We start from the raw sequence: 91,111 nt of genomic DNA on the forward strand, positions 1-91,111 counted from the left end.
GGGGGGTGCACAAGGCCAGCCACAAGGCCAGGGCAATCAGAAACAGCCCCGGGGTCTGGGCGAACAGGCCCAGCAGCACCACCGCCATGACCGTACCGACAAAGGTCCCGGCCAACCGCGCCAGGCCTTTCTGCACCACCATGCCAGACAGCGGCTGGGCAACGATAAACGCCGTCATCAATGCCCAGGACGGCTGCTCCAGGCCCCATCGCATTGCCAGCCACAACGCCAGGCCACCACCGAGCAGGGTTTTGATGGCGAACTTGATGGCGAGGGGGGTGGGGGCGAACAGGGCCTGAAGCGTGATGGGCACTGGGCGAACCTTGCGGGGAGGGTAGTAGTGAAAAGATAGACAATGGCGCAGAGAATAAAGTGAAAATGAATAATTAGCTAGCTACTCATCTTCATTGCAATCCAACTGCTGCGTCAGCGCACGCCACGCTGCGCGATGGCTGGCTTGAGCCCTGTGGCCCGGCAGGCAACACGCAAATGCCAGGCAAAAAAAAATGGGCGACCGAAGTCGCCCTAAATGCCTTGCGTGCTCGTGTACCCGGAAGGTCAGCGCGGCTTGCGCTTGTTCGAGTCCTTCCAGATGAAAATGCCCAGACCGGCAAAGAAAGCAACCATCAGCCCGACCGTTACCACACCGGCGATAACCACATTGTCGAAGAACATGCTGGCCTCCCCATTCGTTTGCCGTTGTCCGATGGGAGAACGTTAACCAATGTCGGGCGAGGGAAAATTGATCAGGGTCAATGGTGCCCGGGCCCGGGCACACGAGGCAGGTGCAGGGTTGACCTGCGTCAAGTTTCAGCGCTTCTTCGGCTTGCCCTTGGGCTTCTTTTTCTTGCCAGTGTTCAACGGCAGAGCCTGCTCGAATGCATTGCGCATCTCGTTCAGGCGCTTTTCCTTGAGGTCATGCACGCGCTTGGCGCGTTCAGCATCGAAATCGATAAGGTTGTCTTGGCTCATGGGTGGGCTCGACGATCAACGGAGACTTGCATGATGAAGCCCGACGCCGGCGCTGACCAGCCCCGTGTCAGACTTCGATGTCCACCAGCAGCCCTTGGCGGTTGGGCTCGTCCATCAAGGGCACGACCGGGACAGTATTGTCGGCGTTGACCTCGTCGCCAGGCTCAGGGTTATAGCGCCCCGCCCCACGCTGCTGGCGCCGTTGCTGCTGGCGGCGCTGCTCATCACGCAACAGCAGTGCCTGCTCCTGCGGATCGCGCTGCTGCTTGAGGTCGATGGCAGTTTCGCCGGACGCAGGCTGCGCCGGTACCACCGGCTTGATGTCGGGGGTAGGTTTGACCGGGTCCTGTTGCGAGGTCACCGGGGCGGCACTGAGCGGTATGATCGGCGGCAACATGGGCGTTCTCCTATGCCCGCTGTATCGGCAGGCGCGGCATTACCTTGATCTCAGGCCCAACCTTTACTCCACATCATCGTCAGGCTCGTCGTCACTGGGCGGGCTGGCTTCGCTCCAGGGGCGCTTGTAGACCTGCTGCCAGACCGCATCCATATGGTCACGCAATACTTGCGGGGCGTTCTTGAGCGAAGCGCTGTCGGTGCGCTCGCCCCCTACCGGGTCCTCGCCTGCGGGGCTGATCAGCGACTGCCCGGTAATGGTGTAGCTGGCCTGCCCTTCACGCATTTCGATGGCGATGTCGTGGGGGTCGATACCCCCGCCGCAAAAGGCGTGACTGGCAACTGTCACTTCGGCCACGCCATCTTTGTTCAGGTCGCTGACGTCACTGACATCCGTATAGAAGTCGACATCCAGGTCCAGGCCGGGGCACGTGGTTTCCTGCTCGATCTGCCAGCGGGCCTTGAACGCATCGCTTTGCGCCGTGCGCCCGTACAAGGTGGCCTTGAGCACCACCTTGTCGACCTCCTGCTCGCTTTCCGGGTCGCTGGCCTGGCCATCGCTGCGGCTCAATACCAGCAGCCCTTCGCCATCGCGGTCGCGAAAATGCACGCTCTTGATCGGCGCCTGCACGCCCAGCACTTCAAGCTGATCGGTGGGAATGGGGGCCAAAGGCTCGAAGGTTTTCTGCTCGCAGGCACTGAGCAGCAACAGGCTGCCCACGGCCATGGAAGCGCTGATCCAGCTGTGCTTGGCAGACATGTTGGTGCGTGGCCCTCGTCGGCGGTGCGGTACAGAGCGGTGAAACGGCTAGACTGATGGCTTTCGGCACCATTAGGTGCGCTCGGCACTTTGGTCTCACCGGCCGATCCGTTAACATAATCGGCTTTTTCATCGCGGGAGTTCAGGCAGTATGGCGCAGCAGTATCAACCGGGGCAACGCTGGATCAGCGACAGCGAAGCAGAGCTCGGCCTGGGTACCATCCTGGCGCAGGATGGCCGCCTGTTGACCGTGCTCTACCCGGCCACTGGCGACACGCGCCAGTATTCCCTGCGCAATGCGCCGCTGACTCGCGTGCGCTTCGCGCCAGGTGACCAGATCACCCACTTCGAAGGCTGGAAGCTGACCGTACGCGAGGTCGAGGACATCGACGGGCTGATGGTCTACCACGGCCTCGACGGGCAGAACCAGCCGCGCACCTTGCCGGAAACCCAGCTGTCGAACTTCATTCAGTTCCGCCTGGCCAGCGACCGCCTGTTTGCCGGGCAGATCGACCCTTTGGCGTGGTTCAGCCTGCGCTACAACACACTGCAGCACACCAGCAAGCAGATGCAGTCGGCGCTGTGGGGGCTGGGCGGTTGCCGCGCTCAGCCAATCGCTCACCAGTTGCACATTGCCCGCGAAGTCGCCGACCGCAGCGCGCCGCGGGTACTGCTGGCCGACGAAGTGGGCCTGGGCAAGACCATCGAGGCTGGCCTGGTCATTCACCGCCAGTTGCTGACGGGCCGGGCCAGCCGAGTACTGATCCTGGTGCCGGAGAACCTTCAGCACCAGTGGCTAGTAGAAATGCGCAGGCGCTTCAACTTGCAGGTGGCGCTGTTCGACGCCGAACGCTTCATCGAAAGCGACGCCAGCAACCCGTTCGATGACGCCCAGTTGGCACTGGTGGCCCTGGAGTGGCTGGTAGAGGACGAGAAGGCCCAGGATGCGCTGTTTGCCGCCGGCTGGGACCTGATGGTTGTCGATGAGGCTCACCACCTGGTCTGGCACGAGGACCAGGTCAGCGCCGAATACGCCCTGGTCGAGCAACTGGCCCAGGTGATTCCTGGCGTACTGCTGCTTACCGCTACCCCTGAACAGCTTGGCCAGGACAGCCACTTCGCTCGCCTGCGCCTGCTCGACCCCAACCGTTTCCACGACCTGGCCGCCTTCCGCGCCGAAAGCGATCACTACCGCCCGGTCGCCGAAGCCGTGCAAGAGCTGCTCGACGAAGGCCGCCTGTCGCCGAAGGCACACGCCACCATCCAGGGCTTCCTGGGGGCTGAGGGCGAAGCGCTGCTGGCCGCGGTCAGCGATGGCGATACCCAGGCCAGCGCGCGGCTGATCCGTGAGCTGCTCGACCGCCACGGCACCGGCCGAGTGCTGTTCCGTAACACCCGCGCGGCGGTCCAGGGCTTCCCGGAGCGCCAACTGCACCCTTACCCGGTGGCCATGCCCGAGCAATACCGCGAGCTGCCGCCAGGCGAGAAAGCCGAGCTGTACCCGGAGGTCGCCTTCCAGGCACAGGGTGACAGCACCGACGACGAGCGCTGGTGGCGTTTCGACCCAAGGGTCGACTGGTTGATCGACACCCTGAAAATGCTCAAGCGCACCAAGGTGCTGGTCATCTGTGCCCACGCCGAAACCGCCATGGACCTGGAAGACGCCCTGCGCGTGCGCTCCGGCATTCCGGCCTCGGTGTTCCATGAGGGCATGAGCATTCTGGAGCGCGACCGGGCAGCCGCCTACTTTGCCGATGAAGAGTTCGGCGCCCAGGTGCTGATCTGCTCCGAGATCGGCAGCGAAGGCCGCAACTTCCAGTTTTCGCACCACCTGGTGATGTTCGACCTGCCGGCCCACCCGGACCTGCTGGAACAACGTATCGGCCGTCTGGACCGTATCGGCCAGAAGCACACCATCCAGTTGCATGTCCCCTACCTGCAGAGCAGCCCGCAGGAACGCCTGTTCCAGTGGTACCACGAAGCGCTCAACGCGTTCCTCAACACCTGCCCGACCGGCAACGCCCTGCAACACCAGTTCGGCCCACGCCTGCTGCCGCTGCTCGAAGGCGGCGACAGCAAGGCCTGGGACAGCCTGGTGGCCGACGCCCGTCACGAACGCGAGCGCCTGGAAGCCGAACTGCACACCGGCCGCGATCGCTTGCTGGAGCTGAACTCGGGCGGCGCGGGTGAAGGCGAGGCGCTGGTAGAAGCCATCCTCGAGCAGGACGACCAGTTCGCCCTGCCGATCTACATGGAAACGCTGTTCGACGCCTTTGGCATCGACAGCGAAGACCACTCCGAGAACGCCCTCATCCTCAAGCCGAGCGAAAAAATGCTCGACGCCAGCTTCCCGCTGGGCGACGACGAAGGTGTGACCATTACCTACGACCGCGCCCAGGCGCTGTCGCGCGAAGACATGCAGTTCCTGACCTGGGAACACCCGATGGTGCAAGGCGGCATGGACCTGGTGCTGTCCGGCTCCATGGGCAATACGGCCGTCGCCCTGATCAAGAACAAGGCGCTCAAGCCCGGTACCGTGCTGCTCGAACTGCTGTTCGTCAGCGAGGTGGTGGCACCGCGAAGCTTGCAACTGGGGCGTTACCTGCCCCCTGCGGCACTGCGCTGCCTGCTCGATGCCAACGGCAACGACCTGGCCTCGCGCGTGGCCTTCGAAACGCTCAACGACCAGCTTGAAAGCGTGCCACGGGCCAGCGCCAACAAGTTTGTCCAGGCGCAGCGCGACGTGTTGGCCAAGCGCATCAGCGGTGGCGAAGAGAAGATCCTGCCGACCCACGTCGAGCGTGTGGCCGAAGCCCAACGCCGCCTGGCAGCGGAGGCCGACGAAGAACTGGCGCGCCTGCTCGCCCTGCAAGCGGTGAACCCAAGCGTACGTGACAGCGAAATCGACGCCCTGCGCAAGCAGCGCGAAGAGGGCCTGGCAATGCTGGAAAAAGCTGCCCTGCGCCTGGAAGCCATTCGTGTACTAGTCGCCGGCTGACGCCATACCAGCACCCCTCCCCCTGGGCAGCGCAGGTGCCCGCGAAAACCGGCGAAGCCGGTGCCTGGCATCGTGCCAGGCACATCGCGGGCACGCTGCCCTTGGGCGGGTGCCATATTTCCGACAGCGATTAGGTTGATAACCAAATCGTAGAAATCAATGTGCCATTATCCAGGAAGGCTTAAACACTTGTTCCTATACTGCCTCTGGGCAGTCTGCACAGGGTTGTAGCGCAGACGAGTGAAAACTCGATCGAGAGGCATTCCATGGAGTGGCTGGGCCTGCAACTGTTCGCCGACCTGCCGGCAACCGGACGTATCCTGCTCGATTGTCGGCATGAGCCGCTGCTGGTTCTACTCGCCTACGTAGTAGCCTGCGCAGCCTGTTTCGCCACCCTCGACATGGCCGAGCGCCAGTCCCACAGCGAAGACCCTACCGCCCACCGGCAATGGAACGTACTTGGCGCCTGCTGCCTGGCCGGCGGCATCTGGGCCATGCATTTCATCAGCATGCTGGCCTTTCAGGCATCCGTCGAAGTGCACTACGACCTGCCGCTGACCATCCTTTCCCTGCTCATTGCCCTGGCGGTTGCATGGCTGGTCATGCGCAGCCTCGATCGCAAGGACATGCGCACGCCACACATCGTACAAAGCGCGGTACTGATCGGCATGGGTATCGTCCTCATGCACTTTGTCGGCATGGCCGCGATGCAAACCGGCGCCCGGCAGTACTACCAGACCGGCCCGCTGCTGGGTGCTGCCATCATCGCCCCGCTCACCAGCCTGCTGGCATTGTACCTGGCGCGCAACTTTCGCAATGGCAGCGGCACCCTGTACCAGGCCGCGAAGTACGGCGCCAGCCTGCTGATCGCCGCGGGTATGGTGGCTTCCCATTTCACGGCGATGTCGGCAATGACCCTGGTCATCCCCAGCGATACCGCACTGCGCTTGCCGTCTGGGGATAACAGCCTGCAACTGGCGCTGGGCATCGGTTTCATCACCTTGCTGATCAGTGGTGCCAGCATCAGTGCGGCCCTGGCCGACAAGAAGCTGCAAAGCAAGGAGCATGACCTGCGCCGGGTCAGCGTGCTGCTCAGCGAACTGGACCAGGCCCGCGCGTCACTGCAGCAGGCAGCGCACTACGATGCACTGACCAACCTGGTCAACCGCCGTGGTTTCAACCAACTGTTCGCCGAACGCCTGGCCGAGCACCTGGCCAGCGAAAGCCGCCTGGCGGTGATGTTCCTGGATATCGACCATTTCAAACGCATCAATGACAGCCTTGGCCACCACGCTGGCGATGAATTGCTCAAGGTCATTGCCAACCATATCAAGGCCGCGACCCGCAGCCAGGACCTGGTGGCACGCTTTGGTGGCGATGAGTTCTGCGTGGTCACCAGCCTCAACAGCCGCGACGAAGCCCGCCACCTGGCCCAGCGCATCATGCAACGCATGAAAGACCCCATCGAGCTTTGCGGCAGGCGCATGGTGATGACCACCAGTATTGGGGTGAGTATCTTTCCGGATGATGGCAGCAGCGCCGAAGAGCTGCTCAAGCATGCGGACCTGGCCCTTTACCAGTCCAAGGACAACGGCCGCAACAGCCTGAATTTTTTCAATGACAGTCTCAAGGCACGCGCCTCGATTGCCCTGCAACTGGAAGAAGAGTTGCGACTGGCGCTGCTGGAAGAGCGCGGCCTGTGCGTGCATTACCAGCCGATCTTCGACCAGCGCACTGGGCGGGTGGCCAAGCTGGAGGCCCTGGTACGCTGGCAGCACCCCCAGCATGGGCTGCTTGGGCCCGACCGGTTCATCGGCATAGCCGAAACCAACGGCCTGATCGTCGACCTCGACTTGTGGGTGTTGCGGCACGCCTGCGCCGACCTGGCACTGCTGCAGCGCGGCGGCCACGGCGACCTCAAGGTAACGGTCAACTGCTCGGCGGTGACCCTCAGCCATGACGAACTGCCCAACGAGGTGGAGAAGGCCTTGTTCCACGCCGGGGTCTCAGCGCACCAGCTGGAGCTGGAAGTGACCGAAAACGCCTTGATGGGGGATATCCAGCGCACGGTCAACCTGCTGAAACGGGTCCGCGCCCTGGGCGTCGCCCTGTCGATCGACGACTTCGGCACCGGCTACTCGTCCTTGGCCTACCTCAAGCACCTGCCCCTGGATGTGCTGAAGATCGACCGCACCTTCCTGCAAGGCGTGCCGGCCAGCCAGAAAGACCGTGAAATTGTCCAGGCAATCATCGTGATGGCGCATACGCTGCACTTGCAAGTGGTCAGCGAAGGCGTGGAAACCGAGGAACAGCGAGCGTTTCTCGCAGACCACGCCTGCGACTACCTGCAAGGCTTTCTGCTCGGGCGGCCAATGCCCTGGGCCGAGCTGCAACCCATGCTGGACCGGCTGCAGCGCACCCTCGTGGTGTTTACCCCTTGCTGCGATACAGCGTTATCAGGGTCGCCGGATCTTTATGCAGGTACCCCTGGCTACCGTGCAGGCGCATCAGTTGCGCGGCGAGGCCACTGAGCGGTGTTGCCGAACCTTGCTCGCGCGAGAACTTGACCGCGCCGTCCAGGTCCTTGAGCAAGGTGCGCACGTGCCATTTGACCGGCTCGAAGCGGCTCTCGGCCATTTGCGGTGCCAGGATCTGCAACGGCCTGGAATCGGCAAAACCACCGGCCAGCGCCTCGGCCAGCAGCGTGGCGTCCACCCCGGCCTGCTCGGCCAGGGCCACCACTTCGGCAATCACCAGCGCATTGCAGGCGACGATCATCTGGTTGCACGCCTTGGTCACCTGGCCTGCGCCCACCGCCCCCATGTGCGTGACACGCTGGCCCAGCACCTCAAGTACCGGCTGAGCGCGCTGCAGGTCCGCCGCTTCGCCACCGACCATGATCGCCAGCGTGCCAGTTTCGGCACCCGCGGTGCCGCCTGACACCGGCGCATCGAGCCAGGCCATGCCGCACAGCGCTGCCAGCTCGGCCGCCATTTCTCGGGTGGCAGTAGGCTCCAGGCTCGAGAAGTCGATCAGCAACTGGCCACCACGGCCACACTCGGCAACGCCTTGCTCGCCAAACACCACCTCACGCACCACCGCCGTGTCGGCCAGGCACAACAACACCATGTCGCTGTCGCGGCACAGTTCGGCCGGGCTGCCAGCCAGACGGGCACCGGCGGCGACCAGCGCGGCGCACTTGTCCGGGCTACGGTTCCAGACCGTCAGCGGATAGCCCGCAGCCAGCAACCGGCGGCACATGGGCAAGCCCATTAGGCCAATGCCGGCAAAACCAAGCGAAGGTAGTGCAGTGTTCATCAATGACTCCCGTCAGATTCGATATCGAGCTGGTGTGCGGGGCAACCTCATTACGCATCCCGTAAACTGTTACCGCCACGCCGAATTGTTACTTACCTCTACCCGCACTGAGCAGCAGCGAGCACCAAAACGAGGCCGGTGCGCATTTTTACGCACCAAAAAAGATCACGCCTGGTCAGCACGCTTCGCCTGGATCACGATGAACGGTGACACCACCACCGCCCATATCTCTGGATCGCGGGTTTGCAGGTCCAGGGCCTGCTCTGCCGAGACAGGCCCCACAGTGCCATCACTACGCCATTTGGCGAAGATTTCACTGCGGTTCTCGGCCATCGCCTCAGCCACAGCGATCAGATCCAGGCTGGGGTCGACCCAAATCAGGTCACCCTTTGCCCAGAAACGCTCCAGCGCTTTCCACTCGATGATTGCAGTCTCGCCAAGCAATTTGGCATAGAGGGTGCTTGTTTGATCGGTCATGGGTGGTATCCGCAAAAATCGCCAATAAAAAAGGCCGGCATTTTTGCAGAAAAACCCGGTTTCAAATATGTAATTTGGTCGATTAGCCCCGAACTTGTGGGCTGAAAGCGCAGATACAGGCAGTTTGATGGCGCCTTTCTGTATCTTTCTTTCGATCAAGCGACAACCCAGGAAGCAGGCACTTTTTGACCGCTTTTCAAGCGATCCGACAGCGCTCTACACTGTACCGGTACAGTTCCGGGACATGTTCCGGGGGAAAGGTGGGCTTGCGCGTTGGCATGGCCACGCCGCAAATCCCGCCCGGTCTGTAGCCCTGGCCGCCAGGACTATAAGAATTACAACAGAATGAGTGGAGCACTATGATCAAGATTTCCAAGCTGTTCGCCGCGATGGTACTGGCCGGGGTAGCCAGCCATTCGTTTGCCGCCGATACCATCAAGATCGGCATCGCCGGCCCCAAGACCGGCCCTGTCACCCAGTACGGCGACATGCAGTTCATCGGTGCCAAGCAAGCCATCAAGGATATCAACGCCGCTGGTGGCGTCGATGGCAAAATGCTTGAAGCCAAGGAATACGACGACGCTTGCGACCCCAAACAGGCCGTGGCAGTCGCCAACAAGGTGGTCAACGACGGCGTCAAGTTCGTCATCGGCCACCTGTGCTCCAGCTCCACCCAGCCGGCATCGGACATCTACGAAGACGAAGGCGTGATCATGATCACCCCGGCCGCGACTTCGCCGGAAATCACTGCCCGTGGCTACAAGCTGATCTTCCGCACCATCGGCCTGGACAGCGCTCAGGGCCCGGCGGCCGGCAACTACATCGCCGACTTCGTCAAACCGAAAGTGGTGGCGGTACTGCACGACAAGCAACAGTACGGTGAAGGCATCGCCACCGCGGTCAAGCAGACCCTGGAGAAAAAAGGCACCAAGGTCGCCGTGTTCGAGGGCCTCAACGCGGGTGACAAGGACTTCTCCTCGATCATCCAGAAGCTCAAGCAGAACAACGTTGACTTCGTCTACTACGGTGGCTACCACCCAGAGCTGGGCCTGATCCTGCGCCAGGCTCAGGAAAAAGGCCTGAAAGCCAAGTTCATGGGCCCGGAAGGCGTGGGCAACGACTCCATCTCGCAGATCGCCCAGAACGCCTCCGAAGGCCTGCTGGTCACCCTGCCGAAGTCGTTCGACGCCGACCCTGCGAACAAGAAGATCGTCGACGCCATCAAGGCTGACGGCAAAGACCCAAGCGGCCCGTTCGTATTCCCTGCCTACTCGGCTGTGGAACTGATTGCCCAAGGCATCAAGGCCGCCAAGTCCGAAGACACCGACAAGGTGGCCGAGGCCATCCACGCCGGCACCTTCAAAACCCCGACCGGCGAGCTGTCCTACGACGCCAAAGGCGACCTGAAAGACTTCAAGTTCGTGGTCTACGAATGGCACTTCGGCAAGCCGAAGACCGAAGTCTCCCCTCAGTAACTGCGTGACTAATAGCTGACCTAGAAGCCCACTGTGCGAGCAGTGGGCTTTGTTTTACGAGGTTCATGGGCCTGGCCCCCGCGATCCGGGGGCGGGCTCACCTGAAAATCTTAAAACCGTCACCCGCGGTTTCCTGGCCTTACCCTCGCCAGCGAAATGCAAATCAGGTTTTTAGGAGCGCTGTAATGCCTGAGATCTACCATTTCTTCCAACAACTGGTTAATGGATTGACCATCGGCAGCACCTATGCCTTGATCGCCATCGGTTACACGATGGTGTACGGCATCATCGGCATGATCAACTTCGCCCACGGCGAGGTGTACATGATCGGTTCGTATGTGGCCTTCATCGCCCTGGCGGGCCTGGCCATGATGGGCATCCACTCGCTGCCCATCCTGATGACCGTTGCCTTCGTCGCGACGATCTTCGTCACCAGTGCCTACGGTTACAGCATCGAACGGGTTGCCTACCGCCCCCTGCGCAACAGCAACCGCCTGATCCCGCTGATTTCCGCCATCGGTATGTCGATCTTCCTGCAGAACACGGTCTTGCTGTCGCAAGATTCCAAGGACAAGTCCATCCCCAACCTGATCCCCGGCAGCTTCTCGTTTGGGCCAGGTGGCGCGGAGGAGGTCCTGATCAGCTACATGCAGATCCTGGTGTTCGTGGTCACCCTGGTCGCCATGACCCTGCTCACACTGTTCATCTCCCGTTCCCGCCTGGGTCGCGCCTGCCGCGCCTGCGCCGAGGACATCAAGATGGCCAACCTGCTGGGCATCAACACCAACAACATCATCGCCCTCACCTTCGTCATCGGTGCCGCCCTGGCAGCCGTGGCGGCCGTGCTGCTGAGCATGCAGTACGGGGTGATCAACCCCAACGCCGGCTTCCTGGTGGGCCTGAAGGCCTTCACGGCGGCGGTACTGGGTGGCATCGGCAGCATCCCGGGCGCCATGCTCGGCGGGCTGGTGCTGGGCGTGGCCGAAGCGTTCGGCGCCGATATCTTCGGTGACCAGTACAAGGACGTCGTGGCATTCGGCTTGTTGGTTCTTGTCCTGCTATTCCGGCCGACCGGCATCCTGGGCCGCCCGGAGGTTGAAAAAGTATGAACAGAAATCTCAAACAGGCGTTCTTCAGCGCCTTGCTGGTCTGGGCCGTGGCCTTCCCGGTGCTGGGCCTGAAACTGAGCATCGACGGCATCAGCCTGGTGGTGCACAGCCAAGGCACGTTCACCATCAGCATCATTGCCGTGTGTTCGCTACTGATGTTCCTGCGGGTACTGTTCGACCGGCAGTGGAGTGCGGTGATGGGCCGCCGCTCGGACCGCAAACTGATCCCACCGGCAGTCAGCAACTACCTGACCCTGCCGAAAACCCAGCGCTACGTGATCATGGGCCTGATCGTCGCCGCATTGGTGTGGCCGTTCTTCGGTTCACGCGGCGCGGTCGACATTGCCACGCTGATCCTGATCTACGTGTTGCTGGGCCTGGGCCTGAACATCGTGGTTGGCCTGGCGGGCCTGCTCGACCTGGGTTACGTGGGTTTCTACGCCGTCGGCGCCTATAGCTACGCCATGCTGTCGCATTACCTGGGGTGGAGCTTCTGGGTATGCCTGCCGATCGCCGGCCTGATGGCCGCCACCTTCGGCTTCCTGCTCGGCTTCCCGGTGCTGCGCCTGCGCGGCGACTATCTGGCGATCGTGACGCTCGGCTTCGGCGAAATCATCCGCCTGTTCCTGCGTAACCTCACCGACTGGACCGGCGGCCCCAACGGCATCAGCAACATCCCCAAGCCGGAGTTCTTCGGCCTGACCTTCGAACGCCGTGCCGCCGAGGGCATGCAGACCTTCCATGAGTTCTTCGGCTTGCCGTACAACTCGATCAACAAGGTCATCTTCCTCTATCTGGTGGCCCTGCTGCTGGCCCTGCTGGCACTGTTCGTCATCAACCGCCTGCTGCGCATGCCGATCGGCCGCGCCTGGGAAGCCCTGCGCGAAGACGAGATCGCCTGCCGTGCACTGGGCCTCAACCCGACGGTGATCAAGCTGTCGGCGTTCACCCTGGGTGCCTGCTTCGCCGGTTTCGCCGGCAGCTTCTTCGCTGCACGCCAAGGCCTGGTGACGCCCGAGTCGTTCACCTTCATCGAGTCGGCGATCATCCTCGCCATCGTCGTGCTCGGCGGCATGGGCTCACAACTGGGCGTGATCCTCGCGGCCATCGTGATGATCCTGCTGCCAGAGCTGATGCGGGAGTTCAGCGAATACCGGATGCTGATGTTCGGTGCGCTGATGGTGTTGATGATGATCTGGCGTCCGCAAGGCCTGCTGCCTATGCAACGTCCGCACATGGAGCTGCGTCGATGAGCCGCGAAATTCTGCAAGTCAGCGGCCTGAGCATGCGCTTCGGCGGCTTGTTGGCGGTCAACGGCGTGGGCCTGACCGTCAAGGAAAAACAGGTCGTGGCACTGATCGGGCCGAACGGCGCCGGCAAGACCACGGTGTTCAACTGCCTGACCGGCTTCTACAAGCCCAGCGGCGGCACCATCCTGCTCGATGGCCAGCCCATTCAGGGCCTGGCCGGGCACCAGATCGCCCGCAAAGGCGTGGTGCGCACCTTCCAGAACGTGCGCTTGTTCAAGGAAATGACCGCGCTGGAAAACCTGCTGATCGCCCAGCACCGTCACCTCAACACCAACTTCTTCGCTGGCCTGTTCAAGACCCCGGGCTTCCGCCGCAGCGAAAAGGAGGCCATGGAGCGCGCGCAGTACTGGCTGGAAAAGGTCAACCTGACCGAGTTCGCCAACCGTACCGCCGGCACCCTCGCCTACGGCCAGCAGCGCCGCCTGGAAATCGCCCGCTGCATGATGACCCAGCCGCGCATCATCATGCTCGACGAGCCGGCAGCTGGCCTGAACCCCAAGGAAACCGAAGACCTCAAGGCCCTGATCGGCTACCTGCGTGAGTCGCACAACGTCACCGTGCTGCTGATCGAGCACGACATGAAGCTGGTGATGAGCATTTCCGACCATATCGTGGTGATCAACCAGGGCACCCCCCTGGCCCACGGCACGCCCGAGGAGATCCGCGACAACCCTGATGTGATCAAAGCCTACCTGGGGGAAGCGTAAATGCTGAAGTTCGAGAACGTTTCCACCTTCTACGGCAAGATCCAGGCACTGCACAGCGTCAACGTGGAGATCAACCAAGGCGAGATCGTCACCCTGATCGGTGCTAACGGGGCCGGCAAGTCGACCCTGCTGATGACCCTGTGCGGCTCACCCCAGGCGCACAGCGGCAGCATCAAGTACCTGGGTGAAGAACTGGTCGGCCAGCCGTCCTCGCACATCATGCGCAAGAGCATTGCGGTGGTACCGGAAGGCCGCCGCGTGTTCGCCCGCCTGACCGTCGAGGAGAACCTGGCGATGGGTGGTTTCTTCACCGACAAAGGCGACTACCAGGCGCAACTGGACAAAGTCCTGCAGTTGTTCCCGCGCCTCAAGGAGCGCTACTCACAGCGTGGCGGCACCATGTCGGGTGGCGAGCAGCAGATGCTCGCCATTGGCCGTGCGCTGATGAGCAAGCCCAAGCTCCTGCTGCTCGACGAACCCTCGTTGGGCCTGGCGCCAATCATCATCCAGCAGATCTTCGACATCATCGAACAGTTGCGCCGTGACGGCGTAACGGTGTTCCTGGTGGAACAGAACGCCAACCAGGCGCTGAAGATTGCCGACCGGGCATACGTGCTGGAAAACGGCCGGGTGGTGATGCAAGGTACCGGGGAAGCCTTGTTGACCGACCCGAAGGTGCGCGACGCGTATCTGGGTGGTTGATTGGGGAAAGGGCCTTCACAGGCCCTTTTTTCTGCCTGCAAGGAACGTGTTGTCTGCATCGCCCCCCCGTCGCCGGCAAGCCAGCGCCTGCAAGTCCCCCGCAATCCTCAGGGCAGTGGGCGCCTGTGCGAACAACCCTTGACTTGAGATCCACCGCCAGCCTGCGTAACGTGGCCAGCTTTCACGGCAAAGATCCCGGAGCCCGCCCCATGCGCCTGACCCCCACCCTGCTGCTCACCGCCCTGCTGCCCCTGTTCGCCGGCTGCCAACTGATGGCTGACGCCCCCAGCGACCCGAACATCGGCACCACGCGCATGCAGGGCGAACTGCGCGCTGCCGGTGGCCAGCTGCTGTTCAAGCCTTGCAGCGAAAACCGTACCTTCGTGATCAATGACGTTGGCGCCACCGGCATCCTGCAAGAAGCCGCCAACCTGGCCAAGGGTGCCAATGACAAGCTGTTCGCCGATGTGCGCGGCCGCCTCACCGGCAGCAAGCAGGCCAATAGCGACGGCCAGCTGGAAGTGCGTCGCCTGTACCGCCTGGAACCGTCCACCCGCGCCTGCGAAGACCCCAATTTCAGGCAACTGACCCTGCGCGCCAGCGGCCACGAGCCGGGCTGGGACGTCAAGGCCAGTGGCAAGGGCATGGTGCTCAACCGCGTGGGTCAAGCGCCCCTGCCCCTGCCATTCCTTGAAGAAGAAGTCCCCGGTGGCGGCCTGACCCTGACCAGCGAAGCCAACGGTCAGCATGTGGAACTGTGGGTCGCACCACAACGCTGCGTAGACAGCGCCACTGGGGCCGTTGACCACCTGCGTGCCGAATTGCGCATCGACGGCAAGACCTTGCAAGGCTGCGGCTACTACGGCGGCGCACGCGACAACTGATCACCGGGCGCTTTTATCCTGCCAGTCAAGGCGGCTAACAGCTTATACTTGGCGGTTTGTGTAAAGCCGCCGGCCGCCCATGGCCGGGATACTGGACCCTGCCATGCTACGAATCACCGAACTGAAGCTGCCCCTGGACCACCCCGACGAAGCGCTGCGTGACGCCATCGTCCAGCGCCTGGGCATCCGCGACGAGCAACTGCTCAGCTTCAACCTGTTCAAGCGCAGCTACGATGCGCGCAAGAAGAACAGCGAGCTGCTGTTCATCTACACCATCGACCTGCAAGCCAGCAACGAAGCCGAGCTGCTTGCCAAGTTCGCCGATGATCGCAACATCGGCCCTGCCCCCGACGTGACCTACAAGTTCGTTGGCCAGGCCCCGGCCGGCCTGCAGGAACGCCCGATCGTGGTCGGCTTTGGCCCGTGCGGCATTTTTGCCGGCCTGCTGCTGGCGCAGATGGGCTTCAAGCCGATCATCCTCGAACGCGGCAAGGAAGTGCGCCAGCGCACCAAGGACACTTGGGGCCTGTGGCGCAAGAGCGTGCTCAACCCCGAGTCCAATGTGCAGTTCGGCGAAGGCGGCGCCGGCACCTTCTCGGACGGCAAGCTGTACAGCCAGATCAAGGACCCGCAGCACCACGGCCGCAAAGTGCTGGAAGAGTTCGTCAAGGCCGGTGCGCCCGACGAGATCCTGTACATCAACAAGCCGCACATCGGCACCTTCCGCCTGACTGGCATGGTCGAGCAGATGCGTCAGGACATGATCGCCCTCGGGGCCGAAGTGCGCTTCCAGGAAAAGGTCACCGACCTGCTGATCGAAGATGGCCAGTTGACCGGCGTGGTGCTGGAAAGCGGCGAGCAACTGCACTCGCGCCATGTGGTTCTGGCCCTGGGCCACAGTGCCCGCGACACCTTCCGCATGCTGCATGCCAAAGGCGTGTACATGGAAGCCAAGCCATTCTCGGTGGGCTTTCGCATCGAGCACCCTCAAACGCTCATCGACAAGGCGCGCCTGGGCAAATACGCCGGTCACCCGAAACTGGGGGCTGCCGACTACAAACTGGTGTACCACGCCAGTAACGGCCGTTCGGTATACAGCTTCTGCATGTGCCCGGGCGGCACCGTGGTCGCCGCAACCAGCGAACCGGGCCGGGTAGTTACCAACGGCATGAGCCAGTACTCGCGTAACGAGCGCAACGCCAACTCCGGCATCGTCGTCGGCATCGACCCCGAACGCGACTACCCAGGCAGCCCGCTGGCCGGTATCGAACTGCAGGAACGCCTTGAGGCCCATGCCTACGTGATGGGGGGCAGCAATTACCAGGCGCCGGCACAACTGGTGGGTGACTTCGTTGCGGGGCGGCCGTCGACCGCGCTGGGCAGTGTCGAGCCATCCTACAAGCCGGGCGTGACCCTGGGCGATCTGGCACCAAGCCTACCGGCGTTCGCCATCGAGGCGATCCGCGAGGCACTGCCGGCATTCGACCGGCAGATCAAGGGCTACAACCTGCCTGATGCGGTGTTGACCGGGATCGAAACACGGACCTCGTCGCCGCTGCGCATCACCCGCGGCGAGGACTATCAGAGCCTGAACCTCAAGGGGCTGTTCCCGGCCGGAGAAGGCGCAGGTTATGCCGGTGGCATCCTGTCGGCAGGGGTCGACGGCATTCGCATTGCCGAAGCGGTAGCGCGGGACATGCTGGGCCTTTGACGGGGGTCAGCCGAGCCGTGGTTCGCGTACCCGGCTCTGCCATCAGCCTGAAGCATAAAAAAACCCCGGCTGGCAGTCGCCAGTCGGGGTTTTGTTTGGCTGCGCTACGCTCAGTGCGAAACGCGGCTGGTGCCGTCAACAGTCATGATGCGCACACGGTCGCCCACACGGAAGATTTCGTTTTCCTGCACGGCCTGGACATAGGCACGCATGCTGCCGTCGTCTTCACGCACAGTGATCTCGACACCCTGGGTACGGGTCAGGCCTTCTTCGGCAGCGGAACCCGCCAGGCCACCGGCAACGGCACCGATGACTGCGGCAACGATGCTGCCACGGCCACCGCCGACGGCGCTGCCCGCCACACCACCGACAATGGCGCCCGCACCACCACCGATCGGGGTCTTGGTACCCTCGATCTTGACCGGGCGCAGGGATTCGATAGTGCCCATCCGTACGGTTTGCACGCGGCGGGCCTCATCACGGGAGTAGCTATCGCCGGTCAGGCTCGAGGCACAACCCCCTAGCAGCAGCGACATGGTGGTAAAGGTTGCCACCAGCAAAGCGGATTTACGCATGGGTAAAATCTCCATAAGTCAGGTGCTTATTAGACGCTGCACATTGACGGCTGTCACGGTACAAACGCAATAAAGTTGTTTTCATTCAGCCGGGGTACAGCCAGCGCGGCTGTGCCATGGCGCTTCAATTGAGACCAAGGATAGCCATGGATTACTTCATCGTCGTGGTGGCCACCGTTGCGGGGCTTTATTTCCACGGGTGGCTGTACGTGCGCATGCGCCGCTGGATGGACCGCGACATGGCGTTGTCGCTGGCAGGGGCTGATCCGCACAAACGCGCGTTCATGCTGCAGAGGCTGGAGCAGGCGCGGCTGGCGAAGGTGAAGCGCAGGGAACTGGCAGGCTGGCTGCAACGGGAGGCGGTGGAGTATTCAAGGTCACGTTGAAAGACCGACCATGCCCTGATCCCACCTGTGGGGGCCCGGCTTGCCGGCGATGGGCCGCAAGGCCATGCCCTGTCGCGGTGTCGCGACAGGGCATGGCAAGCCCCGGAAAATCTCAGGGCGCCAACCGCTCCCGCAGCCACTGCCCATCGACCCGTCGGTAGTTGAGGCGGTCATGCAAACGGCTCGCCCGCCCCTGCCAGAACTCGACCCGCTCAGGCAGCAAGCGATAGCCACCCCAATGTTCCGGGCAATGTGGCTGCGTATCGGAAAACCGCGCTTCGGTGGCCTTCACCAGCCCCTCCAGCTCTTCACGCCCGGCAATCACCCGGCTCTGCGGTGAGGCCCAGGCCCCCAGGCGGCTGCCCAGTGGGCGCACCTGGTAATAGTCGTCCGACTCCTTGGCCGACACCTTCACCACCCGCCCCTCGATACGCACCTGGCGTTCCAGCGCCGGCCAGAAAAAGGTCATGGCTGCAAACGGGTTGGCTTGCAGGTGCTGGCCTTTAGCGCTGTCGTAATTGGTGAAAAAGGTGAAACCCTGCTCATCGAGCCCTTTGAGCAACAATACCCGGCAATGCGGACGGCCCTCGCCGTCCACCGTGGCCAAGGTCATGGCGTTGGCTTCCACTGGCGCCTGCTCGGTTTTGACCGCGTCGGCGAACCACTGGTGAAACAGGGCGAACGGCTCGCCCGGCGCCTGGGCTTCTGCCAGGCCATCACGGGTGTAGTCGCGGCGCATATCGGCCAGGGATTGGGTCATTGCTGCGTTCCTTGACGATCAGTTGGTCTTCGCAGGGCTATTGGCAGCTACTTTCTTGTCGGTGGTAGCTTTCTTGGCGACAGGCTTGGCTGGCGCGGCTTTTTTCTTGGCCGTGGTTTTGGCAGGCGCCTTGGCCACGGGCTTTTTCGCTGCGGGCTTGGCAGCCGGCTTGCTGGTGGCCGGCTTGGCGGCAGGCGCCTTGGCATCCTGCACGGCCACCATTGCAGCCGGCGCCGGTGCCGGAGCAGCCTGTTGGTACTTGGCCAGCAGCGCGACCATGGTGTTCTGCGGGGTCAGCAGCATTTCCACGCGGCGGTTGAGGGCACGGCCCTCGGGGCTGTCATTCGCAGCACGCGGCATTACCGAACCCATACCCTTGAGGGTCAGGCGGTCACGCTGCAGGCCGCTGAGGCGGAAAATGGCCGAAACCGACGCGGCGCGTTCCAGGCTGAGCTTCTGGTTGGCAGCAGCGGCACCGCTGGTGTCGGCATGGCCCAGTACCAGTACGGCAGTCTTGGGGTCGCCTTCAACCGTTTTGGCAACCCGGGTGATCGGGCCAAGCGACATGGGCAGCAGCATGTTCGGGCGATCTGGGTTGTACGAGCTGTCCACCGGCAGGGTCACGGCCAACACGTTGTCGCGGCGCTCCAGTTCCAGCTTGCTGTCCTTGATGGCTTCGCGCAGCTTCGGCTCGTACTCGTCCAGCCAGGCCTGGGTCGCCTGCTGGTCGATTTTAGGCACCACAGGGCCCTTGGCTTGCTGGTCGTCACCGCCGAACGGCCACCACCAGCGGCTGGTGCTTTCCGACTTGGCATCGGCCTTGGCCACATTGTCTGTGACGGCTGCCTTCACTTCCTGCTCGGCGACCTTGTCCGAACCGAAAGGCCACCAGCTGGAACCACCTTCCTTGGAGCCCTCCGGGGCGTGGCTGGCGCAACCGGTAACGGCGGTCAGACACAGGGCGAGTGCTAAGGTTTTATGTGAAGACATCAGCGATACACCATGAAATAGAAAGATATTTTGCCTAGGCACTTCAGGCGTTGGCATTGAGGATAGTCAAAGGGCTGAAGCAATACCCGCATTACCCGATCAAAGGCAACCGGCAAGCACACGGACCAGTTTTTGCGCCCGCGGGTCCATGAGCACATAAGGCCCGAGGGTATTGACCACGAAGCCGAACGCCACATCATGCTCCGGGTCGGCGAACCCCACAGAACCACCGGCCCCAGGGTGGCCAAAGGCGCGGGGCCCCAGGCCGAAGGTGGCGTTGGCCACCTCCGGCTGATCGAGCATGCAGCCCAGGCCGAAGCGGGTCTGGGTGAGCAAGGTGCGGTCCTGGCCAAGGCTGTGTTCTCGGGTCAGTTCGTCGAGCAATTCGGACTCGAGCAGGCTGCCGTCCAGCAAACCGGCATAAAACCCCGCCAGGCTGCGTGCGTTGCCGTGGCCGTTGGCCGCCGGCTGCTGCATGCGCCGCCATTCCGGCTTGTTGGTGCTGGTCAGGATCGCCGGGGGGTTGGTAAAGGCACGGGTGGACAAGGCCTCGGGCTCGCGCAGGGTCACCTGCAGCAAGCGCTGCGCCGCGGCGTCGCCGGGGTTGCCTTTGCCGCGGGCAATATGCGCCACGCGGTGAAACGCTTCGTCGGCCAGGCCAACATGAAAATCCAGCCCTAGCGGGCGAGCGGTACGCGCCACGATCGAGTCACCCGGGGCGCGGCCGTCGGTCCGGCGAATCAGTTCGCCGATCAGCCAGCCGTAGGTGATGGCGGCATACCCGTGTTCCGTGCCAGGCGCCCACCACGGCGTTTCGGCCGCCAGGGCATCGACCATGACCTGCCAGTCATACAAGGCTTCGGCCGGCAGCAGTGCGCGTAGGGCGGGCAAACCCGCACGGTGGCTGAGCAGTTGGCGCAGGGTGATCGCTTGCTTACCGGCCTGGGCAAATTCGGGCCAGTAGTTGGCCACCGGTGCATCGAGTGCCAGCTTGCCCTCGCCGACCAGCTGCAGTGCGGTCACCGCGGTGAAGGTCTTGGTACAGGAAAACAGGTTGGCGATGGTGTCGCTGTGCCACGCCTGCTGGCCGTCCTTGTCTGCACTGCCGGCCCACAGGTCGACCACGGTTTCGCCTCCCACCTGGATGCACAGCGCGGCGCCACGCTCCTGGGGATCATCGAACAGCGCGGCAAAAGCCTCGCGCACGGCTTCGAACTTCAGCTCATAGTGACCCTGGATCTGCACCCGCTGCTCTCCGTGTGACGATAGTCAAAAAGGTCTGCATTGTTTCAGTAGTTGGGCGTTTTGCAAACTGGCTTGAGCCCGGCGGTCGCGATGCCCAGCGCACCGCACCCACCTGTAATCATGGCGCCGGTTTCTTCTCCAGGCCGGTGCGCAGTTGCGCCATGGCCTGGGCGTTGGCCTTGCGCACGGCATCGATAAAACCGGGGTACGGTACATCGGTGATCGCCACCAGCCCCAAGTGGCCGTTCTCGCCATCGAGCAGGCGACCGCTGGCCGGCTGGTCGAGGTACTGGAACCAGTGCGCGCCCACGATCATGGGTTGTTGCAAGGCGGCAGTGAGGAAATTGGCATAGGCCGGGCCGCGGTCTTCTTCTCGCGCCAGCTCCAGTGGCCCCGGCCAGAACGGGCCGCGATCACGCGAACCGAACTGGAATTCAGACACCAGCACCGGCTTGTCCAGCTCGGCCAGGCGGGCGAAATCGTAGCCGTCCTGCGGCTTGAGCGTATAAAAGTTGAAACTGAGTACATCGCAGAACTCGGCGCAGGCGTTGACCGCCTCTGGCGTACTCACGGCATAACGGCCCCCCAGCAACAGGTGGTTGGGTGCATGCCATTTCAAGGCATCGGAAATGGTCTTGAAGTAGGTTTCGGCGAAAACCTGCTGGAAGTGCTGGTAGTCGCGCTCGATTTCCGGGTGCTCCGGGCTGGGCAACGGTGCCTCGAAGCCTGGATCCTCCATCAGTTCCCAGGCGTTCAGCTCGATGCCCCAGGCCTTGGACAACCCCTCCTGGTTGCGGTACTTGTCACGCAACTGCTTGAGGAAGGCGCGCTTGGCAGGCACGTCGGTGGTCAGGCGCAATGTGCCGTAGGCCAGGCCATAACGGGCCTTGGGCTCGCTACCCGGTGCGGCCCAGGCCAACTCGTTATCGGCAAAATAGCCGATCAGCCAGGGATCGTCACGGTGATCACGGGCAGCAATGGCCACGGCGCGTTCGGTGGCCATGGCAAAGCGCGGGTCGAACGGGTCGGGCATGCGCCCCCACCAGTCCATGCCGGTGCTGATGCTGGCGTAATCGCCAACGATCGACAGCGGCAGGGTATAGGGCATGCGCCTGGCCTGGCCGAGGGCAGGCTCGCTCCAGTTGCCCAGCGTGTTGAAACCCCAGGCCTGCAAACGGTCGAGCGCATGCGCCTGCCAACGGCCAGTGTCCACTACCAGCGGTGGGCAAGCGGTCGGCTGCCCTGTTGCCGCCGGCGGGCAGGGCTTGCCATAGGCCCGCTGCAGGTTGGCTGCATAGAAGTCGAACCAGCGCCCTTTCTTGAAATTGCGCCCCTGCGAGGACGCATTGCCGTCGTCGTTGTTGCCTTCACCGTAGAACGCTGCCAGGGCGTCGCCCTCTCCCGGGAGTGCCTTGAACATGGCCTCACGCCCGGCGGTGTAGGTACGCCCGCCGTCGGCTGCCACGGCATTGACACCCAGCGAATAGAAGGGGTGGCCATCAGGGGTAATCAGGTACCAGCGGCCATCACGCTTTTCGGTACGGAAAAAACCCTCGGCAGCAAAGGCCGGCCCCGCCAGCAGGCCGCCATAGGCATCCAACTGCTGCTTGCCGCGCTCGGCCAGCCAAGCCTTGAGTTGCTGCTGTTCACGGTTGGCGGCTGCCTTGAGCTGTTCGTCGTTGGCCACCTTTTCCGGCCAACTGCCACGCGTGGACTGCCCATAGGCATCGATCAGTTCACGGTACGCCACCTGGTAGGCCTGGTCGTCATCCTGAATGCCCACCCGTTCGATCAGCAGGTTCTGGGCGACCTTGGGGCCGGGAATGCTCAAGCTGACCGAAGCCACCTGCTTGAGGTCTACAGCGCCGGCGCTGCTGGTCAGCAGCAGCCGCTGGCCGCCGTGCAGCCAGGGCATGGGGGGGCCTGCGCGCATGCCCTGGCTCAACGGCGAACTGGCGGTCAACGGCACCATCACGGTTTGCGCCGGGCCGGCCGGCAAATCGATACGGCTGGTCAGGGTGCGCCCATCGCTGCCTTGCACCGTGACATCCACGGTCAGCGCCCAGTCCATGGCACTTTGCAGGCGCAAGGTAAGGAACTTGCCGCTGGACCAGTCCCACACACCACTTTGCGGGCTCAGGCGCAAGGTCGGCCGCTGCGCCGGGTTGAACACCACACGCCGCAGCACCTCGCCTTCGGCCGTCTGCTCTGCGTTGTACTGCGGCATACCGGCATCCTCGGTCGCCACGTTGACCACCGAGGCCGGGCGCACGAAGCTGAACAGCGTCTGCTGCCCGGCCCATACGGACGAGCTGAACAACAGGGCGAAAACAGCGGGCAGGGTACGGCGGACCATAAGGCTGGGGCTCTCCTTCAGGGCCATCATGGCCCAGGACTGAGTAATGGACAGCGCGCCGAAGCAAGTGCTCCGGCGATCAGGAAATCTCCCGCCGGAACGGCGGCAGCGCATTGAGAATAGCCTTGCCATAGCGCTGGGTGACCAGGCGCCGGTCAAGCAAGGTGATGATGCCGCGGTCCTGTTCGGTACGCAGCAACCGACCGCAGGCCTGGATCAGCTTGAGCGAGGCGTCGGGCACGGCGATTTCCATGAACGGGTTGCCGCCGCGGGCCTCGATCCATTCGGCCAGGGCAGCTTCGACCGGGTCGTCGGGCACCGAGAACGGAATCTTGGCGATGACCACGTGCTCGCAATAGGCCCCCGGCAGGTCGACCCCTTCGGCGAAGCTGGCCAGGCCGAACAGCACGCTGTGCTGGCCGTCGTCGACCCGGGCCTTGTGCTTGTTGAGGGTTTCCTGCTTGGACAGGTTGCCCTGGATCAGCACCAGTTTGCGCCAGTCCCGGTCCAGGCCGTCGAACACATCCTGCATTTGCTTGCGTGACGAGAACAGCACCAGCGCACCCCGGGCCCCTTCGACGATACCCGGCAGCTCACGGATGATCGCCGCCGTATGCGCGGTAGCGTCGCGCGGGTCGGCTTGCAGGTCAGGCACCCGCAGCAGGCCGGCATCGCCATGCACGAACGGGCTGGGCACCACACAGGTGACGGCATCGCGCGGTAACCCCGAGCGCATGCGGAAGCGGTCGAACTTGCCCAGCGCGGTCAGTGTGGCCGAGGTCACCAGCGCGCCATGGGCCACGCTCCACAGGCTGCGGCGCAACATTTCGGCAGCGAGGATGGGGCTGGCGTTGACTTCGATGTCGAACAACGCCCCGCTTTCAGCCAGGGTGAGCCAGCGCGCCATCGGCGGGCTGTCTTCCGGGTCTTCGGCGGTAAAGGCCGTCCACAGCTCCCAGTTGCCCTGGGCACGGGTGACGAGGCTGCCGAACAGTGGGTACCACTCTTCGGCCTGGTGGCTGGCGATACCGATGCTGACCTCGCCGTCCATGCCCTCCTTGAGCAGGTCGGCCAGCCGCGTGAAGAGATCGTTGAGCCGGGCAAAGCCCTTTTTCAGCTCAATGCCGACCTCACGGATCTGCTCCGGTACCACGCCACCTTCGAAGCGGTAACGCGGCCGTTCGCGGCCTTCGGTGTCCTCGCTCGGGCGGAAGTCGGCTACCTGTTCGCACAGGGTGAACATGAACTGCTGTTGGGTGCGGACTTCCCGCGCCAGCTCCGGCACCTGCTCGATGTATTTGCCCAGGTCCCCCGGCAGCGGGTGCTGGGCCAGCAGTTTGGTCAGGTTCTTGGCGGTCTGCTCCAGCCAATCGGCGGTGGAGCGAAGCCGCGAGTAATGGGCGAAATGGCCGATGGCCTTGTCTGGCAGGTGGTGGCCTTCGTCGAATACATACAGGGTATCGCGCGGATCGGGCAATACCGCGCCGCCGCCCAGGGCCAGGTCGGCCAGTACCATGTCGTGGTTGGTGACGATCACATCGACCTTGCCCATCCCCTCACGGGCCTTGTAGAACACGCACTGCTGGAAGTTCGGGCAGTGGCGACCAGTGCACTGGCTGTGGTCGGTGGTCAGCCGGGCCCAGTCCTGGTCCTCCAGGGCCTCGGGCCAGCTGTCACGGTCCCCGTCCCAGCGGTTGCCGGCAAGCTTTTCGATCATGCTGTTGAATAGCTTCTGGCTGCGCTCATCGACTTCGATGTGGAAGCCTTCTTCTTCGAACAGCTGGGCAGTGGCCGACTGGGCATGGCCTTCCTGCAGCAGGATGTCGAGTTTCGACAGGCACAGATAGCGGCCACGGCCCTTGGCCAGGGCGAAGCTGAAGTTCAGCCCGCTGCTGCGCATCAGGTCGGGCAGGTCCTTGATGACGATCTGCTCCTGCAGGGCCACGGTCGCGGTGGCGATCACCAGGCGTTTGCCGGCGGCCTTGGCGGCCGGGATCGCGGCCAACGCATAGGCGACCGTCTTACCGGTACCGGTGCCCGCCTCCACCGCCACCACGGCAGGCTCGCCGGCACGGCGGCCTTCATCGTCGCAGGGAATGTCGCCAAGCACCTTGGCCACTTCGGCGATCATCAGGCGTTGGCCATAGCGCGGCTTGAGGCTCTTGGCTTCGAGAAAACGCGTATAGGCGCCCTGGATGGTGGCTTTGAGTTCGTTGCTGATCATGGTCTGCAGACGCCCGTAGGGCTGGATATATTTTCAGTGTTTCGCATGGGGCGGCTATCATACCCCGCTATTGCCTATCGTGCCGCATGGAGATCCAGATGCTCGCCTTTACCCTGCCCTACACACTGCATGTTCTGGCCGCCCTGGTATGGGTTGGCGGCATGTTCTTCGCCTGGCTGGTGCTGCGCCCCGCCACGGTTACAGCCCTTGAGGGGCCTGCGCGCCTGCGCTTGTGGGTGGAAGTTTTCCGACGCTTCTTCGTCTGGGTCTGGCTGGCGGTGGCGATCTTGGCGATAAGTGGTATCGGCATGTTGCACCTGCGCTTCAGCGGGTTCGAGACTGCGCCGAAGTACGTTCACGTGATGGTCGGCGGCGGGATCGCCATGTTCGCCTTGTTCATGCGCATCCAGGCCTTGCTGTTGCCAGAGTTGAAAGCGGCGGTACAGGCGCAGGACTGGCCCACGGGTGCGGCGGTGCTGGCCCGCATTCGGCGAATGGTGGGCATCAACCTGTTGCTGGGGCTGGCCGTGGTCGCGGTGGCCAGTTCGCGGCTGGTGATCTGATCGCAGGCAGCCCTTCGCCTGGCGGGCTGCCTGCGCGGCCGGTGGGTGGGGCCCATGGCGACAACGCCGCACCCAGGCCCCTGCACACGGTTCAGAGGCGCTGCAGGATCAGCTCGCCCGCCGCCCCCGCCAAGCCCGGCTGGCCAGGCTGCCCCGGTCGGCCATTGGCACCGGCATCGGTGCGGTACACCAGGCAACCCTTGCTCGCCCCACCTTTGCCGGCCTTGCCAGGCTCACCGGGCTTGCCCGGCGCCCCGCCATCGAGGCGCACCACGATGTGCTCCTGGGCAAAGCCTTGCGGCAAGCTCAGGCGTATGCGCCCACCTGCTGCACCATCATGGCCGTTGCCGCCATCATCGCCATTGGCCCCGCGGCTGGCCTGGCCCCAGGTGCAGCCGCCGGCCTGGCCATTGCCGCCGTCGAGCCCAGCGTAGCCCGGTGCACCGGCGCCGCCCCGGGCGTCGATGACCAGCTGCTGGGCATCCAGCTCCGCCAATACCAGGTCCAGGCTACGCCCGGGGCGGGCTGCCCGCTGGTAGCTGCCCGCAGCGCCGGTGGCACTCAACTCGCTGCCCTCGCCCAGGCGCGCGCTACGCACGTCGATCAGCAACGGCTGCTCGCCAGGGGCCACGACAATCCGCGCATCACGCCCCAGCTCCAACTGGTCGACCTTCAATTGCGCCAGCGACGCAGGCAGCATCAGGGTGGCAGCATCGGCAACACGCAAATGCTCAAGGTGTACGCTGGCCGACTTGCTCGGCAGGCGCAGCATGGAATTGGCAGCAACCTCCAGGCTTTCGGCGTGGGCAAAGGGGGCAGCCAACAGGGCAAGCAGTATCAGATTACGCATTTCGCAGCGCCTCCTGCGCACGGGGAATGGACATGACGTGGAATATCCCCGTCAACAGAATTTGCAGGCGATCGAACCAACGGTGGCTGCGCCCGCGCAAGCTGCCATTGAAGAACAGAATTTCCAGCAGATGCAGGCTGAGCACAACGATGCCTAGGGCATTGATCAGCAGATTGAAAGGCAACGGCTGGGGCAGCAACTGGTTGAACAACACCACGCCCCAGAATGCGACTGTCAGGACCTTGCCCAGGCCCAGGATGAACTTCATAACCCCGCCCCCATTGATTGTTGTTATGGCGTGCCGGCCCGTTCGCGCCGGCCGTGCGCTCCACATTAACTGCAATGCCAAGGCAGGCGCCAGCACCCGTCAGCTGAGGTGCAGTTCCACCCGTCGGTTGCGCGCGCGCCTTTCCTCGGTTTCATTGTCGGCGGCGCTGAGAAAGCGCCCGTGCCACTGCGCAAGGCACGGGCGCACGCCGAACTAGCGCTGGATCTTGATCTCGGTACGGCGGTTCATGGCACGCCCTTCGGCCGTGGCATTGTCGGCCACCGGCTGGGTTTCACCGGCCCCCACCACCGACACGAAGCTGCTGCGCGGTACACCGCTCTGCACCAGGTAGTCGGTCACCGAGTGGGCACGGCGCTCGGACAGTTTCTGGTTGTAGCTGTCGGAGCCGACACTGTCGGTATGGCCGCTGACACTCAGGCGGGCAGAGGGCGCTTCCTGTTTCAGCCGCGTGGCAATCGTGTTGAGGCGCTCCTTGTCAGTGGCAGTCAGGCGTGCAGAGTCGAATTCGAAGTGCACATCACGAATGACGATGACTTCTTCCTTCTCCACCACCACCACTTCCTCGACCACCGCCGGCGCAGCTGGCGGGCAGCCGTTGGCATCGACCTGCACACCCCGTGGGGTGCCCGGGCACTTGTCGCGGCTGTCCGGCACGCCATCGCCATCTTCGTCGCCATCACCATGGGCCCAGCAATAACCTGCCGCCAGGCCGCCGCCCAGCAACGCGCCCCAGCCAGCCCAGCTGGAACTTTCGATAGCGCCCAGCGCGGCGCCACCGACACCCCCGACGGCGGCACATTTAGGCCAGTCGGTTTTTTGCAAACCTGCACAACCAGTCAACACACTGGTGAGCAGTACCAGGGGTAACGCTGTGCGTACTATGCTCATTTCATTGCTTCTCCTAGGGGGAATCGGCATAAGGCCGATCTCTGGGAGTAAAGACCGCGCATTCCAATGCTGCCAGCAATTAGCCACGACGCGGTCACATGCCTCTATGCCCGCACGCTGCAGCCGGCTAGTCTTGGACGACTTGAACGAGGATTGGCAATGACCGCAGGTTTTTCCCAACGTACCCCGCAGCAGGCCCTGGCGGCCCTGCTCGAACGCTTCACCCCGCAACGCCTGCTGTTGGTGGGCACCCGCTTCCCGGCGCTGGACGCCTTTGCCCAAGCGCACCCGCAGGTGACCATCGCTACCGCTGCGCCAGGGCCACTGCCTGCCGAACTGGCAGCCCAGCGTTTCGACCTGGCGTTGCTGGTGGACTGCCTGGAACACCTGCCCAAGCGAACCGGCCTGGAGTTGCTGGGCGGCATTCGCAACCTCAATGCCAGCCGGGTTGCCGTGCTGGCCGACCTGGCGGCGTGCAGCTGGCAGGACACCGACTTTTTCGCCCTGGCATTGTCAGCCAGCGAGAAATTCTGCCGCGATGAGCAGGTGTTGAGCCTGTTCACCTATGATCTGCATGATTACAAGCAGGTCCCGGACTGGCTCAACGCCAGGTTCTGGGCCAACCCGGAAATGTTTGGGAAGTACTGGTGGTAAACCCATGAATATCAAGGGCTTACCTCACCATGACCACCAGCATTGCTATGCCCGAGCAGGGCCAACTGTCACCAGCCTGTAACCAGCCTTGTCACCAACGACCATCTCAGGCCCTTTCGGTCTGGCACTACAGAAGGTCAGGAATCTACTACCTGAGGGTTCGCCCTCGGGGATGCTCAACCCGTAGTCTCGCCATCTCTCTCCGTTCCACCGATAGGCCAACCGCTATGCAGTTCTCCAAGGACATCCTCAAGACACTGGCTGTCTTCCACCTCGACCGCCCTGAGGCTTCGTGGGAGGACCTCAAGGAGCGCCTCAAGGAGATCGCTGAGGACGCCCTACAGGGCCATAGCGAGGACTCACGGGGCCTCTACATGGAAATCTATGACCAGATGAGCAACCACCTCGCTGAGGCTGCCTCGCTTGGTCGGTTCACTGGGAGCCAGCAGCGAGCCATTGGCACAGGCCAGCGGGTTCTCAGGGCTGCTCAGGAGCGTCTTGAGGGTCGTCCTCAGGAACTCACAGAGATCATTGGGGAGCTGTCTTGTAGCACGTCTGTAGCCCCTTCCGTATCCCTATCTGTAAATGCGTCCTCGACAGACCCGATTACCTTCGAGGGCCTCTCTGAGCTGTTCATTAAGGAACGCCAAGGCAACGTGGAAGGCTCAACCCTGAAAGCCATTCAATCGAACTGTAGGACTCTCTCGGGGTTTCTCGGGGACCTCGACATCAAGACCCACACAAGGGCTGACATGGTGGCGCTCAAAGAGCGTGTGATGGATGGTCGCAAGGTCCTGACAGTCAACAAGCTATTGACCCAGCTATCCACTGTCATGGATTGGGCCGTAAACAATGGCTTCCTTGAGCGCTCCTATGACAAGGGCCTGAAGATCGAGAAAGGGGCTGACAGTGAGCGTAGGCCCTTCTCTCGTGATGAGGTGGCAACCATCATGGACCATGCCAACGCCTTGCCTGCAACTGACTGGAAGCGCTGGGCGCTGTCTCTGGGTGTCCTCACAGGTGCCCGTATTGGTGAGCTGTACCAACTGACTCAGGACGACATAAAGCAATTGGACGGGATCACCGTCATCGACATCAACAAGGACGAGAAGGGAAAGACCCTGAAGAATGACTTCTCCATCCGGCAAGTCCCTCTGGTCGATGGGGCCTATGGGTTCTCCCTCAAGACCTTCCTTGAGTGGGTCGCATCGGAACCCGGCAAGCTGTTCAAAGCGAAGGCTCACTATTTCAACAAGCCGCTCAATGAGGCCCTACGTGAGCCGCTGGGATTGAAGGCAGGCAGTGACCAGTCGTTCCACTCGCTGAGGCATTCCCTGTCAGGTCTGCTGAAGGCCGCTGCAACCCCTGAGGTCATCGCTCAGAGCATCACCGGGCACAGCTCAGGGAACATCACTTACGACCTCTACGCGGGGTCTCAGAGGGTTCCTGTGAGGACACTCCATGAGGCTCTGACGAAAGCACTTATTGACTATTCTGACTTTAATCGAAAGGACCATTGAGCCGGAGGTGGGATAAACATGGACGCAGTGAAAAAAACAAATGAAGTCAAGTGGCTATTTATTGACCAAATGGTTGATCTGGTTGCAGCCGCAGATATAGGGCGAGAAACAATAAACAACTTTGTCAATCACCGCATAAGCCAAGACAAAGCGATGGGACGTCTTCGCGTCTGTAATCACTCTCTAATTTTATCACTTTTTAAATTTAGAGAAATCCGGATTGAGTATAGCCAGTTCTTAAACAGCTTAAACCCTGACGAGACAAAACCTATCTACGAATACGCTCAAGAGATTCGATCTCGAAAGATACCTGACTTCAGGGGCAAATACGCAGCTCATATATGGGACAGGCAAAAGCGCCCTTTGTCCATCATTGAAGGAGAGCAATTACTTAGAGAGATAATAGGGACCAACAACGAAAAGGCTTTAGAATTTTACAATTGGATTCACAGCAACGAGAAGCCCTGTGTGGTTAGCGCGATTGAAAAATTCGTCAGTTATCTAAAGACACTACCGGGTGGAGACCATCCGCGATTCTGAATAATCCTCTCAGGGTAGGAGCACCTCCCGGCGCGGTTGTTTGGTGTCGTTAAAAACCCTCACTATGGCTGCACGTTCGCAGCGGCCATTTGAGGACCACTACCATGACCCTGCTCACCCAACCCGGACCACTTCACCGCCACGTCGATCACGAAACAGGCACCATCCTTCATCTTGACCCGATCACAGGCGAGGTCCTCAGCCTCAAAGACATGGTTCGACCGGCAACCCTTGAGGCCCAGTATCAGGCATGGGCGGCTGAGCGCCGTGCCGATGAGTCCCTCTTTGAGGACCACCAGAAAGCCGCCAAGGGCCTGACCAGCGAGACCCAAGGGCAACCCCACGAGCCCCTAAGCGATGAGCCTAAGCGAGGCCGTGGACGCCCAAAGGCCACCTTCGCTAACCCTGTCGCAGCCTACATGCACCTCCTTGCGATTCCCGATCCGCTGCCATGGGTAGACGACATCGTTACTGGGTCGATCATCACCAGTGCAGGAGTCACCAACGGGAAGATCAACGTCAAGGCCCGAGCGGTCATCGGTGCGTTGTTCCTTTCGGAGATCACAGCGGACGCCTGCAAGACCAATGAGTATTCCTTGAGAACCGCCCAGCGAATCGCCAAGGCTGCCCGGCACGCTGCCCATGGGATCGCTTCGTATGTGGAGAGGCACCCAGACATCAAGGCTGAGATTGTGGCTGAGGTAGGCACAGAGGCTCTATTCCGGGGCTTAGCGACTTAACGCCGGATAATATAAAGAAAATCTCAACGACCATCTTCAGGTCAAAACATCGACCAGCTCATCGACGACCAGACCCAGAGGGAGAGGGGTTGTTAATTACAACTCCCCTCATCTCAAAGGGCATCTTTAAGACCATCTCAAAGGAGACCTTCCAACATGACCAGCATTGTCTGCCCAGCTAACTCACGCCTCACCGAACAAGATATGTCAGTCTTGTCTACTGTATTCCCTCGACCAGCTCGAACCCAGCTCATCGAGTTGCGTCGTGCCCTTAGTGACCATCGCTCCAACTTCAGGACCTACAAGGCTGGACAGGTCACCTTCGATATGGACGGTGTGGCCCAACGGGTCCTCGCTAAGTGTCCCCAAAAGACTCTCGACCGCTTGAACCAACTACTTGAACAAGGGCTGTGTCTTCAAGCCATCGCCTCGACTCACTTGAGGATTCCATTGAGTGGCTTTGAAGGAATCTCACTCACAACTTAAAGATGTCCGTCAAGGCTGTCGTTAAAAACCCTCACTATGGGTAAGACAGGAAGACCAACAACAAAATAATTTCTCTCTGCCATTGCTGCACAGCCGTTGCCACGGTTGACCCTTCGCAATACCGATGCCCTTCAGGCCCGCCATGTCCTGATCGACCAGCATCACCAATTCCCAAACCTCAAATCAAGAACTCATCCGTCAGCCTTGGAAGGTGCCCACGCGGCTCACTCCTTGCCGTCTTGTCGTGCGCGTCTATGGCACCAAGGCTGAGCGAATGGGTCACCTCACAGGAGAACCCATCCCATGCAAATCACTATCACCAAAGTCCTGAAGAACGAAGTCACCGTGTCGGGCCAGACCCTGAGCCGTGAGTACGTCGAGAACATCATGCTGCCCATGCTGGTCGCCCAATGCGGGACCGTTAAGGGCCAGCAATTCGAGATCGTTAAGGTGTTCGATGAGGCTGGTCTGTCGCTCCAAGCGATTCCCGATGTCGTTCGAGAGTACCGCCAAGACCAATGCCAGAAGGCCCAAGAACGTGCTCGCTTGCAGGCTGAGGCCAATGCCCATGCTGAGCGGTGCCGTGAATGGTCGCCCCGTGAGATCGCCCAAGCGAAGGCTGATCGGGAGGCCCGAGCCGCTGCCATTCGTGAGCATGGTGCTCGCATCCGTGCCGCTTCCCGTAGCAACAGCGGTGGCTGGTAACAGTACCTCGACACACAACCACTTCATTCATAATTCAGGAGACCATCATGACCAAGCCATTCCAGTACACCAAACCTTCGACCTACACCACCGCCATTGTCGATGGAAACACCGGGTCGATCCGATTCAATACTGCCGATGTCCGACCAGAGACCCAAGCGGCCACCGATGTGTCCGTCTATGTGGAGGCCCTCGTGGAGGCCGCTGAGGACTATTTGAACGGCGATGAGTGGCGAGAGGCTGCCATGGAGGCAACTCCTTGCGAGTTCCGTCCGGCTGGCTCTGAGGCCACTGGGCAACAAATCATCACCATGGCTGACCGCACCGTCACCTTCGACCCTCGCAAGAACTGGGATAATCAGACCGTTGAGAAAGGCGAAGTCCTGGCCGGTTCTGTGATCTTCACCGAGGCCACTGACACAGCATTGGTCATCAGCCACCGCGCTACCATCCTCGACCACAACATTCAGGCAGGCTTTACCGTCCAGTCCATGGAGCAAACCGCCGACAAGATGCTTCGTGACATCGAGCACAGCGCAGCCGGTAAGGTCGCTGCCATCTTGGCGACCGCTCCAAGCACCGAGAGCGTATCCGAGGCCAAGCCCACGGGTAAGCCTGTCGAGATCGCTGAGGACCTTATCGACATCCTGACCCTGAACATCAACCAGACCGTGGGCAACTCTCTCGCTGACTTCGTGGTCCTGCTGCCTGTGTCGCTGGTGGCTGTCCTTGAGCGTGCTGCTCAACGTGCTGGTCTGGGCTCCATTGAGGAACTCATTGGCGCAGGCGTTCAGGCGTACACCGGCAACGACCATGGCATCTTCATGTTGCCCAAGCTGTTCACCTCACTGAGCTACCGTGAGCGTCAAGACGGCAACGTTTGGCGCATCGAAGCGACCCGCAACCCGAGCGCCCAAGGCTGGGACCTTGAGATCATGGCTGTGGTGGACATCATCGCCAATGGCATGGTCAAGGTAGCTCTGACCGAGGATCGTCTTCAGACCGTTCAAGTGCCGTTCCCGCTGGTCACTCGCATTGCCCTGAGCTGATCTAAGGGAAACCCTGATAGCCCCGTAAGGCCGGACCTAAAGAGGGACCGGCAGGGCACAGCTTCACCTATCCGCACCATCGCCCGTCGCTGGGCATCTATCTAACCGAAAGTCTTTCTGTTTGTTCCTTCATGCCACCGGCAGAACCCTTGGTCGGGTCTTTCGGCTGCCGGTGGGAGCGAACTTGAGGGAGCAAACAAGAGGAAAACAGACTATGACCATGACCACCAATACAGCAACCATCTTCGAGAACATCTCCAAGGCCGGAGCGGTATCCTCAACGACTCTCAACGGCTTACCCGGTATGTCGTCCTTGGAGATCGCTGAGATCACCGGTAAGCGCCATGACCATGTACTCAGAGACATCCGAAAGATGCTCAACGAGCTGGAAAGGGAGACCCCAAATCTGGGGGCACCTCAATGGGTCGAGGCCAGCTACCAGTCCAGTCAAAGCAAGTTATTACCGCTGACCATTTTCGACAAAGAGCTGACCTTTACGCTGCTCTCCCGGTATTCCTTCAAGCTGTCCAACATGATCGTCAAGCGCTGGCTTGAACTGGAAGGCTCAGGGTTTGAACGTGTGTCGATACAGGCTGCTGTGGTTCACCTGCTCGAACGAGAGAAGGACAACTATCGAATCGCAATGAGGGACATCAAGGCCGCTGCAAGGCGTCTCAAGGCCCGCTGAGGTCGTTGATTGATACTTCCTCAAACGAAGCGTGACGGGCTATGCTCAATAGCTAAGTTGCCCACAAAAAGGTCCCGCGATGAGTGTCACACTGTGCTACACCTACAAGGGCAAACGGGTAGTCACTAAGGTGCCTGTCGAGTCTCTGACACCACATGCGGCGCTATGCTATGCCTTGCTTCAATCAGGCGCTTCTAATGACCAATCTCAAGGGAGTTGGCCGCATACCTATGAGCGCCTCCTTGAGGTAGCCCTGCAACAAGAACTCACAGACGTTCGCTTTCACAAGTCACTCTAACCCTTCAAGGAGAACCCCATGGACCACCTACAGGCCCTCTATTGGGTCTGTCTGGCCGTTCAACTGGGGTTCTGGTTGTGGTCGCATAGACCCTCTTGAGAATCTGACAGAAAAATCTGAAAGGTCACCATTACAAGACTTCCCGCGCTGGCTCCCCCGTAGGCCCTCGCATGGGTGCCCGTGGGCGCGTTAAGGACCCCAGTTAATTCGCCCTTGCGGTCTCGCTGTCTGTCACCAACACTGTCACCAGCTTTGTCACCAAATTCCTTGAGGTCCTCTATGAAGCCCGCTACGCTTGGCCTGCCGCCATACCCCACTCAGTTCTGGGCCAACCCGGAAAACTTTGGCAAGTACTGGTGGTGATGATGAGTGTCTCGGTCTGCCCTTGTGGCAGTGGCAACCTGCTTGATGCCTGCTGTGGGCATTACCATGCCGGTACCCCCGCACCCGACGCCCAGACGCTGATGCGCTCACGCTACAGTGCCTACGTGCTGGGCCTGGTCGACTACCTGGTCGCCACCACCCTGCCAGCCCAACAGGCCCAGCTGGACCGCGCCGGCATGGCCGCCTGGAGCGCCCAGAGCACCTGGCTGGGGCTGGAAGTGGAAAGCGCCCAAGTGCTGGGCGGCCAGCCCGAGCATGCCTTTGTCACGTTCACCGCACGCTGGCACGACCCGGACGGCGACCACCAGCACCGCGAGTGCTCGGCATTCGTCCAGCACGCCGGGCGCTGGTACTTCATAGACCCCACGGTCGCGTTGAAGGCCGGGCGCAATGACCCTTGCCCATGCGCCAGCGGGCAGAAGTTCAAGAAATGCTGCGCCAGTTACATGGGGAACCGAGCATGATCGAACGCGCCCGTCTGCTGCTGCTCGGTTCGCTGCTGGCATTGCTGACGGGCTGCGCCAGTTGGAGCGCAGACGACTGGCGCCCGCCTGAAGTGCACCTGGTCGAGGTCGAAACGGTCAAGGCCAGGTTGCTGCAGCAGGAATTCGTACTGCACCTGGAGGTCATCAACCCCAACGACAGCCGTCTGTTCATTCGCAGCCTGGCCTATGCCGTGCGGCTCAATGACCTGCTGCTGGTGCAGGATGAAACCAGCCTGTGGCGCAGCGTAGGCGGCCACGACCGGCGAACCTTCAAGATCACCGCACGCACCAACCTCTGGCGGCAACTCAAGCCACTGGCCAAGCTGCTGAAAAGTGGGCAGCCGCTGCATTACACCCTGCAGGGCGACCTGGCCACTGGCCTGCTGATTCACCGGGACCTGCACTTATCGCGCAGTGGTGAGATAATCCCCGGCGATCACATCCCGGAGTAACCCTGCAATGTCCCAACAACCCCACGTTCATGGCCCTGACTGCAACCACGACCATGACCATCACCACGACCACGGCCATGTCCACGGCCCACACTGCAACCACGGCCATCAGGAGCCGGTACGCAACGCCCTGAAGGACGTTGGCCGTAACGACCCGTGCCCGTGCGGCAGCGAGAAAAAATTCAAGAAGTGCCACGGCGCCTGATCTAGCGCGTCTGTGGGGGTATGGCCCGCCGCGCCTGCTTCGCGCACCATGCCCCCGGTCCAGCACTGCCCGCCGTGCCTGGCGCTACGCGGCCTTGCGCCGGTTCGCCCCCAGCAAGTCCTGGTACCACAGGCCGGCGTCATAGGCGATTGTCACCAAGGTGGTCCCCGCATAGCGCGGCTGCTGGGCCATGCGCTGGGCAACCGCTAGGCAGGCGGCGGCAGTGTTACCGACGAAGACCCCGCTTTGCATATAGAACCAACGTTGCGCTGCCAACATTTCGGCATGCTGCACCTGCGCCCGTTCGTCCACCAGCGACCAGTCCAGAAATGGCGGGCTGACGCCTACCGCCATGCCTTCGAAGCGGTGATCGGTGAATACGCCAGCCTTGGAGTCACAGCCGTTGGGGTCGACCAGCACTGTCGACACCTCGAAACCGTGATCCTTCAGCCCCAGGGTAATGCCTGTGAAACTGGCGCCCGTGCCCGCGCAGCCAACGAACAGGATGTCCTTGCCGGCGCCCGCGTTGGTCAGTTGCAGCGCCAGTTCACTGGCTGTCTGGTAGCGGTGCGCTTCGATACCCACCGGGTTGTTGAACTGGTCGGTATAGAAGTATGACTTGCCCAGCGCGGCCTGGTTTTCCAGGTGGTGCATCACCACGTCCTTGGGCGTGGCACCGGCCATCAGCATTTCCTTGCCAATCAGCCGGGCGCCGAAGCATTCCAGCAAGTCCCGTTTGGTCTGGCTGAAACTCAGCCCAACCGCCAGCTCGACGGCCACCTGATACGCGTGGCATGCCGCCAGCAAGCCGAAGCCAAAACTGCCGCCGGTTTTTTCGATGACCGTGGTCACCCCTGGGATGATGTCGCCGTTGCGCACGGCGTGCTCAACGATGCGCCGGGCGGCGCGGTACTTGTGGCTGCCACCGGGGTTGTTCATTTCCAGCTTGGTGTAGATGCGCTCGCTGACGTTGATGAGTTCGCTCATTTTCGGCTCCCTTCCATGGAAGTCTGCAGGCAGGCCTTGTTCTGCAACAGGCCAACGGTGGCGATCAGCAGGCCGATGCACAGGGCCATGCAGATGGCGTTGGTGCCGTCCCAGCCCACTGTGCTCAACAGCAGCGCGGGGCTGAACGCACCGATGGTGGCGCAGATGGCAATGCCCAGATCGTTCTTGCCCTGCATCTGCATCGCTGCCGGGCTGTTTTGCAGCGACTGCGCCAACAAGGCTCCGCCACCGACGTAGGTCAGGTTCCAGCCCAGCCCCAGGGCGATCAGCGCCACGGTCATCATGCTGTAGCTGTGCGACCAGATATTCAGCGCCGAGCAGCCGATCAACAGGGCCAGGCCCGCGCAGATGGTAGTCCGGATGCCCAGGCGCTGGATGATCGCCCCGGTGAAGAATGACGGGGCGAACATGGCGATCACGTGCCACTGGATGGCCAGGCGCACGTCGGTAAAGTCTTCGTGCATATGCTTCATGTGCATCGAGGCCTGGATCATCAGCAGGTTCATGATGCCGTAGCCCAGCGCCGCGACCGCCATTGCCACCAACACGCTGGGGCTCAAAGGCTCGCTGCGGCTGCTGGCCGACGTGGCAGCGCTGCCGGTTGCAGCGGCCAGGCCGGTGTCGTTGGGCAGGCACACTGCAATCAACAAAGACAACAGCGCCAGGCCGATGAACGCGGCATAACACAGCGAGAACAGTGGGTAGCCACCCACGTCGCGCAGCCACTCGGTGAGCGTCGGGCCCACCACGGCGGCAATCACGCCCCCGGCCACGACCAGCGACAGGGCTTTTGGCTTGAGGGCCTGGGAAAGGTTGTCGGTGGCGGCAAAACGGTTGAAGTTGGCGAAGGCGATGTAAACACCCAGCGCCGAGTGGCTGAGTACCAGCGTGGCAAAATGCTGGTGCTCCACCGCCAGAAAGCCGCTGACACCAGACACCGCCAGCGGAATGGCCCCCAGCATGAAGGCCTTCTTGCGGCCGATACGGCTCATCAACCTGGAAACCGGGTAGGTTGCCAGCATCAGGCACAGGAACTGGAACCCATACGGCACCGTCGACCATGCGGCGTCGGGGGCCAGTGCGGCGCCAACGATGGCCGCCATGGTCACCGACATCACGGCGGTGGTCAGGTTGATCGACTGGGCGGTGAAGTACAGGTAGGTGCGCCGCGGCAGGGTAGTGTTCATAAGGCATGCTCGTGGTAGGCGCCAAGGTCGATTTCGGCATCCGGGAACACGCAGATCAGGCGTTCCTTGCCTTTGCCCAGCCGTTTGCGCTTCACGCTCAGGCGCCCTATGCGCCTTGGCGAATCGAGGTGGGTGCCACCACACGGAATCTCGATGCCGTTGTAGGTCCACAAGCGTGCGTCTTCCAGCCCCTCGACGGCGTAATGCTCGATGGGCGCGTCGCCACCGATCAGTTCGTTGGCGCGCCGTTCTATCTCGATCACCTCCTCAGCGGTGAAGGCGTCCTCGACCAGAAAGTCGAACCGAGCCGTGTCCTCCTTGATGTGGCAGCCGATGGTCCACTGCTTCAGTTCCTCACGCAGGCCGATGGCAGCGGCATACAGGAAGTGGCTGGCACTGTGAGAGAGTGTTAGCCGCTCGCGCCGTTGAATATCGATGCTCACACGGGCAGGCATATCGACAGTCACTTCATCGAGCAAGTGCAAGTCGTCCGGGTGCACGGTGTGAATGATGATGCCGCCCAGTTTCCCGCCTTTGAAACCTTCCAGGCGAATAGGGCTGCCATAGAGTTTCTTGACCCAGACAAAACGCACCTTGCCGATCGGAAGTTCAATGATTCCATAATCAGCTTCCTGGCCACCGCCTTCTGGATAAGCCACGGTACTTTGCAACTCGATACCGTCGCTGTGCACACGCGTTACTTGCGTATTGGCAGCGGCCAGGTATTGATCCTTGTAATACAGTTTTTCGGTATTGCGCAGAACTTCGTAATTCAGAGCATTCATGACTCGAGTACCACCTGCAATGATGTTTTGACCTGCACCCGGGCGGCGGCAGGGATGTCTTTGGTAACGATGCAGCCCGGCCCGATGAAGGCGCCGTCACCAATGTGGATAGCCCCTAGCACGCTGGCGAACGCGCCGACCTGAACCCGGTCGCCCAGCGTCGGGTGGCGGGGGCTGGAAGGGTTGCCGCTGATGCCGCGGGCCCCCAGGGTGACGCCGCCGAGCACGTAGCAGTCGTCACCGATGGTCGCGGTTTCACCAATGACGGTGCCCATGCCGTGGTCGATGATGAAGCGCGCGCCAATACGGCTGCGGAAGTGGATCTCTGCGCCCGACAGCATCTTGCCGCGGCGCGAGATCATGGCGGCCAGGCACTGCCCACCGGCGCCATATACCGATGCGCCATGGCGGTACACCCAGTGTGCAAGCCGATAATGCAAAACCGCCGAATAGGAAGTATAAGTTCGGGCAATGAATACCAGGTCGCGGCCGGCGGCAGGGTCTTTGCTGGCGAATGCCAACAAGTCGTCATGGGCCTGTTCCGCCACCCGTTCAATAACATCGGTTTGTTTCAGCGCTTCGAATTCTTCAATTGAACAGCACTCCAGTAACGCCGAGGTCACAAGGTTTTTTACAACGTTGAATGACTCCAGTTCTTCAGGCACAGGAAGCCTGGCAATGACGGCTGATTGCATGTCCATAGGGTGCACGGCTCTATATCCAGTTGTCTGGTGTTTACAGACGTTAAACGGGCTGCCAGGGCTGGCAGCCGAAAGTTCCGACGAGGGAATAGTGGCAGGTAATGGCCATGTGCAAACGAACAGTCGACAAGCATTTCCGTTAACTGTTAGGCTTTTTTTTCTAACGGTTGGGAACCTGCCATGAGCACCTGCAGCCTTCATCAATTGCTCAAGCAACGCCTGGATGCAGGGGAATGGTTGCCTGGGCAGCGCATGCCCTCCATTCGCAAGCTCACGGCGGCGGTCGATTTCAGTTACCACAATGTGGTCTCGACCTATGCCCAGCTGGTCAGCGAAGGGGTACTGACCGCCTCGCCAGGGCGCGGCTACTTCGTCGCCAACCGCAGCCGGCAGGCGAACGTGATCCACGAACCCGAGTGCATGGCCGGCGACCCGCTGTTCCGGCTGCTGCAGGGCGGCCAGCACTACACCAAACTTGGCAGCGGCTGGCTGCCCCCGGCGTGGCGCGACACCGAGCTGCTGGCCAAGGCGATTCGGCGCACGGCGCGGCTGGAGCAAAGCTCCCTGGCCGAGTACGGCGATATCCAGGGCTACCTGCCCATGCGCAAACAGCTGTGCGTGCACATGAAACGCCTGACCCGGGTTGAAGTGCGCCCCAACCAGTTGCTGACCACGCTTGGCGCCACCCAGGGCCTGGACCTGGTCGCCCGGTTGCTGATCAAGCCGGGTGACCATGTGTTCGTCGACGAGCCGGGCAACGGCAACCTGATCAAGCTGATACAACTGGCCGGCGGCCAGGTGGTCGGCATCCGCCGAACCCAGGACGGGCCAGACGTAGAAGAAATGCGCAGCTACCTGGCCAGGCACAAGGTCAAGGCGTTTTTCTGCAACAGCACTTTCCACAACCCCACTGGCAGCAACATCAGCCCGCACAACGCCTTCAGCGTGCTGCGCCTGGCCGTGGAACACGAGTTCTACGTGGTGGAGGATGACGTGTATGGCGACTTCAGCCCGGCCGTGCGCCAGACGTTTGCCGAACTGGACAACCTGGACCGGGTCATCTACATCGGCAGCTTTTCCAAATGCCTGTCGGCGTCGTTACGGGTAGGTTTCATCGCCTGCTCGCAAGACCTGATCGAGCCGCTGACCCGCCTCAAGCTGCTGACCTGCGTGGCGGTGCCGGCGTTTTGCGAGCGTTTCGTCAACACCATCCTGTCGGACGGCACCTACGCCCGGCACATGAAAGATGTGCAGCAGCGGCTGATCCGCCAGCAAGTACAGACACAGCGTTTGCTGCTCGAGCGCGGCTGGCAGTTCGAGATCGCGCCGCAGGGTGGCATGTTCCTCTGGGTCTACCACCCGCAACTGCCTGACCTGCAGCCGTTGATGCGCAAGCTGGAACAACACAAGATCCTGCTGATGCCCGGCTCGGCGTTCGCTGTCAGCCGTGATTACCGGCGTTACGCCCGCATCAATTGCACGCATTTTTCCGATGCCCTGGCAGGGCACTTCGAGGTTTGACCCGCCACCGGCAAATAAACCGACCTGGGACCTTGCATGGCGCCTGCGCGCTCACTACCTTAGCGCCTTTGCAAACTCGCCTCGCCCTGCAGGAGCCCTTGCCATGGCCGCCGCCGCCTTTCCTCATTTCCGCCCGCGGTTCACCACCGCTGCCACGCTGCTCGGCCTGCTTGGGCTGGCCGGCTGCCAGACCGGCGGCCACCCGGGCAGCGGGCCCCCCCCCCCCNNCGGCGGCTACCAGGGCAGCGTGCCACCCGCCAGCGGCGTGCAGCCGCTCAAGGGCCTGGCACAGAACGTCTCGGTGCGGCGCAATGCCATGGGCGCACCGCTGATCGAAAGCAGCAGTTTCCATGACGCCCTTTTCAGCCTGGGCTATGTGCATGCCGGCGACCGCATCGAACAGATGGTCGCCATGCGCTTGCTGGCCCAAGGCCGCCTGGCGGAACTGGCCGGCAGCGACGCGCTCGACATCGACCGCCTGATGCGCGCCGCCAACCTCAAGCAAAGCGCCGCCCAGCAATACGCCGACGCATCGCCACGGCTCAAGCGCTTTTTCGAGGTGTACGCACGCGGGGTCAATGCCTACCTGTTCCGCTACCGCGATAAGCTGCCAGCGGATTTGGCCAACAGTGGCTATCGCCCCGAATATTGGAAGCCTGAAGATTCGGCGCTGCTTTTCTGCCTGTATGCGTTCAGCCAGTCGGTGAACCTGCAGGAAGAACTCAGCGCCCTGACCCTGGCGCAGAAAGTCGGCAGCGACAAACTGGCCTGGCTGCTGCCCGGTGCACCGGACGAGCCCTTGGCCACAAGCGAAGTCGACAAGCTCAAGGGCCTCAACCTGGCCAGCCAGTTGCCAGGGCTGCCGGCGCTGGCGGCCGCCAGCCAGAAGCTGGCCGACCTCGACCTGCTCGGTAGCCCAGGCTCGGCCAACCTGGCCCTGGGCCCGCAACGCAGCCGCAGCGGCAAAAGCCTGCTGGCCAGTGACAGCCGCGCCGCCTGGGCCCTCAGCCCGGTGCAAATCCACACCAGCAAGTACCAGGTTGCCGGCCTGTCGCTGCCGGGCCTGCCGATCGTGTTGGCCGGCTACAACGGCAAACTGGCCTGGAGCAGCAGCGCAGTCATGGCCGACAACCAGGACCTGTTCCTGGAACAACTGCGCCGCCAGGGCAGCCAGCTGAGCTACCTGGCAGATGGCAAGTGGTTGCCGGCCCGCGCGCGCAGCGAAACCTTCTTCGTGCGCGGCCAGCGGCCACAGCGCGAAGTGATGTATGACACCCGCCACGGCACCCTGCTGGCCCAGCCCGACAACGCCAGCCTGGGCCTGGCCCTGAACTTGCCGCAGTTCAAGGGCGACCGGAGCCTGGATGCGCTCTTCGACCTGACCCGCGCCGGCAACCTCGAGCGCGCCTTCGACAGCACCCGCGAGGTCACTACGGCCGCCCTCAACTTCGTGTTCGCCGAGCCCGAGCACATCGGTTGGCAGGTCAGCGGGCGCTACCCCAACCGCCGCGAAGGCCAGGGCCTGCTGCCCTCCCCTGGTTGGGACGGGCGCTATGACTGGGACGGCTACGCCGACCCGATGCTGCACCCGTACGACCAGGACCCCACTGCTGGCTGGATCGGCCATGCCAACCAGCGCAGCCAGCCACGCGGCTATGGCATGCAGTTGTCCAGCACCTGGTACTACCCTGAGCGTGCCGAGCGCCTGGCCCAGCTGGCTGGCAATGGCCGCCATGACAGCCGCAGCCTGATGGCCCTGCAGAACGACCAGGTCACGCTACTGGCCAATCAGCTCAAGCAGATGTTCGACGCCCCCGGCATGGCCCAGCCGCTGAAGCAGGCAATCGACGCCCTGCCAGGCGCACAACGCGACAAGGCCCGCGAGGCATTGGCGCGGCTCAAGGCATTCGACGGTCGCCTGAGCCCGGTATCGGCAGACGCCGCGCTGTATGAACTGTTCCTGCAGGAAGTCGCCAGGCAGACTTTCCTCGATGACCTCGGCCCTGCGTCCAGCCCTGCCTGGCAGGCCTTCGTAAGCAACGCGCGGTTGTCGTTCTCGGCACAGGCCGATCACCTGCTGGGGCGCGACGACAGCCCGTTCTGGGACGACCGCAACACCCCGCAGAAAGAAGACAAGCCAGCCATTCTGGCCCGCAGCCTGGCGGCAGCCGTGGATGCCGGCACTGCGCAGCTGGGCGCCGACCGCCGCGCCTGGCAATGGGGCAAGCTGCACCAGTACCACTGGCCGGCGCCGGCCTACCATGGCTTGGGCGATGCGCTCAGCCGTGCGCCGCAAGCCGCAGGTGGCGACTTCACTACCCTCGCGCTCACCCCGTACGCCTGGGGCAGTGACTTCACCACCCGCCTGCCCGCCTCCGCGCGCATGATCGTCGACTTCGGCCAGGCCGAACCGCTGCAGGTGCTGACCAGCAGTGGCCAGTCCGGCAACCCGGCCAGCGCCCATTACAGCGATGGGCTGGATGCCTGGTTCAAAGGGCGCTTCATGAGCTTGCCGCTGCAACAGCAGAACTTCGCGCGAGCGTATGGCAACCAGCGCTTGACGCTGGTGCCGGGCAAGTAGCGTACCCGGGCATGGAAGCCTGTGACCCTTTCCCTCGAAGAAATGGTTCGAACTCCCAAGCTGGTTCCGAGCTCCTAACAAGTACTCTCGGTAACCAGCGCCTACGCCATGGACCTCGTCATCGCTCGCCCCGAAGGCCTGTACTGCCCACCCGGTGATTTCTACATCGACCCGTGGCGGCCCGTGGACCGCGCCGTGATCACCCATGGCCACGGCGACCATGCCCGCACCGGTAACGGCCACTACCTGACCGCCAGCCCGGGCGCCGGCATCCTGCGCAGCCGCCTGGGCCAGCACATCGATTTGCAGACCCTGCCCTACGGTGAGCGCCTGCAGCACCACGGCGTGACCCTGAGCCTGCACCCGGCCGGGCATGTGCTGGGTTCGGCGCAGGTGCGCCTGGAGTACCAGGGCGAGGTCTGGGTAGCCTCCGGCGACTACAAGGTCGAGCCTGATGGCACCTGTACCCCCTTCGAGCCGGTGCCCTGCCACACCTTCATCACCGAGTCGACCTTCGGCTTGCCGATCTATCGCTGGCCAAGCCAAAGCGAGATCTTCGCCGGCATCAATGCCTGGTGGCGGGCCAATTGCGAACTGGGCAAGGCCAGCGTGCTGTTCTGCTACGCCTTCGGCAAGGCCCAGCGGATTCTGCACGGCCTGGACGCGAGCATCGGCCCGATCCTGGTGCATGGCGCCGTCGAACCGCTCAACCGGGTGTACCGTGAAGCCGGTGTGCATCTGCCCGATACCCGCTATGCCGGCGATATCGCGCGCAACGACCCCATGCTGCGCCGGGCGTTGGTCCTGGCGCCTCCGTCAGCCGGCGGCAGCAGCTGGATGCGCCGCTTCGGTGACTACAGCGACGCGTTCGCCAGCGGCTGGATGCTGCTGCGCGGCACCCGCAGGCGCCGGGGTGTGGATCGGGGCTTTGTGCTTTCCGACCATGCCGACTGGCCAGGCCTGCTCTGGGCCATCAGCCAGACCGGTGCCGAACGGGTGATGGTGACCCATGGCTCGGTCAATGTATTGGTGCGTTACCTCAACGAACAAGGCCTGGATGCCCGTGCCTTCGTGACCGAGTATGGCGACGAAGACGATGCAGCCACGCCCGAGCCTGCGCCATGAAAGCGTTCGCTGCGTTGTACCTGCGCCTGGACGCGACCACTTCCAGCAATGCCAAGCTCGAAGCGCTGCGTGATTACTTCGCCACCGCGCCCGCCGAAGATGCTGCCTGGGCGGTGTATTTCCTGGCCGGTGGGCGCCCTCGGCAGTTGGTGCCGACGCGCCTGCTGCGCGAACTGGCAACGGCCATGGCCGGCCTGCCGGACTGGCTGTTCGAGGAAAGCTACCAGGCAGTCGGTGACCTGGCCGAAACCATTTCATTGCTGCTGCCGCAGCATGCAGAAGGCAATGACGAAGGCTTGGCAGCCTGGGTTGAAAACCATCTGCTGCCTTTGCGGGGCCTGCCGCCCGAGCAGGTCCGCGAACGCTTGCCAGCGCTGTGGGCGCAACTGGAACGCCCCAGCCTGATGCTGTGCCTGAAGCTGATCACCGGCAGCTTCCGCGTGGGCGTGTCCAAGCTGCTGGTCACCCGTGCGCTGGCGCAACTGGCCGGGCTGGACGCCAAACGCGTGGCCCAGCGGCTGGTTGGGTATACCGACATCAGTCACCGCCCCAGCGCCGCCAGCTACCACAAGCTGATCGCCGAGGAGTCCGCCGATGAACACAGTCAGCGCGGCGGCCAGCCCTACCCCTTCTTCCTGGCCCACCCACTGCAGGTGCCCAGCGAGCAGTTCGACGCCTTGCTCGGCCCGCCGAGTGACTGGCAGATCGAATGGAAGTGGGACGGCATCCGTGCCCAGGTGGTCAAGCGCGAGGGCCAGCTTTGGGTGTGGTCACGCGGCGAAGAGCTGGTCACCGAGCGTTTCCCCGAACTGCATGGCCTGGCGCAGACACTGCCTGATGGGGTGGTGCTGGATGGCGAGATCCTGGTGTGGAAGCCGGGCGAGTCATCGACGGAACTGGCCGTGCAGCCATTCGCGCTGCTGCAGCAGCGCCTTGGCCGCAAAACCTTGGGCAAGAAGCTGCTGGCCGACGCGCCTGTCGTGCTGCAAGCCTACGACTTGCTGGAGTGGCAAGGCGAAGACTGGCGTAGCCGACCGCAGCACGAGCGCCGCACCCAGCTGCAACGCCTGGTGGAAGAACACCCGCTTGCCCCGGTACTGCTGTCGCCGCTGCTCGAAGGCCCGGACTGGGCCGACCTTGCCCGCCAGCGCGAGCAATCCCGCAGCCTTGGCGTCGAGGGCCTGATGCTCAAGCAGCGTGAGGCCCTGTACGGCGTGGGCCGTACCAAGGACATGGGCACCTGGTGGAAGTGGAAGGTCGACCCCTTCAGCGTCGACGCCGTGCTCATTTATGCCCAACGTGGCCATGGCCGCCGGGCCAGCCTGTACAGCGACTACACCTTCGCCGTGTGGGACGCGCCGGCCGGCACGCCTGGGCGGGCACTGGTGCCGTTTGCCAAGGCGTACTCAGGGCTCAGCGACGCGGAGATGCGCAAGGTCGACAGCATCATCCGCAAAACCACCGTGGAAACCTTCGGCCCGGTGCGCAGCGTGACCCCCACCCTGGTGTTCGAGCTAGGCTTCGAGGGCATCGCCCTGTCCCGCCGGCACAAGAGCGGTATCGCCGTGCGCTTCCCGCGCATGCTGCGCTGGCGCCTGGACAAACCGGTGGAAGAGGCCGACGACCTGGCGACGCTGCAGGCCTTGCTGGCCTAGGTTGCTGGCTGGGTGGCCGAGGTGTGGGCGGGCTCGCTCGCGCAGCCCACCCTCACCGAGTTTCGGCAAACCCTATGCAGGCACAACGCCGAAAACTGTGCTTCTATCTGTGTGCCGACCCGTGTCGCAGACCGTTTTCGCCACGCAGCCAGGACCACCATGCACCATTCAACACACGACCTGCTCTCACCCGTTCCGGGCATCACCCGCCAACTGCACAGCTTCCACTTCGGCCCCCGCGGTGGTGGCAAAGTCTATATCCAGGCATCGCTGCACGCCGACGAGCTACCCGGCATGCTGGTCGCCTGGCACCTCAAGCGCCGCCTGGCAGAACTGGAACAACAAGGCCGTCTGCAGCGCGAAATCATCCTGGTGCCGGTGGCCAACCCGGTTGGCCTGGAGCAGGTGCTGCTGGACGCGCCACTGGGGCGCTTCGAGCTACAGAGTGGCGAGAATTTCAACCGTAATTTCGTCGACCTGTCGGACACCATCGGCGACCAGATCGAAGAGCACCTCAGCCAGGACCCTGCCCACAACGTTGCGCTGATCCGCGAGTACCTGCGCCGCGGGCTGGACGCGCACCCGGCGCGTACGCCGCTGCAGGCCCAGCGCCTGATCCTGCAACGGCTGGCCTGCGATGCCGACCTGATACTGGACCTGCACTGCGACTTCGAAGCGGTGGAGCACCTGTACACCACACCCGACGCCTGGCCGCAGATCGAGCCGCTGGCCCGCTACCTGGGTGCACAGGCCAGCCTGCTGGCCACCGATTCGGGCGGGCAGTCGTTCGACGAGTGCTTCAGCCTGGTCTGGTGGCAGTTGCAGCAGCGCTTCGGCAAACGCTTCCCTATCCCGTTGGGCTGTTGCTCGGTCACAGTCGAGTTGCGCGGGCAGGCCGACGTCAGCCACGCACTGGCCAGCAAGGATTGCGGGGCGATTCTCGACTTCCTCACCCATGCCGGCATTATCGAGGGTGCCAAGCCGGCACTCCCCGCCCTGCTGCGCCCGGCTACACCGCTGGCCGCCGTAGAACCGGTGGCGACACCCCTGGGTGGGTTGCTGGTGCACCACGCCAAACCAGGCCAGCAACTGGCGGCAGGCCAACTGATCGCCGAAGTCATCGACCCCCTCAGCGACCGGGTCACTGCCGTGCGCAATAGCCAGGCCGGTCTGTTGTACGCCCGCAGCGTACGGCGCATGGCTACCGCGGGCATGGTCATCGCCCATGTGGCCGGCGAGCAGGTGTGCCGGAGCGGTTACCTGTTGGGCAATTGATCCGGTAAAACCATTGCCGCCGGCGGGTGGTCTGTAGAAGCACAACCTTCGAAGGACCCTGCGCCCCATGCCCACCACCGACCTCGCCAACGCCTGGTTCAGCAAACGTGGCTGGAAACCGTTCGCGTTCCAGCGCCGGGTCTGGGCGGCGGTAGAGCGCGGCGAGTCTGGCCTGCTGCACGCCAGCACCGGTGCCGGCAAAACCTACGCGGTGTGGCTGGCGGCACTGCGCGCATTCAAGGCCCAGGCGCAGGGGCGCCAGGCAGCACCCTTGCAGGTGATATGGATCACGCCCATGCGTGCCCTGGCCGCCGACACTGCGCGCGCCCTGCAAGCGCCCCTCGATGAGCTGGGTTTGCCGTGGAGTGTCGGCGTACGCAGCGGCGACACCAGCAGTGCCGAGCGGGCCCGGCAAGCGCGGCGCCTGCCCAGCGTGCTGGTCACCACCCCGGAAAGCCTGACCCTGCTACTGACGCGTGCCCAGGCCGAAGCCGATTTCGCCACGCTGCGCTTGATAGTGGTCGACGAATGGCACGAGTTGCTGGGTAACAAACGCGGCGTACAACTGCAGCTGGCCTTGGCCCGCCTGCGCCGCTGGCACCCAGGCCTGCCGACCTGGGGTTTGTCTGCCACCTTGGGCAACCTGCAGCATGCACGGGACGTGCTGCTGCCCGAGGGCGGCCTGCTGGTGCAAGGCCGGCAAGACAAAGCACTGCAGGTCGATACCCTGCTGCCCGGGGCCATAGAACGGTTTCCCTGGGCCGGGCACATGGGCCTGAAAATGCTCGACCAGGTTAGCCGCGAGGTCGACGCCAGCGCCAGTTGCCTGGTGTTCACCAATACCCGCGCCCAAGCCGAGCTCTGGTACCAGGCCCTGCTCGAAAGCCGCCCCGACTGGGCCGGCCTGATCGCCTTGCACCATGCCTCACTGGCCCGGGAAACCCGCGACTGGGTCGAACGCAGCCTCAAGCAGGGCAGCCTGAAGGCGGTGATCTGCACCTCCAGCCTGGACCTGGGGGTAGACTTTCTGCCCGTGGAGCGGGTGCTGCAAATCGGCTCGGCCAAGGGCATCGCACGCCTGATGCAACGGGCCGGCCGCTCGGGCCATGCACCCGGGCGGCGCTCCCGGATAACCCTCGTACCTACCCACAGCCTGGAGCTGGTCGAGGCAGCAGCCGCTCGCCAGGCACTGGAAGCCGGGCACATCGAGGCGCGTTTCTCCCCCCGGCTGTGCATGGACGTACTGGTGCAGCACCTGGTCAGCATGGCCTTGGGCAGTGGCTTTCGCGCCGACCAGTTGCTGGCCGAAGTGCGCAGCACCTGGGCGTTCGCCGGCTTGCGCGACAGCCAGTGGCAGTGGGCCCTGGACTTTGTCTGCCACGGCGGCAGTTCACTGACGGCCTACCCCGACTACCAGCGCGTCGAGCGCCATCCCGACGGCGTTTATCGAGTGGCCAGCGAGCGCCTGGCGCGGCGCCATCGCATGGGCATCGGCACCATCGTCAGCGATGCCAGCCTGCAGCTCAAATACTGGAGCAAGGGCGGCGGCGGCAAGACGCTGGGCAGTGTCGAAGAGGCCTTCATCGCCCGCCTGAGGCCCGGCGATACGCTGGTATTTGCCGGGCGGGTACTGGAACTGGTGCGGGTGGAAAACATGACCGCTTACGTACGCCGCAGCACCGCACGCAAGGCTGCCATAGCACGCTGGAACGGCGGGCGCATGCCCTTGTCGAGCGAGCTGGCCGATGCGCTGGTCGAACAGCTCGACGCTGCCGCCCACGAACGTTTTACCGGCCCGGAAATGCGCGCCGTGCGCCCGCTGCTGGCACTGCAAGCCCAATGGTCGGCTCTACCCACCACGGCTACGCTGCTGGCGGAGACCTTCAAGTCGCGCCAGGGCTGGCATCTGTTCCTGTACCCCTTCGCCGGGCGCATGGCCAACCTGGGCTTGGCTAACCTGATTGCCTGGCGGGTGAGCCGCCAGCAACCCCTGTCGGTATCGATTGCCGTAAATGACTATGGCTTCGAGCTGCTCAGCCTTGGCCATGTGGACTGGGCGACGCACTTACCGCAGGCGCTGGGCACCGAGCAACTGCTGGAGGATGTGCTGGCCAGCCTCAACGCGGGTGAAATGGCGCTACGCCGCTTCAGGGAAATTGCCCAGATTGCCGGGCTGGTGTTTGGCGGCTATCCGGCGGCGCAGAAAAGCATGCGGCAGATTCAGGCTTCCAGTGGCCTGTTCTACGAGGTGTTTCGCAAACATGATGCAGGCAACCTGCTGCTCGGCCAGGCCCGCGACGAGGTGCTGAGCGAGGAACTGGAAATTGACCGCCTGCACCGCCAACTGTTGAAGATGGCCGGCCTGCAACTGGACCTGCGAGCATTGAAGCGGCCGGGGCCGCTGGCGTTCGCCTTGCTGGTGGAGGGCATGCGCGAGACGTTGAGCACCGAGAAGCTGGCGGACCGTATTGCGCGAATGGTGGCAGAACTGGAACAGGCGGCGAACAAGGAATGACTCAACAGCATCAGGCCATTGAACATTGCGGCCAGGAGTTATGGCTGCTCCCGGACAAGGCCATCTACTGGCCAGCGCAGCGTGCATTGCTGGTTGCCGACGTGCATATCGGCAAAGCCGCCAGTTATCGCGCATTGCACCAACCGGTGCCGCGCGGCACCACCGAGGCGACCCTGGCGCGGCTGGATGACCTGCTCGCCCACTACGCTTGCGAACAGCTGATCGTACTCGGCGACTTCCTGCACGCGCGCAGCGCGCGCGCACCTGCCACGCTGGCTCGTCTGCAGGCATGGCGCGACCGCCATCCCGGCCTGCACATCGTGCTGATACGCGGCAACCACGATCACAACGCCGGCGATCCCCCCGAAACGCTGGGCATCACAGTGCTGGATGAACCCTGGCTGCTGGGCCCCTTCGCCCTGCAGCACGAACCGCATGCTCACCCGGAACGGCCAGTGCTGGCCGGCCACGTGCACCCGGTCTTCATCCTGCGTGGCAGGGCCAGGCAACGCCTGCGCCTGCCGTGCTTTCTGATCGACGAACAAGTGAGCCTGCTGCCCGCATTCGGTGAGTTCACCGGCGGCTGGGAAATAGCGCCGCTGCCCACCAGCCAGGTCTACCTGGCTGGCGCCGGCCGGGTCTGGCCGCTTTAGCAGCGCATCACGCTACAGGCGCTGGGGGAGGCTCGTCAGGCAAGGTCGGCTCGCCCGGTTCCATGGGTGGGGATTCACCTGGCTGCGCAGGCTGCGGCGTATCGGGGTCAGGCTGATGGGGCACGCCCCCGGCCTGCATGGGCAACGGATGCGCCAGCAAAGCCCAGGGCAACAACCCGATGTGGTTGGGCTGCAGACCTGCCAGCTTGGCACTGATTGCGGGATGGAGTTTCATTGGCTGCTCCTGACGAAACCGATGCACATCATGAACACCGGCGTACTTCGTTGGAGTGGCAAAAGCGCAGGTAATTCCCCGCGCTCGTCGGCTCAGGTCCGCGGCAGGGTCACGCCGCGCTGGCCCTGGTACTTGCCGCCGCGGTCCTTGTACGACACATCGCACGCTTCGTCAGACTGCAGGAACAGCATCTGCGCCACGCCTTCGTTGGCATAGATCTTTGCCGGCAGCGTGGTGGTATTGGAGAATTCCAGGGTAACGTGGCCTTCCCACTCAGGTTCCAGCGGGGTGACATTGACGATGATGCCGCAACGGGCGTAGGTGCTCTTGCCCAGGCAGATGGTCAGCACGTCGCGCGGAATGCGGAAGTACTCGACCGTGCGCGCCAGGGCGAACGAGTTCGGCGGAATGATGCACACGTCGCTCTTGATGTCGACGAAGCTGCCAGCGTCGAAGTTTTTCGGATCGACGGTCGCCGAGTTGATGTTGGTGAACACCTTGAATTCGTCGGCGCAGCGCACGTCGTAGCCGTAGCTGGAAACACCGAAAGAGATGACCCGGCTGTCCTGCTCGCCGCGCACCTGGCGCTCGACGAACGGCTCGATCATGCCGTGTTCCTGCGCCATGCGGCGAATCCACTTGTCCGATTTGATGCTCATGGCGGGGTGTCCTGAAGAGTTGCGTGGTGGAAAACGTGGTGCGCATCTTACCGGTCCCGGCGCCCAGGTTAAAGTTCCATCCCTCACCCCGCGTCGGGCGCGGCTTGCAGCCGCCGTCGATCCGAATTTGCCTAAACCGCATTCAGACCATTGGCAGGTTGCGGAAAGTGGGGTAAGGTGGCGCCACTGTGCTGCACGTGACACCGAGAATCTCTAGTTTGATGCACGATCCTGATCGGCCCATCGCTGAATTTTCTGCTCTCTTTGCGCTCAGTCCCGGTCAGGGTGTTTCCTGACCGTTATCAAATTGTCCAAGGAGACAGAAAAATGTCCAACCGTCAATCCGGTGTTGTTAAGTGGTTCAACGATGAGAAAGGCTACGGCTTCATCACCCCTCAGTCGGGCGACGACCTGTTCGTGCACTTCAAAGCCATCCAAGCTGACGGCTTCAAAACCCTGAAAGAAGGCCAGGCTGTTACTTTCGTCGCTACCCGCGGCCAGAAAGGCATGCAGGCTGAAGAAGTTCAGATCGCCTAAGCCGATCTAGCTTCCTAGCTTTCAAAAAACCCGCCTTCTGGCGGGTTTTTTATGCTTGGTCGAAATTCGGCGCTGGCTTCTTCGCGGGCACGCCCGCTCCCACAGGGATCGCGCAGCTTCAAGTGCTGTGCAGTCCTTGTAGGAGCGGGCATGCCCGCAAAGCAGGCGGCTCGCTCTCAGGTCAATCTTCGCTGATGGTGATGCTCGGCATCGCCGGCGCTGCAGCTTCCTGCAGCACGATCCGCGCCCCTACCTGGCGCGCCAGTTCCTGGTAGACCATGGCAATCTGGCTTTCCGGCTCGGCAATGGCGGTCGGCTTGCCGTTGTCGGCCTGCTCGCGGATGACCATCGAGAGTGGCAGCGAGGCCAGCAGATCGACGCCATACTGGCTGGCCAGTTTCTCGCCACCGCCTTCGCCGAACAGGTGCTCGGCATGGCCGCAGTTGGAACAGATGTGCACGGCCATGTTCTCGACCACGCCCAGTACCGGGATGTTGACCTTACGGAACATTTCCACACCCTTGCGGGCATCGAGCAAGGCCAAGTCCTGTGGTGTGGTAACGATCACCGACCCGGCCACCGGCACCTTCTGGGCCAGGGTCAGCTGGATGTCACCGGTGCCCGGGGGCATGTCGATCACCAGGTAGTCCAGGTCGTCCCACGCAGTCTGGGTCACCAACTGCAGCAGCGCACCCGAGACCATCGGGCCACGCCAGACCATCGGCGTGTTGTCGTCGGTCAGGAACGCCATGGACATCACTTCCACGCCATGCGCCTTGATCGGCACAAACCACTTCTGTTCGCGAATCTGCGGGCGGGTGCCTTCGGCGATACCGAACATAACGCCCTGGCTGGGGCCATAGATGTCGGCATCCAGAATACCCACCCGGGCACCCTCGCGGGCCAGCGCCAGGGCCAGGTTGGCGGCGGTGGTCGACTTGCCCACGCCGCCCTTGCCCGAGGCCACGGCGATGATGTTCTTGACGTTGGCCATGGCCGGCACCTGGGCCTGGGCCTTGTGCGCGGCAACCACGCAGTCGATCGACACCTGGGCGCCGCTGACGCCCTCGAGGTTGCCGATGGCGGTCTGCAGCACCTGGGCCCAGCCGTTCTTGAACAGCCCGGCGGCATAGCCCAACTGCAACTGCACGCTGACATGCCCGCCCTGGATATCGATGGCGCGCACGCAACCGGCGCTGACCGGGTCCTGGTTCAGGTAGGGGTCGGTGTACTGGCGAAGCACGCCTTCGATGGCGGCACGGGTGACGGCACTCATGGAGACTCCCATTGGCAAACTGAATGTAAAACAGGCGCCTATCCTAACCCGTCAATCATCAGCAGATGCGCTTGCGGGGTGAAATATCTTCACCAGCCCTTTATAGTGGCCGATCACCCTCATTTTTACCCCGAGCCAGATAAGTAGCCGAGCCACCATGTCCGAGCCACGCCAGATTCTCGTCACCAGCGCCCTGCCCTATGCCAATGGATCGATCCACCTTGGCCATATGCTGGAGTACATCCAGACGGATATGTGGGTACGCTTCCAGAAGCTGCGCGGGAACCAGTGCATTTACGTCTGCGCCGACGACGCTCACGGCTCGGCCATCATGCTGCGCGCGGAAAAGGAAGGCATCACCCCGGAACAGCTGATTGCCAACGTCCAGGCCGAACACAGCAGCGACTTCGCCGACTTCCTGGTGGACTTCGACAACTTCCACTCCACCCACAGCGAAGAAAACCGTGAGCTGTCGAGCCTCATCTACACGCGCCTGCGTGAGGCCGGGCACATTACCACCCGTTCGGTGACCCAGTACTTCGACCCGGAAAAGGGCATGTTCCTGGCCGACCGCTTCATCAAGGGCACCTGCCCGAAGTGCGCGGCCGAAGACCAGTACGGCGACAACTGCGAGAAATGCGGCGCCACCTACGCACCGACCGAACTGAAGAACCCCAAGTCGGCCATTTCCGGGGCCACCCCGGTATTGCGCGATTCGCAGCACTTTTTCTTCAAGCTGCCCGACTTCCAGGCCATGCTGCAACAGTGGACCCGCAGCGGCACGCTGCAGGACGCAGTCGCCAACAAGCTGGCCGAATGGCTGGACTCCGGCCTGCAGGAATGGGACATCTCCCGTGACGCGCCGTACTTCGGTTTCGAAATTCCGGGTGAGCCGGGCAAATACTTCTATGTCTGGCTCGATGCGCCTATCGGCTACATGGCCAGCTTCAAGAACCTTTGCGCGCGCCGCCCGGAACTGGACTTCGATGCGTTCTGGCGCGAAGGCTCCACGGCCGAGCTGTACCATTTCATCGGCAAGGACATCGTCAACTTCCACGCCCTGTTCTGGCCAGCCATGCTCGAAGGCGCGGGCTTCCGCAAGCCGACCGCCGTCAACGTGCACGGTTACCTGACCGTCAACGGCGCCAAGATGTCGAAGTCGCGGGGTACGTTCATCAAGGCCCGTACCTACCTCGACCACCTGCAGCCAGAGTACCTGCGCTATTACTACGCCGCCAAGCTGGGCCGCGGCGTCGACGACCTAGACCTGAACCTGGAAGACTTCGTGCAGAAGGTCAACTCTGACCTGGTTGGCAAGGTAGTCAACATCGCCAGCCGCTGTGCCGGCTTCATCCACAAGGGTAACCAGGGCGTGATGGTTAGCGGTGATGCCGCGCCTGAACTGACCGAAGCCTTCCTGGCTGCCGCCCCGTCCATTGCCGAGGCCTACGAAGGCCGCGATTTCGGCCGCGCCATGCGCGAAATCATGGCGCTGGCCGACCGTGCCAATGCCTGGATCGCCGACAAGGCGCCGTGGTCCCTGGCCAAGCAGGAGGGCAAGCAGGACGAAGTGCAGGCGATCTGCGCCCAGGGCATCAACCTGTTCCGCCAGTTGGTGATTTTCCTCAAGCCGGTACTGCCGCTGCTGGCTGCCGACGCCGAGGCCTTCCTCAATGTGGCCCCGCTGACCTGGAACGACCACCTGTCGCGCCTGGAAAACCACACGCTGAACCCGTTCAAGGCGCTGATGAGCCGTATCGAGCTGGCCAAGGTCGAAGCCATGGTCGCCGCCAGCAAGGAAGACCTGCTGGCCGCCGAACCCAAGGCCCCGGCAGGCAACGGCGAGCTGGCGAAGGACCCGCTGTCGGCAGAAATCGAGTTCGACACCTTTGCCGCCGTGGACCTGCGTGTGGCACTGATCGTCAAGGCCGAAGCCGTGGCGGGTGCGGACAAGCTGCTGCAGCTGACCCTGGACATCGGGGACGAACGCCGCAATGTGTTCTCCGGCATCAAGTCGGCTTACCCGGACCCATCCAAGCTCGAAGGCCGCCTGACCATGATGGTCGCCAACCTGAAACCGCGGAAAATGCGCTTTGGCGTGTCCGAGGGGATGGTCATGGCGGCAGGCCCTGGTGGTGAAGAAATCTACCTGCTGAGCCCGGACAGCGGCGCCAAGCCAGGCCAGCGCATCAAGTAATTGACCGTGGGGGCTGCCTGGCAGCCCCGTTGGCTTCTGCGGCGGGCCGGGGCAATCCCGGCCTGTGCGCGCCATCAAGGAAAGCTCTGATTCATGAACGCCGCCAAACGCCTGGAGATTTTTCGCAGGCTGCATGAAGACAACCCTGACCCGAAAACCGAACTGGCCTACACCACGCCATTTGAATTGCTGGTGGCAGTGACACTGTCCGCGCAATCGACCGACGTCGGCGTCAACAAGGCTACGGCGCGCCTGTTCCCCGTCGCCAACACCCCCGAGGCCATCTATGCCCTGGGCGTCGAAGGCCTCAGCGAATACATAAAGACCATCGGGCTGTACAACAGCAAGGCCAAGAACGTCATCGAAGCCTGCCGCTTACTGATCGAGCGTCACGGTAGCCAGGTACCCCAGACCCGTGAAGCGCTGGAGGCACTGCCAGGTGTCGGCCGCAAGACGGCGAACGTGGTGCTGAACACGGCGTTCCGCCAGCCGACCATGGCCGTCGATACGCATATTTTCAGGGTCAGCAATCGCACGGGCATAGCGCCGGGCAAGACTGTGCTGGAAGTGGAAAAGAAACTGGTCAAGTTCGTACCCAAGGACTACCTGCTGGACGCCCACCACTGGCTGATTCTCCATGGCCGCTATGTTTGCCAGGCACGCAAGCCAAGGTGCGGCAGTTGCAGGATCGAAGACCTGTGCGAGTACAAGCACAAAACTTCTGACGATTGAGCGGATAGCTGAAAACCACTGCAGGCGATTGAAAAAATCTTTTTTACCAGCGCCTGCTTTCTGGTTATAAGGTCGGCCAACGGCCCCTTGGCTTGGAGCGACTCATGAGTACCGATAAAGACGACCTGTCGATCGAAGATGATTTTGTTGCCGTAGAAGATGACGCGGAGCCCCCGGTGGAATCTGCAAAAACCAACCTCAGCAAACGCCGCACCATCGACAACTTGCTCGAAGAACGGCGCCTGCAGAAACAACTTGCCGATTTCGATTACGACCTGTAGCCCCACCTTGGCAAAGCCTCCTGCCCGGAGGCTTCATGGCCTGTGCTCAGCTCAGGCCTTGCCGTTGCGCCAACTCGATCAGGTCTACCAGCGACCGTGCATTGAGCTTGAGTAGCAGGCGTGACTTGTAGGTACTGACCGTCTTGTTGCTCAGGTACATGCTGTCGGCAATTTCCTTGTTCGAACGCCCGCGCGCCAACTGTTGCAACACGGTCATCTCCCGGGCCGAGAGGCGGTTGACCATGTCCACCTCGCTGCCCGTGCCCCTGCCCCGGGCCGCATGCAGGGCCTGGTTGGGGAAGTAGCTGTAGCCCGAGAGCACTGCCTTGATTGCGCTCAACAGCTCGGTAAGTTCCTGTTGCTTGCATACATAACCCGCCGCCCCCGCCTGCATGCAGCGCATCGAAAAATTGCCGGGTGCCTGCGACGTCAGTACCAGCACCTTGCTGCCTGGGCTGAAGCTGGCCATGCGGGCAATCACCTCCAGGCCATCCAGCTTCGGTATACCGATATCCAGCACCACGATGTCCGGCAGGTGTTGCCGCGTCAGCTGCAATGCAGCCACCCCATTGTCGGTCTCCCCCACGACGTCATACCCATGCCGCTCCATCAGCATGCGCACGGCAAGACGTATGACCGGATGATCATCAACGATAAGCACTTTATTCATGCGACATCCATTCATTCACTGTTGTGGCTTTGGCACGCCAAGATAACTGACAGAACGACCGATGGCGCGGCGATTTGCCGACGAAACTCATGTGCAGACAAAACCTACAATAGTTGCGGAAACTTCCTACACATCGCGACTATGGTTGTAACAAACAAATTCCTTATTACCGATTACAGGCGTGTACCCGGTGGCCAGTTGCACTTTGAGCACAGACTGTCAGGGGCTGAAACACCCCTTCCCGACTTCGGGGTGAAGCGTGGATCAGGGACTTTTCCCGTTGTCGCGCACCGGGAAGCAGTCCAGTCTTTAGTTGCCCGGCGCAGTAAGGCAAAGATGGGCAAAACCGCTGGAGGCAGCCACCATGACCCAAGCACAACCTGTCGCCCCGCTGACGATCATTGCCATCTTCGCCGGGATCATCGAAGCCTCCGCCCTGGCCACACTGCCCTTTCTCAGCGAGTCCAGCCAGAAGCTCTATACCTGGTTCCTGGTGGGCTTTCCGTTCTTCCTGACCGCGCTGTTTTTCCTGACACTCAACTTCAACTACAAGTCGTTCTACAGCCCATTACCCAATAAGGCAGCAGCGGACAGCGCGCGCCCTCCCAGCAATGAGGCCCTCGCTGCCATGCCGCAAGAGGGGTTGCCAGGCGAGCCCGTCACCTTCATGTTTTCTGGCCCGGATGCCTGTCGCCTGATGGAACAGCAGCTGTTGCAAGCGCTTGCGCAACCACCAACGCCGCCCCGCACCTGGCGCTTTTGCAATGTGGATAAAGGCCAATGCGCGCAATTGTCCATCAGCCCACTGGGCAGTGAGGCCGCGAACCCATGCAGCTGAAACTCTTCATTTCGAGCAGGCACAAAAAACCCGGCCGCAGCCTAATGCCAGTCAGTTAAGTAATTTGGGGCCGCTTCGCGACCCTTCGCGGGCACGCCCGCTCCTACAGGGGATAGCGCATCTCTTGCGTTCAGCGCTAAACGTGTGGGAGCGGGCGTGCCCGCGAAGGGCTGCAAAGCAGCCCCAGTAACGCTTAACCGACAGGCATTAGGCCGCAGCCGGGTTCTTTCATGGCACAGGCCAGCAATCAGAGCAGCGAACGGCCCTTGTTGGCGGCAATGCGCATACGCAAGGCGTTGAGCTTGATGAAGCCAGCAGCGTCGGCCTGGTTGTAGGCGCCGCCATCTTCTTCGAAGGTGGCGATGTTGGCATCGAACAGCGAATCATCCGATTTACGGCCAACCACGGTGACATTGCCTTTGTACAGCTTCAGCCGCACCACACCGTTCACGTTGACCTGCGAAGCGTCGATCATCTGCTGCAGCATCACGCGCTCCGGGCTCCACCAGTAACCGGTGTAGATCAGGCTGGCGTACTTGGGCATCAACTCGTCTTTGAGGTGAGCAACTTCACGGTCCAGGGTGATCGACTCGATGGCACGGTGGGCCTTGAGCATGATGGTGCCGCCAGGCGTCTCGTAGCAGCCACGCGACTTCATACCGACATAACGGTTTTCGACGATGTCGAGGCGGCCGATGCCGTTGGCACCGCCGATGCGGTTCAGGTCGGCCAGAACGGTTGCCGGGGTTTTCTCGACACCCTCGATGGCAACGATGTCGCCGTTGCGGTAGGTGAGTTCGATGTAGGTAGCCTGGTCTGGGGCGTTCTCAGGCGAGACACTCCAGCGCCACATGTCCTCTTCGTGCTCGGTCCAGGTGTCTTCCAGGACACCGCCTTCGTAGGAGATGTGCAGCAGGTTGGCGTCCATCGAGTACGGCGACTTCTTCTTGCCGTGGCGCTCGATTGGGATACCGTGCTTTTCGGCGTAGTCCATCAGCTTCTCGCGGGACAGCAGGTCCCACTCACGCCATGGGGCGATGACCTTGACGCCAGGCTTGAGCGCGTAGGCACCCAGCTCGAAACGCACCTGGTCGTTGCCCTTGCCGGTAGCGCCATGGGAAATGGCGTCTGCGCCGGTTTCGTTGGCGATTTCGATGAGGCGCTTGGCGATCAGCGGGCGGGCGATGGAAGTACCCAGCAGGTACTCACCTTCGTAGACGGTGTTGGCGCGGAACATCGGGAACACGAAATCACGCACGAACTCTTCGCGCAGGTCGTCGATGTAGATCTCTTTAACACCCATTGCCTGAGCCTTGGCGCGGGCCGGTTCGACCTCTTCGCCCTGACCCAGGTCAGCGGTGAAAGTCACCACTTCGCAGTTGTAGGTATCCTGCAGCCACTTGAGAATCACCGAAGTATCAAGGCCGCCGGAATACGCCAGTACGACCTTTTTTACGTCCGCCATGCCATCACTCCACGGGGTTGTACGGAAAAGGACCGATTCTAACGGCGTTAACGATAAATTTACAGTGGCGCGACAGCTTCTGACGACAAAGCGACAAGAACTTTCACAGGGGCGACGGACGGTAGTGAGGCAGGCAAGTCAAGGGCCTGCGGTGCGCGCGGCTGTCCAACCTCAAGGTTGCCTGGCCGGCGCAGCAGCAGCAGCAGGGGGGGCTTGCTCGGTCGGTTTCTCCACCGGTTTTTCAGGCACCACCACCCGGTCCAGCTCGATGTTCACCCGCCGATTCCGCGCCCGGTTGGCTGCAGTGTTGTTCTTGGCCACCGGGTAGCGCTCGCCGTGGAAGCGTACGGTGATCTGCTCATCCTTGATGCCATGAGCCTTGAAGTAGTCCGCCACCGCCAGCGCCCGGCGGCGTGACAGGTCGCGGTTGGTCAGGCGATTACCGCTGTTGTCGGAGTGACCGTTGAGCTCGACATGGTTCACCGAAGGGTCGGCCTTCATGTATTCGAGAATCACATCCAGCCTGGCCTTGGCCGCGTCATCCAGTTCGATGCCGCCGCCCGGGAAACCGACCTGGGTCTGGCGCACCTGGTCGTAGTTCATGGGGAGCAGCTTGGCGGCACACACCTGGTAATCGCTGTAGGCCTTGGCAAAGCTCACCGGCAGTACCCGCACTTCCATGGGCCGGCCAGCTTCGCCCGCAAAGCTGCGCACCACCGTGCTGCGCCCGTCGAGCAAGCCATTGATCAGGCGGCTGGCCTGGCCTTGCGACGAACTGAACAACACGCCGGTACGGGCCATGCGCACGCTACCCAGGTTGATATCACCACGACCGGGTTGCCACGGCGCCGCCGCCGCCAGCAGGCTGGCAGTGCCGGCCCCCAGTATGTTGCTGGCCGAGCGCAGTTGGAACACTGCCTGCTCGCCCGCCCGGCGTACGAACTCACCACTGCCAAAGCCATCGATCGGCTGGATCAGCCGGCACTCGAACGGGTCACCCTCGACCTTCCAGGCAATGTTCTCCATGCGCGTCTGAAAAGTCAGCGCGGCAGCCGGCAGGCTGGCGAACAGGGTCAACAGGGTCAGGTAACGCTGGCGCACGGGCGGCTCCACAATTTCAACGGCTTACCTGCAGGCTATCGGACGCCAACCGGAAAACTTGATAGCCGTGCTCGGCCCAGGGTTTTCCGGTAGCATTGGGGCTTGAGTTCGACCCGCCTGGAATCCCCAATGTCCGATCGCCTGACCCTCCTGCGCCCCGACGACTGGCACATCCATCTGCGTGATGGTGCCGTCCTGCCCCACACCGTTGGCGATGTGGCGCGTACTTTCGCCCGCGCCATCATCATGCCCAACCTGGTTCCGCCGGTGCGCAACGCCGCCGAGGCCGGTGCCTACCGTGAACGCATCCTCGCTGCCCGCCCGGCAGGCAGCCGCTTCGAGCCGCTGATGGTCCTGTACCTCACCGACCGTACCAGCCCCGAAGATGTGCGTGCCGCCAAGGCCAGCGGTATCGTGTATGCCGCCAAGCTGTACCCGGCGGGCGCCACCACCAATTCCGACTCGGGCGTGACCAGCATCGACAATATCTTCCCGGCCATCGAGGCATTGGCGGAGGTCGGCATGCCGCTGCTGGTGCACGGCGAAGTGACCCGCAGCGAAATCGACGTGTTCGACCGCGAGAAGCGCTTCATCGACGAGCACATGCGCCGCCTGGTCGAGCGCTTCCCGGCCTTGAAAGTGGTGTTCGAACACATTACCACCAGCGATGCCGCGCAGTTCGTCACCGAAGCACCGGCCAATGTTGGCGCGACCATCACCGCGCAACACCTGCTGTACAACCGCAACCACATGCTGGTCGGTGGCATTCGCCCGCACTTCTACTGCCTGCCGATCCTCAAGCGCAACACCCACCAGGTGGCCCTGCTGGATGCAGCCATCAGCGGCAACCCGAAGTTCTTCCTCGGTACCGACTCGGCCCCGCACGCCCGTCACGCCAAGGAAGCGGCTTGCGGCTGCGCCGGCTGCTACACCGCCTACGCGGCTATCGAGCTGTACGCCGAAGCGTTCGAGCAACGCAACGCGCTGGACAAGCTGGAAGGTTTCGCCAGCCTGCACGGCCCAGCTTTCTATGGCCTGCCGGCGAATACCGACACCATCACCCTGGTCCGCGAAGAATGGACCGCCCCGCAGAGCCTGCCATTCGGCGAGCAAACCGTGGTGCCGCTGCGCGCTGGCGAGAAATTGCGCTGGCGCCTGCTGGAGGAAAACGCGTGAGCGAAGACCTCTACGAAGACGACCTGGAAAGCCAAGGCAACAGCGGGTCGCGCCATCCAATGGCCGAGCGCTTCCGCGGTTACCTGCCGGTTGTAGTGGACGTGGAAACGGGCGGCTTCAACAGCGCCACCGATGCCTTGCTGGAAATTGCTGCAGTGACCATCGGCATGGACGAGAAAGGCTTCCTGTTCCCCGAGCACACGTACTTTCACCGGGTGGAGCCGTTCGAAGGCGCGAACATCGAGGCGGCCGCGCTGGAGTTCACCGGCATCAAGCTCGACCACCCGCTGCGCATGGCTGTCAGCGAGGAAACCGCGCTGACCGATATTTTCCGCGGTGTGCGCAAGGCCCTGAAGGCCAATGGCTGCAAGCGGGCGATTCTGGTCGGCCATAACAGCAGCTTCGACCTCGGCTTCCTCAACGCGGCCGTGGCGCGCAATGACGTGAAGCGTAACCCGTTCCACCCGTTTTCCAGCTTCGACACGGCCACCCTGGCCGGCCTGGCCTATGGCCAGACCGTACTGGCGCGGGCTTGCCAAAGCGCCGACATCGACTTCGATGGGCGTGAAGCGCACTCGGCGCGGTACGACACCGAGAAAACGGCGGAGCTGTTCTGCGGCATCGTCAACCGCTGGAAGGACCTGGGCGGCTGGCGCGACTTCAACGATTGACCTGGGGGCCGCCTGGCGGCCCTTTCGCAACACAAGCCCGCAGCCACCACCCAGGCACAAAAAAACCGGCCACCAGGGCCGGTTTTTCATGCGCGCCGCAATTACAGCTTGCCGGCGTTCTCGCTCAGGTAGGCGGCTACGCCTTCTGGCGAAGCATTCATGCCTTTGTCGCCTTTTTTCCAGTTGGCCGGGCAGACTTCGCCGTGCTCTTCGTGGAATTGCAGGGCGTCGACCAGGCGCAGCAGTTCGTCCATGTTACGGCCCAGTGGCAGGTCGTTGACGATCTGCGAACGAACAACACCGTTGGTGTCGATCAGGAAGGCACCACGGAAGGCCACGCCACCTTCGGACTCAACGTCGTAGGCTTTGCAGATTTCGTGGGTCATGTCGGCAGCCAGGGTGTACTTCACCTGGCCGATGCCGCCGTTGTTGACCGGGGTGTTGCGCCAGGCGTTGTGAGTGAAGTGCGAGTCGATGGACACGCCGATCACTTCCACGTTGCGCGCCTGGAAATCAGGGATGCGGTGGTCCAGGGCGATCAGCTCGGACGGGCAGACGAAGGTGAAGTCCAGCGGGTAGAAGAACACCAGGCCGTACTTGCCCTTGATGGCCGAAGCCAGGTTGAAGCTGTCGACGATCTCGCCATTGCCCAGCACGGCCGGTACGGTGAAATCGGGGGCTTTCTTACCAACGAGTACGCTCATTGTAATCTCCTGATGAGGGTGTAGAACCGTTTGCCGGGCCAGACGGGCCTGCCCGACATCCAACAAAGGCGACCATCATACACGGCTTCTGATGACAGGCCGAATCCAACGAGCAGGCAACCGCCGGTCGCTCAAGCACAGGCCTTGCAGAAAGTGCTTTGACAAGCATTCTCATTAACATTAAGCTCCAACCCATCGACTCAACCAGCGATGGTCAGCCCTTATGTATGTGTGTCTTTGTGTCGGCGTTACTGACGGACAGATCCGCGACGCGATCTATGAAGGATGCTGCAGTTACAAGGATGTGCGAGCCGCGACCAATGTCGCCAGCCAGTGTGGCAAATGTGCCTGCCTGGCCAAGCAAGTAGTTCGCGAGACCCTGACCGAGCTGCAGGTCAGCCAGGCCGCGCTGCCCTACCCGGTAGAATTCACCACCGCCTGAAACCAGAATTTCCAAGAACCGGACCTAGTGTCCGGTTTTTTTATGCCTACATATCAATAAGTTAGGCCACCAACGCGGTTCACAAACATTCTTATTCCTACTAATTTTCATTTATTATTCAATCACTTAGGTTTGACACACTTGCGCATCGGGCTCAAACTTCCTGCTATTGGCACACTTCTACAGGGCAGGAACCCAAATGAAAGGCGACGTAAGCGTCATCCAGCATCTCAACAAGATCCTCGGAAACGAGCTGGTCGCGATCAACCAGTATTTCCTGCACGCACGCATGTACGAAGATTGGGGCCTGAACAAACTCGGCAAGCACGAGTACAAGGAATCGATCGACGAGATGAAGCACGCTGACAAGTTGATCAAGCGTATTCTCTTCCTCGAAGGCATCCCTAACGTTCAGGACCTGGGCAAGCTGTTGATCGGCGAGCACACCAAGGAAATGCTCGAGTGCGACCTTAAGCTCGAACACAAGGGCCTGGCCGATCTCAAAGCCGCCATCGCCCACTGCGAAACCGCGGGTGACTTCGGCTCGCGTGACATGCTGGAAGATATCCTCGAGTCCGAGGAAGAACATATCGACTGGCTGGAAACCCAGCTGGGGCTGATCGACAAGATCGGTATCGAAAACTACCTGCAATCGCAGATGGGCGAAGAGTAATTACCCGCTGCATAAAAAAACCCGCGATCAGCGGGTTTTTTCATGCTTGCCGAAATCAGGCTTCGGCAGCTTTGGCCTTGGCGGCGGCGTCCTTGATCAGGGCCTGCAGCTCACCCTTTTCGAACATTTCCAGCATGATGTCGCTACCGCCGACCAGCTCACCGGCCACCCACAGCTGCGGGAAAGTCGGCCAGTTGGCGTACTTTGGCAGGTTGGCGCGGATTTCCGGGTTCTGCAGGATGTCGACGTAGGCGAACTTCTCGCCACACCCCATCACAGCCTGCGATGCCTTGGCCGAGAACCCGCACTGCGGGGCATTCGGCGAACCTTTCATGTAAAGCAGAATGGTGTTGTTGGCAATCTGCTCTTTGATCGTATCGATGATATCCATCTAGCACCTCAGCTGAACTTTCCGACGCAATCGTCGGCACGGTGAGGCATTGTAACGGAAAGCCGAGCAGCATGCTCGGCCTTGCCATCGCTCAAGCGGCCTCGACCTGCACGGGTACGCCATTGAGCGCCGCATTGCCCGACACCGGGTCACGCAAGCGCTCGTCGGTAAGGTCATTGGCACTCACGCCAGGCTGCGCCTGGGCGACCTGCAGGTGTACGCCCTGTCGGCCATGACCGAACCCATGGGGCAAGCTGACCACACCGGGCATCATGTCCTCGCAAGCCAGTACCTCGACTTCCAGGGCACCGGTGCGCGAGCGAATCCGCACCCGCTGGCCATCCTGCAGTTGCCGCTGCTGCAGATCGTGGGGGTGCATCAACAACTGGTGCCGGGGCTTGCCTTTGACCAGCCGATGAAAGTTGTGCATCCATGAGTTGTTGCTGCGCACGTGGCGGCGCCCGATCAACAACAATTCGTTCGGCGCTGGCGGTGCTTGCCGGGCCAGCCGCTGCAAATCGTCCAGCAGCACCTGGGGCGCCGCTTCGATCGCCTTGCTGGCAGTGGCCAGGCGCGCCTCGAGGTTGGCGCGCAACGGGCCAAGGTCCAGGCCATGCGGGTGCTCATCGAGCTTGGCCAGGGAAAGCTGCCAGGCGGTTGCCTCGCCGTAGCGGCCTTTGCGCAGGGCCAGGTCGATCATCTGTGCGGGCGCCACGGTTGGCTTGATCTCCAGCCCGGCACGCCTGGCATAGGCCTGCGCCAGCCCGACGAAGATTTCCCAGTCATGCAAGGCGCCCTGCGGCTTGGCCAGGATCGCCCGGTTGAAGCGCGTGATGTTGCGCACGGCCAACAGGTTGAATGTGCTGTCGTAGTGATCATTTTCCAACGCCGAGGTCGAGGGCAGGATCAAGTCGGCATGGCGTGTGGTCTCGTTGATGTAGAGGTCGATGCTGAGCATGAACTGCAACCCCTCCAGCGCAGCGTCCAGCTGGCGGCCGTTGGGCGTGGACAGCACAGGGTTGCCGGCCACCGTCACCAGGGCATGCACCTGCCCCTCGCCGGGCGTCAGCATTTCTTCGGCGAGGGCCGCCACCGGCAGCTCACCGCCGTATTCGGGCAACCCCGATACCCGGCTTTGCCAGGCATTGAAATGCCCACCCGAGGTGGTTGCGACCAGGTCCACGGCCGGCTCCGTACACAACGCCCCACCGGCACGGTCGAGGTTGCCGGTCACCAGGTTGATCAGTTGCACCAGCCAATGGCACAGGGTGCCGAAGGTTTGCGTCGACACGCCCATGCGCCCATAGCACACCGCCTTGTCGGCGGCGGCGAAATCCCGTGCCAACTGCCGGATCTCGGCCGCCTCGATGCCACACAGCGCGCTCATGGCCTCGGCGCTGAGAGGCGCCAGTGCCGCACGAACCTGCTGCAGACCATTGACCGGCACGTGCGAGCGCCGCGTCAGGCCCTCGTCGAACAGCGTGCCGAGCACGCCGCACAACAGCGCCGCATCGCCCCCGGGGCGAATGAACAGATGGCGGTCGGCCATGGCCGCCGTTTCGCTGCGCCGCGGGTCCACCACCACCAGGCGCCCACCGCGCGCGCGCAGGGCCTTGAGCCGCTTCTCCACGTCGGGCACAGTCATGATGCTGCCGTTGGAGGCCAGCGGGTTGCCGCCGAGAATCAACATGAAATCGGTATGGTCGATATCCGGGATCGGCAATAGCAAGCCATGCCCGTACATCAGGTGGCTGACCAGGTGCTGCGGCAACTGGTCCACCGATGTGGCAGAGAAACGGTTGCGGGTTTTCAGCAGGCCGAGGAAATAGTTGCTGTGGGTCATCAACCCGTAGTTGTGCACGCTGGGATTGCCCTGGTACACGGCCACGGCATTGCGCCCATGGGCCTGCTGGATCGCCCACAGCCTGTCGGCGGCCAGGGTAAACGCTTCATCCCACTCAATCGCCTGCCAGTGCTCCCCTACCCGTTTATGGGGCTGGCGCAAACGGTCCGGGTCATTCTGAATATCCTGCAACGCTACCGCCTTGGGGCAGACATGGCCGCGGCTGAACGGGTCGTGGGGGTCGCCCTTGATCGAGCTGATCTGCGCCCGCCCCGCGTCGTCATGGCTGATTTCGATGTTGAGCCCGCAGATCGCTTCGCACAGGTGACACGCACGGTGATGCAGGGTCTTGGTCATGGCCGCCTCTGCCTTGTTGTTGGGTAGTGAACGAGCTGAAACTATGCGCCCCGCACCCTACCCCGGCCAGCGCGCTTCGCCGCGTGAATCCACCGACATCAGTGGCACGATTTGCGACAGCCATTTGCCAAATTGCCAGCAAGCCGTGTACAACCTGCTGTAGCAAATAAAAAACAGCACAGCCCAATGGGTAGAGACACGCCTTGCAACTTCTTTGCAGGCGGGCTGCTGTTTCCCCTCTTGGCTTTAGGCGACATTTACTTATAGTATTGCGCCTTTCCCTTTTTCGTCCGCCCCCGTGCGGCTTACGCCGCAGGTCACTCCCGTTGTCAAAAAAACCATACGGTCGACCTGCATACTGTTGCAGATAAGGTAGTCAATCATGAGCGCTAGGCACTTTCTCTCCCTGCTGGACTTCACCACCGACGAATTGCTCGGGGTGATCCGCCGCGGCATCGAGCTGAAGGACCTGCGCAAACGAGGCGTGCTGTTCGAGCCGCTGAAAAACCGCGTGCTGGGCATGATTTTCGAGAAGTCCTCGACCCGTACCCGTGTGTCGTTCGAAGCTGGCATGATCCAACTCGGCGGTCAGGCCATTTTCCTGTCGCCGCGCGATACCCAGCTGGGCCGTGGCGAGCCGATTGGCGACAGCGCCATCGTGTTGTCGAGCATGCTCGACGTGGTCATGATCCGCACCCATGCCCACAGCACCCTCACCGAATTCGCCGCCAACTCGCGCGTGCCGGTGATCAACGCGCTGTCCGACGAGTCGCACCCGTGCCAGTTGCTGGCCGACATGCAAACCTTCCTCGAACACCGCGGCACCATTCAAGGCAAGACCGTGGCCTGGATCGGCGACGGCTTCAACATGTGCAACTCCTACATCGAGGCCGCCAGGCAGTTTGACTTCCAGTTGCGTATCGCTTGCCCGGAAGGTTACGAGCCTGACCCACGCTTCATGGCCATTGGCGGTGACCACGTGCAAATCGTGCGCGACCCCAAGCAAGCCGTAAGCGGTGCCCACCTGGTGACCACGGACGTCTGGACTTCCATGGGCCAGGAGGAGGAAACTGCACGGCGCCTGGCGCACTTTGCGCCTTACCAGGTCACCCGCGAACTGCTCGACCTGGCGGCACCCGACGCCCTGTTCATGCACTGCCTGCCTGCCCACCGTGGCGAGGAAATCAGCCATGACCTGCTCGACGACCCGCGGTCCGTCGCCTGGGACCAGGCTGAAAATCGCCTGCATGCACAGAAGGCCCTCCTCGAATTCCTTGTCGAACCGGCTTACCACCACGCATGAGTCAACCCTTACTGCTCAACCTGCGCAACCTCGCCTGCGGCTACGGCGACCAGCGCATCGTCCAGAACCTCAACCTGCACCTGAACGCAGGCGACATCGGTTGCCTGCTGGGTTCATCGGGTTGCGGCAAAACCACCACCCTGCGCGCCATCGCCGGCTTCGAGCCGGTGCACGACGGCGAGGTCCAGCTGGCGGGCGAGGTAATTTCCCGAGCCGGTTTCACCCTGGCGCCGGAAAAGCGCCGCATCGGCATGGTATTCCAGGACTACGCGCTGTTCCCGCACCTGACCGTGGCGCAGAACATAGCCTTCGGCATTGCCAAGCACCCCCGCCAGGCGGCAGTCATCGAAGAAATGCTCGAGCTGGTCAAGCTGGCTGGCCTGGGCGGGCGTTACCCGCATGAGCTGTCTGGCGGCCAGCAGCAGCGGGTAGCGCTGGCCCGTGCACTGGCCCCCGAGCCACAGCTGCTACTGCTCGACGAGCCGTTCTCCAACCTCGACGTGGAACTGCGCCGGCGGCTGAGCCATGAGGTGCGTGACATTCTCAAAAGCCGCGGCACCAGTGCCGTTCTGGTGACCCATGACCAGGAGGAAGCGTTTGCCGTCAGCGACCAGGTCGGGGTGTTCAAGGAGGGCCGCCTGGAACAGTGGGACACACCCTACAATCTGTACCACGAGCCACAGACACCGTTCGTTGCCAGCTTCATCGGCCAGGGCTATTTCATTCGTGGCCAGATGGTCAGCCACGAAGCGGTCAGCACCGAACTGGGCGAGTTGCGGGGTAACCGCGCCTACATCATGGCCGCGGGCAGCTCGGTGGATGTGCTGCTACGCCCGGACGATATCGTGCATGCACCAGGCAGCCCCCTGCAGGCCAGAATAGTCGGCAAGAGCTTCCTCGGCGCCTCGACCCTGTACCGCCTGCAGTTGCCGACCGGCAGCCAGCTGGAAGCGATATTCCCCAGCCATGACGATCAGCAGGTAGGTGACGATGTCGGCATTGCGGTAAAGGCCGACCACCTGGTGCTGTTCCCGGCACCCGGTAGCGTTGCGGCGCAGTTGTCGCCCCTTGAGAATGGGGTTCGTCGCTACAGCTCGGCGACCTGATACAGGGTGCTGGGGCTGCACGGCAGCCCCAGCTTCTCAGCCTCTGCCAATGCCGGCAAATTTGCCCTGGGTATGCTCGGCCAGCACTGCGGCCGCCAACTCCACCTCGAGCCCTCGCCGTCCGGCACTGACATGGATGGTTGCAAAGTTCTGCGCCGAATCATCGATGAAGGTGCGCAAGCGTTTCTTTTGCCCCAGCGGGCTGATTCCACCCACCAGGTAGCCCGTAGCGCGCTGCGCCGCCGCCGGGTCGGCCATCTCGCACTTCTTCACCCCGGCAGCATGGGCCAGGGCCTTGAGGTCCAGGGTGCCTCCCACTGGCACCACCGCCACCAGCAACTCGCCTTTCTCGCTGCTCGCCAGCAACGTCTTGAATACCTGCTGCGGGTCCAGCCCAAGCTTCTCTGCCGCCTCCAGCCCATACGACGCCGACTTGGGGTCGTGTTCGTAACTGTGCACGCGATGCTCGGCACGATGCTTCTTCAACAGGTCTAGGGCGGGGGTCATGCTGGGGCTCCGGTCTGGGACGGCTCGGCGGCTACTTTAGGACAATTCCCACATGGCAGCCAGCGCACCGCAATCGCGCAGCTCTGGCACGGGCATCCGAAACCGATTTTAGCGGCCATTTCGTGACTGGTCGTTCACTTTCGACCTTTGACATCAGCGTTTCTTGTCTATATTTTTTCGTTTCTGAATACGTGGTGCACGTTAAAGGTGCACTTCCCTGCTCGGTGTCAATGGGGATGGACACCGAGCTTTGCTGTCGAGCGCCAAGCGCCTCACAACAAAAACAACGAGGTCATACATGACGACTGCTCTACGCCAGCCCACACTGTCCAGCCAATGCCTGGCCGAATTTCTCGGCACGGGCTTGCTGATATTCTTCGGCACCGGCTGCGTTGCCGCCCTCAAAGTCGCGGGCGCCAGCTTCGGCCTGTGGGAAATCAGTATCATCTGGGGTGTCGGGGTAAGCATGGCCATCTACCTCACCGCCGGCATTTCCGGCGCGCACCTGAACCCGGCCGTGAGCATCGCCCTCACCCTGTTCGCCGGTTTCGACAAGCGCAAGCTGCCCTTCTACATGCTGGCCCAGGTGTGCGGCGCATTCTGTGGTGCAGCACTGGTCTACACCCTGTACAGCAACCTGTTCTTCGATTTCGAACAGGCGCACGCCATGCTACGCGGAAGCGAAGCCAGCCTGGAGCTGGCGTCGGTGTTCTCCACTTACCCGCACCCCTCGCTCTCCACCGGCCAGGCCTTCCTGGTCGAAGTGGTGATCACCGCTATCCTGATGGCTGTGATCATGGCCCTGACCGACGACAACAATGGCCTGCCGCGCGGCGCCGTGGCGCCGCTGCTGATCGGCCTGCTGATCGCCGTGATTGGCAGCGCCATGGGCCCGCTGACCGGGTTCGCGATGAACCCGGCACGTGATTTCGGTCCAAAGCTCATGACATTCCTGGCGGGCTGGGGCGAAATTGCCTTTACCGGTGGGCGCAGCGTTCCTTACTTCCTGGTGCCGATCTTCGCGCCGATCGTTGGCGCCTGCGTGGGCGCCGCGGCCTATCGCGGCCTGATCGCCCGCAACCTGCCTGTTGCAACTGCCGAGCACCCTGAGACAAATGACAACCGCCAGGGCGATACTCAAGCCAGTTGATCGCGGCATCACACACAGCCCTGACCCCCTATTCTTGCAAGGCCTACGACCATGACAGACACCCAGGACAAGAACTACATCATCGCCCTGGACCAGGGCACCACCAGTTCGCGAGCGATCATTTTCGATCGTGACGCCAACGTGGTGGGTACCTCCCAGCGCGAGTTCGCCCAGCACTACCCGCAGGCGGGCTGGGTCGAACACGACCCGATGGAGATCTTCGCCACCCAAAGCGCGACCATGGTCGAAGCCTTGGCCCAAGCGGGCATCAGCCATGCGCAGGTTGCCGCGCTGGGCATCACCAACCAGCGCGAGACCACTGTTGTATGGGACAAGGAGACCGGGCGCCCGGTATACAACGCCATCGTCTGGCAGTGCCGCCGCAGCACCGAGATCTGCGCCCAGCTCAAGCGCGATGGCCATGAAGACTACATTCGCGAAGCCACGGGCCTGGTCACCGACCCGTACTTTTCCGGCACCAAGCTGAAATGGATCCTCGACAACGTTGAAGGCGCCCGTGAACGGGCCGAACGTGGCGAATTGCTGTTCGGCACCATCGATACCTGGCTGATCTGGAAATTTTCCGGTGGCAAGGTCCATGTCACCGACTACACCAATGCCTCGCGCACGCTGATGTTCAACATCCACAGCCTGCAGTGGGACGACAAACTGCTGGAGATCCTGGGCATCCCGCGGCAGATGCTGCCTAAGGTGCGGCCGTCGTCGGAAGTGTACGGCCACACCAAGAGCGGCATCGCCATCGCCGGTATCGCCGGTGACCAGCAGTCGGCCCTGTTCGGCCAGATGTGTGTGGCACCGGGCCAGGCCAAGAACACCTACGGCACCGGCTGCTTCCTGCTGATGAACACCGGCAGCCAGGCCGTGAAGTCTTCCCATGGCCTGCTCACCACCATTGCCTGCGGCCCACGGGGCGAAGTGGCCTATGCATTGGAAGGCGCCGTGTTCAATGGCGGCTCCACCGTGCAGTGGCTGCGTGACGAGCTGAAGATCGTCAACGACGCACTGGATACCGAGTACTTCGCCAGCAAGGTCAAGGACAGCAATGGCGTGTACCTGGTGCCGGCGTTTACCGGCCTGGGTGCACCGTACTGGGATCCCTATGCCCGTGGCGCGCTGTTTGGCCTGACCCGCGGCGTGAAGGTGGACCACATCATTCGTGCAGCCCTCGAGTCGATCGCCTACCAGACCCGCGACGTGCTCGACGCCATGCAACAGGACTGCGGCCAGCGCCTGTCCGAACTGCGCGTAGACGGTGGCGCAGTGGCCAACAACTTCCTCATGCAGTTCCAGGCAGACATCCTCGGCACCTGCGTGGAACGCCCGAAGATGCGTGAAACCACAGCCCTCGGCGCAGCATACCTGGCGGGCCTGGCCTGTGGCTTCTGGTGCGGCCTGGACGAGTTGCGCGACAAGGCCATCATCGAACGCGAGTTCAGCCCGCAACTGGATGAAGCGCAGAAAGAAAAGCTGTATGCCGGCTGGAAGAAGGCCGTCGATCGCACCCGCGATTGGGAAGATCACGACGCCTGAGGCACCCTCAGCGATGCCGCGGTCCCGCCATGGGATCGCGGATCGCGGTTCGCAGCCCGGGCCGATGCGTCATAGCCCACTGGCCGTAGTCTCCGTCCTACGGCATCATTGCAGAATTTGTCCGGCAGCCCCAAAGGACCGCCCATGAATCTGCCCCCACGCCAACAACAAATCCTAGAACTGGTGCGAGAGCGCGGTTATGTCAGTATCGAGGAAATGGCGCAGCTGTTCGTCGTGACGCCACAAACCATCCGCCGTGACATCAACCAGTTAGCCGAACTCAACCTGCTGCGCCGCTACCACGGGGGTGCCGCTTACGATTCGAGCGTCGAAAATACCGCCTACGCCATGCGTGCCGACCAGATGCGCGACGAGAAGCAACGCATCGCCGAGGCCGTGGCCAGGCAAATACCCGACCATGCCTCGGTGTTCATCAACATAGGTACCACCACCGAATCCATCGCCCGGGCCCTGCTCAATCACAACCACCTGAAAGTCATCACCAACAACCTGCATGTGGCCGCCATTCTCGCGGCCAAGGATGATTTCGAGGTGCTGGTGGCAGGCGGCACGGTGCGCCGCGATGGCGGCGTGGTCGGCCAGGCCAGCGTCGATTTCATCAACCAGTTCAAGGTCGATTTCGCCCTGGTAGGGATCAGTGGCATTGACGAGGACGGCAGCCTGCTCGACTTCGACTACCAGGAAGTGCGGGTATCCCAGGCCATCATCACCAATGCCCGCCAGGTCATCCTCGCCGCCGACTCCAGCAAGTTCGGGCGCAACGCCATGGTGCGCCTGGGTTCGATCAGCCTGGTGGATTGCCTGGTGACCGACCAGGCCCCCGCCCCCGCCCTGACTCAACTGCTCAACCAGTACAAGATCCGCATCGAAGTGGTGTAAACGCCCCACCGGCCGTCGGGCTGTAACGCCCTCAGATCGAGCGCTGCGCGATCTGCGGGCGGCTCGGTGCGCGAAGGGTTCAAGCGCATTTTCGTTAATGTTCATTTACTTGCCATGTGATCAGTTTTTTCTATGAAAACTGACTGGCAAGCGCCCTCCTGTTGCGCTAGTATTTTCGGAAACGAACATTAATGTTCATATTCGATATGAACAGTTTCAGGAGGCCTTGCCCGTGTCCCAGCCCGTTTCGTCCCAGCCAGCACTCGCCGACTGCTACGACATTGCCGTAATCGGCGGTGGCATCAATGGTGTCGGCATTGCCGCCGATGCCGCTGGCCGGGGCCTCAAGGTGTTCCTGTGCGAAAGGGACGACCTGGCCCAGCACACCTCATCGGCCAGCAGCAAACTGATCCACGGCGGCCTGCGCTACCTTGAGCACTACGAGTTTCGCCTGGTACGCGAAGCGCTGGCTGAACGTGAAGTGCTGCTGGCCAAGGCGCCACACATCGTCAAGCCCATGCGTTTCGTGCTGCCACACCGCCCGCACCTGCGCCCGGCCTGGATGATCCGCGCTGGCCTGTTCCTGTATGACCACCTGGGCAAGCGCAAGCGCCTGGGCGCCTCGCGCAGCCTGCGCTTTGGCCCGGGCTACCCGCTCAAACCGCAGATCACCCGCGGTTTCGAGTACGCCGACTGTGCAGTCGACGATGCCCGCCTGGTGGTGCTCAATGCCATGGCTGCCCGTGAACACGGCGCTCACATTCTGACCCGCACCCGCTGCCTGCGCGCCGAGCGTGTAGATGGCCTGTGGCAGGTAGACCTGCTGCATGCCGACGGCAAGCAACAGCGCATTCGGGCACGCGCCCTGGTCAATGCTGCCGGCCCTTGGGTGGCCAGTTTCATCAAGGACGACCTCAAGCTCGATGCGCCCTATGGCATTCGCCTGATCCAGGGCAGCCACCTGATCGTGCCGCGCCTGTATGAAGGCGAACACGCCTATATCCTGCAGAACGAAGACCAGCGCATTGTCTTCTGCATACCTTACCTGGAGCGCTTTACCCTGATCGGCACCACCGACCGGGAGTACAGCGGCGACCCGGCGAAAGTCGCCATTACCGACCAGGAAACCCAGTACCTGCTCAACGTGGTCAACGCCCATTTCAACCATCAGCTGAGCCAGGCCGACATCCTCAACACCTATTCCGGGGTACGTCCGCTGTGCAACGACGAGTCGGACAACCCGTCGGCCGTCACCCGCGACTACACGCTGGCGCTGTCGGCAGAGGTCGGTCAGGCCCCGCTGCTGTCAGTATTCGGCGGCAAACTGACTACCTACCGCAAGCTGGCCGAATCGGCGATGGCCGAGCTCAAGCCCTTCTTCAGCCAGATGCGCGGCAGCTGGACGGCCACCGCGCCCCTGCCGGGTGGCGAACACATGACCACCGCACAAGCGCTGCTGGAGCAACTGTTGGCCCGCCATGGCTGGCTGCCGGTGGATATCGCCAAACGCTGGGCGAACACCTATGGCAACCGTGTCTGGCAACTGCTCGACGGCGTGACTGGCCCGGATGACCTCGGCCAGGCCATTGGCGGTGGGCTATTCGCTCGCGAAGTCGACTACCTTTGCGAGGCTGAGTGGGCGACGACCGCCGACGACATCCTGTGGCGCCGCACCAAATTGGGCCTGTTCACTCATGCAGCAGAACGCCTGGCCCTGGAAAACTACCTGCAACAAACCCGAGTTGGGCTTGCCCAGGGCAACGCCGCGTGATGCGGCGCTGCTGCGCAGGCTCAAAGCCTGCTGTGCAGCTCCTGCGCCAGGGTTAGCAGCAAGCGTCGCTCGGCCTGCTCGTATTCGTACTTGAGGGCCTTGCAACGCAGGGCGAAGGTCCAGTCGTCGATCTGCCCCTGGCTTACCTGTCCTTCGAGGCTCTCCATCCGAACATTGAGCGGTTGCAGTACGTGCTCGAAGCGCGCCGGGTGGCGCTCGCGGGCATGGACCTCCCAGAACGGCCGCTGCGCCAGGGAGCCGATCACTTGCTCAGGTGTTTCGTTTGCCAGTATCTGGTCGCGAGCACGCAGCAGGTCGCTGCTGGTGACATGGGCAAACCCTGGGTAGTGCATCTCATCGTCCTCAAGGGGCAGGTCCAGGGGGCCACTCAGCTTGAGCCGGTAATATAGCCGCGTCTCGACCTCATACACGCCGACCGTACGCTGCGCACGCAGGCGCTCGATATGGCGCACGGCAAGCCGGTCGACTTCGTCCAGGCGCCAAAGCGAACGCCCCAGACGCCATAAACGCCCCTCCAGCCCCGCCGGCTCACCGCCTACCGCGCGCTCCACCATTACACTCAGTTCAAGCTGCTCCAACGTCAACAGCAGCCGGTCTTCACACGTCCTTGGGCCACCGGCTTCAGCGAACAGGCGCACACGCACAGCCTCATGTTGCTCGCAGAACTCCAGAATGCGCCAGATACGCGCGCGGTAACGCGCCGGCGCCAGGTCGAAATCTTCCGCCCCCGCGAAGTCCGCCAGAAACCGAAACAGGTCGGCGGCGCCACGCTCTGCGCCTAACGCGTCGTAGATGACGCGCCAGCGCATCCGTTGTTGTGCCTCGGCCGTACCGGCCAAGCGCTCGAACAAGGCGTCGGCCAGAGGCTGAGGTACACCCATAGCCCCAACCTGGGTTCCTGCAGCGAGCCCGCCCGGGCAAACAATCGGTTTTCCGACCGTAGCAACCAGGATAGTTCGGAAAACCGAACGAAAGCCCGAGGTAGACGCACTCCGCCAGGGCCCCGAGCGCCCGGACGATCAGGTTTTTTGCTCGTCAAACCCGTTTGGCACGACTCATGCTCTACACTCTTCAATCGAATGCACAGCGCTTCGCTGTATTCGTTGAACGAAAGAGTCCGCCAACGGCTCCATAAAAAAAACAAACACGTCGAGGAAAATTTGATGCGTATCGTTCGTCATCTGTTGGGCGCCACCATTGCCGCTGCGATCATTGCTTCGCCAGCCATGGCCGAAGAACTGACCGGCACCCTCAAGAAGATCAAGGACTCGGGCACCATCACCCTGGGCCACCGCGACTCTTCCATTCCATTTTCCTACCTGGCCGGCAAACCCGAGCCCGTGGGCTACTCGCATGACATTCAGCTGGCTGTCGTCGATGCCCTGAAAAAACAACTGGGTACGGACATCAAGGTCCGCTACAACCTGGTCACCTCGCAGACCCGTATCCCGCTGGTGCAAAACGGCACCGTCGACCTGGAATGCGGCTCCACCACCAACAACGTCGAGCGCCAGCAGCAAGTCGGCTTCTCGGTCGGCATCTTCGAAGTCGGTACCCGCCTGCTGACCAAGGTCAAGGACGGTCAACCTGCATACAAGGACTTCCCGGACCTGGCTGGCAAGAACGTGGTGACCACCGCTGGCACCACCTCTGAGCGCATTCTCAAGGCGATGAACGCCGACAAGCAGATGAAGATGAACGTGATTTCCGCCAAGGACCACGGTGAAGCCTTCAACATGCTAGAAAGCGGCCGCGCCGTAGCCTTCATGATGGACGACGCCCTGCTCGCCGGTGAAATGGCCAAGGCGCGCAAGCCGGCAGACTGGGTCATCACCGGTACCCCGCAGTCCTATGAAATCTACGGCTGCATGGTGCGCAAGGGTGACGAGGCGTTCAAGAAAGCGGTCGACGATGCCATCGTTGCCTATTTCAAGTCGGGCGAAGTCAACAAGAGCTACGACAAGTGGTTCCAGCAACCGATCCCGCCAAAAGGCCTGAACCTGCAGTTCCCGATGAGCGATGAGCTGAAGAAACTGATCGCCGAGCCTACCGACAAGGCCGCGGACGAGAAGAAGTCCTGATCCTCAGATAACGGCCTGGTGCTCGACAGCACGAATCAAACCCTGCAGGCCACTCATTAGTGTCTAACCTTTCATCCGAGGGCGCCCAGCGCCCCCGGATGTTCCAAGGTGCCCGTGAAACAACCGTCTGAGGGGAAATCCCGATGAATTACAACTGGGACTGGGGCGTGTTCTTCAAGTCCACCGGCGTGGGCAGCGAGACCTATCTCGACTGGTACATCACCGGCCTGGGCTGGACCATCGCCATCGCCATCTCCGCCTGGATCATCGCCTTGCTGCTGGGCTCGGTGCTCGGCGTCATGCGCACCGTGCCGAACCGCCTGGTATCGGGCATCGCCACCATCTACGTGGAGCTGTTCCGCAATGTGCCGCTGCTGGTGCAGCTGTTCATCTGGTACTTCCTGGTGCCAGACCTGCTGCCCGAAGGCCTGCAGGAATGGTTCAAGCAAGACCTCAACCCGACCACCTCGGCGCTGATCAGTGTGGTCATCTGCCTGGGCCTGTTCACTGCCGCCCGTGTCTGCGAGCAAGTGCGCACCGGCATCCAGGCGCTGCCGCGCGGCCAGGAATCCGCGGCCCGCGCCATGGGTTTCAGCCTGCCGCAGATCTACACCAACGTGCTGCTGCCCCAGGCCTACCGGATCATCATTCCGCCGCTCACCTCCGAATTTCTCAACGTGTTCAAGAATTCCTCGGTGGCATCGCTGATCGGCCTGATGGAGCTGCTGGCGCAAACCAAACAGACCGCCGAATTTTCCGCCAACCTGTTCGAGGCGTTCACCCTGGCCACGCTGATCTACTTCACCCTGAACATGGGGCTGATGCTGCTGATGCGCATGGTCGAGAAGAAAGTCGCCGTGCCTGGCCTGATTTCCGTGGGGGGCAAGTAAATGGACATGGATTTCAGCGAAATCATCCCGGCCCTGCCCGCCCTGTGGGAAGGCATGCTCATGACCTTGCAACTGATGGTCATGGGCGTGGTGGGCGGTATCGTGCTGGGCACCATCCTGGCGCTCATGCGGCTGTCATCGAGCAAGCTGCTGTCGCGGCTGGCCGGGGCCTACGTCAACTATTTCCGCTCGATCCCGCTGCTGCTGGTGATCACCTGGTTCTACCTGGCGGTACCGTTCGTACTGCGCTGGATCACCGGCGAGGACACCCCGGTGGGTGCCTTCACCTCGTGCGTGGTGGCGTTCATGATGTTCGAAGCCGCCTACTTCTGTGAAATCGTCCGCGCCGGTGTGCAGTCGATCTCCAAGGGCCAGATGGGCGCCGCCCAGGCCCTGGGCATGACCTACAGCCAGACCATGCGCCTGATCATCCTGCCGCAGGCGTTTCGCAAGATGACCCCGCTGTTGCTGCAGCAGAGCATCATCCTGTTCCAGGATACCTCGCTGGTCTACACCGTGGGCCTGGTGGACTTCCTCAACTCGGCACGCTCCAACGGCGACATCATTGGGCGCTCCCATGAGTTCCTGATCTTCGCCGGGGTCGTGTACTTCCTCATCAGCTTCTCCGCTTCGTGGCTGGTCAAGCGCCTGCAAAAAAGGATCACCGTATGATTTCCATCAAGAACGTCAACAAGTGGTACGGGGACTTCCAGGTACTGACCGACTGCAGCACCGAGGTCAAGAAAGGTGAAGTGGTGGTGGTGTGCGGCCCTTCGGGTTCGGGCAAGTCCACCCTGATCAAGTGCGTCAATGCCCTGGAGCCGTTCCAGAAGGGCGATATCGTGGTCGATGGCACCTCGATCGCCGACCCCAAGACCAACCTGCCGAAGCTGCGTTCGCGGGTGGGCATGGTGTTCCAGCACTTCGAACTGTTCCCCCACCTGAGCATCACCGAAAACCTGACCATCGCCCAGCGCAAGGTACTGGGCCGCAGTGAGGCGGAGGCCACCAAGAAAGGCCTGGCCCTGCTCGACCGCGTCGGCCTTGGCGCCCATGCCAAGAAGCACCCGGGCCAGCTGTCGGGTGGCCAGCAACAGCGCGTGGCCATTGCCCGTGCACTGTCGATGGACCCGATCGTCATGCTGTTCGACGAGCCGACCTCGGCGCTGGACCCGGAGATGGTCAACGAAGTACTGGACGTGATGGTGGAGCTTGCCCACGAGGGCATGACCATGATGTGCGTGACCCACGAAATGGGCTTCGCCCGCAAAGTGGCCAACCGCGTGATCTTCATGGACAAAGGCCACATCATCGAAGACTGCCAGAAGGAGGCGTTCTTCGGCGACCCGACTGCCCGCCACGAACGCACCCAGCACTTCCTCAGCAAGATCCTGCAACACTGATTTTGCTTCATTGAACCGGTCGGCGCCGCTGCCCAATCGGGCAGCAGGCGCTGGTCGTGACAAGGCCACTGTGATGAAATGCGATCCTTCGCTTCTTCTCCCTGCCAAGCCTGCCGTGAAATCCCGCCTGCTCCGCCAATTGCTGTTGCCACCACTGATCATTTTGCTGATGGTCGGCCTGGGTATGGCTGGCTACCTGATCAGCGAGAGCAACGGTATTCGCACCCTCAGCGAAAACGGTGAACGCCAGCTGGAGCTGCACGCGCGCACGGTCGAAAGCGAGATCAGCAAATACACCTACCTGCCGAGCCTGCTGGAGCTGGAAGACAGCGTCTCGCACCTGCTCACCGACCCGGATGGCGGTTCGCGCCAGGCGGTCAACGAATACCTCGAAGGCCTGAACCGGCGCAGCCGCAGCCGGGCAATTTTCGTGCTCGATACCAATGGCCGGGTCCAGGCCACCAGCAACTGGCGCGATGCCGATTCGTTCCTGGGCGAAGACCTGTCGTTCCGCGCCTATTTCCAGACTGCCGTACGCGGCGAACCTGGGCGCTTCTACGGCATCGGCAGCACCACGGGCGAGGCTGGCTACTACCTGGCCCACGGGCTCGAGGAACACGGCAAGATCATTGGCGTGGCGGTGATCAAGGTACGCCTGGATACCCTGGAAGAACGTTGGCAGCGGGCGCGCCTGGAGGCATTCGTCAGCGACGAGAACGGCATCATCATCCTTTCCAGCGACCCTGCCAGGCGCCTGAAGTCGGTACGCCCGCTGACCGCGCAAACCAAGGAACGGCTGGCGCGCAGCCTGCAGTATTACTGGTGGCCGTTGAACGAGTTGCAGCCCCTGGCCCGCGAGACCCTGGCCGATGGCGTGGAAAAACTGACCTTCCCCGCCAACAGCGAGACTGCCCACGGCGAGCCCCACGAAGTGGCCTACCTGGCCCAGACCCGCCGGCTGGTCGACACGCCCTGGCATTTCACCCTGCTCACCCCGCTGCAGGACCTGCGCCGCGAATCCATGGTCCAGGGCATTCTGGTGGGGGTCGCCTTCGCCCTGCTGGCCATCCTCGGCATCGCCTGGAACGAGCGGCGCAAAGTCATCGCCACCCGCCTGGCCGCACGCGAGGCGCTGGAGGAAGCCAACAGCCAGCTGGAGCGACGGATTACCGAACGCACCGCCGACCTGCGTGCCAGCAACGAACGCCTGAAAGGCCAGATTCGCGAGCGCCGGCACGCCGAACAAACGCTGCGCCACGCCCAGGACGAGCTGGTGCAGGCCGGCAAGCTGGCAGCCATCGGGCAGATGTCCACCAGCATCGCCCACGAGCTGAACCAGCCGCTGGCTGCCTTGCGTACGCTGTCTGGCAACACGGTGCGCTTCCTCGAACGCGGGGCGCTGGAAACCGCCAGCACCAACCTGCGCACCATGAACGACCTGATTGACCGCATGGGCCGCATCACTGCCAGCCTGCGCTCGTTCGCCCGGCGCAGCGACGACAGTGGCCAGGCTTCCCTGGCCAAGGCGATAGAAGCCACCTTGCAAGTACTGGGCAACCGCATCAGCGCCTGCCAATTGCAGCTGCACAACCACTACGAGGACCAGCAACTGGCCATCGACCAGACCCGCCTGGAGCAAATCCTGGTCAACCTGATCGGCAATGCCCTCGATGCCATGGCTGCGCAGCCACAGCCCGAACTGTGGCTGGAGGGCGAAGTGCAGGGCGACAAATACCGTTTGCAGGTGCGTGACAATGGCCACGGCATCGACGCCGAGGCGCGCAAGCACCTGTTTGAACCGTTCTTCACCACCAAACCGGGCGAACACGGCCTGGGCCTGGGCCTGACCCTGTCGGCGAGCCTTGCGGCTGCGGCCAAGGGCAGCCTCAACGTCGAGCACCCCGTCACCGGCGGGAGCGCCTTCGTCCTGGCCCTGCCCCTGGTTTCGCCCCCTAACGAATCGGCAGAGCACCCATGAACCAAGCGCCTCTTACCGTCCTGATCGTCGAAGACGACCCGCATGTGCTGCTCGGCTGCCAGCAGGCACTGGCCCTGGAGGACATCGCCTGCGAAGGTGTGGGCAGTGCCGAGCAGGCGCTGGAGCGCATCGGCGACGATTTCGCTGGTATCGTCGTCAGCGATATCCGCCTGCCCGGCATCGACGGCCTGGAGCTGCTCAACCGCCTCAAGGCCCGCGACCGCAGCCTGCCTGTGGTACTGATCACCGGCCACGGTGACATCGACATGGCCGTAGGCGCCATGCGCAATGGTGCCTACGACTTCATGGAGAAGCCGTTCTCCCCGGAACGCCTGGTCGACGTGGTGCGCCGCGCCCTGGAGCAACGGGGGCTGTCGCGCGAAGTGGTTGCCTTGCGCCGCCAGCTGGCCGAACAGAGCAGCCTGGAAGGCCGTATCATCGGCCGCTCGCCGGCCATGGAGCACCTGCGCGAGCTGATTGCCAATGTGGCCGACACCTCGGCCAACGTGCTCATCGAGGGCGAGACCGGCACCGGCAAGGAACTGGTCGCACGCTGCCTGCATGACTTCAGCCGTCGCCAGGGCCAGCCCTTCGTGGCGCTGAACTGTGGCGGCCTGCCGGAAAACCTGTTCGAGACCGAGATTTTTGGCCACGAGGCCAACGCCTTCACCGGTGCCGGCAAGCGCCGTATCGGCAAGATCGAACACGCCAATGGCGGCACGCTGTTCCTCGACGAGGTGGAGAGCATGCCGATCAACCTGCAGATCAAGCTGCTGCGCGTCTTGCAGGAGCGCACCCTGGAACGGTTGGGGTCGAACCAGAGCATTGCCGTGGATTGCCGGGTGATTGCGGCAACCAAGGCCGACCTCGATAGCCTGGGCCAGAGCGGTCAGTTCCGCAGCGACCTGTACTACCGGTTGAACGTGGTGACCCTGGAGCTGCCACCGCTGCGCGAGCGCCGCGAAGACATCTTGCAATTGTTCGAGCACTTCCTGCAGCAATCGGCCCTGCGCTTCGATCGGGAAACACCGACCCTGGACAGCCAGACCTTGTCCCGCCTCCTCGCCCACGACTGGCCAGGCAATGTGCGGGAACTGCGCAACGTGGCCGAACGCTACGCCCTGGGCCTGCCGGCGTTCAAGAAAGGGCCCAGCGGGGGGGCCAGCCAAGGCCTGGGCTTTGCCGAGGCGGTGGAGGCGTTCGAACGCAACCTGCTCAGCGATGCACTGCAACGCACCGGCGGCAACCTCAGCCAGGCCAGCCAGGAGCTGGGCATGGCCAAGACCACGCTGTTCGACAAGGTCAAAAAATACGGCCTCGGTTGACCTCAACAACGGTGTGAAGCGCCTACGGCGCGATTATTCGGGCCCCAGTGGGTGTGGGGCCAGCCGCAGGCGGTGCGGCGCTACGCCCAGTCGACAGCGTTGCCAACATGAGCGAAACTCAACTCATTGCTTCGTTCACCCCATTCACACCCCGGAGTCAGCAGTGCTGGAGATCCGCCACCTGAAAACCCTTCATGCCTTGCGCGAGGCCGACAGCCTTGTGGAAGCCGCCGAGCGCCTGCATCTGACCCAGTCGGCGCTGTCTCACCAGTTCAAGGAGCTGGAAGAACGCCTGGGCCTGCCGCTGTTCGTACGCAAGAGCAAGCCGATACGCTTTACCAGCGCCGGGCTGCGCCTGCTGCAACTGGCCGATGCCACCTTGCCGTTGCTACGGGGTGCCGAACGCGACATCGCACGCTTGGCCGGCGGTACCGCCGGGCGCCTGCACATGGCAATCGAATGCCACAGCTGTTTCCAGTGGCTGATGCCGACCATAGACCAGTTCCGCGATGCCTGGCCGGAAGTCGAGCTGGACCTGGCCTCCGGCTTCGCCTTTGCACCCTTGCCAGCCCTGGCCCGTGGTGACCTTGACCTGGTGGTGACCTCCGACCCGGTGGACCTGGCCGGCATCACCTACGTGCCGCTGTTCACCTACGAAGCCATGCTGGCGGTCGCCAACCAGCATGCGCTGGCCAGCAAGCCGTATATCGTGCCCCAGGACCTGCTCGACCAGACCCTGATCACCTACCCGGTGGAGCGCGACCGCCTGGACATCTTCACCCGCTTCCTGGAGCCGGCCGACGTCGAGCCGGCCGCCGTGCGCACCTCGGAGCTGACCGTGATGATGATGCAGCTGGTCGCCAGCGGCCGGGGGGTGTGCGGCATGCCGCACTGGGCTTTGCATGAGTACAGCGCGCGGGGTTATGTGAAAGGCAAGCGCCTGGGCGAGAAAGGCCTGTTTGCCACGCTTTACGCCGCTGTGCGCACCGACATGCTCGATGCGCCGTACATGCGCGACTTTCTGCTGACCGCCAAGGACACCTCCTTCGCCACCCTCGACGGCGTCAGCGCGGTGCGTTGAACAACTGGCGGTACAGCGGCAGGATCAGGTCGCGGGTCAAGGGCGCCAGTGGCTGGTCTGGCGCCTGATCTGCAGCCAGCCATACCACCTCCTCGATTTCTGCCGCCGGGACCACGGCAGCGGCGCTGTAGACTCGAAACAGCTCGGCTTGCACCTCGAAGCCGGGCTCATTGGCGGCCGTGGCACTGAACTGGCCCAGGTACACGGCCTGGGCCGGGTCGATGTGCAGGCCCAATTCCTCGTGCAGTTCGCGCACCAGTGCCTGCAGCGCCGTTTCACCCGCATCGATCTTGCCCCCCGGCTGCATGAAGGCTTCGGTGCCACGCTTGCGCACCAGCAAGGTGCGCCCCTGCGGGTCGAGCAACAGGGCGGCGGCGATGCGAATGGTATTGGGCATGGGCTGAACTCGCTGGCAACAATGGCCGGGGAGGATCCCACGGGCTCGCTTGGGCTGACAAGGCCATTGTCGGGTGTGCCGGCCAGACGAACGGCCCCTTGCCAAAGCGCCCATGCCCCTCCATAACCAACCCATGAACCTGCCCGCCCAACAGCACCCGGTGCTCGAACTGTTCCACCCCGCCGTACGCACCTGGTTCGGCCGCCACTTCGCAACCGTTACCGATGCCCAGGCCCAGGCCTGGCCCTTGGTCCATGGCGGCCAGTCGATGCTGTTGGCCGCACCCACCGGCTCGGGCAAGACCCTGAGCGCGTTCCTGGCCGTGCTCGATGAACTGTTCTGCCAGGGCCTGGCGCAGCAGGGTCAGCTGCCGGCGCAGACCCAGGTGGTCTATGTTTCGCCGCTCAAGGCGCTGTCCAATGACATCCGCGTCAACCTGCAAGCCCCGCTTGAGGGTATCAGCCAGGCCCTGGCAGAACAGGGCCTGGCTGCACCCCGCATCACTACCGCCGTGCGCACCGGCGATACCCCGCAAAAAGAACGCGCCGCCATGCGCAAGCTGGCACCGCACATTCTGGTCACGACCCCTGAATCCCTGTATGTACTGATGGGTTCGGCGTCTGGTCGTGAAGGCCTGCGCAACGTGCATACGGTAATCGTCGACGAGATCCACGCCTTGGCCGGCAACAAGCGCGGGGCGCATCTGGCACTGACCCTGGAACGTCTGCAGGCCTTGGCAGGCCGGCCCTTGCGCCGTATTGGCCTGTCTGCCACACAGCGCCCGGTGGCGCGGGTGGCGCAGTTTCTGGTCGGGAGCGGCCGGCCCTGCGCGGTTGTCGATATTGGCCATGCCCGGCCACGCGACTTGGCCATCGAGCTGCCGCCGGTACCGTTGGCGGCGGTCATGGCCACCGATGTCTGGGGCCTGGTCTACGACCGCCTGGCAGCCCTGGCCCGCGAGCATCGCACCACCCTGGTATTCGTCAACACCCGGCGCCTGGCTGAGCGCATCACCCGCCACCTCAGCGACCGCCTGGGCAAGGATGCCGTGGCCGCGCACCATGGCAGCCTGGCCAAGGAGCTGCGCCTGAGCGCCGAGCAACGGCTCAAGCACGGCCAGTTGCAGGTACTGGTGGCCACCGCTTCACTGGAGCTGGGCATCGACATTGGCGACATCGACCTGGTCTGCCAGGTTGCCTCGCCGGGTTCGATTGCCGCCTTCCTGCAACGGGTTGGCCGCGCCAGCCACCAGGTCGATGGCGTGCCGAAAGGGCGCTTGTTCCCGACATCGCGTGACGACCTGATCGAGTGCGTGGCCCTGCTCGACTGCGTACGCCGGGGGGAACTGGAGGCGCTGCACATACCCCGGGCGCCCCTGGACGTGCTGGCCCAGCAGATCGTCGCCGAAGCCTGCAACCAGCCGTGGCACGAACAGGCGTTGTTCGACTGCCTGCGCCAGGCCACACCTTATGCCCACCTCGACCAGCAGCACTACCAGGCCCTGCTGCGCATGCTTGCCGAGGGCTACAACGGCCGCCAGGGCGTACGCAGTGCCTACCTGCACCGCGATGCGGTAAGCGGCACATTGCGGGGCCGCCGCGGCAGCCAGCTGACCGCGCTGACCAGCGGTGGCACCCTTCCGGACAACGCCGATTACAGCGTATTGCTGGAGCCGCAGGCGCTGAACATTGGCAGCGTCAATGAAGACTTCGCGGTGGAGAGCATCGCAGGCGACATCTTCCAGCTGGGCAATGCCTCGTACCGCATCCTGCGCGTCGAGTCGGGCCGGGTTCGGGTGGAGGATGCCCAAGGGCTGCCGCCCACCATTCCGTTCTGGCTCGGCGAGGCGCCTGGCCGCAGCGACGAACTGTCCGCGGCCGTGGCCAGGCTGCAGGCACAGCTTGACCAGCAGCTGACGCTGGCCGACGGCGATACCCGCGCGGTGTCGGCATGGTTGCAGGGTACGTTCGAGCTGGGCGAAGACTGCGCCGAGCAGTTGCTCGACTACCTGGCCCGTACCCGCGACGTGCTCGGTGCCCTGCCCTCGCAGGAAACGTTGGTGATGGAGCGTTTCTTCGATGCCTCCGGCGGCACCCAGCTGATCATCCATTCGCCCTACGGCAGCCGCATCAATCGCGCCTGGGGCCTGGCCTTGCGCAAACGCTTCTGTCGCACCTTCAATTTCGAACTGCAGGCGGCCGCCAGCGAGGACGCCATCGTGCTGTCGCTGTCCACCAGCCACAGTTTCGACCTCGACGAGGTCTGGCGTTACCTGAAAAGCGGCACCGCAGAAGCCCTCCTCATACAGGCCGTGCTCGAAGCGCCACTGTTCGGTGTGCGCTGGCGCTGGAACGCCAGTGTCGCCATGGCCCTGCCGCGCTTCGTGGGCGGGCGCAAAGTAGCGCCGCAAATCCAGCGCATGAAAAGCGAAGACCTGGTTGCCGCGGTGTTTCCCGACCAGATCGCCTGCCTGGAAAATATCGCCGGCGAGCGGCAGATACCCGAGCACCCGCTGGTCGAGCAGACCCTCGACGACTGCCTGCACGAGGCCCTGGATTGCACGGGCTGGCTGGCCCTGTTGAGGCGCATGGAAAGCGGGGCGGTACGCCTGCTGTGCCGCGACCTGCCTGCGCCATCGCCGCTGGCATCGGCCATTCTCAATGCCCGCCCTTATACATTCCTCGACGACGCACCGCTGGAAGAGCGCCGTACCCAGGCGGTGCTCAACCGGCGCTGGAACGAGGTGCACAGCAGTGACGACCTGGGCGCACTGGACGCCGACGCCATCGCTGCCGTGGCCGCCGAGGCCTGGCCGCAGCCGCGCAATAGCGACGAAATGCACGAAACCTTGATGAGCCTGGGCGCCATCAGCCAGGCGCAGGTCAGCGCCAACCCTGGTTGGAACCTGTTCCTCAGGCAACTGGCCAAGGCCGGCCGCGCCTTGCGCCTGCCCCGCGAGCAGTTGTGGCTGGCCCGCGAGCGCCTGAACCTGCTGCAGGCGATCTACCCGGCGACGCCCCTCGAACCGGCGCTGGAACAGTTGCCTGGCTTCGACCAGCCCATCGAGCCCGACAATGCCCTGGGCGAACTGCTGCGTGGCCGCCTGAGCGCCCATGGCCCACAGACGCTGGTACAGATCGCCGCGCCGTTGGGCATGCCGCCGCAGGCAGTCGAACAGGCCCTGGCCCGCCTGGAAGCCGAAGGTTATGTGCTGCGCGGCTATTTCAGCCCGGCCGCCAACGAGCTGCAATGGTGCGAACGCCATTTGCTGGCGCGCATCCACCGCTACACGGTCAAGCGCTTGCGTCGCGAAATCGAGCCGGTCAGCCTGCAGGACTTCATGCGTTTTCTGTTCGACTGGCAGCACCTGGCACCTGACACGCGCCTGCGTGGCCCGCAGGCTGTAGCCGAAGTGCTTGGGCAGTTGCAGGGCTTCCCCAGTGCAGCCGCAGCCTGGGAGGCCGAACTGCTGCCCGCACGGATCCACGACTACAGCCCCCACTGGCTCGATGATGCGTGCCGCAGCGGGCAATTCGCCTGGAGCCGGTTGGCCGCGAGCCGCTCAGGCAGCACCTTGTCGAGCACCCCGCTGGTGTTGCTGCCTCGGGAGCACCTGGGGCTGTGGCGCAGCCTGGCGCCCGCGCCTGCCGTACAGAGCCTTGGCGCACGGGCGCAGCGGGTACATGAGGTGCTGCAGGCTCAGGGCGCGTTGTTCTTCGACGAACTGATCCACGATGCCCGCCTGCTGCCCAGCGAACTGGAAACAGCGTTGCAGGAACTGGTGGGTGCCGGCCTGGTAGGTGCCGACAGCTTCACTGGCCTGCGCAGCCTGATCGCCCCGGCGGCGAAACGCGCTTCACGCACCCGCCGGCGCGGCCATGCACCGTTGTCCAGCAGCATGTCCCATGCCGGGCGCTGGGCATTGCTGCGCCAAGGCACGGCGGATGACAGCCAGCGCCTGGAGCACATCGCCCACGCCCTGCTAAGGCGCTATGGCGTGGTGTGCTGGCGGCTGCTGGAGCGCGAGAGCGATGTACTGCCACCGTGGCGGGAACTGCTGCGCTGCTACCACCGGCTGGAGGCACGCGGCGAGATCCGCGGGGGGCGCTTCATTGCCGGGTTGGCCGGTGAACAATTTGCCTTGCCGGAGGCGGTCGGGTTGCTGCGCCAGGTACGCCGGCGCGAGGCGGACGGCGCACTGCAGGTGGTCAGTGCCAGTGACCCGCTGAACCTGATCGGCTCGTTGCTGCCGGGGGTGAAGGTGCCGGCGGTGAGCGGCAACCGCCTGCTGTACCGCGACGGCGTGCCAGTGGCCAAGCGCGTGGCCGGGCGCCCTGTGTACCTGAGCGAGGCGCCCGCGCACGAGCAGGAAAGCTGGCGACAGAAGCTGCTGCGCGGGGCACCGTAAACAGCCTGCCTTGCCGAGCATGGGCCAGGGCTGCTGAGGCTTGGCGTGGCGAGAATGATTTTCGCTACCCCGATTTTAATTTGCAGCGCCCGGCAACTTGGCTATGGTCGGGGTTTGCCCCCAGGCCCTGAGCCTGACCGCGCCATCGCAAGGACCCCGTATGAGCCTGTCACTTCTCAGCCGCTATGCCTTCTTCGCCGCCTGTGTCCTGTTCACCTTGGCGAGCCTGCCCTTCAGCCAGCATGAATGGCTGTGGCCCTTCACCCTGACCGCCGGCGTTCTCAGCCTGATCGGGCTGTTCGACCTGCTGCAGCAGCGCCACGCCGTGCGCCGCAACTACCCCATCCTGGGCAACATCCGCTACCTGGTAGAGGCCATCCGCCCGGAGATCCGCCAGTACCTGCTGGAGTCCGACAGCGACGCACTGCCGTTCTCCCGTGCGCAGCGCTCGCTGGTGTATGCCCGGGCCAAGAACGAAGCTTCCGACAAACCGTTCGGCACCTTGATCGATGTGTACCAGTCCGGCTTCGAGTTCATTGGCCACTCCATGCGCCCGGCGCCGTTGGCCGACCCGGCCAGCTTCCGCATCATCATTGGTGGGCCGCAGTGCAGCCAGCCGTATTCGGCCTCGATTTTCAACATCTCGGCCATGAGCTTCGGCTCGCTCAGCGCCAACGCTATCCGCGCGCTCAACCAGGGCGCCAAACTGGGCAACTTCCACCATGACACTGGCGAAGGCAGCATCAGCCCGTACCACCGTGAACACGGTGGTGACCTGGTATGGGAACTGGGCAGCGGCTACTTTGGCTGCCGCACCGCGGACGGGCGTTTCGACCCTGAGCGCTTCGCCGCACAAGCCCGTAGCCCGCAGGTGCGCATGATCGAAGTGAAGATGAGCCAGGGCGCCAAGCCTGGCCATGGCGGCATCCTGCCCAAGCACAAGGTCACCGAGGAAATTGCCGAGACCCGTGGCGTGCTGATGGGCGAAGACTGCATTTCGCCATCACGGCACAGCGCCTTTTCCACCCCCATCGAGATGATGCAGTTCATCGCCCAGCTACGCGAACTGTCCGGCGGCAAGCCGGTGGGTTTCAAGTTCTGCCTGGGCCACCCGTGGGAGTTCATGGGCATCGCCAAGGCCATGCTGGAGACCGGTATCCTGCCGGATTTCATCGTTGTCGATGGCAAGGAAGGCGGCACCGGCGCGGCGCCGGTGGAATTCACCGATCACATTGGCGTGCCCCTGCGTGAGGGGTTGCTGTTCGTGCACAACACCTTGGTCGGGCTGAACCTGCGCGACAAGATCAAGCTGGGCGCCAGCGGCAAGATCGTCAGCGCCTTCGACATCGCCAGTGTACTGGCCATTGGCGCCGACTGGGCCAATTCGGCGCGCGGCTTCATGTTCGCCATTGGCTGCATCCAGTCGCAAAGCTGCCACACCAACAAATGCCCCACTGGCGTGGCCACGCAAGACCCGCTGCGCCAACGCGCACTGGTAGTGCCGGACAAGGCCCAGCGGGTGTTGAACTTCCACCACAACACCTTGCGCGCGCTGGCAGAAATGCTGGCGGCGGCTGGCCTGGAGCACCCGGCACAGCTGGAGGCCAAGCACTTGGTGCGCCGCATCTCGGCCACCGAGATCAAGCTGTTCTCGCAGATGCATGTGTTCCTCAAGCCGGGCGAGCTGCTCACCGGCGAGGTGGATGGCCAGTTCTACTCGCGCATGTGGCAGCTGGCCAGGGCCGACAGCTTCGAGCCGCACAGTGAGGTCGCGGCCTGACGCGCCCCGGGGGCTGCTTGGCAGCCCTGCTGCGATCCCTGTGGGAGATTCTAT

84 protein-coding genes are annotated in these 91,111 nt (G+C 62.8%); 52 read left to right on the forward strand and 32 right to left on the reverse strand.

Annotated features, from left to right (window positions below; genetic code table 11):
- The 5 genes from G1E_RS29045 to G1E_RS00510 all read right to left on the reverse strand — a co-directional run.
- Positions 1-313, reverse strand: a 313-nt coding sequence (locus G1E_RS29045) for an FUSC family protein (protein ID WP_047149553.1), incomplete at its 3' end; no start/stop codon positions are given.
- 245 nt (positions 314-558) lie between these two features.
- On the reverse strand, positions 559-675 hold the full coding sequence (ccoM, locus tag G1E_RS30055; protein WP_003254862.1) for a cytochrome c oxidase subunit CcoM: 117 nt from the start codon (positions 673-675) through the stop codon (positions 559-561).
- Between the two features lie 135 nt (positions 676-810).
- Entirely contained in the window at positions 811-972 is a 162-nt protein-coding gene (locus tag G1E_RS28575) for a hypothetical protein (RefSeq protein ID WP_009684626.1), read from the reverse strand.
- A 67-nt stretch (positions 973-1,039) separates the two neighbouring features.
- Positions 1,040-1,369, reverse strand: coding sequence for a hypothetical protein (locus tag G1E_RS00505; RefSeq protein WP_009684625.1), 330 nt, complete (start codon positions 1,367-1,369; stop codon positions 1,040-1,042).
- Between the two features lie 63 nt (positions 1,370-1,432).
- Complete coding sequence (locus G1E_RS00510) at positions 1,433-2,128, reverse strand: M949_RS01915 family surface polysaccharide biosynthesis protein (RefSeq protein ID WP_009684624.1); 696 nt, start codon at positions 2,126-2,128, stop codon at positions 1,433-1,435.
- A gap of 151 nt (positions 2,129-2,279) precedes the next feature.
- Between G1E_RS00510 and rapA the strand changes: the two genes are divergently transcribed.
- Both rapA and G1E_RS00520 read left to right on the forward strand, forming a co-directional pair.
- Positions 2,280-5,126, forward strand: coding sequence for an RNA polymerase-associated protein RapA (gene rapA / locus G1E_RS00515; protein WP_009684623.1), 2,847 nt, complete (start codon positions 2,280-2,282; stop codon positions 5,124-5,126).
- 266 nt (positions 5,127-5,392) lie between these two features.
- On the forward strand, positions 5,393-7,657 hold the full coding sequence (locus G1E_RS00520) for a bifunctional diguanylate cyclase/phosphodiesterase (RefSeq protein ID WP_009684622.1): 2,265 nt from the start codon (positions 5,393-5,395) through the stop codon (positions 7,655-7,657).
- Here the strand turns inward: G1E_RS00520 and G1E_RS00525 are convergent.
- Together G1E_RS00525 and G1E_RS00530 are read right to left on the reverse strand one after the other, a co-directional pair.
- A complete protein-coding gene (locus G1E_RS00525) occupies positions 7,557-8,444 on the reverse strand; it encodes an NAD(P)-dependent oxidoreductase (protein ID WP_009684621.1) in 888 nt (295 codons plus the stop codon). The genes G1E_RS00520 and G1E_RS00525 overlap by 101 nt on opposite strands.
- Positions 8,445-8,609: 165 nt before the next feature.
- Positions 8,610-8,921 carry a DUF2288 domain-containing protein gene (locus G1E_RS00530; RefSeq protein WP_009684620.1) on the reverse strand — a complete coding sequence of 104 codons (312 nt, stop codon included), beginning with the start codon at positions 8,919-8,921 and terminating at the stop codon, positions 8,610-8,612.
- A gap of 359 nt (positions 8,922-9,280) precedes the next feature.
- Here G1E_RS00530 and G1E_RS00535 point away from each other — a divergent pair, with 359 nt between their 5' ends.
- The 7 genes from G1E_RS00535 (at position 9,281) to G1E_RS00565 (ending at position 16,819) form a co-directional block, all read left to right on the forward strand.
- A complete protein-coding gene (locus tag G1E_RS00535; RefSeq protein ID WP_009684619.1) occupies positions 9,281-10,396 on the forward strand; it encodes a branched-chain amino acid ABC transporter substrate-binding protein in 1,116 nt (371 codons plus the stop codon).
- Between the two features lie 185 nt (positions 10,397-10,581).
- Complete coding sequence (gene livH, locus G1E_RS00540) at positions 10,582-11,505, forward strand: high-affinity branched-chain amino acid ABC transporter permease LivH (RefSeq protein WP_008097482.1); 924 nt, start codon at positions 10,582-10,584, stop codon at positions 11,503-11,505.
- Positions 11,502-12,758, forward strand: coding sequence for a high-affinity branched-chain amino acid ABC transporter permease LivM (locus G1E_RS00545; protein WP_009684618.1), 1,257 nt, complete (start codon positions 11,502-11,504; stop codon positions 12,756-12,758). Before livH ends, G1E_RS00545 begins: the two co-directional genes overlap by 4 nt.
- Positions 12,755-13,522, forward strand: coding sequence for a high-affinity branched-chain amino acid ABC transporter ATP-binding protein LivG (gene livG / locus G1E_RS00550; protein ID WP_009684617.1), 768 nt, complete (start codon positions 12,755-12,757; stop codon positions 13,520-13,522). The genes G1E_RS00545 and livG overlap by 4 nt, the downstream gene beginning before the upstream one ends.
- Positions 13,523-14,224 carry an ABC transporter ATP-binding protein gene (locus G1E_RS00555; RefSeq protein WP_009684616.1) on the forward strand — a complete coding sequence of 234 codons (702 nt, stop codon included), beginning with the start codon at positions 13,523-13,525 and terminating at the stop codon, positions 14,222-14,224.
- Positions 14,225-14,433: 209 nt separating this feature from the next.
- Positions 14,434-15,108, forward strand: coding sequence for a COG3650 family protein (locus G1E_RS00560; RefSeq protein WP_009684615.1), 675 nt, complete (start codon positions 14,434-14,436; stop codon positions 15,106-15,108).
- A gap of 103 nt (positions 15,109-15,211) precedes the next feature.
- The gene (locus tag G1E_RS00565; RefSeq protein ID WP_009684614.1) at positions 15,212-16,819 is read left to right on the forward strand and encodes an NAD(P)/FAD-dependent oxidoreductase; all 1,608 of its coding nucleotides are present in this window, start codon (positions 15,212-15,214) and stop codon (positions 16,817-16,819) included.
- A gap of 110 nt (positions 16,820-16,929) precedes the next feature.
- Here the strand turns inward: G1E_RS00565 and G1E_RS00570 are convergent, their stop codons facing one another.
- A complete protein-coding gene (locus G1E_RS00570; protein ID WP_009684613.1) occupies positions 16,930-17,394 on the reverse strand; it encodes a glycine zipper 2TM domain-containing protein in 465 nt (154 codons plus the stop codon).
- 146 nt (positions 17,395-17,540) lie between these two features.
- Between G1E_RS00570 and G1E_RS00575 the strand changes: the two genes are divergently transcribed.
- Positions 17,541-17,780, forward strand: coding sequence for a hypothetical protein (locus tag G1E_RS00575; protein WP_009684612.1), 240 nt, complete (start codon positions 17,541-17,543; stop codon positions 17,778-17,780).
- A 112-nt stretch (positions 17,781-17,892) separates the two neighbouring features.
- Here G1E_RS00575 and pdxH read toward each other — a convergent pair whose 3' ends face one another.
- The 5 genes from pdxH to dinG form a co-directional block, all read right to left on the reverse strand.
- Positions 17,893-18,540, reverse strand: a complete 648-nt coding sequence (gene pdxH / locus G1E_RS00580; protein WP_009684611.1) for a pyridoxamine 5'-phosphate oxidase — start codon at positions 18,538-18,540, stop codon at positions 17,893-17,895.
- Between the two features lie 18 nt (positions 18,541-18,558).
- Positions 18,559-19,530: an OmpA family protein gene (locus G1E_RS00585; RefSeq protein ID WP_009684610.1), complete on the reverse strand. Its 972-nt coding sequence runs from the start codon at positions 19,528-19,530 to the stop codon at positions 18,559-18,561.
- A 99-nt stretch (positions 19,531-19,629) separates the two neighbouring features.
- Positions 19,630-20,775 carry an EstA family serine hydrolase gene (locus G1E_RS00590; protein WP_009684609.1) on the reverse strand — a complete coding sequence of 382 codons (1,146 nt, stop codon included), beginning with the start codon at positions 20,773-20,775 and terminating at the stop codon, positions 19,630-19,632.
- Positions 20,776-20,893: 118 nt separating this feature from the next.
- Positions 20,894-23,131, reverse strand: coding sequence for a beta-galactosidase (locus G1E_RS00595; RefSeq protein ID WP_047149545.1), 2,238 nt, complete (start codon positions 23,129-23,131; stop codon positions 20,894-20,896).
- 79 nt (positions 23,132-23,210) lie between these two features.
- Positions 23,211-25,355 (reverse strand): ATP-dependent DNA helicase DinG, encoded by a 2,145-nt coding sequence (dinG, locus tag G1E_RS00600; RefSeq protein ID WP_029887504.1) that lies wholly within the window; start codon positions 25,353-25,355, stop codon positions 23,211-23,213.
- Between the two features lie 98 nt (positions 25,356-25,453).
- On the opposite strand from dinG, the gene G1E_RS00605 reads away from it, so the two are divergent.
- Positions 25,454-25,918, forward strand: coding sequence for a CopD family protein (locus G1E_RS00605; protein ID WP_047149546.1), 465 nt, complete (start codon positions 25,454-25,456; stop codon positions 25,916-25,918).
- A gap of 91 nt (positions 25,919-26,009) precedes the next feature.
- Here the strand turns inward: G1E_RS00605 and G1E_RS00610 are convergent, their stop codons facing one another.
- From G1E_RS00610 to G1E_RS00620, 3 genes are all read right to left on the reverse strand, one after another.
- Positions 26,010-26,768 carry a collagen-like protein gene (locus G1E_RS00610; protein ID WP_009684603.1) on the reverse strand — a complete coding sequence of 253 codons (759 nt, stop codon included), beginning with the start codon at positions 26,766-26,768 and terminating at the stop codon, positions 26,010-26,012.
- On the reverse strand, positions 26,761-27,036 hold the full coding sequence (locus tag G1E_RS00615) for a DUF1145 domain-containing protein (protein ID WP_009684602.1): 276 nt from the start codon (positions 27,034-27,036) through the stop codon (positions 26,761-26,763). The genes G1E_RS00610 and G1E_RS00615 overlap by 8 nt, the downstream gene beginning before the upstream one ends.
- A 213-nt stretch (positions 27,037-27,249) precedes the next feature.
- Positions 27,250-27,945 (reverse strand): OmpA family protein, encoded by a 696-nt coding sequence (locus G1E_RS00620; RefSeq protein ID WP_009684601.1) that lies wholly within the window; start codon positions 27,943-27,945, stop codon positions 27,250-27,252.
- Positions 27,946-28,104: 159 nt separating this feature from the next.
- On the opposite strand from G1E_RS00620, the gene G1E_RS00625 reads away from it, so the two are divergent.
- From G1E_RS00625 to G1E_RS00675, 10 genes are all read left to right on the forward strand, one after another.
- Positions 28,105-28,599 carry a DUF6231 family protein gene (locus G1E_RS00625; protein ID WP_009684600.1) on the forward strand — a complete coding sequence of 165 codons (495 nt, stop codon included), beginning with the start codon at positions 28,105-28,107 and terminating at the stop codon, positions 28,597-28,599.
- 227 nt (positions 28,600-28,826) lie between these two features.
- On the forward strand, positions 28,827-30,119 hold the full coding sequence (locus G1E_RS00630) for a site-specific integrase (protein WP_009684599.1): 1,293 nt from the start codon (positions 28,827-28,829) through the stop codon (positions 30,117-30,119).
- 18 nt (positions 30,120-30,137) lie between these two features.
- A complete protein-coding gene (locus tag G1E_RS00635) occupies positions 30,138-30,659 on the forward strand; it encodes a hypothetical protein (RefSeq protein ID WP_009684598.1) in 522 nt (173 codons plus the stop codon).
- Positions 30,660-30,763: 104 nt separating this feature from the next.
- Positions 30,764-31,399, forward strand: a complete 636-nt coding sequence (locus G1E_RS00640; RefSeq protein WP_009684597.1) for a hypothetical protein — start codon at positions 30,764-30,766, stop codon at positions 31,397-31,399.
- Positions 31,400-32,188: 789 nt separating this feature from the next.
- The gene (locus tag G1E_RS00650) at positions 32,189-32,590 is read left to right on the forward strand and encodes a hypothetical protein (RefSeq protein WP_009684595.1); all 402 of its coding nucleotides are present in this window, start codon (positions 32,189-32,191) and stop codon (positions 32,588-32,590) included.
- Positions 32,591-32,637: 47 nt separating this feature from the next.
- Complete coding sequence (locus G1E_RS00655) at positions 32,638-33,639, forward strand: hypothetical protein (RefSeq protein WP_009684594.1); 1,002 nt, start codon at positions 32,638-32,640, stop codon at positions 33,637-33,639.
- 214 nt (positions 33,640-33,853) lie between these two features.
- Positions 33,854-34,327, forward strand: a complete 474-nt coding sequence (locus G1E_RS00660) for a Rha family transcriptional regulator (protein WP_009684593.1) — start codon at positions 33,854-33,856, stop codon at positions 34,325-34,327.
- A gap of 663 nt (positions 34,328-34,990) precedes the next feature.
- A complete protein-coding gene (locus G1E_RS00665) occupies positions 34,991-35,473 on the forward strand; it encodes a YchJ family protein (RefSeq protein ID WP_009684592.1) in 483 nt (160 codons plus the stop codon).
- Positions 35,470-35,946 (forward strand): LEA type 2 family protein, encoded by a 477-nt coding sequence (locus G1E_RS00670; RefSeq protein WP_009684591.1) that lies wholly within the window; start codon positions 35,470-35,472, stop codon positions 35,944-35,946. Before G1E_RS00665 ends, G1E_RS00670 begins: the two co-directional genes overlap by 4 nt.
- 7 nt (positions 35,947-35,953) lie before the next feature.
- Positions 35,954-36,151, forward strand: a complete 198-nt coding sequence (locus G1E_RS00675) for an SEC-C metal-binding domain-containing protein (protein ID WP_009684590.1) — start codon at positions 35,954-35,956, stop codon at positions 36,149-36,151.
- Between the two features lie 84 nt (positions 36,152-36,235).
- Here the strand turns inward: G1E_RS00675 and G1E_RS00680 are convergent, their stop codons facing one another.
- The 4 genes from G1E_RS00680 to G1E_RS00695 are packed head-to-tail and all read right to left on the reverse strand — an operon-like array spanning position 36,236 to position 39,832.
- The gene (locus G1E_RS00680; protein ID WP_029886591.1) at positions 36,236-37,138 is read right to left on the reverse strand and encodes a pyridoxal-phosphate dependent enzyme; all 903 of its coding nucleotides are present in this window, start codon (positions 37,136-37,138) and stop codon (positions 36,236-36,238) included.
- Positions 37,135-38,346: an MFS transporter gene (locus G1E_RS00685; protein ID WP_009684587.1), complete on the reverse strand. Its 1,212-nt coding sequence runs from the start codon at positions 38,344-38,346 to the stop codon at positions 37,135-37,137. The genes G1E_RS00680 and G1E_RS00685 overlap by 4 nt, the downstream gene beginning before the upstream one ends.
- Positions 38,343-39,131 carry an alanyl-tRNA editing protein gene (locus G1E_RS00690; RefSeq protein WP_029886592.1) on the reverse strand — a complete coding sequence of 263 codons (789 nt, stop codon included), beginning with the start codon at positions 39,129-39,131 and terminating at the stop codon, positions 38,343-38,345. Before G1E_RS00690 ends, G1E_RS00685 begins: the two co-directional genes overlap by 4 nt.
- A complete protein-coding gene (locus G1E_RS00695; protein WP_009684584.1) occupies positions 39,128-39,832 on the reverse strand; it encodes a serine O-acetyltransferase in 705 nt (234 codons plus the stop codon). The genes G1E_RS00690 and G1E_RS00695 overlap by 4 nt, the downstream gene beginning before the upstream one ends.
- Positions 39,833-40,012: 180 nt before the next feature.
- Between G1E_RS00695 and G1E_RS00700 the strand changes: the two genes are divergently transcribed.
- The 7 genes from G1E_RS00700 (at position 40,013) to pdeM (ending at position 51,157) form a co-directional block, all read left to right on the forward strand.
- Positions 40,013-41,353 carry a PLP-dependent aminotransferase family protein gene (locus G1E_RS00700; protein ID WP_009684583.1) on the forward strand — a complete coding sequence of 447 codons (1,341 nt, stop codon included), beginning with the start codon at positions 40,013-40,015 and terminating at the stop codon, positions 41,351-41,353.
- Positions 41,354-41,456: 103 nt separating this feature from the next.
- Positions 41,457-43,934, forward strand: a complete 2,478-nt coding sequence (locus G1E_RS00705) for a penicillin acylase family protein (protein WP_047149547.1) — start codon at positions 41,457-41,459, stop codon at positions 43,932-43,934.
- A gap of 108 nt (positions 43,935-44,042) precedes the next feature.
- On the forward strand, positions 44,043-45,059 hold the full coding sequence (locus G1E_RS00710) for a ligase-associated DNA damage response exonuclease (protein WP_009684579.1): 1,017 nt from the start codon (positions 44,043-44,045) through the stop codon (positions 45,057-45,059).
- Complete coding sequence (locus G1E_RS00715) at positions 45,056-46,714, forward strand: ATP-dependent DNA ligase (RefSeq protein ID WP_009684578.1); 1,659 nt, start codon at positions 45,056-45,058, stop codon at positions 46,712-46,714. Before G1E_RS00710 ends, G1E_RS00715 begins: the two co-directional genes overlap by 4 nt.
- 159 nt (positions 46,715-46,873) lie before the next feature.
- On the forward strand, positions 46,874-47,989 hold the full coding sequence (locus G1E_RS00720; protein ID WP_009684577.1) for a succinylglutamate desuccinylase/aspartoacylase family protein: 1,116 nt from the start codon (positions 46,874-46,876) through the stop codon (positions 47,987-47,989).
- Positions 47,990-48,056: 67 nt separating this feature from the next.
- Positions 48,057-50,504, forward strand: coding sequence for a ligase-associated DNA damage response DEXH box helicase (locus tag G1E_RS00725; RefSeq protein ID WP_047149548.1), 2,448 nt, complete (start codon positions 48,057-48,059; stop codon positions 50,502-50,504).
- A complete protein-coding gene (pdeM, locus tag G1E_RS00730) occupies positions 50,501-51,157 on the forward strand; it encodes a ligase-associated DNA damage response endonuclease PdeM (protein WP_047149549.1) in 657 nt (218 codons plus the stop codon). The genes G1E_RS00725 and pdeM overlap by 4 nt, the downstream gene beginning before the upstream one ends.
- Positions 51,158-51,164: 7 nt before the next feature.
- Here pdeM and G1E_RS00735 read toward each other — a convergent pair whose 3' ends face one another.
- Positions 51,165-51,392: a hypothetical protein gene (locus tag G1E_RS00735; protein ID WP_009684572.1), complete on the reverse strand. Its 228-nt coding sequence runs from the start codon at positions 51,390-51,392 to the stop codon at positions 51,165-51,167.
- A 92-nt stretch (positions 51,393-51,484) separates the two neighbouring features.
- Positions 51,485-52,051, reverse strand: a complete 567-nt coding sequence (gene dcd / locus G1E_RS00740; RefSeq protein WP_009684571.1) for a dCTP deaminase — start codon at positions 52,049-52,051, stop codon at positions 51,485-51,487.
- A 327-nt stretch (positions 52,052-52,378) separates the two neighbouring features.
- On the opposite strand from dcd, the gene G1E_RS00745 reads away from it, so the two are divergent.
- Positions 52,379-52,588: a cold-shock protein gene (locus G1E_RS00745; RefSeq protein ID WP_003254922.1), complete on the forward strand. Its 210-nt coding sequence runs from the start codon at positions 52,379-52,381 to the stop codon at positions 52,586-52,588.
- 181 nt (positions 52,589-52,769) lie between these two features.
- Here the strand turns inward: G1E_RS00745 and apbC are convergent, their stop codons facing one another.
- On the reverse strand, positions 52,770-53,864 hold the full coding sequence (apbC, locus tag G1E_RS00750) for an iron-sulfur cluster carrier protein ApbC (RefSeq protein ID WP_009684570.1): 1,095 nt from the start codon (positions 53,862-53,864) through the stop codon (positions 52,770-52,772).
- 157 nt (positions 53,865-54,021) lie between these two features.
- Between apbC and metG the strand changes: the two genes are divergently transcribed.
- From metG to G1E_RS28580, 3 genes are all read left to right on the forward strand, one after another.
- Entirely contained in the window at positions 54,022-56,061 is a 2,040-nt protein-coding gene (metG, locus tag G1E_RS00755; RefSeq protein ID WP_009684569.1) for a methionine--tRNA ligase, read from the forward strand.
- Between the two features lie 93 nt (positions 56,062-56,154).
- Positions 56,155-56,793 carry an endonuclease III gene (nth, locus tag G1E_RS00760; protein WP_009684568.1) on the forward strand — a complete coding sequence of 213 codons (639 nt, stop codon included), beginning with the start codon at positions 56,155-56,157 and terminating at the stop codon, positions 56,791-56,793.
- Between the two features lie 104 nt (positions 56,794-56,897).
- Positions 56,898-57,074 (forward strand): PA3496 family putative envelope integrity protein, encoded by a 177-nt coding sequence (locus tag G1E_RS28580; protein ID WP_009684567.1) that lies wholly within the window; start codon positions 56,898-56,900, stop codon positions 57,072-57,074.
- A gap of 46 nt (positions 57,075-57,120) precedes the next feature.
- Here the strand turns inward: G1E_RS28580 and G1E_RS00770 are convergent, their stop codons facing one another.
- The gene (locus tag G1E_RS00770) at positions 57,121-57,744 is read right to left on the reverse strand and encodes a response regulator transcription factor (RefSeq protein ID WP_009684566.1); all 624 of its coding nucleotides are present in this window, start codon (positions 57,742-57,744) and stop codon (positions 57,121-57,123) included.
- Between the two features lie 364 nt (positions 57,745-58,108).
- Here G1E_RS00770 and G1E_RS00775 point away from each other — a divergent pair, with 364 nt between their 5' ends.
- Positions 58,109-58,582: a hypothetical protein gene (locus tag G1E_RS00775; RefSeq protein ID WP_009684565.1), complete on the forward strand. Its 474-nt coding sequence runs from the start codon at positions 58,109-58,111 to the stop codon at positions 58,580-58,582.
- Between the two features lie 247 nt (positions 58,583-58,829).
- Here G1E_RS00775 and G1E_RS00780 read toward each other — a convergent pair whose 3' ends face one another.
- Both G1E_RS00780 and G1E_RS00785 read right to left on the reverse strand, forming a co-directional pair.
- The gene (locus G1E_RS00780) at positions 58,830-60,047 is read right to left on the reverse strand and encodes an argininosuccinate synthase (protein WP_009684564.1); all 1,218 of its coding nucleotides are present in this window, start codon (positions 60,045-60,047) and stop codon (positions 58,830-58,832) included.
- A gap of 171 nt (positions 60,048-60,218) precedes the next feature.
- Positions 60,219-61,148, reverse strand: coding sequence for an OmpA family protein (locus G1E_RS00785; RefSeq protein ID WP_009684563.1), 930 nt, complete (start codon positions 61,146-61,148; stop codon positions 60,219-60,221).
- A 129-nt stretch (positions 61,149-61,277) separates the two neighbouring features.
- On the opposite strand from G1E_RS00785, the gene pyrC reads away from it, so the two are divergent.
- Positions 61,278-62,324, forward strand: a complete 1,047-nt coding sequence (pyrC, locus tag G1E_RS00790) for a dihydroorotase (RefSeq protein WP_009684562.1) — start codon at positions 61,278-61,280, stop codon at positions 62,322-62,324.
- A 59-nt stretch (positions 62,325-62,383) separates the two neighbouring features.
- Complete coding sequence (rnt, locus tag G1E_RS00795) at positions 62,384-62,995, forward strand: ribonuclease T (protein WP_232108621.1); 612 nt, start codon at positions 62,384-62,386, stop codon at positions 62,993-62,995.
- 101 nt (positions 62,996-63,096) lie between these two features.
- Here rnt and G1E_RS00800 read toward each other — a convergent pair whose 3' ends face one another.
- Entirely contained in the window at positions 63,097-63,699 is a 603-nt protein-coding gene (locus tag G1E_RS00800; RefSeq protein ID WP_009684560.1) for a peroxiredoxin, read from the reverse strand.
- Between the two features lie 223 nt (positions 63,700-63,922).
- On the opposite strand from G1E_RS00800, the gene G1E_RS00805 reads away from it, so the two are divergent.
- Both G1E_RS00805 and bfr read left to right on the forward strand, forming a co-directional pair.
- Positions 63,923-64,141 (forward strand): bacterioferritin-associated ferredoxin, encoded by a 219-nt coding sequence (locus tag G1E_RS00805; protein ID WP_009684559.1) that lies wholly within the window; start codon positions 63,923-63,925, stop codon positions 64,139-64,141.
- Positions 64,142-64,340: 199 nt separating this feature from the next.
- Positions 64,341-64,814, forward strand: a complete 474-nt coding sequence (gene bfr, locus G1E_RS00810) for a bacterioferritin (RefSeq protein WP_009684558.1) — start codon at positions 64,341-64,343, stop codon at positions 64,812-64,814.
- 55 nt (positions 64,815-64,869) lie between these two features.
- Here the strand turns inward: bfr and grxD are convergent, their stop codons facing one another.
- Both grxD and G1E_RS00820 read right to left on the reverse strand, forming a co-directional pair.
- A complete protein-coding gene (grxD, locus tag G1E_RS00815) occupies positions 64,870-65,205 on the reverse strand; it encodes a Grx4 family monothiol glutaredoxin (RefSeq protein WP_009684557.1) in 336 nt (111 codons plus the stop codon).
- A 91-nt stretch (positions 65,206-65,296) separates the two neighbouring features.
- Positions 65,297-67,405: a molybdopterin oxidoreductase family protein gene (locus tag G1E_RS00820; protein WP_009684556.1), complete on the reverse strand. Its 2,109-nt coding sequence runs from the start codon at positions 67,403-67,405 to the stop codon at positions 65,297-65,299.
- Between the two features lie 382 nt (positions 67,406-67,787).
- On the opposite strand from G1E_RS00820, the gene argF reads away from it, so the two are divergent.
- Positions 67,788-68,708 (forward strand): ornithine carbamoyltransferase, encoded by a 921-nt coding sequence (gene argF, locus G1E_RS00825; protein WP_009684553.1) that lies wholly within the window; start codon positions 67,788-67,790, stop codon positions 68,706-68,708.
- Positions 68,705-69,814: an ABC transporter ATP-binding protein gene (locus G1E_RS00830; RefSeq protein ID WP_009684552.1), complete on the forward strand. Its 1,110-nt coding sequence runs from the start codon at positions 68,705-68,707 to the stop codon at positions 69,812-69,814. Before argF ends, G1E_RS00830 begins: the two co-directional genes overlap by 4 nt.
- Positions 69,815-69,850: 36 nt before the next feature.
- On the opposite strand, the gene ybaK is transcribed toward G1E_RS00830, so the two are convergent.
- Positions 69,851-70,321: a Cys-tRNA(Pro) deacylase gene (gene ybaK, locus G1E_RS00835; protein ID WP_009684551.1), complete on the reverse strand. Its 471-nt coding sequence runs from the start codon at positions 70,319-70,321 to the stop codon at positions 69,851-69,853.
- Between the two features lie 298 nt (positions 70,322-70,619).
- On the opposite strand from ybaK, the gene G1E_RS00840 reads away from it, so the two are divergent.
- The 4 genes from G1E_RS00840 to glpD all read left to right on the forward strand — a co-directional run bounded on the left by G1E_RS00840 (position 70,620) and on the right by glpD (position 75,693).
- On the forward strand, positions 70,620-71,471 hold the full coding sequence (locus G1E_RS00840; protein WP_009684550.1) for an MIP/aquaporin family protein: 852 nt from the start codon (positions 70,620-70,622) through the stop codon (positions 71,469-71,471).
- 51 nt (positions 71,472-71,522) lie between these two features.
- Positions 71,523-73,022 (forward strand): glycerol kinase GlpK, encoded by a 1,500-nt coding sequence (glpK, locus tag G1E_RS00845; protein ID WP_009684549.1) that lies wholly within the window; start codon positions 71,523-71,525, stop codon positions 73,020-73,022.
- Between the two features lie 144 nt (positions 73,023-73,166).
- Complete coding sequence (gene glpR / locus G1E_RS00850) at positions 73,167-73,922, forward strand: DNA-binding transcriptional repressor GlpR (RefSeq protein WP_009684548.1); 756 nt, start codon at positions 73,167-73,169, stop codon at positions 73,920-73,922.
- Between the two features lie 232 nt (positions 73,923-74,154).
- Positions 74,155-75,693 (forward strand): glycerol-3-phosphate dehydrogenase, encoded by a 1,539-nt coding sequence (glpD, locus tag G1E_RS00855; RefSeq protein WP_009684547.1) that lies wholly within the window; start codon positions 74,155-74,157, stop codon positions 75,691-75,693.
- Between the two features lie 20 nt (positions 75,694-75,713).
- Here glpD and G1E_RS00860 read toward each other — a convergent pair whose 3' ends face one another.
- Entirely contained in the window at positions 75,714-76,595 is an 882-nt protein-coding gene (locus G1E_RS00860) for an NEL-type E3 ubiquitin ligase domain-containing protein (protein WP_009684546.1), read from the reverse strand.
- Between the two features lie 282 nt (positions 76,596-76,877).
- Between G1E_RS00860 and G1E_RS00865 the strand changes: the two genes are divergently transcribed.
- The 7 genes from G1E_RS00865 (at position 76,878) to metR (ending at position 84,472) form a co-directional block, all read left to right on the forward strand.
- Entirely contained in the window at positions 76,878-77,795 is a 918-nt protein-coding gene (locus tag G1E_RS00865; RefSeq protein WP_009684545.1) for a glutamate/aspartate ABC transporter substrate-binding protein, read from the forward strand.
- Between the two features lie 143 nt (positions 77,796-77,938).
- Positions 77,939-78,685 carry an amino acid ABC transporter permease gene (locus tag G1E_RS00870; RefSeq protein ID WP_009684544.1) on the forward strand — a complete coding sequence of 249 codons (747 nt, stop codon included), beginning with the start codon at positions 77,939-77,941 and terminating at the stop codon, positions 78,683-78,685.
- A complete protein-coding gene (locus G1E_RS00875) occupies positions 78,686-79,357 on the forward strand; it encodes an amino acid ABC transporter permease (protein WP_009684543.1) in 672 nt (223 codons plus the stop codon).
- Complete coding sequence (locus G1E_RS00880) at positions 79,354-80,088, forward strand: amino acid ABC transporter ATP-binding protein (protein WP_009684542.1); 735 nt, start codon at positions 79,354-79,356, stop codon at positions 80,086-80,088. The genes G1E_RS00875 and G1E_RS00880 overlap by 4 nt, the downstream gene beginning before the upstream one ends.
- A 73-nt stretch (positions 80,089-80,161) precedes the next feature.
- Positions 80,162-82,066: an ATP-binding protein gene (locus tag G1E_RS00885; protein ID WP_009684541.1), complete on the forward strand. Its 1,905-nt coding sequence runs from the start codon at positions 80,162-80,164 to the stop codon at positions 82,064-82,066.
- Positions 82,063-83,391 (forward strand): sigma-54 dependent transcriptional regulator, encoded by a 1,329-nt coding sequence (locus tag G1E_RS00890; protein WP_009684540.1) that lies wholly within the window; start codon positions 82,063-82,065, stop codon positions 83,389-83,391. Before G1E_RS00885 ends, G1E_RS00890 begins: the two co-directional genes overlap by 4 nt.
- A gap of 163 nt (positions 83,392-83,554) precedes the next feature.
- Positions 83,555-84,472 (forward strand): transcriptional regulator MetR, encoded by a 918-nt coding sequence (gene metR / locus G1E_RS00895; RefSeq protein ID WP_009684539.1) that lies wholly within the window; start codon positions 83,555-83,557, stop codon positions 84,470-84,472.
- Here the strand turns inward: metR and G1E_RS00900 are convergent.
- Entirely contained in the window at positions 84,456-84,869 is a 414-nt protein-coding gene (locus tag G1E_RS00900; RefSeq protein WP_047149550.1) for an NUDIX domain-containing protein, read from the reverse strand. The two genes, metR and G1E_RS00900, sit on opposite strands and share 17 nt — an antisense overlap.
- A 133-nt stretch (positions 84,870-85,002) precedes the next feature.
- Between G1E_RS00900 and G1E_RS00905 the strand changes: the two genes are divergently transcribed.
- Positions 85,003-89,277, forward strand: coding sequence for a DEAD/DEAH box helicase (locus G1E_RS00905; protein ID WP_047149551.1), 4,275 nt, complete (start codon positions 85,003-85,005; stop codon positions 89,275-89,277).
- A gap of 160 nt (positions 89,278-89,437) precedes the next feature.
- Entirely contained in the window at positions 89,438-91,057 is a 1,620-nt protein-coding gene (locus G1E_RS00910; protein ID WP_047149552.1) for an FMN-binding glutamate synthase family protein, read from the forward strand.
- Positions 91,058-91,111: the final 54 nt, after the last annotated feature.

The organism is Pseudomonas sp. TJI-51, from assembly GCF_000190455.2.
GTDB classification, from domain to species: Bacteria; Pseudomonadota; Gammaproteobacteria; order Pseudomonadales; family Pseudomonadaceae; genus Aquipseudomonas; species Aquipseudomonas juntendi.

What these genes read in the sequence shown, in the direction of transcription:
- ccoM (WP_003254862.1), bottom strand. Translation starts at nt 675, where the DNA reads ATGTTCTTCGACAATGTGGTTATCGCCGGTGTGGTAACGGTCGGGCTG.
- G1E_RS28575 (WP_009684626.1), bottom strand. Translation starts at nt 972, where the DNA reads ATGAGCCAAGACAACCTTATCGATTTCGATGCTGAACGCGCCAAGCGC.
- G1E_RS00505 (WP_009684625.1), bottom strand. Translation starts at nt 1,369, where the DNA reads ATGTTGCCGCCGATCATACCGCTCAGTGCCGCCCCGGTGACCTCGCAA.
- G1E_RS00510 (WP_009684624.1), bottom strand. Translation starts at nt 2,128, where the DNA reads ATGTCTGCCAAGCACAGCTGGATCAGCGCTTCCATGGCCGTGGGCAGC.
- rapA (WP_009684623.1), top strand. Translation starts at nt 2,280, where the DNA reads ATGGCGCAGCAGTATCAACCGGGGCAACGCTGGATCAGCGACAGCGAA.
- G1E_RS00520 (WP_009684622.1), top strand. Translation starts at nt 5,393, where the DNA reads ATGGAGTGGCTGGGCCTGCAACTGTTCGCCGACCTGCCGGCAACCGGA.
- G1E_RS00525 (WP_009684621.1), bottom strand. Translation starts at nt 8,444, where the DNA reads ATGAACACTGCACTACCTTCGCTTGGTTTTGCCGGCATTGGCCTAATG.
- G1E_RS00530 (WP_009684620.1), bottom strand. Translation starts at nt 8,921, where the DNA reads ATGACCGATCAAACAAGCACCCTCTATGCCAAATTGCTTGGCGAGACT.
- G1E_RS00535 (WP_009684619.1), top strand. Translation starts at nt 9,281, where the DNA reads ATGATCAAGATTTCCAAGCTGTTCGCCGCGATGGTACTGGCCGGGGTA.
- livH (WP_008097482.1), top strand. Translation starts at nt 10,582, where the DNA reads ATGCCTGAGATCTACCATTTCTTCCAACAACTGGTTAATGGATTGACC.
- G1E_RS00545 (WP_009684618.1), top strand. Translation starts at nt 11,502, where the DNA reads ATGAACAGAAATCTCAAACAGGCGTTCTTCAGCGCCTTGCTGGTCTGG.
- livG (WP_009684617.1), top strand. Translation starts at nt 12,755, where the DNA reads ATGAGCCGCGAAATTCTGCAAGTCAGCGGCCTGAGCATGCGCTTCGGC.
- G1E_RS00555 (WP_009684616.1), top strand. Translation starts at nt 13,523, where the DNA reads ATGCTGAAGTTCGAGAACGTTTCCACCTTCTACGGCAAGATCCAGGCA.
- G1E_RS00560 (WP_009684615.1), top strand. Translation starts at nt 14,434, where the DNA reads ATGCGCCTGACCCCCACCCTGCTGCTCACCGCCCTGCTGCCCCTGTTC.
- G1E_RS00565 (WP_009684614.1), top strand. Translation starts at nt 15,212, where the DNA reads ATGCTACGAATCACCGAACTGAAGCTGCCCCTGGACCACCCCGACGAA.
- G1E_RS00570 (WP_009684613.1), bottom strand. Translation starts at nt 17,394, where the DNA reads ATGCGTAAATCCGCTTTGCTGGTGGCAACCTTTACCACCATGTCGCTG.
- G1E_RS00575 (WP_009684612.1), top strand. Translation starts at nt 17,541, where the DNA reads ATGGATTACTTCATCGTCGTGGTGGCCACCGTTGCGGGGCTTTATTTC.
- pdxH (WP_009684611.1), bottom strand. Translation starts at nt 18,540, where the DNA reads ATGACCCAATCCCTGGCCGATATGCGCCGCGACTACACCCGTGATGGC.
- G1E_RS00585 (WP_009684610.1), bottom strand. Translation starts at nt 19,530, where the DNA reads ATGTCTTCACATAAAACCTTAGCACTCGCCCTGTGTCTGACCGCCGTT.
- G1E_RS00595 (WP_047149545.1), bottom strand. Translation starts at nt 23,131, where the DNA reads ATGGTCCGCCGTACCCTGCCCGCTGTTTTCGCCCTGTTGTTCAGCTCG.
- dinG (WP_029887504.1), bottom strand. Translation starts at nt 25,355, where the DNA reads ATGATCAGCAACGAACTCAAAGCCACCATCCAGGGCGCCTATACGCGT.
- G1E_RS00605 (WP_047149546.1), top strand. Translation starts at nt 25,454, where the DNA reads ATGCTCGCCTTTACCCTGCCCTACACACTGCATGTTCTGGCCGCCCTG.
- G1E_RS00610 (WP_009684603.1), bottom strand. Translation starts at nt 26,768, where the DNA reads ATGCGTAATCTGATACTGCTTGCCCTGTTGGCTGCCCCCTTTGCCCAC.
- G1E_RS00615 (WP_009684602.1), bottom strand. Translation starts at nt 27,036, where the DNA reads ATGAAGTTCATCCTGGGCCTGGGCAAGGTCCTGACAGTCGCATTCTGG.
- G1E_RS00620 (WP_009684601.1), bottom strand. Translation starts at nt 27,945, where the DNA reads ATGAGCATAGTACGCACAGCGTTACCCCTGGTACTGCTCACCAGTGTG.
- G1E_RS00625 (WP_009684600.1), top strand. Translation starts at nt 28,105, where the DNA reads ATGACCGCAGGTTTTTCCCAACGTACCCCGCAGCAGGCCCTGGCGGCC.
- G1E_RS00630 (WP_009684599.1), top strand. Translation starts at nt 28,827, where the DNA reads ATGCAGTTCTCCAAGGACATCCTCAAGACACTGGCTGTCTTCCACCTC.
- G1E_RS00635 (WP_009684598.1), top strand. Translation starts at nt 30,138, where the DNA reads ATGGACGCAGTGAAAAAAACAAATGAAGTCAAGTGGCTATTTATTGAC.
- G1E_RS00640 (WP_009684597.1), top strand. Translation starts at nt 30,764, where the DNA reads ATGACCCTGCTCACCCAACCCGGACCACTTCACCGCCACGTCGATCAC.
- G1E_RS00650 (WP_009684595.1), top strand. Translation starts at nt 32,189, where the DNA reads ATGCAAATCACTATCACCAAAGTCCTGAAGAACGAAGTCACCGTGTCG.
- G1E_RS00655 (WP_009684594.1), top strand. Translation starts at nt 32,638, where the DNA reads ATGACCAAGCCATTCCAGTACACCAAACCTTCGACCTACACCACCGCC.
- G1E_RS00660 (WP_009684593.1), top strand. Translation starts at nt 33,854, where the DNA reads ATGACCATGACCACCAATACAGCAACCATCTTCGAGAACATCTCCAAG.
- G1E_RS00665 (WP_009684592.1), top strand. Translation starts at nt 34,991, where the DNA reads ATGAGTGTCTCGGTCTGCCCTTGTGGCAGTGGCAACCTGCTTGATGCC.
- G1E_RS00670 (WP_009684591.1), top strand. Translation starts at nt 35,470, where the DNA reads ATGATCGAACGCGCCCGTCTGCTGCTGCTCGGTTCGCTGCTGGCATTG.
- G1E_RS00675 (WP_009684590.1), top strand. Translation starts at nt 35,954, where the DNA reads ATGTCCCAACAACCCCACGTTCATGGCCCTGACTGCAACCACGACCAT.
- G1E_RS00680 (WP_029886591.1), bottom strand. Translation starts at nt 37,138, where the DNA reads ATGAGCGAACTCATCAACGTCAGCGAGCGCATCTACACCAAGCTGGAA.
- G1E_RS00685 (WP_009684587.1), bottom strand. Translation starts at nt 38,346, where the DNA reads ATGAACACTACCCTGCCGCGGCGCACCTACCTGTACTTCACCGCCCAG.
- G1E_RS00690 (WP_029886592.1), bottom strand. Translation starts at nt 39,131, where the DNA reads ATGAATGCTCTGAATTACGAAGTTCTGCGCAATACCGAAAAACTGTAT.
- G1E_RS00695 (WP_009684584.1), bottom strand. Translation starts at nt 39,832, where the DNA reads ATGGACATGCAATCAGCCGTCATTGCCAGGCTTCCTGTGCCTGAAGAA.
- G1E_RS00700 (WP_009684583.1), top strand. Translation starts at nt 40,013, where the DNA reads ATGAGCACCTGCAGCCTTCATCAATTGCTCAAGCAACGCCTGGATGCA.
- G1E_RS00710 (WP_009684579.1), top strand. Translation starts at nt 44,043, where the DNA reads ATGGACCTCGTCATCGCTCGCCCCGAAGGCCTGTACTGCCCACCCGGT.
- G1E_RS00715 (WP_009684578.1), top strand. Translation starts at nt 45,056, where the DNA reads ATGAAAGCGTTCGCTGCGTTGTACCTGCGCCTGGACGCGACCACTTCC.
- G1E_RS00720 (WP_009684577.1), top strand. Translation starts at nt 46,874, where the DNA reads ATGCACCATTCAACACACGACCTGCTCTCACCCGTTCCGGGCATCACC.
- G1E_RS00725 (WP_047149548.1), top strand. Translation starts at nt 48,057, where the DNA reads ATGCCCACCACCGACCTCGCCAACGCCTGGTTCAGCAAACGTGGCTGG.
- pdeM (WP_047149549.1), top strand. Translation starts at nt 50,501, where the DNA reads ATGACTCAACAGCATCAGGCCATTGAACATTGCGGCCAGGAGTTATGG.
- G1E_RS00735 (WP_009684572.1), bottom strand. Translation starts at nt 51,392, where the DNA reads ATGAAACTCCATCCCGCAATCAGTGCCAAGCTGGCAGGTCTGCAGCCC.
- dcd (WP_009684571.1), bottom strand. Translation starts at nt 52,051, where the DNA reads ATGAGCATCAAATCGGACAAGTGGATTCGCCGCATGGCGCAGGAACAC.
- G1E_RS00745 (WP_003254922.1), top strand. Translation starts at nt 52,379, where the DNA reads ATGTCCAACCGTCAATCCGGTGTTGTTAAGTGGTTCAACGATGAGAAA.
- apbC (WP_009684570.1), bottom strand. Translation starts at nt 53,864, where the DNA reads ATGAGTGCCGTCACCCGTGCCGCCATCGAAGGCGTGCTTCGCCAGTAC.
- metG (WP_009684569.1), top strand. Translation starts at nt 54,022, where the DNA reads ATGTCCGAGCCACGCCAGATTCTCGTCACCAGCGCCCTGCCCTATGCC.
- nth (WP_009684568.1), top strand. Translation starts at nt 56,155, where the DNA reads ATGAACGCCGCCAAACGCCTGGAGATTTTTCGCAGGCTGCATGAAGAC.
- G1E_RS28580 (WP_009684567.1), top strand. Translation starts at nt 56,898, where the DNA reads ATGAGTACCGATAAAGACGACCTGTCGATCGAAGATGATTTTGTTGCC.
- G1E_RS00770 (WP_009684566.1), bottom strand. Translation starts at nt 57,744, where the DNA reads ATGAATAAAGTGCTTATCGTTGATGATCATCCGGTCATACGTCTTGCC.
- G1E_RS00775 (WP_009684565.1), top strand. Translation starts at nt 58,109, where the DNA reads ATGACCCAAGCACAACCTGTCGCCCCGCTGACGATCATTGCCATCTTC.
- G1E_RS00780 (WP_009684564.1), bottom strand. Translation starts at nt 60,047, where the DNA reads ATGGCGGACGTAAAAAAGGTCGTACTGGCGTATTCCGGCGGCCTTGAT.
- pyrC (WP_009684562.1), top strand. Translation starts at nt 61,278, where the DNA reads ATGTCCGATCGCCTGACCCTCCTGCGCCCCGACGACTGGCACATCCAT.
- rnt (WP_232108621.1), top strand. Translation starts at nt 62,384, where the DNA reads ATGGCCGAGCGCTTCCGCGGTTACCTGCCGGTTGTAGTGGACGTGGAA.
- G1E_RS00800 (WP_009684560.1), bottom strand. Translation starts at nt 63,699, where the DNA reads ATGAGCGTACTCGTTGGTAAGAAAGCCCCCGATTTCACCGTACCGGCC.
- G1E_RS00805 (WP_009684559.1), top strand. Translation starts at nt 63,923, where the DNA reads ATGTATGTGTGTCTTTGTGTCGGCGTTACTGACGGACAGATCCGCGAC.
- bfr (WP_009684558.1), top strand. Translation starts at nt 64,341, where the DNA reads ATGAAAGGCGACGTAAGCGTCATCCAGCATCTCAACAAGATCCTCGGA.
- grxD (WP_009684557.1), bottom strand. Translation starts at nt 65,205, where the DNA reads ATGGATATCATCGATACGATCAAAGAGCAGATTGCCAACAACACCATT.
- G1E_RS00820 (WP_009684556.1), bottom strand. Translation starts at nt 67,405, where the DNA reads ATGACCAAGACCCTGCATCACCGTGCGTGTCACCTGTGCGAAGCGATC.
- argF (WP_009684553.1), top strand. Translation starts at nt 67,788, where the DNA reads ATGAGCGCTAGGCACTTTCTCTCCCTGCTGGACTTCACCACCGACGAA.
- G1E_RS00830 (WP_009684552.1), top strand. Translation starts at nt 68,705, where the DNA reads ATGAGTCAACCCTTACTGCTCAACCTGCGCAACCTCGCCTGCGGCTAC.
- ybaK (WP_009684551.1), bottom strand. Translation starts at nt 70,321, where the DNA reads ATGACCCCCGCCCTAGACCTGTTGAAGAAGCATCGTGCCGAGCATCGC.
- G1E_RS00840 (WP_009684550.1), top strand. Translation starts at nt 70,620, where the DNA reads ATGACGACTGCTCTACGCCAGCCCACACTGTCCAGCCAATGCCTGGCC.
- glpK (WP_009684549.1), top strand. Translation starts at nt 71,523, where the DNA reads ATGACAGACACCCAGGACAAGAACTACATCATCGCCCTGGACCAGGGC.
- glpR (WP_009684548.1), top strand. Translation starts at nt 73,167, where the DNA reads ATGAATCTGCCCCCACGCCAACAACAAATCCTAGAACTGGTGCGAGAG.
- G1E_RS00860 (WP_009684546.1), bottom strand. Translation starts at nt 76,595, where the DNA reads ATGGGTGTACCTCAGCCTCTGGCCGACGCCTTGTTCGAGCGCTTGGCC.
- G1E_RS00865 (WP_009684545.1), top strand. Translation starts at nt 76,878, where the DNA reads ATGCGTATCGTTCGTCATCTGTTGGGCGCCACCATTGCCGCTGCGATC.
- G1E_RS00870 (WP_009684544.1), top strand. Translation starts at nt 77,939, where the DNA reads ATGAATTACAACTGGGACTGGGGCGTGTTCTTCAAGTCCACCGGCGTG.
- G1E_RS00875 (WP_009684543.1), top strand. Translation starts at nt 78,686, where the DNA reads ATGGACATGGATTTCAGCGAAATCATCCCGGCCCTGCCCGCCCTGTGG.
- G1E_RS00880 (WP_009684542.1), top strand. Translation starts at nt 79,354, where the DNA reads ATGATTTCCATCAAGAACGTCAACAAGTGGTACGGGGACTTCCAGGTA.
- G1E_RS00885 (WP_009684541.1), top strand. Translation starts at nt 80,162, where the DNA reads ATGAAATGCGATCCTTCGCTTCTTCTCCCTGCCAAGCCTGCCGTGAAA.
- G1E_RS00890 (WP_009684540.1), top strand. Translation starts at nt 82,063, where the DNA reads ATGAACCAAGCGCCTCTTACCGTCCTGATCGTCGAAGACGACCCGCAT.
- G1E_RS00900 (WP_047149550.1), bottom strand. Translation starts at nt 84,869, where the DNA reads ATGCCCAATACCATTCGCATCGCCGCCGCCCTGTTGCTCGACCCGCAG.
- G1E_RS00905 (WP_047149551.1), top strand. Translation starts at nt 85,003, where the DNA reads ATGAACCTGCCCGCCCAACAGCACCCGGTGCTCGAACTGTTCCACCCC.
- G1E_RS00910 (WP_047149552.1), top strand. Translation starts at nt 89,438, where the DNA reads ATGAGCCTGTCACTTCTCAGCCGCTATGCCTTCTTCGCCGCCTGTGTC.